This window comes from Fuscibacter oryzae, assembly GCF_016765795.1.
In the GTDB taxonomy this organism is placed as follows: domain Bacteria; phylum Pseudomonadota; class Alphaproteobacteria; order Rhodobacterales; family Rhodobacteraceae; genus Fuscibacter; species Fuscibacter oryzae.
Window position 1 is genome coordinate 1 of record NZ_JAESVP010000003.1, and the last position, 113,134, is coordinate 113,134.

The 113,134-nt window shown below is 63.1% G+C and carries 109 protein-coding genes and 1 tRNA gene (1 of these 110 cut by a window edge); 48 read left to right on the forward strand and 62 right to left on the reverse strand.

Going from position 1 to position 113,134, the window contains the following annotated elements:
- Positions 1-216 precede the first annotated feature (216 nt).
- Positions 217-291: transfer RNA gene (locus tag JI744_RS05930), tRNA-Thr, on the reverse strand.
- Positions 292-417: 126 nt separating this feature from the next.
- On the opposite strand from JI744_RS05930, the gene JI744_RS05935 reads away from it, so the two are divergent.
- From JI744_RS05935 to JI744_RS05945, 3 genes are read left to right on the forward strand one after another with little or no spacing between them, the layout of a single operon-like run.
- On the forward strand, positions 418-585 hold the full coding sequence (locus JI744_RS05935) for a hypothetical protein (protein ID WP_202658797.1): 168 nt from the start codon (positions 418-420) through the stop codon (positions 583-585).
- A gap of 10 nt (positions 586-595) precedes the next feature.
- Complete coding sequence (murA, locus tag JI744_RS05940; RefSeq protein WP_202658798.1) at positions 596-1,864, forward strand: UDP-N-acetylglucosamine 1-carboxyvinyltransferase; 1,269 nt, start codon at positions 596-598, stop codon at positions 1,862-1,864.
- Entirely contained in the window at positions 1,861-2,334 is a 474-nt protein-coding gene (locus JI744_RS05945) for a DUF2948 family protein (RefSeq protein ID WP_202658799.1), read from the forward strand. The genes murA and JI744_RS05945 overlap by 4 nt, the downstream gene beginning before the upstream one ends.
- Before the next feature lie 4 nt (positions 2,335-2,338).
- Here the strand turns inward: JI744_RS05945 and JI744_RS05950 are convergent, their stop codons facing one another.
- The 5 genes from JI744_RS05950 to JI744_RS05970 all read right to left on the reverse strand — a co-directional run bounded on the left by JI744_RS05950 (position 2,339) and on the right by JI744_RS05970 (position 8,249).
- On the reverse strand, positions 2,339-3,505 hold the full coding sequence (locus JI744_RS05950) for an OpgC family protein (protein WP_202658800.1): 1,167 nt from the start codon (positions 3,503-3,505) through the stop codon (positions 2,339-2,341).
- Positions 3,498-5,288 carry a glucans biosynthesis glucosyltransferase MdoH gene (mdoH, locus tag JI744_RS05955; RefSeq protein WP_202658801.1) on the reverse strand — a complete coding sequence of 597 codons (1,791 nt, stop codon included), beginning with the start codon at positions 5,286-5,288 and terminating at the stop codon, positions 3,498-3,500. Before mdoH ends, JI744_RS05950 begins: the two co-directional genes overlap by 8 nt.
- Before the next feature lie 3 nt (positions 5,289-5,291).
- On the reverse strand, positions 5,292-5,468 hold the full coding sequence (locus tag JI744_RS05960) for a hypothetical protein (RefSeq protein WP_202658802.1): 177 nt from the start codon (positions 5,466-5,468) through the stop codon (positions 5,292-5,294).
- The gene (locus tag JI744_RS05965; protein ID WP_202658803.1) at positions 5,465-7,087 is read right to left on the reverse strand and encodes a glucan biosynthesis protein; all 1,623 of its coding nucleotides are present in this window, start codon (positions 7,085-7,087) and stop codon (positions 5,465-5,467) included. Before JI744_RS05965 ends, JI744_RS05960 begins: the two co-directional genes overlap by 4 nt.
- Before the next feature lie 292 nt (positions 7,088-7,379).
- On the reverse strand, positions 7,380-8,249 hold the full coding sequence (locus tag JI744_RS05970; protein WP_202658804.1) for a hypothetical protein: 870 nt from the start codon (positions 8,247-8,249) through the stop codon (positions 7,380-7,382).
- A gap of 131 nt (positions 8,250-8,380) precedes the next feature.
- Between JI744_RS05970 and miaB the strand changes: the two genes are divergently transcribed.
- The 9 genes from miaB to JI744_RS06015 all read left to right on the forward strand — a co-directional run bounded on the left by miaB (position 8,381) and on the right by JI744_RS06015 (position 15,518).
- Positions 8,381-9,691, forward strand: coding sequence for a tRNA (N6-isopentenyl adenosine(37)-C2)-methylthiotransferase MiaB (gene miaB, locus JI744_RS05975; protein WP_202658805.1), 1,311 nt, complete (start codon positions 8,381-8,383; stop codon positions 9,689-9,691).
- Positions 9,692-9,888: 197 nt separating this feature from the next.
- Complete coding sequence (locus JI744_RS05980) at positions 9,889-10,458, forward strand: OmpA family protein (RefSeq protein ID WP_202658806.1); 570 nt, start codon at positions 9,889-9,891, stop codon at positions 10,456-10,458.
- A 5-nt stretch (positions 10,459-10,463) separates the two neighbouring features.
- Positions 10,464-10,808 carry a hypothetical protein gene (locus tag JI744_RS05985; protein ID WP_202658807.1) on the forward strand — a complete coding sequence of 115 codons (345 nt, stop codon included), beginning with the start codon at positions 10,464-10,466 and terminating at the stop codon, positions 10,806-10,808.
- Positions 10,809-10,984: 176 nt separating this feature from the next.
- Positions 10,985-12,028 (forward strand): PhoH family protein, encoded by a 1,044-nt coding sequence (locus tag JI744_RS05990; RefSeq protein WP_328756954.1) that lies wholly within the window; start codon positions 10,985-10,987, stop codon positions 12,026-12,028.
- 107 nt (positions 12,029-12,135) lie between these two features.
- On the forward strand, positions 12,136-13,368 hold the full coding sequence (gene trpB, locus JI744_RS05995) for a tryptophan synthase subunit beta (RefSeq protein WP_202658808.1): 1,233 nt from the start codon (positions 12,136-12,138) through the stop codon (positions 13,366-13,368).
- Positions 13,369-13,608: 240 nt separating this feature from the next.
- Positions 13,609-13,824, forward strand: a complete 216-nt coding sequence (locus JI744_RS06000) for a hypothetical protein (RefSeq protein WP_202658809.1) — start codon at positions 13,609-13,611, stop codon at positions 13,822-13,824.
- Complete coding sequence (locus tag JI744_RS06005) at positions 13,802-14,377, forward strand: hypothetical protein (RefSeq protein WP_202658810.1); 576 nt, start codon at positions 13,802-13,804, stop codon at positions 14,375-14,377. The genes JI744_RS06000 and JI744_RS06005 overlap by 23 nt, the downstream gene beginning before the upstream one ends.
- 91 nt (positions 14,378-14,468) lie before the next feature.
- Positions 14,469-14,966 carry a hypothetical protein gene (locus JI744_RS06010; RefSeq protein ID WP_202658811.1) on the forward strand — a complete coding sequence of 166 codons (498 nt, stop codon included), beginning with the start codon at positions 14,469-14,471 and terminating at the stop codon, positions 14,964-14,966.
- Positions 14,967-14,999: 33 nt separating this feature from the next.
- Complete coding sequence (locus tag JI744_RS06015; RefSeq protein ID WP_202658812.1) at positions 15,000-15,518, forward strand: helix-turn-helix transcriptional regulator; 519 nt, start codon at positions 15,000-15,002, stop codon at positions 15,516-15,518.
- Here the strand turns inward: JI744_RS06015 and JI744_RS06020 are convergent.
- Both JI744_RS06020 and JI744_RS06025 read right to left on the reverse strand, forming a co-directional pair.
- Complete coding sequence (locus JI744_RS06020) at positions 15,503-15,871, reverse strand: DUF2237 family protein (protein WP_202658813.1); 369 nt, start codon at positions 15,869-15,871, stop codon at positions 15,503-15,505. The two genes, JI744_RS06015 and JI744_RS06020, sit on opposite strands and share 16 nt — an antisense overlap.
- Before the next feature lie 68 nt (positions 15,872-15,939).
- Positions 15,940-17,118 carry an FAD-dependent oxidoreductase gene (locus JI744_RS06025; protein ID WP_202658814.1) on the reverse strand — a complete coding sequence of 393 codons (1,179 nt, stop codon included), beginning with the start codon at positions 17,116-17,118 and terminating at the stop codon, positions 15,940-15,942.
- A 128-nt stretch (positions 17,119-17,246) separates the two neighbouring features.
- Between JI744_RS06025 and JI744_RS06030 the strand changes: the two genes are divergently transcribed.
- A complete protein-coding gene (locus JI744_RS06030; protein ID WP_202658815.1) occupies positions 17,247-20,012 on the forward strand; it encodes a DUF2339 domain-containing protein in 2,766 nt (921 codons plus the stop codon).
- On the opposite strand, the gene JI744_RS06035 is transcribed toward JI744_RS06030, so the two are convergent.
- Positions 20,009-20,602 (reverse strand): NAD(P)H-dependent oxidoreductase, encoded by a 594-nt coding sequence (locus tag JI744_RS06035; RefSeq protein WP_202658816.1) that lies wholly within the window; start codon positions 20,600-20,602, stop codon positions 20,009-20,011. The genes JI744_RS06030 and JI744_RS06035 overlap by 4 nt on opposite strands.
- 803 nt (positions 20,603-21,405) lie before the next feature.
- On the opposite strand from JI744_RS06035, the gene JI744_RS06040 reads away from it, so the two are divergent.
- The 3 genes from JI744_RS06040 to JI744_RS06070 all read left to right on the forward strand — a co-directional run bounded on the left by JI744_RS06040 (position 21,406) and on the right by JI744_RS06070 (position 30,659).
- The gene (locus JI744_RS06040; RefSeq protein ID WP_202658817.1) at positions 21,406-23,760 is read left to right on the forward strand and encodes a Hint domain-containing protein; all 2,355 of its coding nucleotides are present in this window, start codon (positions 21,406-21,408) and stop codon (positions 23,758-23,760) included.
- 320 nt (positions 23,761-24,080) lie between these two features.
- Positions 24,081-26,396 carry a Hint domain-containing protein gene (locus JI744_RS19080; protein WP_268885776.1) on the forward strand — a complete coding sequence of 772 codons (2,316 nt, stop codon included), beginning with the start codon at positions 24,081-24,083 and terminating at the stop codon, positions 26,394-26,396.
- Positions 26,397-26,600: 204 nt separating this feature from the next.
- Positions 26,601-30,659 (forward strand): Hint domain-containing protein, encoded by a 4,059-nt coding sequence (locus JI744_RS06070; protein ID WP_202658818.1) that lies wholly within the window; start codon positions 26,601-26,603, stop codon positions 30,657-30,659.
- Here the strand turns inward: JI744_RS06070 and JI744_RS06075 are convergent.
- The 8 genes from JI744_RS06075 to JI744_RS06110 form a co-directional block, all read right to left on the reverse strand.
- The gene (locus JI744_RS06075; protein WP_202658819.1) at positions 30,645-31,241 is read right to left on the reverse strand and encodes a nucleotidyltransferase family protein; all 597 of its coding nucleotides are present in this window, start codon (positions 31,239-31,241) and stop codon (positions 30,645-30,647) included. The genes JI744_RS06070 and JI744_RS06075 overlap by 15 nt on opposite strands.
- Positions 31,242-31,291: 50 nt before the next feature.
- Positions 31,292-33,718: a GcvT family protein gene (locus JI744_RS06080; RefSeq protein ID WP_202658820.1), complete on the reverse strand. Its 2,427-nt coding sequence runs from the start codon at positions 33,716-33,718 to the stop codon at positions 31,292-31,294.
- A gap of 161 nt (positions 33,719-33,879) precedes the next feature.
- Positions 33,880-35,184: a branched-chain amino acid ABC transporter permease gene (locus JI744_RS06085; protein WP_202658821.1), complete on the reverse strand. Its 1,305-nt coding sequence runs from the start codon at positions 35,182-35,184 to the stop codon at positions 33,880-33,882.
- A gap of 1 nt (position 35,185) precedes the next feature.
- A complete protein-coding gene (locus JI744_RS06090) occupies positions 35,186-36,190 on the reverse strand; it encodes a branched-chain amino acid ABC transporter permease (RefSeq protein ID WP_202658822.1) in 1,005 nt (334 codons plus the stop codon).
- Positions 36,191-36,194: 4 nt separating this feature from the next.
- On the reverse strand, positions 36,195-36,908 hold the full coding sequence (locus tag JI744_RS06095) for an ABC transporter ATP-binding protein (protein WP_202658823.1): 714 nt from the start codon (positions 36,906-36,908) through the stop codon (positions 36,195-36,197).
- A complete protein-coding gene (locus JI744_RS06100; protein WP_202658824.1) occupies positions 36,901-37,692 on the reverse strand; it encodes an ABC transporter ATP-binding protein in 792 nt (263 codons plus the stop codon). Before JI744_RS06100 ends, JI744_RS06095 begins: the two co-directional genes overlap by 8 nt.
- A 121-nt stretch (positions 37,693-37,813) precedes the next feature.
- Positions 37,814-39,016, reverse strand: a complete 1,203-nt coding sequence (locus JI744_RS06105) for an ABC transporter substrate-binding protein (RefSeq protein ID WP_202658825.1) — start codon at positions 39,014-39,016, stop codon at positions 37,814-37,816.
- A gap of 157 nt (positions 39,017-39,173) precedes the next feature.
- A complete protein-coding gene (locus JI744_RS06110; protein ID WP_202658826.1) occupies positions 39,174-40,220 on the reverse strand; it encodes a GlxA family transcriptional regulator in 1,047 nt (348 codons plus the stop codon).
- Between the two features lie 153 nt (positions 40,221-40,373).
- On the opposite strand from JI744_RS06110, the gene JI744_RS06115 reads away from it, so the two are divergent.
- Positions 40,374-41,744 carry a class II 3-deoxy-7-phosphoheptulonate synthase gene (locus tag JI744_RS06115; protein ID WP_202658827.1) on the forward strand — a complete coding sequence of 457 codons (1,371 nt, stop codon included), beginning with the start codon at positions 40,374-40,376 and terminating at the stop codon, positions 41,742-41,744.
- 51 nt (positions 41,745-41,795) lie between these two features.
- Here JI744_RS06115 and JI744_RS06120 read toward each other — a convergent pair whose 3' ends face one another.
- On the reverse strand, positions 41,796-42,434 hold the full coding sequence (locus JI744_RS06120; protein WP_202658828.1) for a PAS domain-containing protein: 639 nt from the start codon (positions 42,432-42,434) through the stop codon (positions 41,796-41,798).
- A 135-nt stretch (positions 42,435-42,569) separates the two neighbouring features.
- Here JI744_RS06120 and JI744_RS06125 point away from each other — a divergent pair, with 135 nt between their 5' ends.
- From JI744_RS06125 to JI744_RS06135, 3 genes are read left to right on the forward strand one after another with little or no spacing between them, the layout of a single operon-like run.
- Entirely contained in the window at positions 42,570-43,469 is a 900-nt protein-coding gene (locus JI744_RS06125; protein WP_202658829.1) for a YicC/YloC family endoribonuclease, read from the forward strand.
- A 2-nt stretch (positions 43,470-43,471) separates the two neighbouring features.
- Positions 43,472-44,119 (forward strand): guanylate kinase, encoded by a 648-nt coding sequence (gmk, locus tag JI744_RS06130; protein WP_407927512.1) that lies wholly within the window; start codon positions 43,472-43,474, stop codon positions 44,117-44,119.
- Entirely contained in the window at positions 44,116-44,637 is a 522-nt protein-coding gene (locus JI744_RS06135) for a gamma carbonic anhydrase family protein (protein WP_202658831.1), read from the forward strand. Before gmk ends, JI744_RS06135 begins: the two co-directional genes overlap by 4 nt.
- Before the next feature lie 54 nt (positions 44,638-44,691).
- Here the strand turns inward: JI744_RS06135 and JI744_RS06140 are convergent, their stop codons facing one another.
- The 5 genes from JI744_RS06140 to gap (JI744_RS06160) form a co-directional block, all read right to left on the reverse strand.
- A complete protein-coding gene (locus tag JI744_RS06140; protein ID WP_202658832.1) occupies positions 44,692-44,853 on the reverse strand; it encodes a DUF1127 domain-containing protein in 162 nt (53 codons plus the stop codon).
- A gap of 193 nt (positions 44,854-45,046) precedes the next feature.
- Complete coding sequence (gene gap / locus JI744_RS06145) at positions 45,047-46,051, reverse strand: type I glyceraldehyde-3-phosphate dehydrogenase (RefSeq protein ID WP_202658833.1); 1,005 nt, start codon at positions 46,049-46,051, stop codon at positions 45,047-45,049.
- A gap of 95 nt (positions 46,052-46,146) precedes the next feature.
- On the reverse strand, positions 46,147-46,290 hold the full coding sequence (locus JI744_RS06150; RefSeq protein WP_202658834.1) for a hypothetical protein: 144 nt from the start codon (positions 46,288-46,290) through the stop codon (positions 46,147-46,149).
- A gap of 57 nt (positions 46,291-46,347) precedes the next feature.
- Positions 46,348-46,923, reverse strand: a complete 576-nt coding sequence (locus tag JI744_RS06155) for a carbohydrate binding domain-containing protein (RefSeq protein ID WP_202658835.1) — start codon at positions 46,921-46,923, stop codon at positions 46,348-46,350.
- Between the two features lie 85 nt (positions 46,924-47,008).
- Positions 47,009-48,013 carry a type I glyceraldehyde-3-phosphate dehydrogenase gene (gap, locus tag JI744_RS06160; protein WP_202658836.1) on the reverse strand — a complete coding sequence of 335 codons (1,005 nt, stop codon included), beginning with the start codon at positions 48,011-48,013 and terminating at the stop codon, positions 47,009-47,011.
- Between the two features lie 180 nt (positions 48,014-48,193).
- Here gap (JI744_RS06160) and JI744_RS06165 point away from each other — a divergent pair, with 180 nt between their 5' ends.
- From JI744_RS06165 to clpX, 3 genes are all read left to right on the forward strand, one after another.
- On the forward strand, positions 48,194-49,165 hold the full coding sequence (locus JI744_RS06165; protein ID WP_202658837.1) for a DUF808 domain-containing protein: 972 nt from the start codon (positions 48,194-48,196) through the stop codon (positions 49,163-49,165).
- Positions 49,166-49,257: 92 nt separating this feature from the next.
- Entirely contained in the window at positions 49,258-49,887 is a 630-nt protein-coding gene (locus JI744_RS06170) for an ATP-dependent Clp protease proteolytic subunit (protein ID WP_202658838.1), read from the forward strand.
- Positions 49,888-50,006: 119 nt separating this feature from the next.
- A complete protein-coding gene (clpX, locus tag JI744_RS06175) occupies positions 50,007-51,275 on the forward strand; it encodes an ATP-dependent Clp protease ATP-binding subunit ClpX (RefSeq protein ID WP_202658839.1) in 1,269 nt (422 codons plus the stop codon).
- Positions 51,276-51,321: 46 nt separating this feature from the next.
- On the opposite strand, the gene JI744_RS06180 is transcribed toward clpX, so the two are convergent.
- The gene (locus JI744_RS06180; RefSeq protein WP_202658840.1) at positions 51,322-51,618 is read right to left on the reverse strand and encodes a DUF2218 domain-containing protein; all 297 of its coding nucleotides are present in this window, start codon (positions 51,616-51,618) and stop codon (positions 51,322-51,324) included.
- Positions 51,619-51,756: 138 nt separating this feature from the next.
- Between JI744_RS06180 and JI744_RS06185 the strand changes: the two genes are divergently transcribed.
- The 3 genes from JI744_RS06185 to JI744_RS06195 are packed head-to-tail and all read left to right on the forward strand — an operon-like array spanning position 51,757 to position 53,041.
- The gene (locus JI744_RS06185; protein ID WP_202658841.1) at positions 51,757-52,131 is read left to right on the forward strand and encodes an NADH:ubiquinone oxidoreductase subunit NDUFA12; all 375 of its coding nucleotides are present in this window, start codon (positions 51,757-51,759) and stop codon (positions 52,129-52,131) included.
- Positions 52,131-52,607 carry an outer membrane lipid asymmetry maintenance protein MlaD gene (gene mlaD, locus JI744_RS06190; RefSeq protein WP_202658842.1) on the forward strand — a complete coding sequence of 159 codons (477 nt, stop codon included), beginning with the start codon at positions 52,131-52,133 and terminating at the stop codon, positions 52,605-52,607. Before JI744_RS06185 ends, mlaD begins: the two co-directional genes overlap by 1 nt.
- Positions 52,604-53,041, forward strand: coding sequence for a DUF2155 domain-containing protein (locus JI744_RS06195; protein ID WP_202658843.1), 438 nt, complete (start codon positions 52,604-52,606; stop codon positions 53,039-53,041). Before mlaD ends, JI744_RS06195 begins: the two co-directional genes overlap by 4 nt.
- On the opposite strand, the gene aat is transcribed toward JI744_RS06195, so the two are convergent.
- The 3 genes from aat to accB are packed head-to-tail and all read right to left on the reverse strand — an operon-like array spanning position 52,996 to position 55,520.
- Complete coding sequence (aat, locus tag JI744_RS06200) at positions 52,996-53,634, reverse strand: leucyl/phenylalanyl-tRNA--protein transferase (protein ID WP_236019298.1); 639 nt, start codon at positions 53,632-53,634, stop codon at positions 52,996-52,998. The genes JI744_RS06195 and aat overlap by 46 nt on opposite strands.
- Before the next feature lie 55 nt (positions 53,635-53,689).
- Entirely contained in the window at positions 53,690-55,036 is a 1,347-nt protein-coding gene (gene accC, locus JI744_RS06205) for an acetyl-CoA carboxylase biotin carboxylase subunit (protein WP_202658845.1), read from the reverse strand.
- A gap of 4 nt (positions 55,037-55,040) precedes the next feature.
- A complete protein-coding gene (gene accB, locus JI744_RS06210; protein ID WP_202658846.1) occupies positions 55,041-55,520 on the reverse strand; it encodes an acetyl-CoA carboxylase biotin carboxyl carrier protein in 480 nt (159 codons plus the stop codon).
- 213 nt (positions 55,521-55,733) lie between these two features.
- On the opposite strand from accB, the gene JI744_RS06215 reads away from it, so the two are divergent.
- The 5 genes from JI744_RS06215 to JI744_RS06235 all read left to right on the forward strand — a co-directional run bounded on the left by JI744_RS06215 (position 55,734) and on the right by JI744_RS06235 (position 61,910).
- The gene (locus JI744_RS06215) at positions 55,734-57,068 is read left to right on the forward strand and encodes an NAD(P)-dependent oxidoreductase (RefSeq protein WP_202658847.1); all 1,335 of its coding nucleotides are present in this window, start codon (positions 55,734-55,736) and stop codon (positions 57,066-57,068) included.
- 27 nt (positions 57,069-57,095) lie between these two features.
- Entirely contained in the window at positions 57,096-57,926 is an 831-nt protein-coding gene (locus JI744_RS06220; RefSeq protein ID WP_202658848.1) for a class I SAM-dependent methyltransferase, read from the forward strand.
- A 20-nt stretch (positions 57,927-57,946) separates the two neighbouring features.
- Positions 57,947-59,245: an NAD-dependent dihydropyrimidine dehydrogenase subunit PreA gene (gene preA, locus JI744_RS06225; protein WP_202658849.1), complete on the forward strand. Its 1,299-nt coding sequence runs from the start codon at positions 57,947-57,949 to the stop codon at positions 59,243-59,245.
- Positions 59,246-59,331: 86 nt separating this feature from the next.
- Entirely contained in the window at positions 59,332-60,891 is a 1,560-nt protein-coding gene (locus JI744_RS06230) for an AMP-binding protein (RefSeq protein ID WP_202658850.1), read from the forward strand.
- Positions 60,892-60,929: 38 nt separating this feature from the next.
- Positions 60,930-61,910: an LLM class flavin-dependent oxidoreductase gene (locus tag JI744_RS06235; RefSeq protein WP_202658851.1), complete on the forward strand. Its 981-nt coding sequence runs from the start codon at positions 60,930-60,932 to the stop codon at positions 61,908-61,910.
- Here the strand turns inward: JI744_RS06235 and JI744_RS06240 are convergent.
- The 13 genes from JI744_RS06240 to pyrC all read right to left on the reverse strand — a co-directional run bounded on the left by JI744_RS06240 (position 61,907) and on the right by pyrC (position 75,504).
- Complete coding sequence (locus JI744_RS06240) at positions 61,907-63,814, reverse strand: potassium transporter Kup (RefSeq protein WP_328756961.1); 1,908 nt, start codon at positions 63,812-63,814, stop codon at positions 61,907-61,909. The two genes, JI744_RS06235 and JI744_RS06240, sit on opposite strands and share 4 nt — an antisense overlap.
- A gap of 114 nt (positions 63,815-63,928) precedes the next feature.
- A complete protein-coding gene (locus JI744_RS06245) occupies positions 63,929-64,585 on the reverse strand; it encodes an SDR family NAD(P)-dependent oxidoreductase (RefSeq protein ID WP_202658852.1) in 657 nt (218 codons plus the stop codon).
- 88 nt (positions 64,586-64,673) lie between these two features.
- Positions 64,674-65,042: an iron chaperone gene (locus JI744_RS06250; protein ID WP_202658853.1), complete on the reverse strand. Its 369-nt coding sequence runs from the start codon at positions 65,040-65,042 to the stop codon at positions 64,674-64,676.
- Between the two features lie 87 nt (positions 65,043-65,129).
- Entirely contained in the window at positions 65,130-66,605 is a 1,476-nt protein-coding gene (purF, locus tag JI744_RS06255; protein ID WP_202658854.1) for an amidophosphoribosyltransferase, read from the reverse strand.
- Positions 66,606-66,694: 89 nt separating this feature from the next.
- A complete protein-coding gene (locus tag JI744_RS06260; RefSeq protein WP_202658855.1) occupies positions 66,695-67,300 on the reverse strand; it encodes a CvpA family protein in 606 nt (201 codons plus the stop codon).
- Positions 67,301-67,318: 18 nt separating this feature from the next.
- Entirely contained in the window at positions 67,319-68,677 is a 1,359-nt protein-coding gene (gene radA / locus JI744_RS06265; protein ID WP_202658856.1) for a DNA repair protein RadA, read from the reverse strand.
- A 31-nt stretch (positions 68,678-68,708) separates the two neighbouring features.
- Positions 68,709-69,128, reverse strand: a complete 420-nt coding sequence (locus JI744_RS06270) for a paraquat-inducible protein A (protein ID WP_202658857.1) — start codon at positions 69,126-69,128, stop codon at positions 68,709-68,711.
- The gene (locus JI744_RS06275; protein ID WP_202658858.1) at positions 69,129-69,875 is read right to left on the reverse strand and encodes an ABC transporter ATP-binding protein; all 747 of its coding nucleotides are present in this window, start codon (positions 69,873-69,875) and stop codon (positions 69,129-69,131) included.
- Entirely contained in the window at positions 69,872-70,654 is a 783-nt protein-coding gene (locus JI744_RS06280; RefSeq protein ID WP_202658859.1) for an MlaE family ABC transporter permease, read from the reverse strand. Before JI744_RS06280 ends, JI744_RS06275 begins: the two co-directional genes overlap by 4 nt.
- Positions 70,651-71,700, reverse strand: a complete 1,050-nt coding sequence (gene alr, locus JI744_RS06285) for an alanine racemase (protein WP_202658860.1) — start codon at positions 71,698-71,700, stop codon at positions 70,651-70,653. The genes JI744_RS06280 and alr overlap by 4 nt, the downstream gene beginning before the upstream one ends.
- A gap of 253 nt (positions 71,701-71,953) precedes the next feature.
- A complete protein-coding gene (locus tag JI744_RS06290) occupies positions 71,954-73,459 on the reverse strand; it encodes a replicative DNA helicase (protein WP_202658861.1) in 1,506 nt (501 codons plus the stop codon).
- A 218-nt stretch (positions 73,460-73,677) separates the two neighbouring features.
- Positions 73,678-74,355, reverse strand: coding sequence for an orotate phosphoribosyltransferase (locus JI744_RS06295; protein WP_202658862.1), 678 nt, complete (start codon positions 74,353-74,355; stop codon positions 73,678-73,680).
- A gap of 108 nt (positions 74,356-74,463) precedes the next feature.
- Positions 74,464-75,504 (reverse strand): dihydroorotase, encoded by a 1,041-nt coding sequence (gene pyrC, locus JI744_RS06300; protein ID WP_202658863.1) that lies wholly within the window; start codon positions 75,502-75,504, stop codon positions 74,464-74,466.
- A 141-nt stretch (positions 75,505-75,645) separates the two neighbouring features.
- On the opposite strand from pyrC, the gene JI744_RS06305 reads away from it, so the two are divergent.
- Positions 75,646-75,942: a hypothetical protein gene (locus tag JI744_RS06305; RefSeq protein WP_202658864.1), complete on the forward strand. Its 297-nt coding sequence runs from the start codon at positions 75,646-75,648 to the stop codon at positions 75,940-75,942.
- A 17-nt stretch (positions 75,943-75,959) separates the two neighbouring features.
- Entirely contained in the window at positions 75,960-76,334 is a 375-nt protein-coding gene (locus tag JI744_RS06310) for a lysozyme inhibitor LprI family protein (protein ID WP_236019299.1), read from the forward strand.
- Here JI744_RS06310 and JI744_RS06315 read toward each other — a convergent pair.
- Together JI744_RS06315 and JI744_RS06320 are read right to left on the reverse strand one after the other, a co-directional pair.
- Positions 76,331-77,296, reverse strand: coding sequence for a phosphoadenosine phosphosulfate reductase (locus tag JI744_RS06315; RefSeq protein ID WP_202658865.1), 966 nt, complete (start codon positions 77,294-77,296; stop codon positions 76,331-76,333). The genes JI744_RS06310 and JI744_RS06315 overlap by 4 nt on opposite strands.
- 159 nt (positions 77,297-77,455) lie before the next feature.
- On the reverse strand, positions 77,456-78,493 hold the full coding sequence (locus JI744_RS06320) for a glycosyltransferase family 2 protein (protein WP_202658866.1): 1,038 nt from the start codon (positions 78,491-78,493) through the stop codon (positions 77,456-77,458).
- A gap of 126 nt (positions 78,494-78,619) precedes the next feature.
- On the opposite strand from JI744_RS06320, the gene JI744_RS06325 reads away from it, so the two are divergent.
- From JI744_RS06325 to JI744_RS06350, 6 genes are all read left to right on the forward strand, one after another.
- Entirely contained in the window at positions 78,620-79,507 is an 888-nt protein-coding gene (locus tag JI744_RS06325; RefSeq protein WP_202658867.1) for an AAA family ATPase, read from the forward strand.
- Complete coding sequence (locus JI744_RS06330) at positions 79,504-80,355, forward strand: MBL fold metallo-hydrolase (RefSeq protein ID WP_202658868.1); 852 nt, start codon at positions 79,504-79,506, stop codon at positions 80,353-80,355. The genes JI744_RS06325 and JI744_RS06330 overlap by 4 nt, the downstream gene beginning before the upstream one ends.
- Before the next feature lie 64 nt (positions 80,356-80,419).
- Positions 80,420-81,679, forward strand: coding sequence for a vWA domain-containing protein (locus tag JI744_RS06335; protein WP_202658869.1), 1,260 nt, complete (start codon positions 80,420-80,422; stop codon positions 81,677-81,679).
- Between the two features lie 123 nt (positions 81,680-81,802).
- On the forward strand, positions 81,803-84,055 hold the full coding sequence (locus JI744_RS06340) for an OmpA family protein (protein ID WP_202658870.1): 2,253 nt from the start codon (positions 81,803-81,805) through the stop codon (positions 84,053-84,055).
- 117 nt (positions 84,056-84,172) lie between these two features.
- Complete coding sequence (locus tag JI744_RS06345; RefSeq protein ID WP_202659341.1) at positions 84,173-85,144, forward strand: XdhC family protein; 972 nt, start codon at positions 84,173-84,175, stop codon at positions 85,142-85,144.
- On the forward strand, positions 85,141-86,139 hold the full coding sequence (locus JI744_RS06350) for a molybdopterin-binding protein (RefSeq protein WP_202658871.1): 999 nt from the start codon (positions 85,141-85,143) through the stop codon (positions 86,137-86,139). The genes JI744_RS06345 and JI744_RS06350 overlap by 4 nt, the downstream gene beginning before the upstream one ends.
- A 155-nt stretch (positions 86,140-86,294) precedes the next feature.
- Here JI744_RS06350 and JI744_RS06355 read toward each other — a convergent pair whose 3' ends face one another.
- The 3 genes from JI744_RS06355 to infC all read right to left on the reverse strand — a co-directional run bounded on the left by JI744_RS06355 (position 86,295) and on the right by infC (position 87,753).
- Positions 86,295-86,729: an SRPBCC family protein gene (locus JI744_RS06355; protein WP_236019300.1), complete on the reverse strand. Its 435-nt coding sequence runs from the start codon at positions 86,727-86,729 to the stop codon at positions 86,295-86,297.
- Entirely contained in the window at positions 86,653-87,060 is a 408-nt protein-coding gene (locus JI744_RS06360; RefSeq protein WP_202658872.1) for an ArsR/SmtB family transcription factor, read from the reverse strand. Before JI744_RS06360 ends, JI744_RS06355 begins: the two co-directional genes overlap by 77 nt.
- Positions 87,061-87,174: 114 nt before the next feature.
- Complete coding sequence (infC, locus tag JI744_RS06365) at positions 87,175-87,753, reverse strand: translation initiation factor IF-3 (RefSeq protein WP_456237458.1); 579 nt, start codon at positions 87,751-87,753, stop codon at positions 87,175-87,177.
- Positions 87,754-87,919: 166 nt separating this feature from the next.
- Between infC and JI744_RS06370 the strand changes: the two genes are divergently transcribed.
- A complete protein-coding gene (locus tag JI744_RS06370) occupies positions 87,920-88,450 on the forward strand; it encodes a hypothetical protein (protein ID WP_202658873.1) in 531 nt (176 codons plus the stop codon).
- 68 nt (positions 88,451-88,518) lie between these two features.
- On the opposite strand, the gene JI744_RS06375 is transcribed toward JI744_RS06370, so the two are convergent.
- The 6 genes from JI744_RS06375 to cobA are packed head-to-tail and all read right to left on the reverse strand — an operon-like array spanning position 88,519 to position 93,296.
- Entirely contained in the window at positions 88,519-89,349 is an 831-nt protein-coding gene (locus tag JI744_RS06375) for a ferredoxin--NADP reductase (RefSeq protein ID WP_202658874.1), read from the reverse strand.
- Between the two features lie 51 nt (positions 89,350-89,400).
- Positions 89,401-89,811, reverse strand: coding sequence for a DUF934 domain-containing protein (locus tag JI744_RS06380; RefSeq protein WP_202658875.1), 411 nt, complete (start codon positions 89,809-89,811; stop codon positions 89,401-89,403).
- A complete protein-coding gene (locus JI744_RS06385; protein WP_202658876.1) occupies positions 89,808-90,557 on the reverse strand; it encodes a phosphoadenylyl-sulfate reductase in 750 nt (249 codons plus the stop codon). The genes JI744_RS06380 and JI744_RS06385 overlap by 4 nt, the downstream gene beginning before the upstream one ends.
- The gene (locus JI744_RS06390) at positions 90,547-92,217 is read right to left on the reverse strand and encodes a nitrite/sulfite reductase (RefSeq protein WP_202658877.1); all 1,671 of its coding nucleotides are present in this window, start codon (positions 92,215-92,217) and stop codon (positions 90,547-90,549) included. Before JI744_RS06390 ends, JI744_RS06385 begins: the two co-directional genes overlap by 11 nt.
- 3 nt (positions 92,218-92,220) lie before the next feature.
- The gene (locus JI744_RS06395) at positions 92,221-92,526 is read right to left on the reverse strand and encodes a DUF2849 domain-containing protein (RefSeq protein WP_202658878.1); all 306 of its coding nucleotides are present in this window, start codon (positions 92,524-92,526) and stop codon (positions 92,221-92,223) included.
- On the reverse strand, positions 92,523-93,296 hold the full coding sequence (cobA, locus tag JI744_RS06400; protein ID WP_202658879.1) for a uroporphyrinogen-III C-methyltransferase: 774 nt from the start codon (positions 93,294-93,296) through the stop codon (positions 92,523-92,525). The genes JI744_RS06395 and cobA overlap by 4 nt, the downstream gene beginning before the upstream one ends.
- Positions 93,297-93,431: 135 nt before the next feature.
- Here cobA and JI744_RS06405 point away from each other — a divergent pair, with 135 nt between their 5' ends.
- Positions 93,432-93,893, forward strand: coding sequence for an Lrp/AsnC family transcriptional regulator (locus JI744_RS06405; RefSeq protein ID WP_202658880.1), 462 nt, complete (start codon positions 93,432-93,434; stop codon positions 93,891-93,893).
- A 44-nt stretch (positions 93,894-93,937) separates the two neighbouring features.
- Here the strand turns inward: JI744_RS06405 and JI744_RS06410 are convergent, their stop codons facing one another.
- The 4 genes from JI744_RS06410 to JI744_RS06425 are packed head-to-tail and all read right to left on the reverse strand — an operon-like array spanning position 93,938 to position 99,619.
- Positions 93,938-94,486: a TetR/AcrR family transcriptional regulator gene (locus JI744_RS06410; RefSeq protein ID WP_202658881.1), complete on the reverse strand. Its 549-nt coding sequence runs from the start codon at positions 94,484-94,486 to the stop codon at positions 93,938-93,940.
- Positions 94,483-97,536: an efflux RND transporter permease subunit gene (locus tag JI744_RS06415; RefSeq protein ID WP_202658882.1), complete on the reverse strand. Its 3,054-nt coding sequence runs from the start codon at positions 97,534-97,536 to the stop codon at positions 94,483-94,485. The genes JI744_RS06410 and JI744_RS06415 overlap by 4 nt, the downstream gene beginning before the upstream one ends.
- Positions 97,533-98,576: an efflux RND transporter periplasmic adaptor subunit gene (locus JI744_RS06420; RefSeq protein ID WP_202658883.1), complete on the reverse strand. Its 1,044-nt coding sequence runs from the start codon at positions 98,574-98,576 to the stop codon at positions 97,533-97,535. Before JI744_RS06420 ends, JI744_RS06415 begins: the two co-directional genes overlap by 4 nt.
- Positions 98,573-99,619 carry an efflux RND transporter periplasmic adaptor subunit gene (locus JI744_RS06425; RefSeq protein WP_202658884.1) on the reverse strand — a complete coding sequence of 349 codons (1,047 nt, stop codon included), beginning with the start codon at positions 99,617-99,619 and terminating at the stop codon, positions 98,573-98,575. Before JI744_RS06425 ends, JI744_RS06420 begins: the two co-directional genes overlap by 4 nt.
- A 474-nt stretch (positions 99,620-100,093) precedes the next feature.
- Here JI744_RS06425 and JI744_RS06430 point away from each other — a divergent pair, with 474 nt between their 5' ends.
- The 3 genes from JI744_RS06430 (at position 100,094) to JI744_RS06440 (ending at position 102,837) form a co-directional block, all read left to right on the forward strand.
- A complete protein-coding gene (locus tag JI744_RS06430) occupies positions 100,094-100,891 on the forward strand; it encodes a dimethylarginine dimethylaminohydrolase family protein (RefSeq protein ID WP_202658885.1) in 798 nt (265 codons plus the stop codon).
- Between the two features lie 3 nt (positions 100,892-100,894).
- Entirely contained in the window at positions 100,895-101,866 is a 972-nt protein-coding gene (locus JI744_RS06435) for a hypothetical protein (protein WP_202658886.1), read from the forward strand.
- Positions 101,867-102,324: 458 nt separating this feature from the next.
- Positions 102,325-102,837, forward strand: coding sequence for a hypothetical protein (locus JI744_RS06440; RefSeq protein WP_202658887.1), 513 nt, complete (start codon positions 102,325-102,327; stop codon positions 102,835-102,837).
- A gap of 31 nt (positions 102,838-102,868) precedes the next feature.
- Here the strand turns inward: JI744_RS06440 and hisH are convergent, their stop codons facing one another.
- The 5 genes from hisH to hisD form a co-directional block, all read right to left on the reverse strand.
- A complete protein-coding gene (gene hisH / locus JI744_RS06445) occupies positions 102,869-103,534 on the reverse strand; it encodes an imidazole glycerol phosphate synthase subunit HisH (protein ID WP_202658888.1) in 666 nt (221 codons plus the stop codon).
- An 88-nt stretch (positions 103,535-103,622) separates the two neighbouring features.
- The gene (gene hisB / locus JI744_RS06450) at positions 103,623-104,210 is read right to left on the reverse strand and encodes an imidazoleglycerol-phosphate dehydratase HisB (RefSeq protein WP_202658889.1); all 588 of its coding nucleotides are present in this window, start codon (positions 104,208-104,210) and stop codon (positions 103,623-103,625) included.
- A 54-nt stretch (positions 104,211-104,264) separates the two neighbouring features.
- A complete protein-coding gene (locus JI744_RS06455; protein WP_202658890.1) occupies positions 104,265-105,185 on the reverse strand; it encodes a ribokinase in 921 nt (306 codons plus the stop codon).
- A gap of 2 nt (positions 105,186-105,187) precedes the next feature.
- Entirely contained in the window at positions 105,188-105,640 is a 453-nt protein-coding gene (locus tag JI744_RS06460) for an RbsD/FucU family protein (RefSeq protein WP_202658891.1), read from the reverse strand.
- Between the two features lie 51 nt (positions 105,641-105,691).
- Complete coding sequence (hisD, locus tag JI744_RS06465; protein WP_202658892.1) at positions 105,692-106,993, reverse strand: histidinol dehydrogenase; 1,302 nt, start codon at positions 106,991-106,993, stop codon at positions 105,692-105,694.
- A 141-nt stretch (positions 106,994-107,134) separates the two neighbouring features.
- Here hisD and JI744_RS06470 point away from each other — a divergent pair, with 141 nt between their 5' ends.
- Genes JI744_RS06470 through JI744_RS06485 form a run of 4 tightly spaced genes read left to right on the forward strand, consistent with a single transcriptional unit; the run spans position 107,135 to position 111,805 of the window.
- Complete coding sequence (locus tag JI744_RS06470; RefSeq protein WP_202658893.1) at positions 107,135-108,100, forward strand: efflux RND transporter periplasmic adaptor subunit; 966 nt, start codon at positions 107,135-107,137, stop codon at positions 108,098-108,100.
- Positions 108,093-111,251 carry an efflux RND transporter permease subunit gene (locus tag JI744_RS06475; protein WP_202658894.1) on the forward strand — a complete coding sequence of 1,053 codons (3,159 nt, stop codon included), beginning with the start codon at positions 108,093-108,095 and terminating at the stop codon, positions 111,249-111,251. Before JI744_RS06470 ends, JI744_RS06475 begins: the two co-directional genes overlap by 8 nt.
- Positions 111,252-111,275: 24 nt before the next feature.
- The gene (locus JI744_RS06480; RefSeq protein WP_202658895.1) at positions 111,276-111,479 is read left to right on the forward strand and encodes a YgaP family membrane protein; all 204 of its coding nucleotides are present in this window, start codon (positions 111,276-111,278) and stop codon (positions 111,477-111,479) included.
- Complete coding sequence (locus tag JI744_RS06485; protein ID WP_236019301.1) at positions 111,476-111,805, forward strand: ArsR/SmtB family transcription factor; 330 nt, start codon at positions 111,476-111,478, stop codon at positions 111,803-111,805. Before JI744_RS06480 ends, JI744_RS06485 begins: the two co-directional genes overlap by 4 nt.
- A 73-nt stretch (positions 111,806-111,878) precedes the next feature.
- On the opposite strand, the gene JI744_RS06490 is transcribed toward JI744_RS06485, so the two are convergent.
- Together JI744_RS06490 and metG are read right to left on the reverse strand one after the other, a co-directional pair.
- Positions 111,879-112,907: a GlxA family transcriptional regulator gene (locus JI744_RS06490; protein WP_202658896.1), complete on the reverse strand. Its 1,029-nt coding sequence runs from the start codon at positions 112,905-112,907 to the stop codon at positions 111,879-111,881.
- A 72-nt stretch (positions 112,908-112,979) separates the two neighbouring features.
- On the reverse strand, positions 112,980-113,134 hold the final stretch of the coding sequence (gene metG / locus JI744_RS06495) for a methionine--tRNA ligase (protein WP_202658897.1). 1,564 nt of this gene lie beyond the right edge of the window; the window shows 155 of its 1,719 coding nt (coding positions 1,565-1,719); its start codon lies off the right edge, out of view — the gene reads right to left on this strand; its stop codon occupies positions 112,980-112,982.

The window sequence follows — 113,134 nt, forward strand, 5'->3', positions numbered from 1 at the left end:
CGCGCGCCGGGCGCTTGAGCAATCTGAGGGCTCCGCGCCCGGCGCGCTTGCCCAACCCGAAACCGACCACTATCAACCCCAAGGACTCTCGTTATGAACGAGGGACGACCGGGGGGCAGGTCAACAGCTATGCGCAATGGTGCATGTCTGTGCATGGTTCCAACGTCATAAAAGCTAGGACGGGCCGCGCATGCTGCTGATTTTGTTGTGGAAAAGTGGTGCTGCAAGAGAGGATTGAACTCTCGACCTCTCCCTTACCAAGGGAGTGCTCTACCACTGAGCTACTGCAGCACCGTTCACCGTCGTCGCGCTTGCGCCGTCTGTGTGGGCGGCTGATTAGACGGGATTCCCGCAGGGTGCAAGAGCAAATCTGCCGCCTCTCTGGACGGCTTTTCGCGGCTGGGGTAAGAGGGCGCAATGCAGGACAGTCCCGGCAAGGCCCAACAGAAAAAGTCGCAGCAGTCCGCCTCTCGCGAGGATCGGCTGAAGGCGGCGCTCAAGGCCAATATGGCGCGGCGCAAGGCTCAGGCCAGGGCGCGTCAGGATGCTGCCGGCGATGATGACAGCGAAACAGGCGAAGAATAGGCGGGCAAAGATGGATTCGATTCTGGTCAAGGGCAACGGGGCGCTGAACGGTGTGATTCCGATCGCGGGGGCCAAGAATGCCTGCCTGACGCTGATGCCGGCCACGCTGCTTTCCGAAGAGCCGCTGACGCTGACCAACGCGCCGCGCCTGTCGGATATTCGCACCATGACGCAGCTTTTGCAGTCTTTGGGGGCAGAGGTTGCCAGCCTCAAGGATGGTCTGGTGCTGGCCATGTCATCGCATGCGCTGTCCAGCCACGTTGCCGACTATGACATCGTGCGCAAGATGCGCGCCTCTATCCTTGTCCTTGGCCCGATGCTGGCGCGCGACGGGCAGGCGGTTGTGTCCTTGCCCGGCGGCTGTGCCATCGGTGCACGTCCGGTTGACCTGCACCTGAAGGCACTGGAGGCGATGGGCGCCGAGCTGGACCTGCGCGAAGGCTATGTTCATGCCAAGGCCACCGGCGGGCGGCTGAAAGGGGCGGTGTTCGAATTCCCTCTCGTGTCGGTCGGGGCGACGGAGAATGCGCTGATGGCGGCAACGCTGGCCAAAGGCACCACGGTTCTGAAAAACGCGGCGCGCGAGCCGGAGATTGTCGATCTGGCCGAATGTCTGCGCAAGATGGGCGCGCAGATTGAGGGCGAAGGCACCAGCACCATCACCATTCAGGGCGTTGACCGTCTGCATGGCGCGACCCATCCGGTGGTGACCGACCGGATCGAACTGGGCACCTATATGCTGGTTCCGGCGATCTGTGGGGGTGAGGTCGAGCTTTTGGGCGGTCGGCTCTCTTTGGTCGGTGCCTTTGCCGAAAAGCTGGACGCGGCAGGGGTTGCGGTCAGCGAAACGGAGCGGGGGCTGAAGGTCAGCCGCAGGAATGGCCGGGTGCGTGCGGTGGATGTGGTGACCGAGCCCTTCCCCGGTTTTCCGACCGATCTTCAGGCGCAGATGATGGCGCTGCTTTGCACGGCAGATGGCACATCGGTGCTGGAGGAAAAGATCTTTGAAAACCGCTTTATGCATGCCCCCGAACTGACCCGGATGGGCGCCCGGATCGAGGTACATGGCGGCACGGCCACCGTTCAGGGCGTGGAAAAGCTGAAAGGCGCCCGCGTGATGGCAACCGATCTGCGTGCCAGCGTCAGCCTGATCCTGGCCGCGCTGGCCGCCGAAGGGGAAACCGTAGTCAGCCGCGTCTATCACCTGGATCGCGGGTATGAGCGGGTTGAGGAGAAACTGTCGGCCTGCGGTGCCCTGATAGAACGGATCACCGCATGACCGATGCGCGGTACGAGGATGGCGATGAACAGCCGCTGCGCCTGATTGCCCGCGCGGCAGACGATCTGCCGGTGCTGGCTGCGCTGGTGCAGGATGCGGTGCTGGCAGCGGCTGACATGACCTATGCCCGTCCGCGCCGCCGCTTTGCCCTGTTCCTCAACCGTTTTCGCTGGGAGGACCGCGAGGCTGCGACCTCTGCCCGCCGCCCGTATGAGCGGGTGCGGGCACTTCTGGTGATTGAAGAGGTGCTGGCGGTCAAGACCCAAGGCATTCAGCGCGACGGCGATACGGTACTGTCGCTGCTGGACATCAGTTTTGCCGACAAAGGCGAGGGTGCCGGCACCCTGACGCTGACTTTTGCCGGGGATGGCGCGATTGCGCTGGAGGTTGAAGCGCTGGGTCTGTCGCTGCGCGACGTGACCCGGCCCTATGTTGCGCCGTCAGGCAAGGTGCCGGATCACGGGATGTGAGTGGTCAGGCGGCTGCCAATGTGGTGGTCCGTGCCTTGACGGACCCTGGCCACCAGGTCCGCGCGGCTGCCAGTGCAAATTGCAGCGCCAGCCCGCCAAAAACCATCAGGCAATCGGCCAGCAGGCTTTCGTCTGTTGTCCAGCGCAGGGCTTGCAGACCCAGACACAGCACCGACCCCAGCGCAAAGACCGGCAGCGCCTGACGGCCCAAAAGCGCGAAGGGCTGCATTGCAGCCGTGGCGCAGGCCCACCGCACCACTTTCAGCGACGACAGCAGATAGGCCAGCGCCATGATGTGCAGCAGGCGCGGCACCGTCGCATAGGTCTTGTCAAAATCGGTAAAGAACCATGGCACCCCGGCATTCTTGGCCAGCCACAGGGTATGGCCCATCGCATGATCGACCGGGGGCACCCAGATGGTGAGACAGGAAAACGCCAGATACAGCCAGCTGATCGCCTGCAACCAGCGCCGCACCGGCACCAGCCGCTTGCCCTGCCGCATGAACACGCCCGTCAGCAGCCCGATGACAAAGATGATCTGCCAGGCAAAGGGATTGAAGAACCAGCCGCCGGGCAGGGGGAAGTTGGGCAGGTCGATGTGATAGGTTCCGGCAATGAACCATGTTGCGAGCGATCCGGCCACCAGCCAGACCGGCCAGCGCCATGCCAGCCACAGCAGCACCGGCGAGACCAGCAGCAGAACAGTATAAAGCGGCAGGATGTTCATATAGCCGAACTGATGCGTCATCAGCGGGATGCCGATGAAGGTCTGAAGCGGTTTGGTGAAGACATATTTCATCAGATTGGCCATCAGGCCGCGCGAATCTCCGGTCAGCAGCGCAACGGCCGCCACCACGGCCAAGGCCAGCGCACTGCACATGACATGCACCTGATACAGCGTCCACGCCCGTTTCCAGATGCGGCCAAGGCCCGTCACAAAGCGGCCAGCGCCCCGGAAATCCAGCCCATAGGCCAGACCGGCGGCAATGCCTGACATCAGCACAAACCCCTCTGCCGCATCGGAAAACCCGAAATTGCGGCTGGTCAGGTTCTCGAACGGATTGCCGGGAATGTGATTGATGAAGATCATCACAAGGCAAATGCCGCGCAGGACATCCAGTCTCGCATCGCGCCCCGAGGGGGTTTTGGCCGCAGTCAGGCTGTCAGGCATGGGTCACCGCTTGGCCGGGCTGGTCCCGGTTTTCTACCGGGGTCTCCATGCCCTGCCAGCGGCAAAGGATCAAGTGTTGCAGTTTCATGACGGCGGTCGGCTGCCATTCCACCGGGGTCAGAAACACCGGTGTCCGGCTGGCCTTGGAGGACCAGCAGATGATGGCGGGCGCGAAAACCATCGGCAAACCAACCGGCAAAAGCCATGGCACCAGAACCGGCGACAGCCAGAATGTGGCGCCCAGAAGCACAAGGCCGGTCGTGGTGATCCAGTGGCTGGCGGCCCAGGCATTGCCAAAGGTCAGCGATCCGTCGCCCCTCACCTGCGCGGGCCAGCCGCCATCGGCCCCGCGCAGCACCTGAAACACCGAGCGCGTCTGAAAGGCCAGCAGCACCGGGGCAATCAGCGAGGAAAAGACCAGTTCGACCAGCACCGACACCAGCGCCCGGCCAGACCCGCCAAAACCCTTGGCGCGGCCCCGGATCAGCGCCTCGAAAAAGATCAGGATCTTGGGTAGGAACAAAAGCCCCACCACGCCGATCGCCAACCCCAGCGCCTTGGAGGCCTGACTGACGGGCAGCACCGGGAAGGGCCAGTCTTCCACAGGAAAGTAATCGGGGGGCGGGGCGAACAGGGGGGCGGCAATCGACGCCAGAATGAAGCCCAGCCAGAACACTGGCGCGATATAGGACAGGATGCCCTGGAAAAAGACGAAGCGGCTCCAGGGTTTCAGACCGGGCGCGCCGATGATCTTGGAATGTTGCAGGTTGCCCTGACACCAGCGCCGATCACGCTTGGCGAAATCGACGATGTTTTCCGGCGTCTCTTCATAGCTGCCGCGAATGTCGTCATCGACCCGCACAGTCCAGCCGTTGCGGGCCAGCAGGGCGGCCTCCACATAGTCATGGCTAAGAACATGGCCGCCAAAGGGCGGCTTGCCCGACAGTTCCGGCAAGCCGCAGCTTTCGGCAAAGGCGCGGGTGCGCACGATGGCATTGTGGCCCCAGAAGGGGCCGGTCTTGCCCTGCATCATCGCAAGGCCCCGGCAGAACACCGGTGAATAGAAGGTGGCGGCAAACTGGATCGCCCGGCCAAAGCGGGAATGGGCGTGGATGATCACCGGCAGGGTTTGCAGCAGGCCCAACTTGGGGTCGCCTTGCATCCGGCGCACCATCTCGATCAGGGTTTCGCCTTCGATCAGGCTGTCGGCATCTAGGATGATCGAGAATTCATAGGCAGCACCCGACTGGCGGATGAATTCTTCAATATTGCCGGCCTTGCGGCCCTTGTTCTGGGTGCGGCGGCGATAGAAAATCCGCCCTTCGCCTTGGGTTTCTTCCAGCAGGCGCAGAAAGGTCAGCCGTTCGGCTTGGGCGATCTGATCGTTGCGGGTGTCGGACAGGATGGCAAAGTGGAAATGGTCGCCAAGGCCCGTCGCCTTGAGAGAGGCCTCCATCGCCGCGATGCGGACAAAGGTCGCCAAGGGGTCTTCGTTGTAAACCGGCACCAGAATGGCGGTCGTACCGCGCAGGGGGCCAGTGTCGCGCGGCACGGCGGGCGGGCGCGTTGTCAGCCCGATCAACGCCGTCGATGCCCCCCAAGCCAACCAGAAGGTCGAGGCGAAGATCAGGACCGAGCGCACGATGTCCATCGAATCGAGGCCATCAGCAGCGCCGAATTGCAGGAAAAGCATAAAGCCGCCGATTCCGGCGGCCAGTGCGGCGATCAGGGTAATGGCTCGGGTGGCAGTGACCCCAAGCCCGTTCCCGCCAGTTTCCGGCATGGATCAGTGTCCGGTCTTGGGCGTCTGGATCGGGCGCATGCGCAGCAGGTTGGCCAGCCAGCCACCCTCGACCCGCTCCAGCACCTGCGGCGGCATCGACAGCGGGGCCATCGGAAGGGCACCACGTTCCAGCACAAGCTGGTCAATATCGGTTTCAGTGAGCTGCATGATGTCGCTCATTTGGTGTTGATCCACTGGTAAAGCCAGGTTTCTGTCAGTTTGCGGTCAAAGCCCGCGATATGCGCGCCCATCTCGATGATCGCACCGCTTGCGGCGCTTGCATCAATCACCAGCCGCCATATGTCGGTGCCGGCAATCTTTTCGACCGTCGTTCCAAGCACTTCGCCGCTGGACATGGTGACGATCGGTTCCACCATCGCCTCGTCATCCAGTTGCGCAAGGATGCCACCCTTGAAGTCGATCACGAACTTGCGGGTGCCTTGCACTGCCTCGACGCCCGAGATGCCGCCATGGCCTGCTCGAGTCTCGAATACATAAGCCAGAACTTCGGTATCGTCATGCGGCAAGTCGCCCCAGTGCAGCCGATAGGCGAATTCACGGGCATCACCCGCCTTTACGGCCCCATCGGGCACCCAATAGGCGACGATGTTGTCATTGGCTTCCAGTTGCGACGGAATCTCGACCAGACGCACGTTGCCCTTGCCCCAGTCGCCCATCGGTTCGACGTTCAGCGAGGGGCGGCTTTCATAGCGCGCGCCAACATCCTGATAGTTCTGGAAATCGCGGTCGCGCTGGAACAGGCCAAAGGCGCGGGGCGCAGTTTCGCTGAAATAACCGCCGGTCAGTTGCGAGGGGTTGTTCAGCGGCCGCCACAGCACATCGCCATCGGTCCGCACGATGCGCAGGCCCTCGCTGTCATGCACATTGGGGCGATAGTCGTCGAACTGAGCCCGGTTCTTTTCCGAGAAGAGGAACATCGAGGTCAAGGGCGCGATGCCCAGCTCTGTCACGTCCTGACGGAAGAACAGGCGGGCCGTCACCTCCATCTGCGTATCTGCGCCGGGGGTGATGACAAAGCGGTATGCGCCGGTGACCGAGGGGCCTTCGAGCGTGGCATAGACCGTGATCGAATTGGCATCCGCTGCCCCGCGCTCCATATAGAAGCGGGAAAAGCGGGGGAATTCCTCGGCCTGTGAGGTCGCTGTGTTCAGCGCCAGACCGCGTGCCGACAGGCCATAAGACGACCCACGACCCAGCGCCCGGAAATAGCTGGCCCCGACAAAGGCAACCAGTTCATCCAGCTTGTCAGGCCGGTTCAGCGCAAAGTTAAGCCGGAAGCCCGCGACACCGGGCAGCTTGGCATGTTCGGGAACCCGTTTGACCAGATCGTTCAGATATTCGAAATCGTCGGTGGTGAACCGCATTTCAGTGGACTGGCCTTGGGCCACCTCGAAAATGCGCACCGGCTCGGGGAACAGCCAGCCCATGTGGAACGCGGCCAGCCGGAAGTTCGAACCCTTTTCCGTCCAGCGGGCACGGTCATCGCGAAACCGGATCAGACGGTAATCATCATAGGTCAGGTCACCCAGAAAGCCCGCAGGGGCAGGGGCGGTGGCGAAGGGCTGGGTGGCCAGCGCCTTCATCTCGTCCGACAAGATGTCAAAGCTGAATTGCTGCGGTGCCGCAGGGGCATCGGCGGCGGCATCGACGGGCGCTGTGCCTGCGGTCTGGGCAAAGACAGCCCCTTGACCCATCAGGGAAAAGGGCGCGATTGCCGCCGTGAAGCGCAAAAATGCGCGGCGCGAGACAAGGTCGATCAGAGGTGCGGTATTCGACATAGGTATCTGTAACCGAAGGGCTTTCACGACATGAGACTGCGGATGGCCGCGCGCCGCATATAGGGGACAGGCAAGTTCATAAGCAAGCGGGGATCAAGACTTCCTGATCGAAACGGCGCAAAATTGCTTCACTTCTTCGACATGGGCGCACAGAAAAACATCGCGGCTATGCTGCATGTGCATAGGTGCCATGTTCCAGCCACGAACAGGCCCCGATCCGGGCCAGAACGGCCGTGCCATGAACGACAGGGCGCGGCGGGTGTCGGGCCAGATTCTCTGGCTAAAATCCCGGCTAAAACCATTGCCCCGGCTCCATCAGGCCCAGTTGCATCAACTGGTCGGAATGCCAGGCAAAGGGCACAGAGTTGTGCCATTGGAAGGTATGGATATCAAAGCGCGACCCGGCGTTGCTGCGCAGGGCCTTGGCGGTGCGAAAGCTGGCAATGGCGGTGGTGATGTTGTGGTGCCAGGGGCAGGCGTAGGTGTTGTATTCTTCGTCGTTGAACGTGTAGTCGGACCGCAGAACCAGCCCCGGCCTGGTCTTGAACAGGGCGATGCGGTCGATCTTGCGGCGGGGCAGGGGGATGTGTTCCTCAAACCGCCAGCGCAGGCCGCCAAAGAAATCAAGCTGACGTTCTTTTGGGTAGTTGTGGTTCGCAGCATCCGGCCTGCCCAGCGCGTAATAGCCAGACTTGTCCAGATGCGCCTGTTCCAGCGAAACGGCATTGGGAAACTGCGTCAGGTCATCGGCGTAAAGGTCTATCACATAAGATAAAATTGCGTCGCGCCGCTCCTCGGCGTGAAAGGCGATCAACTCGCGCACGTTGCGGGTTTCGCAAAAGGGGTGGAACAGGTATTCCGAGTTGTAACAGTAATAAAGCCAAATGCCCGGAGCGGCATCTGACACCGCATTGATCGCGGCAAAGACCGCATCCTCGATATGGATGTCGAACAGGATGCGGTGGATTTTCGGCTCCAGCTCTGGCGAAACGGTGATGCCTGCGGGGCCCAGCAGCGCGATTTCGGGAAAGCCCGCCGCCAGATGATGGCGCAGCGTGGTATCCACCTCGGTCTGATCTTCGGCAAAGACCAGCGCCAGCGGGCCCTTGGCAAAGGCCGCATTGCCCTTGGTCAGAAAGGTTTCTAGATCAGGATACAGCATCAGTCTTTGCAGTTTGGGCGCTTTGTTGCAGAATTCGGGAAAGCGGCGGCGAATGCAAGCCCTGCGGGCCGCCCATGCGTTGCGATTTGCCTTGCATTGGCGTAATTCGCGCAGGTCCCCGGAGAAATGCCATGTCCTCGCCCAAGAAGTTGTTCATCAAGACCTATGGCTGCCAGATGAATGTCTATGACAGCGAGCGCATGGCCGAAGCCATGGGCAACGAGGGCTATCTGCTGACCGAGGTGCAGGAAGAGGCGGACATGGTGCTGCTGAACACCTGCCACATCCGCGAAAAGGCCAGCGAAAAACTGTATTCCGACCTTGGCCGGCTGAAACCGCTGAAAGCCGCCAAGCCCGACCTGAAGATTGGCGTCGCGGGCTGCGTGGCGCAGGCCGAAGGGGCAGAAATCCTGAAACGGATGCCCTTGGTCGATCTGGTGGTTGGCCCGCAAAGCTATCACCGTCTGCCAGAAATGGCGCGGGCCCCCGAAAAGACGGTGGACACCGAATTTCCGGTTGAGGACAAGTTTGACCTGCTGCCCGAACGCAAAGCGCCGCGCGGCCCCTCGGCTTTTCTGACGGTGCAAGAGGGCTGCGACAAGTTCTGCGCCTTTTGCGTGGTGCCCTATACGCGTGGGGCAGAGGTCAGCCGCCCGGTTGGCCGCATTCTGGACGAGGCGCGCAAGCTGGTCGAACGCGGGGTGCGCGACATCACCCTCTTGGGCCAGAACGTGAATGCCTATCACGGCGAAGGGCCGGGCGGGGCCTGGACGCTGGCCCGTCTGATCCGCGCCCTGGCCGAAATCAACGGGCTGGCCCGCATCCGCTATACCACCAGCCATCCCAATGACATGGATGACGATCTTGTGGCGGCGCATGGCGATTTGCCGGCGTTGATGCCCTATCTGCACCTGCCGGTGCAATCGGGCAGTGACCGTATCCTCAAGGCGATGAACCGCAAGCATACGGCCGAAAGCTATCTGCGCCTGGTCGAGCGGATCCGCGCGGCCCGGCCCGACATTCTGCTGTCATCCGATTTCATCGTCGGGTTCCCCGGCGAAACCGACCGCGATTTTGCCGACACGATGGACCTGATCCGCGCGGTCGGCTTCGGGCAGGCGTTCAGCTTCAAATACTCTGCCCGCCCCGGCACCCCTGCAGCGGAAAAGGACCCGGTCGAGGCGGCGATTGCCGATGCGCGCCTGCAAGAGTTGCAGGCCCTGATCACCACCCAGCAGCGCGCCGCGCAACTGGCAATGGTGGGCCGCGAGGTCGGGGTTCTTTACGACAAACCCGGTCGTTTGCCGGGCCAGTTGGTGGGGAAATCGGACCATCTGCATGCCGTTTTCGTCGAGGATGCGCAAGGCAAGGTCGGCGATCTGGTCCGCGTGCGGATCGTCGCCTCCAGCTCCAACTCGCTGGCGGCAGAGCGAATCGGCTGATCGGCACATCTGTCGGGCCGGTTTCGCGCTGTTTCCGGCTCGCCGACAATTCGGGCCATCTGCCGGAATCGGATGCGGTACGGCACTAGTCCGTTGTTCTTTCAGGTATATTTTTCGCATTTGCTTGCGCCTCTGGGCCTGCGCGGCTCATTCTGTCCGGGCTGCTGCTATTTGTGTGGGTGTGGGGGTTTCAAGTGATGACGTTTCTCGTCGGGGCGTTGCGGGGCGGGCTTGCCGTTGCCGTGATGGCTGTTGGGTTGTTTGGTGCCGGGACCGCAATGGCTCAGCAGGCACCAGAACCCTATGGCAAGATCGAATGGGGCATCTGGGTCGATGATGACGGCTGCATGCACTGGTGGGCGGATGGCGGGCTGGAAGGCTATATGCTGGATCGGGTCAACCCCAAGACGGGCAAGCCGGTCTGCCTCAAGCGGAACACCTGCCTTGTTGAAAACACCGATGTGCTGTTTGCCACCGACAGCGCCACGCTGACCGCCAGCGGGCGGCGGCGGCTGCAAGAGTTCTTCGGTTCGACCAATGCCTTTGGTTACGCGGTTTATGGCCATACCGACAGCCGCGCCTCTGACAGTTACAACAAACGCCTCAGCCAGCGCCGTGCCGCTGCGGTGGCCGCTGTTGCCCGCTCGGTCGGGGGGGTGGTTGAACGTGAGATTGGCTATGGCGAAAGCCGCCCGGTCGTGCCCAACACCTCTGCTGGCAACATGCAGAAGAACCGGCGTGTCGAAATCGTCTGTTATCGGTGGTGATCGTGATGTCCAGGTCTGTTTCCCTGTTTCTTTCCCTTGTCGCGCTGGCCCTTTCGGGCTGTGTCGATGGATTGCAGCCCTATCAGAAGGGGGCGGGCACAGTTATCGCCACGGCGCATGACACGGGGCGTGACGGCAACGCGCTGCGCGAGGGCGAGGCGGCAATCGTCTATGACCCCGATGGTTGTCAGGGCTGGATCATCGACGACGGAGCCGAGGGCTATTCGGGCCGCCGCTTCGATCCGGTTTCCGGCCTGCCGGTCTGCAACAACCGCTATCCCCCCGGCACGGTGGTGGGTAACTATCAGACCGAGTCGGCCCCGATCCGCGATTGGGTGCCCGCCCAGTAAATCGGCAGCATGAGACGCAAGATATTGGGCTGCGGCACAAGCTGCGGCCCTTTTTATTGGGGTTAGGGCCGGAATTGCCTGAAAAAGCGTCACGCCAATGTCACGCCGGGGGCAGATGCTGCAAGAATATCAACAAGGCTCTTGCCGGATAAATCAGGCGGACCCACATTGATCTTGTGGCCCTTTGCATCAAGGAGATTCCTTTGGGCATCAGCGCACTGACCCCCCCGACCCGTGCCGAAGACATGGTGGAAACCGTTCTTGAATTCCCCGACAACCGGCTTTTGATCGACCTTTGTGGCGAGTACGACCGAAACCTTGCCCAGATCGAGCATCAGATGGGGGTGCATGTGCTGAGGCGGGGCAATCGGCTTTCCGTCATCGGTGACAAGGCCGCCCGCGAACAGGCGGCAGCCATCCTGCGTTCGCTTTATACCAAGCTGGAAGGTGGCCGAAGCGTTGCGGCGGGCGATATCGACGGCGCGATCCGCATGGGGCGTGCCGCAGATGTGCTGCGCCCTGACGGCGAGCAGATCGAGATGTTCGGTGCGACCGGAGTCGAGCTGCGCACCCGCAAAAAGCCGATTGAACCGCGGACCGAGGCACAAAAGACCTATGTCGCGAACCTTTTCGCCAATGAACTGGGCTTTGGCATCGGCCCTGCGGGTACCGGCAAGACCTATCTGGCCGTTGCGGTCGGCGTGACCATGTTCATCTCTGGTGCGGTGGAAAAGATCATCCTGTCGCGCCCTGCGGTCGAAGCGGGAGAGCGGCTTGGTTTCCTTCCGGGTGACATGAAGGAGAAGGTCGATCCCTACATGCAGCCGCTCTATGATGCGCTGAATGATTTCCTGCCCGCCAAGCAGGTGCAAAAGCTGCTGGAAGAAAAGCGGATCGAGATTGCGCCCCTGGCCTTTATGCGCGGCCGCACCCTGTCCAACGCCTTTGTCGTGCTGGACGAGGCGCAGAACGCCACAACCATGCAAATGAAGATGTTCCTGACCCGCCTTGGGCAGGGCAGCCGCATGGTGATCACCGGCGACCGCACGCAGATTGACCTGCCGCGCGGTGTGCCCAGCGGGTTGCAAGAGGCCGAGCGGATATTGAACGGCGTCAAGGGCGTCAGCTTCAACTACTTCACCTCAAAAGATGTGGTGCGCCACCCCTTGGTCGCCCGCATCATCGAAGCCTACGAATCCGACGAGGCACACGGCGCCTGAGAACGCTGGGCGTAACCACAAAGAGCGGGGGTTTCACACCCCCGCGCCCCCTTTTCCCCGGCGGCCAAGGACGCTACACCCGATAAGACAATGCAGGGGGTGGCACGATGGCCGAAGACGGTTTGAACAGCTTTATGACGGGACCGGACGAGGACGGGCGCTTTGGCATCTTTGGCGGGCGCTTTGTCAGTGAAACGCTGATGCCGCTGATCCTGGAGCTGGAAGAGCGTTACAACCACGCCAAGACCGATCCGGCCTTTTGGGCCGAGATGGACGATCTGTGGAAGCATTATGTGGGCCGCCCCAGTCCGCTGTATTTCGCCCCCCGGCTGACCAGCCATCTGGGCGGGGCCAAGATCTACATGAAGCGTGATGAGCTGAACCACACCGGCGCGCACAAGATCAACAATGTGCTGGGGCAGATCATTCTGGCGCGCCGGATGGGCAAGACCCGCATCATCGCCGAAACCGGCGCGGGCCAGCATGGAGTGGCAACCGCCACCGTTTGCGCCAAGTTCGGGCTGAAATGCGTGGTCTATATGGGCGCGCATGATGTGGAACGGCAGGCGCCGAACGTGTTCCGCATGAAGTTGCTGGGGGCCGAGGTCGTGCCCGTCACCTCGGGTCGCGGCACGCTGAAGGATGCGATGAACGATGCCTTGCGCGATTGGGTGACCAATGTGCGCGACACTTTCTATTGCATCGGCACCGTGGCGGGGCCGCATCCCTATCCGGCGATGGTGCGCGATTTCCAGAGCATCATCGGCAAGGAAGTGCGCTGGCAACTGGCAGAGCAGGAAGGCGAAGGCCGTCTGCCCGATACTCTGGTTGCTGCCATCGGCGGCGGATCGAACGCCATGGGCCTGTTCTTCCCGTTCCTTGATGACCCGTCGGTCAACATCATCGGGGTCGAGGCGGGCGGCAAGGGGGTTGATGACCGGATGCAGCATTGCGCCAGCCTGACCGGCGGTCGCCCCGGCGTGCTGCATGGCAACCGGACCTATCTGCTGCAAGACAACGACGGCCAGATTCTGGAAGGCTTTTCTATCTCGGCGGGCCTTGATTATCCCGGCATCGGGCCGGAGCATTCCTGGCTGCATGACATTGGCCGTGCCAAATACGTCAGCATCACCGATGCCGAGGCGCTGGAGGCGTTCAAGCTGTCTTGCGCGCTGGAGGGAATCATTCCCGCTTTGGAGCCGAGCCATGCCCTTGCCCATGTGGCAAAGATCGCGCCGACCCTGCCAAAAGACCATATCATCGTGATGAACATATGTGGCCGGGGCGACAAAGACATCTTTACCGTAGCCAAGCATCTGGGCGTCGAGATGAAAGTCTGACGTCAGCTTTGCCGCTGAGTGACCGGGCCGCCCTTTGGGGCGGCCTTTTTCGTTCTTCGGGACGAAAACGGCATAAACTTGGGTTTATTTCCCTCAACCCCATGCCGAAGACGCATGGCCTAAACCCTTGGGCAATGGCTGGGGTGCGATTCATCCCTCAAGCGTGGTCATGCCGATTGTCGGCAACCCATGCGGGAACTGAAGAACGGTCCCCGTCAGGAAACGCGAAAGGAATGACAGATGAAGACCATGATCGGAACGGCAGTTGCCGCCGCCATGATGCTTGCAGCCCTTCCCTCCGCCATTCCCGCCGCCCAGGCGCTGATTTCGGCCACGGGGCTTCACGGCGAAAGCGCCCCTCAGATCCGCGAGGCCCGTCGCAGCCGTGGTGCCGATGATCCGGCAGGCCATGTGCGCGGTGGCAAGGGGGCCGATGATCCGGTTGGCCACGGCTGACCACATCAACATGATCTCGGCCATAATTTTGGCCGGGATCGCATCAAATATAGGCACTGGTTTTATGAGGAAAGGCCAAACCATGCGCATGAAACTTCTTTCCGCCACGGCGCTTTTGTTGCTGTCGGCGACGTACAGTTCCGCAGCGATCACCGGGCAGGACATCGTTACGCAGTATCAATCGTCGGGCTACCAGTCGATCGAGGTCAAGGTCGGCCCGACCCAGGCCAAGGTTGAGGCCATCAAGGATGGCGTCAAGATCGAAGCCGTCTATGATCTGGCAACCGGCAATGTATTGAAGTCGGAAAACGAGACGGTTGATGCCAATCAACCCGTTTCGTCCAAGGTCGAAGTGGAGACCACTGACAAGGACTTCACGGACGGCAGCGATGACAGCGATAAGGCCGACGACCAGAGCGATGACGACAATTCTGGGTCTGGCAGTGGCGATGACGACGGTTCTGACGACAGCAACGATGACAATGGCGGCAGCGGCGGCAGCGGAGGAGATGGTGGTGGCGACGGCGGTGGCGACGGCGGCAGCGACGATTGAGCCAAGGAAAGCGAAAGCCTGCGGTCCGGTCTTGCCGGGCCGCAAGCTTTCAACGATCATTTATTCCTTCTAGGTGGGGAAGACTCTGGCAATGAACCGCCGGACAGTTCTGTTTTTGGGTGCGCTTGCATTGGGGATGACACCCCATTGCGGCCTTGCCGATATAGAGGATGCGCTTCTCCGTCGGCTGCGGGCCGAGGGATTCCAGGCCATAATCACCGAACGGACCTGGCTGGGCAGGGTTCGTATTACGGCAAACGGTGATCTGGGGCAGCGCGAGATTGTCCTTAACCCGCAGACTGGCGAGGTTTTGCGCGATATTATGATCATGCCTGACGGCAGTTCAGTGCCGACCAGCGTGGTTCAGATCAAGGATGAAAATTCGGGCAGCAACAGCGGATCGGGCAGCAACAGCGGCTCTGGTAGCAGCGGTGGCTCTGGTAGCAGCGGTGGCACTGGCGGCAGTAGCGGGTCTGGCAGCGGCAGCTCTGGCGGCGGCAGCGATGACGGTTCCGACGACAGCGGTGACGATGGGGGAGACGACAAGGGCGGGTCGAGCGGCAGCGACGGGGGGGGCGATGACAGCTGACGCCCGTGGCCCAATTTTTCAACAGGGTGCGGCATGACGCGGCTCTGGACTGTTCTTGCCATCCTGATCGTTCAGGTGGTCAGCGCCTTCTTTTTCGTTTCGGACATCCTGTCGTCTTATCTGCCGATCTGGTCCGGCCCCATTGCCTGGGAATACCGCGAGTTGATGGAGGTGGGTGCAGCCTTGGGGCTGGTGCTGGGAGTGGTTCTTGGTGCCTGGGCGTTGTGGCGCTCTCATATTGAGCGGCATCAGGCCGAAGAGCGGCTGCGCCGGGCTTCGGGGGCGTTCATGGACTTGTTGGACGAACGGTTCAGCGAATGGGGGCTGACCAAGGCCGAGGCCGATGTGGCGCTGTTTGCGATCAAGGGCCTGTCCACCGCAGAAATCGCCGGGCTGCGCCAGACATCCGAAGGCACCGTAAAGGCGCAGACGAACGCGATTTACCGAAAGGCCGGGGTCACGGGCCGGTCGCAATTGTTGTCGCTGTTCATCGAGGATCTGATGCGCGATGACGGGGCGCTGCGGGTCAAGCTGGCTCAGTCGGCGGCATAAAGCTCCAGCACGTCCAAGGGCAGGATTTGCAGGGTATTGGCGTGGGTTGCGTTCAGGCGGACCTGCGGGGCGGCCCCTTCCTCATGCGCCTGAAGGAAACGGGTGGCGCACAGGCACCATTGATCACCGGGTTTCAGCCCGGCAAAGCCGTATTCGGGGCGCGGTGTGCTAAGGTCATTGCCAAGGTATTTCGACAGCGCCAGAAATTCCGCCGTCATCAGCGCGCAGACGGTATGCAGCCCACGGTCCATCGGGCCGGTGTTGCAGCAGCCATCGCGGAAAAACCCGGTGGTGGGGTTGGCCGAGCAAAGCTGCAACGTGCCACCGCGAACATTGACCGAAGGTTCCTTCATGTGCGCCGCTCCTTTTGGCGGAATGTAGCGGGCGGGGCCGCCAAGTCCAGCCTTGCAGGATCAAACCGCTAAGGCCAGCGGGTTGAGGCAATCGGCGGCAGCAGATCGCCGGAAACCAGCGCCGTCAGGATATTGCGGAACCCGGGCAGGCCCGACAGCGGGGCCAGCATATGGTCGCGGATCATCGGCAAAAGGCGGCTTTGCGATTGATACATCGGGGTGAACAGCGCGCTCATCATCTGATAGGTGGTCAGGTGCCAGCGCCGCATCCGGGCATAGGTTGGCAGGGCTTGATCAACCGGCAGCCTTTGCAGCGCCAGTGTCAGCGCCATGGCATCCAGCAGCGCCATATTCGCCCCCTGTCCCAGTTGCGGGCTGGCCCGGTGGGCGGCATCGCCGATATGGACCAGCCTGTCGGCATAGGGTCGCGCCAGCGTGCCGTGGCCATAGCGGGCGGGTGTCAGATCTTCCGCACAGGTCACCCCTTGCAGAAAGGGGGCGATTTCGGGCCAGAAGGCTGCAACCTCGGCCTTCCATGGCTCTATCCGCGTCTGCGGCCAGCTATCCAGCTCGGCGCGCGGCTGTGACCAGAACACGGCGGCGCGGGGCGTCGGGTCGCCCGGCAGGCAGCCGATGGGCATGACCCCAGCCATGCGGTGCGCGCCCTGATATCGCTGGGTCAGCCGGTCCATTGGCAAGGCGGCGGCGGCGGGCCACGGCACCTGCCCCCAGACCGCGCCAAATGGTAGGGCACGCGACTGCAATGGCGACAGCGATGACCCCGCGCCAGAGGCGTCAATCACCAGATCGAAGGGCCCCAGATCGGCAGCGCCTTTGCGCCAGATCATCCGGCCCGAAGGCTGCGGCGCGGTGCCTGTAACCGCCGCTCCTGTGGCCATCGTGATACCTGCGGCCTGAACGCGATCCCACAGCACCTGAAACAAGGCCGCGCGGTGCATCGCCAGCCCCGGTGCCGTTGGCCGGTAGCGCACGTCCAGCACCACCCGCTGACCGGAATGGCCCAGCATCCGGCCAATCGGCTGGCCCAACTGGCGGGCCGCCGTTGCGGCGCCGATCCTTTCCAGCACCGCCATGCCGACGGGCTGCACCACCAGACCAGACCCCAGCGGGCGCGGCTGGTCAAACCGCTCGGTCAGCGTGACATGGTGGCCGTCCTGCGCCAACAGGCTGGCCGCGGCCAATCCGCCAATGCCCGCCCCGACAATTCCGATCTTTAAAGATGTCATGCGCCCATCTGGACCAAAGCTGCGCAGGTCCGCAAGCCGGGCAGGGTAACGCAGCGGGCAGGATTTCCCGACTGGCGGCAAAGGCCAAGCCGCTTTACGGTCCTGCAATATTTCCAAGCGGGGCTCCGATGGATGGTATTCTTGTTCTGATCGCATTGGTGGCGCTGGCCATTCCGGTTTCGATTATCGCGCTGTTCGTGGGGCAGGCCGGTCTGCGCCGCCGGATCGCCGCGTTGGAGGCCGGTCTGGCAATGCGGCCGGACCTGTCTGCCACCGACACCTTTGCCGAGGTTGCGCCCCATGTGACGCCGGTTGAGCCCGAACCCCGGGCCCCCGCTGCGCCCAACTTGCCCCCCGAAGTTGCGGCGGCGGAGGTTGCGGCCCCGCAGCCCGTGGCCTCTTCGGTCTGGAACCGGGCGCGCAAGGGCGGTGCCGAGAGTGCTGAGCCGCAAACCCCGCACGAGGCTGCTGCCCCAGCCCCGACGCCTGCGGTTCCAGCCGGCCCCTCGCTGGCGGCGCGGTTGTTTGGCTGGCTAAGTGAAAACTGGGTTTACGCGGTCGCGGCCGCCTCGCTGGCGTTGGCGGGCGTGTTCTTTGTGCAATACGGCATCGAGAATGGCCTGCTGCCGCCTGCCGCGCGGGTTGCTGCGGCCCTGCTGTTCGGGGGGGCGCTGGTTGCCGCCGGGGAATGGCTGCGCCGTCGCCATGGTGATGGCGAAGAGGTCAGCACTGCCTATCTGCCCTCGGTGTTCAGCGGGGCGGGGATCGTGTCGATCTTTGCCGCCATTGTCGCCGCGCGTCAGATGTATGGGTTGATCGACGAGACAGCAGCCTTTGCCGGTCTGATGGCTACGGCGGCAGGGGCGGTGGCGCTGGGCTGGTTCTCGGGCCCGCTGCTGGTTGTGGTGGGGTTGCTGGGGGCGGCGCTGGCGCCTTTTGTCGTGGGGGGCAACAGCGGTGCCGCGCCCTGGCTTTATGGCCATTACCTGCTGGTTCTGATGACCGGGCTGGCGGTGGATACGGTGCGCAAATGGCGCTGGCTGTCGGTGCTGGCGCTGGTTCTGGCCCATCTGGGGGCGGGGCTGTCGATGCTGGCCGGGGCCGGTGTGGCGGGGCATCTGATCTTCCTTGCGCTGTCGGCGCTGGTGACGGTGATCCTGTCGGATTTCGCGCTGATCCCGAAACTGGCGGGGCCGAACCTTGCGCAATTCGCCTTGACGCGCGGGGCCGGGGACAGGCCTTCGTTCCCGGTGCGGCTGTCGCATGGGGCGATGCTGGCCGCGAGCCTTGGGCTGCTGTTTCAGACCGGCACCGAGGGCGAGAATATGCTGGCCTTTGCCCTGCTGGCCGGGCTGGCGGTGCTGGTCTTGCTGTGGGCCGACCGGGCTGTGGGGCTGGATGATCTGGCGCTGTGGCCCGCGCTGGGCCTGTTGGCGCGGATGGTGGTAGAGGCGGCGGGCTCTGCCGAGGCCTATTGGACCTTTACCAGCGCCGATCTGGCGCTGCGCGCCCCCGAAACCGCGCCACCCATGACCGTCAGTTTGATTTTGGGCATGGCAGTGGCGGTGGGCCTTGCGGCTGCGTGGCGGTCGTTCCGGCCCGGTGCGCTGCGGCTGGGCTATGGGCTGGCGGCGGTGTTGGTCGCCCCGCTGACCGCGGCGGGGTTGGAGTTTTTCTGGCAGCCGTCGCGCGTGCTGGGGGCTTTTCCCTGGGCGGTTCAGGTTGTCGCGCTGGCCGCGCTGATGACCGCGCTGGCGCTGCGCTATGCCAAGGTGGATGGCGGCGACTTCCGCCGCGCTGCCTATGCCACGTTGTCGGCGCTGTCGCTGATTGCACTGGCGCTGTTCCTGCTGACCACCAAGGCGGCGTTGACGCTGGCGCTGGCGGTGCTGGCGCTGGTGGCCGCCCTGTTGGACCGGCGGTTCCGCCTGCCGGAGATGGGGCTGTTCGTGCAGGTGGCGGCGGCGGTGCTGTCGTGGCGGCTGGTGGCCGACCCGGGGCTGGACTGGGCCTTGGCGGCGCCCTTGGGGCAGGTGGTGCTGGCCTTTGGCGGTACGCTGGCGGCGCTGGTCGGGGCTTGGGTGGTGCTGCGGCCCCTGCAACGGGTGATCACGCTTGGCATCGTTGAATCGGCTGTGGCGGGGCTGGCGGTGGTGTTCGTGAACGTCCTGATCTCGCGCTGGCTGATGGCGCGGGGGCAGGGCGATGTGGCGGGCCACTGGCAGGTGGGGGTGCGGCTGCTGCCCTTCCTTGCGCTGATGGCGGTGCAGCTTTACCGGGCCGAGATGGGAGGGGCGCTGCGCATCGTACGGCAGGGGCTGGCGCTGATTGCGGCGGTCTGCGCGGCGGGTCTGATCCTGCTGTCGCTGACCGTCGCCAACCCGCTGCTGCAAGGCCCGTGGGAGGGAGGGGCAAAGGTGCTTGGCCCCCTGGTGCTGGATACGCTGTTGCTGGCCTATGGCTTGCCGGGCCTTGCGCTTTTGGCGCTGGGCTTGCGGTTTCCGCCAGTTGCGGGGCGGCGACTGTTGCGGCTGGGGGCGCTGGGCGTCGGGGCGCTGCTGGTGCTGGTGTGGACCGCGTTCGAGATCCGCCGTTTTTGGCAGGGCGATGTGCTGGGGGTGCCGGGGGTGCGGCAGGAAGAGCTGTATTCCTACACCGTTGCCATGCTGCTGATCGGGGCGGGGCTGCTGTATCAGGCGATTGCGCGGCGGTCTTCGACCTTGCGGGCGGTGGCGATGGCGGTGATCGGGCTGACAGCGGCCAAGGTGTTCCTGATCGATGCCTCTGGCCTGTCGGGCCTGACGCGGGTGCTGAGTTTCCTTGGCCTTGGCCTGTCGCTGGCGGGTCTTGCCTGGCTGAACCGTTGGGCCGGGCAGGCGACGCGGCGCGACTAACGCAGCAGCCGGTCCAGCTTGCGCAGAACGCGGGCCAGGTGGGCCGCGCGGCGGGCGGGCGTGGTGGCGTCAATGCTGTACAGCGCCAGATACCCCCGCCGGTGCAACGGGTGGCACAGCATGCCGACCGCACGTTGCAACTGACGTCTGCCGGGTTGGCCCGCGATCAGGCTGGGCAGGCGGCCGCCACCAAAGGTCGTGAACACCCCCATGGCCCGGATATGGCGCAGACCGGGCCGCAGCGCCCCGCCGTCGGTTGGCAGGTCAAAGGCGATGCCGGGCAGCAGAACGCGGTCCAGCCAGCCTTTCAGCATCGCGGGCAGACCCTGCCACCAGGTCGGATAGACAAAAATCAGCGCATCGCACCAGGCCAATGCCTCGGCATGGTGGAACAGCGCGCTGCGATTTCTGGTTGTATCGGCGTAATGCGCTAGATCGGTGGCACGCATCACAGGATCAAACCCTTCGGCGTAAAGGTCGATCAGCCGATACTCCGTGCCGCGCTGCGCGAGGTGGCCGATTATGCTGTCGCGCACAGCCGCAGAAAAGCTGCCGGGGTCTGGATGGCAATACAGGATCAGCGGGCGCATCGGACCTGATGGGGTTGTTTGGCGTGCAACCGGCCCTGCCGGTCGGGTCAGGCTATGCGGCAGGGGTGGGGGCGGCAAGCCCGGTTTTCCGGCACGGATTTCTGCAATGACCGCGCGCTTTTGACGGCGGTTGTCCAGACCGATTCGCGCCTTGGTCCAGCGCAACCGTTGCCAACCGGTTGCCGGTTGGGGTGCAGGCGCGGCATTGCGTATTCCCTGTGGATGCTGCGCCTGCAAATATGGCAGCGCTCGGGCAGAATATCGTCAAGGCGCTTTGCGGAACTGGCGGTTGTAATTGTCGGGTGCTTTGGAAACAATCATGACGTGTGATTTGGTCAAGCAAAAATCAACGGCTTGAAAAACAATAATTCTCCCATTGGTTGTATCTGAAAAGTCAACATTTCGATGACAATCCTGCGGCGCCTGACACCAGCCGAAAGGCGCGTTTTGCCATTTCAGCGCCGCAATTTGGGCTTTTTCTCTTCACGGGACGGGCTTGGCGGGTTAAAATTTCCTTACTGGAAAAACGGTGATCGCGGGGGCGGTCGGTGTTGTTCGCGCCAATGGGCGCAAGAAGGTAAATGCTGCTTTACGTCAGGGTTTTTTGACCGGGACGGACCATTGCAAACCATCCGGTGACAGGTCGGCCCTTTGGGGTCTTTTAGCGGCATTTTCCTTGCAACCCCCGACTGATCGACTGGGCAGCGCGCAGGGGTGTGGTGCTGCCAGCATTCCGGGCAATCGCCCGGAATGAATGGGCGACGGAGGGCCATGTTTTCGGCCTTCCGGGTTTGGAGTGTGCGATGCCGGTGTTTGCCGATTTCAACTTTGACGACACGGATGGTTATGCCCGTGACAGCGCCCCTTTGGGCGGTGAACAACTGGGCATTTACCTGCACGGCGCAACGCCCGTGGGGGGCAGCGCCGTGCTGGACGGGCGGGACGATCTGGTCAAGATTTTCCCCGACCCGATCTATCAGATGGATCAGGGCACGCTGAACCTGTCGTTCTCGCTGGGGTCCGCCGCACTGACTGGGCCGCAGACCGTGCTGTCCCGCGATGCCGAAGGCACCAATGCCGGTGATTTTCGGGTAGAGGTGCTGGCCGACGGCTCTGTTCTGGTTCGCCACGAGGGCGCGGACAGCACGGTGGCCTGGCAGACGGCAGCAGGCTTTGCCGCGCCGGGGGATACGGTGTCGCTGTCCTATTCCTGGGATCTTGGCGGGGCGGGCGGCAATCTGGTGCTGGCCAATGCGACCACTGGCGGCGGGTTTTCCGCCGCCGTCCCTAATACCCTGTCGCTGGAGCAGGACGGTGGCGGCAGCCCCTGGACGATCGGAGCCGGGCAAAGCCATACGCCTGCGGGCAGCCTGCAGGGCTTTGACCAGTTCTTTCAGGGCAGCGTGGCGCAGTTTCAGCTTTCAGATACTGTCGACAATGCTACCGCGCGTGACGGGATTGTTTCCGGGACTGGCGGAGGTGATCTGATCGACACCGCCTACACCGGCGACCCCGACGGTGACAGGGTAGATGCCAATGATGCCCTTTTGCCCGGCGATGGCCCGAACGATGACCGGATCGAGGCCGGGGCGGGCAACGATCTGGTGCATGGCGATTCTGGCGATGACAGCCTGTCGGGAGCGGCTGGAGATGACACGCTTTATGGTGGCGCGGGGGCTGATCTGGCGCGGGGCGGTGACGGCAATGATCTGATCGCCACGGCATCCGGCGCGGGCCTGCCTGACCGGGGGTATCCGGGCCTTTATGCCGCTGATGCCGATCCGTTTGACGACCGCGACACGGTTTACGGCGGCGCGGGCGAGGACACGATCCGCACCGGCGACGATGCCGACAGTGTGTTTGGCGGCGGGGGGCATGACCTGATCGACGGGGGTATCGACGATGACACCCTGTATGGGGGCACCGGCAACGATACGATCATCGGGGCCGAAGGGTCCGATCTGATTGATGGCGGCGCGGGCGATGACCTGATCTATGGCGGCTATGGCCCCGGCGTGCCCGATGCGGTGAACACCCCCGATGATGCGGGCGACCTACGCCCTGACAATGGGGCCGATTTCATTCTGGGCGGCGCAGGCGATGACACGATCTTTGGCATGGACGATGCCGACACGATCTATGGCGGCAGCGGCAATGACCTGCTGGATGGCGGGATCGACAATGACCTGATCCAAGGCGACGACGGAGCCGATACGCTGATCGGCGGCCATGGTAACGATACGTTGATGGGTGGCGCCGATAATGACCGGATCGACGGAGGAATCGGCAACGATCTGATCCAGGGTGGCGCGGGGGCGGACGCGCTGTTTGGCGGGGATGATGCCGATACGTTTGTCATCGGCGGGGCGGCTGAGGGCGCGGGAGACAGCGTTTCTGGCGGTTCCGGCGGAATTGACCATGACAGGCTGGTCCTGTCGGGGACCGGGCCGTTTCGGTTGGTCGATGTGGTGACGGACAGTGATGGTAACGGCCTTGATGGCCGGGTGGAGTTTCTGGACACAGATGGCCATGTGACGGGTGGCCTCAACTTTAGCAATATCGAGGAAATCGTGCCCTGTTTTACGCCTGGAACGCTGATCGCCACCCCGCGGGGTGAAGTGCCGGTCGAGAATTTGCGGGTCGGTGACAAGGTAATCACACGCGACGACGGCTTGCAGGAAATCCGATGGCTGGGCCACAAGGATCTGAGCTGGTCCGACCTGAGCACCCATGCGCATCTGAAGCCTGTGCTGGTGACGGCGGGCAGTTTGGGCGACGGCCTGCCCGAACGCGACATGATGGTGTCGCCTAATCACCGGATGCTGGTGGCGAATGATCGCACCTCGCTTTACTTTGACGAGCATGAGGTTCTGGTGGCCGCGAAGCATCTGTTATCGGGCAGCCGGATTTCGACGGTTGATGCGGCGGGGCTGACCTATATCCACTTCATGTTCGACCGCCATCAGGTGGTGCTGTCGAATGGGACCTGGGCCGAAAGTTTCCAGCCCGGCGACTATTCGATGAAGGGCATCGGCAATGCGCAGCGGCAAGAGTTGTTCGATCTGTTCCCCGAACTGAAGACGGATCAGGGCATCAACGATTATCATACCGCGCGGCGTGTTTTGCGCCGCCACGAGGCGGTGCTGCTGTCGCGCTGACATCATGGGTTGCAAGGCGGTTGTGTCCTGAGGCGCGGATTTGGCAAGGGGGGGCTTTGGCTCTCTTCCCCTGTGCCATGACCAGTGTTTCCAATCGGTAAACACTTCTTGGGTAATGTTTGGAAATATATGGATATTTTCTGAAAATACGCCCTATTCGCAAAGCCGCAAGATGGCTATTGTTTTAGCGATAATTGCCCGGTTTTGCCCCTTTGCCGGGGCTGACTTTTTTGAAGGATGACCCCGCGAGGCGGTTAAGTGTCGAAGGCCGCCGGACCGCATTTTTGGCGACGGCGCCATTCGTGTTTGGAGAGTGCGTCATGTCAACGATCACCGGCTCTGGCGGCAATGATACCTTGCAGGGCACGGGCGACAACGACCTGATTGACGCCTATGGCGGCAATGACACTCTTGCAGGCGGTGGCGGTGACAACCAGCTTTTCGGTGGCGCGGGCGATGACACGTTCCTGACTGGTGGCAGCTATGGCTCTGGGCTGGACAGCCAGTATGGCGGCACAGGCAATGACAGCTTTCTGATCGCGGCCTCGGCCAGCTATGTCATGGTCGAAGGCGGCGAAGAGCCGGGCGACCACGATGTGCTTACCCTGATCGGGGATACTGGCGCGGGTGTGAATATCGGCTTTACCGGCGCGGAAAGCGGCAGTTTCGGTTTTGCCGGTGGCGCGGGCGGTGTTTTCAGCCAGATCGAGGCAGTTGTGTCCACCGATGGCGATGACACGATCAACGCTTCTGGTTTGGCCGATGGCGTCACGGTTTATGCAGGCGGTGGCCACGATTTCATCAACGGTAGCGAAGGCAGTGATCTGTTTTCTGGCAGTGCCGGCACGGATGAGATTTTCGCCGCCGGGGGCAATGACACGGTTGATGGCGGCGCGGATGATGATTTCATCTATGGCGGTGCCGGTGACGATTCCCTGATTGGCGGGTCGGGCAACGACTATATGCAGGGCGACATCGGCAACGATACGGTGATCGCGGGCGACGGCGATGACTTTATCCGCGGCGATATTGGCAATGACTTTGTTTATGGCGGTGCGGGTGACGATTCCACCTATGGCGGCATGGGCAATGACCGTGTGTATGGCGGCGACGGGGCCGACCATATGTTTGGTGGTTATGGCAACGATTCGGTTTATGGCGGCGCAGGCAATGACATCATCACCGGGTCGGGCGAGTCTGACCTGATCTATGGCGGCGATGGCGATGATCATATGCAGGGTGCCGATGGTAACGACACCTTCTATGGCGATGCCGGTGCCGATACCATGCTGGGCGAGGATGACGCCGACGCTTTCTATGCCGGGTCGGGCGATATTGTTGATGGTGGCGAAACAACGCTGACCGGTACCGACGATGACACTCTGTATGTGACGGGCGTGCAGCACGTTCAGTTCGATGCCTTCGCGCCCGAAAACGGGCTGGTGACCTTCCTTGATGGCACCTCGATGAGTTTTACAAACATCGAGCATATTTACGCCGACGGCGCACTGATCCAGCCGCCCGATTACATCGTCGAGGGCACGGCGGGTGATGACACGATCGACGCCAGCTATACCGGCGATCCACAGGGCGACGTGGTGGATGGCAATGACAACATCTTTGGCAACAATGATGATGTGATCCGCGCCGGTGCGGGGAATGACTCGGTTGTGGCGGGCGACGGCAACGACAAGGCCTTTGGGGATGACGGCGACGATACGCTGCGCGGTGGCGCGGGCGATGATCAGTTGTCGGGCGATCTGGGCAACGATCTGCTGAAGGGCGAGGACGGGCATGACACGCTGACCGGCGGCGCCGGTGCCGATGCGATGTATGGTGGCGAGGGGCGCGACCTGTTTTATGGCGGCGTTGGCGATGGTGTCGATGGCGGCTCGACCGGCGACGATTATGACGTGCTGGACCTGCGGCAGTCGGGCCAGCCGGGCACCCGCGTCATTTATGACCCGAATAACCATGAAAACGGCGTTGTCGAGTTTCTGGATCACGATGGCAATGTGACCGGCACGCTGCGGTTTTCTGATATCGAGCAGGTGATTGCCTGCTTTACGCCGGGCACCCTGATCTTGACCGAACGCGGAGAGGTTCCGGTTGAAAAGCTGGGGCCGGGCGACCGTGTGATGACGCGCGATCATGGTTTGCAGCCGATCCGTTGGGCGGGGCGCCGCGATCTGTCGCAGATTGACCTGCTGGTGCGCCCCGAATTTCTGCCGGTGCGGATTGCGCAAGGCGCATTGGGGGCGGGCCTGCCAGAGCGGGATATGGCGGTCAGCCCGCAGCACCGAATGCTGGTGGCAGGGCACCGCACAGAACTGCTGTTTGGCGTGGGAGAGGTTCTGGTGGCGGCGCTGCACATGGTTGGCCTGCCAGGGATCGACCGCAGCGTGGTGGCGGGCGTCAGCTACATTCACCTGATGTTCGACCAGCACGAGATCATTCTGGCCGATGGCACCTGGTCGGAAAGTTTCCAGCCCGGCACCGCGACGCTGGACAGCATGGATGAGGCGCAGCGCGACGAAATTCTGGAACTGTTTCCAGATATTGATCAATCTTGTGCCTATCCGGCAGCCCGCATGTCCTTGCGCGGACGCGAGGCGCGGGTGCTTCTGTCTGTCTGACAGATTGTCTGACCTGTTAGGACGGGTGCCTAAATTTAAACATAAACTCCCGTAGCGATGACCTCGCGCGCCCGAATTGCGCCCCGCTTTGTTCACCAATGCACGGTAAATTCCGTTCTGTAGAGGTGATTGCGGCGTATCGGAGCAGCGGAAAAGGGCGAGGCCCGACCCGTGCCGCATCGCCAAGTGGTGGGGGTGTGGTGCATGGCGACGATGAATTCAGGTCTGGGGGGAACCGCCGGATATGGCGAGCAGTCCTTCAAGACCTCGACCGTCACCGGCAGCCTGGACGATGGCTATGTGAATGTGAACATCTCGTCGGTCTTTGGATCGACGGGGGCGAACATCAATGGCACCGGCTACAGCTCTATCTATATCAGCACCAATGGTCTGATCACGTTCCAGTCGGGTGTTACCGCTTACACGCCCGCTGCGCTGACCACGCTGAACCAGCCTGCCTTGGCGCCGTTCTGGACCGATGCCGATATCAGCAAAGGCGGTGACATCTATTGGGATCTTGATCCGGCAAGCGGCAAGGTCACCATTACCTGGCTGAACGTCGCGCCCTATCAGGGCACCGGGACGAACAGTTTTCAGGTCGTCCTTACCGCCACGGGCGGCGGGGATTTCAGTGTCGATTACATCTACGATCACATCAATTACACCAACGGCTATGCTGGAAACGCGACCGCCGGGTTTTCCAACGGGGTAACACAGACGCTGTTGGAGGGGTCGGGCAACGCCACCTTCTTGGCCACCTATGCCGCAAACGATTTCGACACCAACGATCCGTTGGGCGTCTATGGCATGAATTACGAGGCGGGCGCCGCCTTTACCGGTGACGGTATTGTTGATGGCACCGCTGGCAACGATCTGATCGACACAAGCTATGTCGGTGACGTGGGCGGCGACCGGGTCGATGCCAATGACGCCACCGGATATAGCGGCACGACCGGAAATGGAGACTATATCCGCGCCGGTGCAGGGGACGATACGGTCAGCTCTGGCCTTGGCAATGACATTGTTTTCGGCGGGGCGGGCAACGATTCCATTTCGGCCGGATATGGCAGCGACACGGTTGATGGTGGCACCGAGAATGACACGATTGACGGCGGTTCAGGCAATGACAGCCTGGAGGGCGGCGCCGGCGACGATGTGATCTATGGCGGTGCCGCTGGAGCAGGCACCACCTATACCGCCTCTTACACCAAGGTTACGACCGCAACCCAGACGGTCACCGGCACGTCGGGGCGCCCCAACTTTGCGGTGCGAAGCGTTTCCAACGACAATGACCTGACGACCGGCACCAACACCGGCGTGACCGGGTTCCGCATCGGCAACGGCGATTCCACCGAGACGCATACCCACACGGCCTCGTCACAGGTAAGCGGCGGGCAGATCCTGTTCAACGGGGTCGACACGACCGAATTCATGACGATCCAGATTGATGGTGTGACCATCAACCTGAATACCGCGATTGCCAATGGCACAGTCACCTTCAGCGGCGCATCTACCTATGGGGTGAACGCCTCGGGGCAGATCTATCGCTCAACGGGCACAACAGCCAATCCGACGGCGGTCGGTTCGCTGGTAATCAACGTGCCCTATACCTCGGTGGCCGTGCTGGCGACGGGCACGAACACCAATGGCGCGACATCAGGGTTCTATTACGAGTATTACGTCAACACCCAGCCACTCAATATCGCGGCGGAAGCAGGCGGAAATGACACCCTGTCGGGCGGGTTGGGCAATGACCTCCTCTATGGCGGCGACGGCAATGATTCGCTGTCGGGGGGCGACGGCAATGACCAATTGTTCGGTGGGCTGGGCAACGACAGCCTGCTGGGTGACGCTGGCAACGACACGCTCTCTGGCGATGATGGCGATGACACGCTGTCGGGCGGCGACGGCAACGATTCCCTTTTGGGCGGTCTGGGCAATGATACCCTGTCGGGGGACGCCGGAAATGACACGCTGTCGGGTGGCGACGGCAACGATTCCCTTTCGGGTGGCACCGGCAATGACAGCCTGAGCGGCGATGTCGGGAATGACACCCTGTCGGGTGACGATGGCGATGACACGCTGTCGGGTGGTGATGGCAATGACCAGCTGTTCGGAGGGCTGGGCAACGACAGCCTGCTGGGCGACGCTGGCAATGACACGCTGTCGGGCGGGGATGGTAATGACCGTCTGTTCGGAGGCACCGGCAATGACAGTCTGCTGGGTGACGCCGGGAACGACACGCTTTCTGGCGGTGACGGCGATGACACATTGTCGGGCGGCACCGGCAATGACAGCCTGAGCGGCGATCTGGGCAACGATTCCCTGTCTGGCGACGATGGCGATGACACGCTGTCTGGTGGCGACGGCAATGACCAGTTGTTCGGCGGGATCGGCAACGACAGCCTGCTGGGCGATGCGGGGAACGACACGCTGTCGGGCGGCACCGGCAATGACAGCCTGAACGGCGATCTGGGCAACGACAGTCTGCTGGGCGACGATGGCGATGACACGCTGTCGGGTGGCGACGGCAATGACCAGTTGTTCGGCGGGATCGGCAACGACAGCCTGCTGGGCGATGCGGGGAACGACACGCTGTCGGGCGGGGATGGTAATGACCGCCTGTTCGGAGGCGCGGGCAGCGACAGCTTGCTGGGTGAAGCTGGCAATGATGTCCTGTTTGGCGGGGACGGCGATGACACGCTGTCGGGCGGCACCGGCAATGACAGCCTGAACGGCGATCTGGGCAACGATTCCCTGTCTGGCGACGATGGCGATGACACGCTGTCGGGTGGTGACGGCAATGACCAGCTGTTCGGCGGGTTGGGCAACGACAGCCTTCTGGGCGATGCCGGAAATGACACGCTGTCTGGTGGCGACGGCAATGACCAGTTGTTCGGAGGCACCGGCAACGACAGTCTGCTGGGCGACGCGGGGAACGACACGCTGTCGGGTGGTGACGGTGATGACTCGCTGCTGGGTGGTGATGGCGCGGATCTGCTGTATGGCGGTCTTGGCAGCGACAGCCTGAGCGGGGGCAATGGCGACGATACACTGGTTGGTGGCGCGGGCGCTGATACCCTTTCGGGGGGGCAGGGCCAGGACTATGCCGACTACTCGGCCTCTTCCGCTGGGGTCACGGTCAATCTGGACACAGGAACAGGATCGGGGGGCGATGCGGCTGGCGATGTCCTGATGGGCGTTGATGGGCTGGTCGGCTCTGCCTTTGATGATGTGCTGACCGGATATGACGGCCAGGGGACGGTCGGTGACCTGTTCACCAACATCTTTTATGGTGGCGCTGGCAATGATCTGCTGGACGGTAAGGGCGGCGACGATCAGCTTTTTGGTGGTGCTGACAATGACACGCTGATCGGCGGCACCGGCAATGACCTGTTGGACGGCGGCACAGGCAATGACGTGTTCTATGGCGGCAATGGGGCCGACACGATCTATGGCGGGCAGGGCAACGACCAGATTTATGGCGGCAGCATCGGGGATGTGGTCGATGGCGGTGAGAACACCGGCGACCATGACGTGCTGGACCTGTCAAACTGGGGCTGGCGGCTTACCAATGTCATCTATGACCAGAACAACCCCGAAAACGGCATCGTCCAGTTCCTTGACCAGAACGGAGCGGTGCTGGGGTCGATGCAGTTCTCGAATATCGAGAAGGTCATCCCCTGCTTTACCCCCGGTACCCGGATTGTAACCGACCATGGCGAGGTTGCGGTGCAAGATCTGCGCGCTGGCGACCTGATCCTGACGCGAGACAACGGGTTCCAGCCGTTGGTCTGGGCCGGAAGCCGGGTGCTGACGGTGGCCAATCTGGTTGCGCGGCCACAGCTTTGCCCGATCCGCATTGCGACGGGTGCGCTGGGCCACGGCCTGCCGGTGCGTGACATGATGGTTTCCCCTCAGCACCGGATGCTGATCGAGGGGCCGCGCGCCGAAATGCTGTTCGGCGAGGCAGAGGTTCTGGTGGCTGCAACCCATCTGACGCGGTTGGCGGGGGTGGAGCCGGTGTTTCCGCAGGGTGTGACCTATGTTCACATCCTGTTTGACGGGCATGAGATTGTTTGTGCCGACGGCGCATGGAGTGAAAGTTTCCAGCCTGCGCAGCGGATGCTGGATGGCATGGAGGCCGAGCAAGCCAGTGAAATTCTGGCGCTGTTCCCCGACCTGCCTGTGGCCGAGGTGGCTTTTCCTGCGGCACGGCTGTCGCTCAGGGCACATGAGGCGCGGGTGCTACTGGTGGCGTAAGGCGCGCCAGCGAGCCCAGTCTTCGGGTGTATCAAGGTCGGTCAGGGCGCGGTTGTCGGGCAGGGGAACCAGCCGGAGCTGGCCCTTGTGGCGCTGAAACAGCGCGCGCGCGCCCTCGTCCCCGGTCAGCAGGTTAAGTTCGGGCCGCAGCCATGCGGGCAGAAGAACCGGGTGGCCGGGTTGGCCGCTTTGGGTTGCGCCGCGCTGGATGAAATCGGGGTCGGCCCCGGCAACGGCCAGAAGGTCGGCGGTTTCCAGTTCCGGCAGATCGGCCAGCAGCAGCAGAACCGGCGCGTCGGGGGGTATGGCCGCCAGCCCCTTCTTCAGGCTTTCGGCCATACCGTCGCGGGCGCGTTCCACGGTTACACGGTCACCGCCCATCCCCTCGATCGCCCGCCAGCGGTCGGGGCGGTCGGGCGGCAGGGCCATTGTGACCGGCAGTCCGGTGGCCAGCGCGATGCGCAGACTGCGCGCGATCAGGGGCTGGCCATCAATCTGCTCCAGCAGTTTGTCGCGCGGCGCCATGCGGGAAGAAGCGCCGGCAGCCAGGATCAGGATATGGGGGATTGGGCGAAGGGTCATGCGGCCCAGTCAGCCGTAAAAGAAAAGGGGGCGCAAGCGCCCCCTTTTGGTCAGCCGCGCATCCGCGCGCCGTCGCCGTCCCACAGCGGGGCAAGGTGGACGGTGGCCTTGCGGCGCTCGCCCAGAATTTCGATCTCGCATTCCAGACCGTCCTGCACCGCATCAGCGGGCAGGAAGCCCATGGCGACCGATTTGTTGGTCCAGTGGCTGAACCCGCCCGAGGTGCAGAAGCCCACGACCGCGCCGTTCAGCCAGATCGGCTCCCATGCCACCACATCGGCATCCTTTGCATCGACGATGAAGGAAACCAGCTTGCGCTTTGGCCCCGATGCCTTTTCGGCAGTCGCGGCGGCCTTGCCGATCCAGTCGCTTTCCTTGTTCCAGCGGATGAAGCGGTCAAGCCCGGTTTCGGCGGGGGTATAATCGGGGCTGAACTCACGGCCCCAGCTTCCGAACCATTTGTCCAGACGCAGCGACATCATCGCGCGCATCCCGAAGGGGCGCAGGCCCAGATCCTTGCCGTTTTCCGACAGGATGTCCCACAGGTGGCGCACCGACATGTTGTCGCAATAGATCTCATACCCCAGATCGGCGGTATAGCTGACGCGCTGCACGATGCAGTTGGCCATGCCCACGGTCATCCGCTTCACATCCATGAACTTGAACGCCGCACCCGACACATCGCTGCGGGTGCATTTCGCCAACAGATCGCGCGCCGCAGGGCCGGCGATCTGGAACCCGCTGCGCGTGTCCGACACGTTTTCAATCGTCACGCCTGCATCAAGGTTTTGTTCAAACCAACGCTGATGCCAGCCCTGGCCGCCATAGCTGGCGGTCAGTTGGAGTTCGGTTTCCGACAGACAGGAAACGGTAAAGTCACCGATGATCTTGCCGGAATGGGCCAACATCGGGGTCAGCGACAGGCGGCCCGGTTTCGGAATGGCCCCCGCCATGATCCGGTCCAGCCAGGCCCGCGCGCCAGCCCCTTTGACCAGATATTTGCCGAAGTTCTGCAATTCGTTGATGCCCACACCCTCGCGCACGGCGCGGACCTCTTGGCTGGTCGCCTCCCATGCGTTCGAGCGTTTGAAGGTCGGCTCTTCATAGCGCGGCTGGCCGGGCAAGGCGTGGTAGTTCACCACTTCCAGCCCGTATTGCTGGCCCCAGACGGCGTTCATCTTGTCGAACACCTCATACATCGGCGTGGTGCGGAACGGGCGGGCGGCCGGGCGTTCCTCGTTCGGGTAAGACACGTTGAAGCGCATCTGATAGTTTTCGATGACCTTGGGCACGGTGTAACCGGGGCTGGTCCAGTTGCCGAACCGGCTGACATCAAAGCCGCGCGGGTCGCGTTCAACCTCGCCCTCGATCATCCATTGCGCCAGTGCCAGACCCATGCCACCGCCCTGAGAGAAGCCCGCCATCACGGCGCAGGCCGACCAATAGTTGCGCAGGCCCGGAACCGGCCCGATCAGCGGGTTGCCATCAGGGGCAAAGGTGAACGGCCCGTGGATCACGCGCTTGACCCCGGTGCGTTCCAGCACGGGGAAGCGGCGATAGGCGAAGTTCACCGAGTCTTCGATCTTGTCGAACTGCTCGTTCAGCAGCTCATGGCCGAAATCCCACGGCGTGCCGTCTACCGACCACGGCTCGCAGGGTTTTTCGTAGAACCCGATGCACAGGCCCCGGCCTTCCTGCCGCAGGTAGGATTCCCCGCCGGGGTCCATCACATGCGGGAATTCGCGGCCAGATTTCAGGATATCCATGATTTCGGGGATGTCGTCAGTCACCAGATACTGGTGCGCCATTGGCAGCAGCGGCAGGTAAACCCCGGCCATCGCGCCGATCTCCCGCGCCCACAACCCGCCCGCGTTCACCAGATGCTCGGCAATGATGGTACCCTTTTCGGTCACCACCTCCCACGACCCATCGGGGCGCGGATTGGTTTCCAGAACGCGGTTGTGCAGCACGATCTCGGCCCCGCCCATCCGCGCGGCCTTGGCATAGGCGTGGGTGGTGCCCGAAGGGTCGAGGTGACCGTCCAAGGGATCATAAAGCGCGCCGATGATGCCTTCCAGGTTGACCATGCCGTCGGTGAACTTGTTGATCTCTTCCGGCCCGAGGATCTCGGTATCCAGCCCCATATAGCGGTGCTTGGCACGTTCGGCCTTCAACTGGTCAAACCGCGCCTGATTGTCGGCCAGCGTGATGCCGCCCACATGGTGCAGCCCGCAGGACATGCCGGTGATCGCCTCCAGCTCTTTGTAAAGCCGGATGGTATAGCCCTGCAGGGCGGCCATGTTGGTGTCGCCGTTCAGCGTGTGAAAGCCGCCCGCCGCGTGCCAGGTGGACCCAGAGGTCAGCTCTGACCGTTCGACCAGCATCACGTCGGACCAGCCGAGCTTGGTCAGGTGATACAAAACCGAACAGCCGACGACGCCGCCGCCGATGACCAGAACGCGGGTATGGGTTTTCATGGGGGAAACTCCTGCAAATCTTGGCCGCGACATTGCGGGGCGGGGGCAGGGTGGTCATACGATTTTGCGACAAGATATGTCGCAAGTGGCGAATTGCCCCCCCGTAAAGCCAAAGGCCCGCGCGGGTGCGCGGGCCTTTGCCATCGTCATTGGGCAGGTGCCTATCTCTCTGGCAGCAGCCCTTTGGGCGAAAAGCGCAAGACCATCAGCAACACCACCCCCAGCGTTATCAGCCGTGTATGGGCCGAGATATCCTTTAGGCTATCTTCGGTCACCGGGAACGGCAGCACCGAGACGACATGGCGCAGAATGCCCGGCCCCAGAAACTCCACCGCCAGATACAGCCAGCCGATCAGCAACCCGCCCAGCACCGAACCCCAGTTGTTCCCCGACCCGCCCACGATGACCATGATCCAGATCAGGAAGGTATAGCGCAGCGGCTGATACGAGCCGGGGCTGATCTGCCCATCCATCGAGGTCATCATCGCGCCCGCCAGACCGACCACCGCGCTGCCGATGATGAAGATCTGCAAATGGCGACGGGTGACGTTCTTGCCCATGGCGGCGGCAGACACCTCATTGTCGCGGATCGCACGCATCATCCGGCCCCAGGGGCTGTGCAGCGCGCGCTCGCTCATCCAGACCAGTGCCAGCAGAACCAGCGTGAACAGCCCGCAATACAAAAGCTTGACCAGAATGGTTGAGGCGGTGGTGGGGTTCAGCCCCCAATCCTGCACGATGGTCAGGAACCAGGGCGCGACCTGCAAATCAACCTCGTAAGGCACGGGCCAGGGGCGCGATTCGATGCCAAGGTTCTTGACGCCGCGCGCCAGCCAGTCTTCGTTTTTCAGGACCATCAGCACGATTTCGGCAATGCCCAAGGTGGCGATGGCTAGGTAATCCGTGCGCAGGCCCAAGGCGATCTTGCCGATGATCCAGGCGGCCAGCCCGGCAAACAGTGCGCCGACCGGCCAGCCGAGGATGGCATTCCATCCCAGACCCCCGATGTTGCCGGCGCGGGTCGGATCATTCGCCTCAACCGCGGTAACGGCGGGGTCAAGAATCGTGCGGTAAACCCAGAACAGCACGATCAGATAGACCACCAGCAAAGCCGCCCGCATCCGGCCCGGTTTCATCCGGGGCCAGGCCAGAACCGCCGCCACGATGCCAACGGCGGCAAAGATCAGGGCTGCGACAATGCCCCAGCCACCGGCGGCCAGCCCCTCTGGCGCGGGCTTGGCCGCGACCAGCACAACGCCCAAGCCGCCGAGTGCGACAGAGCCGACGATGCCGGTCGAAAACAGTCCGGCATAACCCCATTGCATGTTCACACCCATGGCCATGATGGCCGATAAAAGGCCCATGGTCAGGATCGACAGCGACAGGTTCCAGCTTTGCAGAACGCCGGTCAGGATGAACAGCAGCGCCACGCCGCCAAACAGGATCGGGGTGCGATATTGGCTCATGTCACTTCCCCTTGAAGATGCCGGTCGGCATGAAGATCAGCACGATGATCAGGATGGAAAAGCTGACCGCCGATTTGTAATCGGTGGACAGGGCCTGCAACAAACCGTCGCCCAGCCAGTCGGCGGGCAGCAGATAGCCCGCAACCTTTTTCCAGGCATTGGTAAAGATCACCTCGGAAAAGGCGATGATATAGCCGCCCGCAATCGCCCCCAGGGGCGAGCCAAGGCCCCCCACCACCGCCGCCGCAAAGATCGGCAGCAGCAGGGTAAAGTAGATGAAGGGGCGATAGCTTTTATCAAGGCCGTAAAGCGTGCCCGCAATCACCGCCAGCGCCGCTGCGATGATCCATGTCACCTGCACCACCCGGTCGGGGTTGATGCCCGACAGCAGCGCCAGATCCTCGTTATCCGAAAAGGCCCGCATCGATTTTCCGGTGCGGGTGCGTTGCAGGAACCAGAACAGCGCCGCCACGCAGATCGCGGCGACAACCACTGTGACGGCTGCGGTCGATTTGATTGCCAGTGGCTCGGCCAGACCAGACCATTCCTTGAACGCCTTGGGTTCCAGCAGGAACCGCGCGCCATCGGCAAAGTTCTGTTCCTCGGTGCCGATGATCATACGCACCAGCCCGTTCATCACGAACATCACCCCGGCCGAGGCGATGACAAGGATGATCGGGGCTGCTTTTTTCTGTCGGTAAAAGCGATAGACCACCCGGTCCGTTCCGAGAACAAAGGCGGCGGTAACCGCAATCCCGAAGGGCAGGGCCAGAAGGGCCGTTGGCAGGGGCCCGGCGGAAATGCCCATCGATTTGAACCACCAGGTGAACAGGATCACAAAGGCGGTGCCAAAGGCCATGGTGTCGCCATGGGCAAAGTTGGAAAACCGCAAGACACCGAAAATCAGTGTCACGCCCAAAGCGCCAAGCGCCAACTGGCTGCCATAGGCAAGGCCCGGCACGAAGACGAAGTTGAGGAAAGCCACAAAGGCGTTGAGAATATCCATGGCCTCAGCCCCCCAGGAACGAACGGCGGACTTCGGGGTCGGCCATCAGGGCCTTGCCGGTGTCGGTGAAACGGTTTGCGCCTTGGACCAGCACATAGCCCTTGTCGGCAATCTCCAGCGCTTGACGCGCGTTCTGTTCGACCATCAGGATGGAAATGCCAGTGCGGGCGATCTCGATGATGCGGTCGAACAATTCGTCCATCACGATGGGCGAAACGCCTGCGGTGGGTTCGTCCAGCATCAGAACCGAGGGTTGCGTCATCAGTGCGCGCCCCACGGCCACCTGCTGGCGCTGCCCGCCAGACAGTTCGCCCGCCGCCTGATTGCGTTTTTGCTTCAGGATCGGGAACAGCGTGTAAATCTGTTCGATCGTGTCGCGGATCGTGTCGTCGGTGCGGATGAAGGCGCCCATTTCCAGGTTTTCCTCGACCGTCATCGAGGTGAATATGTTGTGGGTCTGCGGCACGAACCCCATGCCCTTGCGCACGCGGGCCTGCGGGGTCAGGCGGGTGATGTCTTCGCCGTTCAGCCGCACGGCGCCGCCGCGCAGGTTCAGCATGCCGAAGACAGCCTTCATCGCGGTGGATTTGCCTGCGCCATTGGGGCCGACGATCACCGCGATCTGGCCCTTTTCGACCGAGATCGTACAATTGTGCAGGATATCGACCGGGCCATAACCGCCGGTCATGCCATCACCGATCAGGAAGGGGTCAGCCATGCGCTGCCTCCTCTTTTACCTTGTTTTTCAAGCCCGTGCCCAGATAGGCCTCGATCACGCGCTCATCATTCTTGACCTGATCGACGGTGCCTTCGGCCAGAACCTTGCCCTCGGCCATGCAGATCACCGGGTCGCAGATGCGGGCTATGAAATCCATGTCATGTTCAATGACGCAGAAGGTATAGCCGCGTTCCTTGTTCAGGCGCACGATGGCGTCGCCGATGGTATTCAGCAGGGTGCGGTTCACGCCTGCGCCCACCTCGTCCAGAAAGACGATCCTGGCATCGACCATCATGGTACGGCCCAGCTCCAGCAGCTTTTTCTGCCCGCCAGAGATCATTGAGGCTTTCTGGTCGGCCAGATGGCTGATCGTCAGAAACTCCAGCACCTCATCGGCCTTGTCGCGGATACGAGCCTCTTCGTCGCGCACGCGGCTGCGGTTGAAAATGGCATTCAACAGGCTTTCGCCCGATTGGGCCGCCGGAACCATCATCAGGTTTTCGCGAACCGTCATCGAGCCGAATTCATGCGCAATCTGGAAGGTGCGCAGTAGGCCCTTGCCGAACAATTCATGTGGCGGCAGGCCGGTTATGTCTTCGCCTGCCATGAAAACCTTGCCCGATGTTGGCGGCAGGCGGCCGGCGATCACGTTAAACAGCGTGGTTTTCCCCGCGCCGTTCGGGCCTATCAGCCCGGTGATCGACCCCGCGCGAATTTTCAACGAGGCGCCATCAACGGCATGAAAGCCGCCGAAATGCCTGTGAAGGTTTTCGACCCTGATCATTCTATCCCCTGTCTGCCGCCTCTGTCCCTTTGGAATCGGGTTCCAAAGGCGGGCGGCTTTATGAATGGGCGCGGCCCGAGGTCAACCCCGGGCCGCGCCTTACTCTGCGTTCCGAGACCGCTTAGTGGTACTTCACCGTCTCGTTCTTGCTGTCCTTGACGACGATTTCCTTATAGCGGCCAGCGGCTTCGCCGTTGCCGACAAAGTTCACACCGGTTGCACCTTCATAGTTGATCGCCTTGCCAGCGGCGATCAGCTCGAGCGCCTTGCCCAACTCGCCGGGGTTGATCTTTTCGCCCGAACCATCAGCCGGACCATTGGCGATTTCCATCACCTTGTCCTTGTAAACCTTGGGGTCGGTCGATCCGGCGGCCTGCATGGCCAGCATGATCAGCGCCGCAGCATCATAGGATTCCGAAGCGTAGGACGAGGTGCTGTCGAACGGTGTCGCCAGTTTGGACGAGATGTCTTTCAGCACGGCGTTGCCATCCGCGTCGGACGAAGCGATGTCGCCATAAGACCCGTCCAGGGCAGGGCCAATGGCCAGGGGCAGCGAATCGCCGATCATGCCGCCGGGCAGGTAGAAGGTGCTGAACGCGCCCGAGTCGAGCGAGGCTTGAATGATGCCCTTGCCGCCCTGATCCAGATAGCCGGCCACGACCAGAATGTCGCCGCCTGCGGCTGCCAATGCCGCGACCTCGGCCGAATAGTCGGCCTTGCCGTCGTCATGGCTGGCGTTGATTGTGACCTTGCCACCCTTTTCGGTGAAGAACTTCGAGATGAACTCGGACTGGCCCTTGCCGAAGTCGGTGTTAGTATAGGTCAGCGCGATCGACTTGACGCCATGTTCCAGCAGGATGTCGGCAACTACTTCGCCTTCGCGGGCATCCGACGGGGCGGTGCGGAAGAACAGCCCGTCATCTTCGTCAGTGGACAGCGCGGGCGAGGTTGCCGAGGGCGAAATCATCACGATGCCATTGGGGCGCGCGACGTTTTGCAGCACGGCACGGGTCACACCCGAGCAGTCGCCGCCGATGATGCCTTTGACGCCATCAGCCGTAACCATGCGCTCTGCCGAGGCCTGCGCAACCGCAGCGTCGGTGCAGGTGGTGTCGCCGCGCACCGAAACAAAGTTCCAGCCATTGGCCGCTTTGCCCGAAGCATTCACTTCGGCCATCGCCAGTTCAGCCGCCGCAGCCATCTGCGGGGTCAGCGATTCGATGGCGCCGGTAAAGCCGATCAGAACGCCCAGTTTCACATCTTCAGCCATAGCTGCGCCCGACATCGCCGACATGGCGACCGAGGCAAGAAGCAGTTTTTTCATTGTTGTCTCCCGTGTTGGATCGTAACCCTGAGCGGAGCCTAGTCTGACCGTTTGGAAAAAGAAAGGCCTTGGCGACAGTTGGGCCAAGGCATCATTTCTTGTTTGTTTTCTTGGGATTCCGGGGCGTCATTCGCCCTTTGGTTGATCCGCGCCGCCACTAGATCGATAGGCGCACCCCAATTCCCGCCGTGCCCGGCAGGCCCTGCGTGCCGCGTTCGCGGTAAGGGGTGGTATTGTAATGGCTGCGGTAGCATTTCGAAAAGTGCGACGGGCTGGCAAAGCCGCAGGCCAAGGCGACGTTGATCACGCTCATATCCGTCTGCATCAACAGGTTGCGCGCCTTTTGCAGCCGCAGTTCCATATAATACCGCTTGGGGCTGCGGTTGAGGTAGCGGCGGAACAGGCGTTCCAGCTGCCGGGTGGACATGCCGACCTCTTCTGCAAGGTCCGAGGGCGACATCGGGTCTTCGATGTTGCCTTCCATCATCTGGATGACCTGTGAAAGTTTGGGGTGACGCACGCCGATCCGGGTGGGAATCGACAGGCGCTGGGTGTCCTGATCGGTGCGGATGGTGGAATAGATCAACTGGTCGGCCACCGTATTGGCAAGGTCTTCGCCATGATCCGCCGCGATCACCTTCAGCATCAGATCCAGCGACGAGGTGCCGCCGGCGGTGGACCAACGGTTTCCGTCCATCACGAACACCGATTTCGTCAGGCGGACATGCTCGAACTCTTCGATGAAGCCATCCTGGTTTTCCCAGTGGATCGTCGCCTTCTTGCCGTCCAGCAGCCCGGCCTTGGCCACGGTATAGGCCCCCGTACACAGGCCGCCCACCGTCACGCCGCGCCGCGACTCGCGTCGCAGCCAGTTCAGCACGCCGCGCGTGGTGGCGCGCTGAACGTCGATGCCGCCGCAGACCAGCAAGGTATCGTCGCGCTCGATCTCATCCAGCCCGATGTCCAGCCGGAAGGCCGCGCCGTTGGAGCAGGTGACATATGCACCTGGCCCGCCTTCTCCAGCCAGAACCCAGGAATAAAGCGGCTTGCCGGCAACGCGGTTGGCAATCCGCAACGGTTCGACCGCGCCTGCAAAGGACAGCAGGGTGAACCGCTCCAACAACAGGAACACAAAGCGGCGCACCGTGGCGACTTTGGCCGACTGGGTGGCCTTGATGGCGTTGGCAGGCAATGGCGTGGGCATCTTGCGACCTGAAATGTCGGATTCATGGCAGGGAAACAGGAATATCGATGTTCCGCAAGGCCCCCGGATGATCAAATTCTTCGATCACCCTTTGCATTCCGACCTTATTTCCGTATATCCCCCGACGATACCGCTAACGTAGGGGAGGCCCCCATGACCAAGGGTTGGGCAAAGTCGGACTGGCGCGCAAAGCCGCGGGTGCAGATGCCGGAGTATCCGGATGCTGCATCGCTGAATGCTGTTGAGGCGCAACTGGCCAAATATCCCCCGCTGGTCTTTGCCGGTGAGGCGCGCAAGCTGAAAAAGCAACTGGCCCTGGCGGCAGAAGGCAAGGCGTTCCTGCTGCAAGGCGGAGACTGCGCCGAAAGCTTTGCCGAATTCAGCGCCGACAACATCCGCGACACTTTCCGCGTGATGCTGCAAATGGCGGTCGTGCTGACCTATGGCGCCAAGGTTCCGGTGATCAAGGTGGGCCGCATGGCCGGCCAGTTCGCCAAGCCGCGTTCGGCGGGCACCGAGGTTGTGGGGGGCGTTGAGCTGCCCAGCTATCGCGGCGATATCATCAACGGCTTTGATTTCACTGCCGATGCCCGCATTCCCGATCCGGCGCGGATGTTGCAGGCCTATACTCAGGCCGCAGCCAGCCTGAACCTGCTGCGTGCTTTCAGCACCGGCGGTTTTGCCGATATTCACCGCGTGCATAGCTGGACGCTGGGTTTTGCCGAACATGACAAGGCAGAACGCTACCGCGAAATTTCCAACCGCATTTCCGATGCGCTGGATTTCATGAATGCGGCCGGCATCAATTCCGACACCTCGCAAAATCTGAGCCAGGTCGACTTCTACACCAGCCACGAAGCGCTGCTGCTGGAATACGAAGAGGCGCTGTGCCGCGTCGATTCGATCACCGGCCAGAACGTGGCAGGCTCTGGCCACATGATCTGGATCGGCGACCGCACCCGTCAGCCCGATGGCGCGCATGTCGAATTCTGCCGTGGGGTTCTGAACCCCATCGGCCTGAAATGCGGCCCGACCACCACGGCGGACGACCTCAAGGTGCTGATGGCCAAGCTGAACCCCGCGAATGAGGCGGGGCGTCTGACGCTGATCGCGCGCTTTGGTGCGGGCAAGGTGGGTGACAACCTGCCGCGCCTGATCAAGGCGGTGCAGGAAGAGGGGGCGAATGTCGTCTGGTCCTGCGACCCGATGCACGGCAATACCATCAAGGCGGCGTCGGGTTACAAGACACGACCGTTTGACTCGGTGCTGCGTGAGGTTCGTGAATTTTTCGGTATCCACAAGGCTGAGGGCACGATCCCCGGCGGTGTGCATTTCGAGATGACGGGTCAGGATGTGACCGAATGCACCGGCGGCCTGCGCGCCGTTTCGGATGAGGATCTGTCGGACCGTTACCACACCGCCTGCGATCCGCGCCTGAATGCCAGCCAGTCGCTGGAACTGGCGTTCCTTGTCGCCGAAGAACTGCAAGCACAGCGCGAAGGCGCGCGCCGCGTCGCGCTCTAAAGGGCCGGAAGTGTTGAGAAAGGCGGTCCTGGCGGGCCGCCTTTTTTCATGTCAGTCGCGTGAATGCACAAGGCGCAGATGGGGGCGGCCAGCGGTGGGTGTAAAGGGGGCCTGACTTTCGGCCAGCCCAAGGATCGGCTGCGCGCTGACCTCTGGCTTTGTTTGCAGGATAGGTTCCTGCACAATTTGGGCGATGCCGAAGCGGCGCGGTTTGCGACCAGTCTCGCCCTGTGTCTCAAGGCATCCCAGCGCCATGTCGGGCTGCCCGTTGGTGCCGGTGATCGGCAGCAGGATCATCCGTCCCTTCAACGCAGGCAGGCCAAGCCCGCGCTCTGCCTCCAGCCACAGATCAAGGATGGCGCGACCGGCAAAAAGCTGACCCATATCTTGCGCCAGACGGTCCCGAGAGGCCGGGGTGATCAGTGCCGACAGCGGCATTCCCTTGACCTCCATCCCCATCAGGTCGAAAAAATGCATTCCGGCCAACCGAAATCTGGCCATACCGGGTGCGATCTGTTCCAGCAGGAAGGTATGTTCCAACGCGCCTGACAGGCCGCGCGGATCAACCAATGTGCGGGCGGGCAGGTGCGTCCCGTCGCGCAGCGCCTCCCAATAGGCGCGGACCTGTTGGATCAGGGGGGAGGTGTTGGTCATTGCCTTGCGTTCCGATCCGGGGAATGTCAGGTCCATCGCGCGCTCCGCTTCACTGTTCCGGCGCGGATGGTTAATCCTGCCGCAGTACTTGTTACCAACATATTAATACACCCGAGCCTTGGCAGTTTCGCCTGTAATCTTATCAAATGGTAAACACCCAAAGGAGCTGCCATGACCCTGTCGATGACCGGATTTTCCGCCCGCAAGGGGCAAGGCGTGGGCCATTCCTGGGCCTGGGACATCCGGTCGGTCAACGGCAAGGGGCTGGATCTGCGGTTGCGGCTGCCCGACTGGGTTGACGGGCTGGAGCTGGCACTGCGGGGGGAACTGGCGCGCGCCTTGCAGCGCGGCAATGTCAGCCTGTCGCTGAAGGTGGTGCGTGACGGTGCGACCGACGGGGCGGAGGGGCTGCGGGTCAACGCGCCGGTACTGGCGCAGGTTCTGGTGGCGCTGGGGCAGGTGGAGCAGGCTGCGATGGCTGCGGGTGTCACGCTGGCGCAAGGAACGGCGGCTGATGTGCTGGCGGTGCGCGGTGTGCTGGATCAGGCGGTGGCCGATCAGGATACCGCCCCTTTGCGCGCGGCCCTGCTGGCCGATCTGCCGGAGTTGCTTGCCGGGTTTCAGGCCATGCGCGCCGCCGAAGGGGCGGTGCTGCACACGGTGATCGCCGGGCAACTGGAGCAGATCGCCGCACTGGTGGCCGATGCGGGCCGCGAGGCTGCCCTGCGCCGCGAGGCTGGTGGCGTGGCTTTGCGCGACGCGGTGACCCGAGTGTTGGCCACTACCGATGCGGTGGATGAGGCGCGGCTGGCGCAGGAACTGGCGCTGATCGCGGTCAAGACCGACGTGCAGGAGGAACTGGACCGGCTGGCTGCCCATGTCGCCGCCGCCCGCGCCCTGCTGGCCGAGCCGGGGCAGGTTGGCCGCAAGTTCGATTTTCTGATGCAGGAATTCATGCGCGAGGCGAATACGCTCTGCTCCAAGGCGCAGTCCTTGGCGCTGACGCGGATCGGGCTTGACCTGAAAACGGTGGTGGATCAGATGCGCGAACAGGTTCAGAACGTGGAATGACCATGACCCAATCCCATCCCCGTCGTGGTCTTCTGCTTATCCTTTCTTCGCCCTCTGGCGCGGGAAAATCGACGCTGGCGCGGCGGTTGATGGCCTGGGATACCACCTTGCGCTTTTCGGTTTCCGCCACCACCCGTGCACCCAGGCCGGGTGAGGAAGACGGGCGGGAGTATTACTTCAAGACGCGCGAAGCCTTTGGGGCCATGGTGCAATCCGGCGACATGCTGGAACATGCCGAGGTGTTCGGCAATTTCTACGGCAGCCCGCGCGGCCCGGTAGAACAGGCGATGAAAGTGGGGCGCGACACCCTTTTTGACATCGACTGGCAGGGTGGGCAGCAGATCAGGAATTCCGCGCTGGGGCGTGATGTGGTGTCGATCTTTGTCCTGCCGCCCTCGATCGCCGAGCTGGAATCCCGGCTGCGGGGCCGGGCGCAGGACAGTGAAGAGGTGATTGCGGGGCGGATGGCGAAATCGCAAAGCGAGATCAGCCATTGGGCGGAATATGACTATGTGATCGTCAACCGCGATATTGATAATGCCTTCAATGAGTTGACGACCATTCTTGAAGCAGAACGCCTGCGCCGCGACCGTCAGCCCGCGCTGGCCGATTTCGTGCGCGGCCTGAACCGGGAGTTTGAGGCGAGATGATCATCGAACTGGACGGCATTGCCCCCGAGATTGACCCCAGCGCCTGGGTCGCGCCCACCGCCGTGCTGATTGGTCGCGTCTATGTTGGGCCGCGCGCGAACATCTGGTATGGCGCGGTTTTACGCGGGGACAATGAACCGATTATCGTTGGTGAAGGCACAAATATTCAGGAAAACAGTGTCTTGCACACCGACATTGGCTTTCCGCTGACCATCGGGACCAATTGCACCATCGGGCACAAGGCGATGTTGCACGGCTGTACCATTCGTGACGGCAGCCTGATCGGCATGGGGGCGACGGTGCTGAACGGGGCTGTGATTGGTGCGGGCAGCCTTGTGGGCGCCTGCGCGCTGATCACCGAGAAAAAGGAAATTCCTGCCGGCTCGCTGGTGATGGGCAGCCCCGGCAAGGTGGTGCGCGAACTGGATGCGGCAGCGAAAGAGCGGCTGCTGCATTCGGCCGAACATTATCAGGAAAATGCCGCCCGGTTCCGGCGTGGGGCGAAGATCGTCGGCTAGAAAACAAAAAGGGGGCCGCGTGGCCCCCTGACGTCATGCCATATCTGCAAGCGATCAGCCGTACACGGCCTGATGCGCAATCTTGGCGGCATCTTCGGGGAAAATGCCAAGGTCCAGCGCTTCGGCGCGGCTCATCGAAGCAATCTCATCGCGGGTACGGCGATAGAGGGCGCGCTTGGTGGCTTCTTCACGGATCTGGGCAACAAACGATTTCATCGGTTCTTCCTTTTCTTCTGCGACCGGAGGTCCCGTATTGGCCCTCACCTTTTTCGCGCATGCAGAATATGGGGTAAGTGGTGGCGCTAACAACTGCGAATGCAGTCTTTCCGCTATGCGTATGGAGCATGGGTATATCATAAAATGAAACGGGCGCCCGAGGGCGCCCGTTATTGTTCCGATGTAACGTGGGTCAGATCAGCTTGCCCATCGCCACAGCCGTATCGGCCATGCGGTTCGAGAAGCCCCATTCGTTGTCATACCACGACAGGATCGAGCAGAAGGTGCCGTCCATCACCTTGGTCTGGTCCATGTGGAAGACCGAGGAATGCGGGTCATGGTTGAAGTCGGACGAGACGTTCTTGAACTCGGTATAGCCCAGAATGCCCTTCAACGGGCCAGAGGTCGCCGCCGCCTTGATCGCCGCGTTGATCTCTTCCACGCTGGTGGCGCGCTTGGCGAAGAACTTCAGATCCACCACCGAGACGTTCGGGGTTGGGACGCGGATGGCGAAGCCATCCAGCTTGCCCTTCAGTTCCGGCAGCACCAGACCCACGGCCTTGGCCGCCCCGGTCGAGGTGGGGATCATCGACAGCGCGGCGGCGCGGCCACGGTAAAGATCCTTGTGCATCGTATCCAGCGTCGGCTGGTCGCCGGTATAGCTGTGGATCGTGGTCATCATGCCCTTTTCGATGCCGATGACATCATGCAGCACCTTGGCCACCGGCGACAGGCAGTTGGTGGTGCAAGAGGCGTTCGAAACGACCAGATCATCCTTGGTCAGCGTGCCGTGGTTCACGCCATACACGATGGTCTTGTCGGCATTGTCACCGGGGGCCGAGATCAGCACCCGCTTTGACCCGTTTTCCAGATGCGGCAGGCACTTTTCCTTGGAGGTGAAGATGCCGGTGCATTCCATCACCACGTCAACATCGCTCCACGGCAGTTCTGCCGGATTGCGCAGCGAGGTCACGCGGATCGGGCCACGGCCCGCATCGATCCAGTCGGGACCAGTGGTCACCTGACCCGGAAAGCGGCCATGAACCGAGTCAAACCGCAGCAGATGCGCGTTGGTTTCGACTGGCCCCAGATCGTTGATCGCGACCACCTCAATATCGGTGCGGCCCGACTCGATAATGCCGCGCAGGACATTGCGGCCGATCCGGCCAAATCCGTTGATTGCCACCTTGACTGCCATTGGACCCTCCTGATGCCCCGGCGCGACTCGCGCGGGCTTATTGCTAGCGCTAACATCACGAAAATAGCGTGACGATCAACGTCAGTTTGCACAGTTCAGCGCCAGAAGGACAGATATTCCACGAAATCGGCCAGTTTCCGCAGCAGGAACAGCAGGGCGGCCCCGTGGTTCAGAAAGGTATCCGCCGCGATCAGGGCGGCGACCCCGGCGAAAAGGATCAGAAAAGCGCGAAGCGACATGCAGTAAACCCGAAAACCCCCGATGGCCCGATTGCCGCCGGGGGTCAGGATACTAGATCACGACCGGGCGCGGCGGCGCAAGGCGGCAAGGCCCGTCAGACCCATGCCCAGCAGCATGGCCGAGGCGGGTAGGGGCACGGGCGAAGGCGGAAGCGCGCCTTCCGTCACCGAGATATCATCCAGCGCAAGGGAGCCGTTGGCGGTATGGGCGAAAAACGCCAGAGTCGTCGTGTCCGACGTGGCGGTGAATTGTGCGATGATCTGGGCAAAGTTGCCGGAGATGCCGGCAATCTCGCTCGCGATCACATCGCCCGCAGACCACCAGACGGCGTTTTCCGAGGATGGCTGTTCGGTCAATTTCACCCAGAAGGAAAGGTTATAGACCGCACCGACCACGGTTTCGAAGCTTTGGCTCAGAACGGATGCGCCGTCGTTGTTCTGTAGCAGCATTCCAAGAACGCCACTATGGGCCGAGACCGTGTTGTCGATCTGGCAACCGCCGCTGGGGTTGCAGGACCAGCCGCCCATTTCATATTCAAACCCGCCGTTCAAAACCAGTTCGGTCGCGGCATGCGATGCGGTGGGCAGGGTGGCGGCAGCGGTGGCTAAGGCAAGGGGGAACAGGAATTTCATCGTACATCTCCAAAGCAGGTGTACGATTTGCCTAGGCCCCCGGCGCGGGCATCTCAATCCGCGCCGGTGTCATGGGTCATCGGGGTCAGGCCAGCAGGCGGCCCATGACACCGGCCACATCGGCCATACGGCAGGAAAAGCCCCATTCGTTGTCATACCAGGCCAGCACGCGCACGGTACGCTTGCCCACCACCTTGGTCTGGTCTGGGGCAAAGATCGACGAATGGGTGGTGTGGTTGAAGTCGATCGAAACCTTCGGCTCGGGGTCATAGGACAGAACCATGCCCATATAGCCCGCTGCCGCCTCGCGGACGATCTCGTTCACGTCTTCCACGGTCACATCCTTGCCCGCCACGAAGGTCAGGTCCACCGCCGAGACATTCGGGGTCGGCACGCGGATCGCGGACCCGTCCAGTTTGCCTGCCAGTTCCGGCAGCACCTCACCAATCGCCTTGCCGGCGCCGGTCGAGGTGGGGATCATCGCCATGGCAGCGGCACGGGCGCGGTAAAGGTCTTTGTGGCGGCGGTCCAGCGTGGGCTGATCACCGGTATAGCTGTGGATCGTGGTCATGATGCCCGATTCGATGCCGATGGCGTCGTTCAGCACCTTGGCCAGAGGCGCAAGACAGTTGGTGGTGCAGGAGGCGTTCGACACCACCAGATGTTCCAGCCCCAACTGGCGATGGTTCACGCCGTAAACCACGGTCTTGTCGGCGCGTTTGGCGGGGGCCGAAACCAGAACCCGCTTTGCCCCGCGTGTCAGGTGAACGGCGGCCTTGTCGCGGTCGTTGAACTTGCCGGTGCATTCCAGCACCACGTCAACACCTTCCCAATCCAGCTCTTCGGGGTTGTAGGTGGACATCACGCGGATCGGGCCGCGGCCCAGATCAAGGGTGTTGTCCTTGACCTTGACCATGCCCGGAAACCGGCCATGGACCGAGTCGTATTTCAGCAGATGGGCGTTGGTCTCAATCGGGCCTGTCGCGTTGACGGCCACGACCTGAACGTCGTTGCGGTTCGATTCCGCGATATGCGCCAGCGTGCAGCGCCCGATCCGGCCGAAACCGTTGATGCCGATGGTAATGGTCATGACGCGCGCTCCAATCGAATCCACGCCTTGCAGATAACGAAGGATGCTGCGTCCGCAAAGAATAAAAATGAATGTTTTTCAATGTGTTAGCGCGAACATTGGGGTTTTGCGCTAACATGCGCCTTTTCCTTGGGCCCCAGCCATCACTATTCTGCCGTTGCGGTTGCAAAGGGGCATGGCATGAGCGGGCTGTTGGCGCTGTTGGATGATGTGGCGGCGATTGCCAAGGTGGCGGCGGCTTCGGTCGAAGACATCGCGGCTGCGGCGGCAAAGGCCGGGGCCAAGGCTGCGGGCGTGGTCATCGACGACGCGGCGGTGACGCCGAAATATGTTCATGGGTTCGAGGCCAAGCGAGAGCTGCCGATCATCTGGCGGATTGCCCTTGGCAGCCTGAAGAACAAGCTTATCGTGCTGTTGCCCGCGCTGTTGCTGCTGGATTGGGCAGCCCCTTGGGTGATCACGCCGATGCTGATGCTGGGCGGGGCCTATCTGTGTTTTGAAGGCGCGGAAAAGGTGTTTCACGCCCTTGCCCCCCATGCCGATGAAGAGGTCGAGGAAGATTTCGACACAAAAGACCCCGCCCATCTGGAAGAGGAAAAGGTGGCAGGCGCCATCAAGACCGATTTCATCCTGTCGGCGGAAATCATGACCATCGCATTGGCGGCGATTCCCGAAAGCGGATTCTGGATGGATGCGGTGACGCTGGCCATCGTCGGCACGCTGATCACCGTGGCGGTTTACGGCGCGGTGGCGCTGATCGTGAAGATGGATGATGTGGGTCTGCATCTGGCTGCGACCGCACGCACCAGGGCCGCGCGCGCCTTGGGGCGGGGGTTGGTGCTGGCGATGCCCAGGCTGATGGCGGTCCTGTCAGTTGTGGGCACGGCGGCGATGCTGTGGGTGGGCGGCAGCATCATCCTGCACGGGCTTGAGGTGACGCATCTTTGGCCCGCGCCATATGAGGCGATTCATCATCTGGCGGAAACGGTTGCAACTGCCGTGCCGGTCGCGCCCGGCTTTGTGGCTTGGGCGGTGACGGCGGCCTGTGATGGCGTGCTGGGGCTGGGGTTGGGGCTGCTGCTGATCCCGCTGGCAACGCGGGTGATTGGCCCGCTGTGGTCCATGGTCACCGGCAAGCAGGCCGCGCATTAGGACAGGTGCCCTTGAAGCCCCCGGCGCGCGCAACTAAGACTCTGGCAATGATCTGCGGCTAACCCTTCATCAAGACCAACAGGCAGGACAAGATGCGCGACCCGATCGACACCTATATGAACACGCTCGTCCCGATGGTGGTCGAACAGACCAGCCGGGGCGAACGCGCCTATGACATCTATTCGCGGCTGCTCAAGGAACGGATCATCTTCCTTGCCGGCCCGGTGCATGACGGCATGTCCAGCCTGATCTGCGCCCAACTTCTGTTTCTTGAGGCGGAAAACCCGTCCAAGGAAATCTCGATGTATATCAACAGCCCCGGCGGTGTGGTGACCAGCGGGCTGTCGATTTACGACACGATGCAGTACATCAAGCCCAAGGTCTCCACGCTGGTGATCGGGCAGGCGGCCTCTATGGGGTCGCTGCTGCTGCAAGCCGGCGAAAAAGGCATGCGGTTCAGTCTGCCGAACAGCCGTGTCATGGTTCACCAGCCGTCGGGCGGGTATCAGGGCCAGGCGACCGACATCATGATTCACGCGCAAGAGACGCAAAAGCTCAAGCGGCGCCTGAACGAGATTTACGTCAAGCATACCGGCAACTCCTATGAAACCGTCGAGGCGGCGTTGGAGCGCGACAATTTCATGTCCGCCGAAGATGCCAAGGCCTGGGGGCTGATCGACGAGATTCTGGAAAATCGCGGCAAGGCTGACGAGGCGAAATAAGGCATTCCCGGCCCGGTCTTGCCGGGTCGGGGCTGTCACATGGTTTTTGCATTGTGGAGGATCGGGGCTTGTCCTAGAATCCTCCGCAACACTCCCCTGCCGGGGACAAAGAGGTAGGCATGGCGACGAATACTGGCGGTGACAGCAAGAACACCCTCTACTGCTCGTTCTGCGGCAAAAGCCAGCATGAGGTGCGCAAGCTGATTGCAGGCCCGACCGTGTTCATTTGCGATGAATGCGTCGAGTTGTGCATGGACATCATCCGCGAGGAAACCAAGACCACCGGCCTGAAATCGACCGATGGTGTGCCGACCCCGCGCGATATCTGCAAGGTTCTGGATGATTATGTCATCGGTCAGATCCACGCCAAGCGCGTGCTGTCGGTGGCGGTTCACAACCACTACAAACGCCTCAACCATTCGAGCAAATCGGGTGAGGTGGAACTGTCCAAGTCGAACATCCTGCTGATCGGCCCGACGGGCTGCGGCAAGACCCTGCTGGCGCAAACGCTGGCCCGCATTCTCGATGTGCCCTTCACCATGGCCGATGCGACCACGCTGACCGAAGCGGGCTATGTCGGTGAAGACGTTGAAAACATCATCCTCAAGCTGTTGCAGGCGTCGGAGTACAACGTCGAACGGGCGCAGCGCGGCATCGTCTATATCGACGAAGTTGATAAAATTACGCGTAAATCGGACAACCCCTCCATCACCCGCGACGTGTCGGGCGAGGGCGTGCAGCAGGCGCTGTTGAAGATCATGGAAGGCACCGTGGCCAGCGTTCCGCCGCAAGGGGGCCGCAAGCATCCGCAGCAGGAATTCCTGCAAGTGGATACCACGAACATCCTTTTCATCTGCGGCGGTGCCTTTGCCGGGCTGGAGCGGATCATCGCGCAGCGTGGCAAAGGGTCGGGCATCGGCTTTGGTGCCGATGTGAAAGACCCGGATTCGCGCGGCGTGGGCGAGCTGTTCCAAGAGCTGGAGCCGGAAGATCTGCTGAAGTTCGGCCTGATCCCGGAATTTGTCGGCCGTCTGCCGGTGCTGGCAACGCTGAACGATCTGGACGAAGGCGCTTTGGTCACCATTCTGACCGAGCCGAAGAACGCACTGGTCAAGCAGTATCAAAAGCTGTTCGACATTGAAGGCGTCAAGCTGACCTTTACCACCGACGCGCTGACCGCGATTGCCAAACGCGCGATCAAGCGGAAAACCGGGGCGCGCGGCCTGCGGTCGATCATGGAAGACATCCTGCTGGATACCATGTTCGAACTGCCGGGGCTGGAGGGCGTGGCCGAGGTTGTGGTGAACGAAGAGGCGGTGAACAACGGCGCCAAGCCTTTGATCGTTCACACCGAAACCAAAAAGAAGGAACCCGCCGCAGCGGGCTGATCCTTTGGACTGGATTGGGAAAAGGCGGGCCTTTGGCCCGCCTTTTTCATGCCTGAACCGGGTTTTGCCAAGCCAGTGTCTCGAACCCTTCGCGGTGGGCAAAGATCGCCAGATGCTTGTCGATCTCATGCTGCGCCTGCGGCAGCGCCTCTGCATCCGGGGCAGTCACGGTGGCAATCAGCTGATCTGTCGTCGTGGCCAGTGACACCGGGCCAGTGCGCAGGGCGATCTGGCCTTGGTGGGTGTCAAAACTGACCTCGGTCTTGTGGGCAAAGTGCTTGCACAACTGTTGCAGATATTGCGATGCCTTGGGGCTGGTATAGGTTCCGGTAGATCGGATCATGTCTCTCTCCATTGTCCCGCTGATACGGTGAAGGCAGCCGGTTCCGTCGCGGGCGAAAACCGGCCCTGCCCATGGCGCACCCTCTGGACCTTGCCCCACCTTTCAGCCATATCAGAGCAAACGACTGCGGAGGCCCCGATGAAATTTCTTCTTCGCCTGCTGACCTGGTGGAACGGCCAGACGCTGGGCACGCAGATCTGGACCGCGCGCAAAGGCGTGAAGGTCGGCGAGGATGATCAGGGCAACACGTTCTATCAGACCCGCGATGCCAAGCGCCGCTGGGTGATCTATAATGGTGAGAGCGAAGCCTCTCGCGTGTCGCCCGATTGGCACGGCTGGCTGCATTTCACCTGGGACCAGCCGCCGACCAAGGCTCCGCTGGCGCACAAGACTTGGGAAAAGCCGCATCAGGAAAACCTGACCGGCACGGTTGCGGCCTATGCCCCTCCCGGTTCGATCCGCCGTGATGTGCCCGTCGACCGTGCGGATTATGAGGCTTGGGCGCCGGAATAATGGCTGAAAACCGTGCCGAAATTCTGGCCGGGGCGGCGGTTCTGGCCGCAGCGCTGGCTTTTGCCATTTACGCCGCCGGGGGCAGCCGGTTGTCGGCTTCTGCCGGAACCTATCCGCTCAAAGCGTCCTTCCGCTCGGTTGAAGGCATCTCGATCGGATCGGATGTGCGGCTGGCGGGGGTGAAGGTTGGCACGATCAGCGCGCTGACGCTGAACCCCAAGACCTTTTTCGCCGATGCCACGGTCGCGGTGCAGACCGGCATCGACCTGCCAACGGATTCCGCGATCCTGATTTCCTCCGAGGGGCTGCTGGGTGGCAATTTTGTAGAAATCGTGCCCGGTGGGTCGCCTGACAACCTGTCGCCCGGGGATGAGATCGAAGATACGCAAGGGGCGGTCAGCCTGATCACGCTGTTGATGAAGTTCGTCGGCGGCAACAAGGATGACAAGGCCGCCGATACCGGGGCAGCACCGTGAAGGTCGCCCTTGGCCTGGCCCTTGCCCTGCTGGCCAATGCTGCGCTGGCGCAGAATGCCGCCGATGCCCCTGGTGCCCGTTTGCGTTTGTTAGACAAGCTGACGGGGCAGGTGACCGATCTGACGCTGGAAAATGGGCAGGCCCAGACCGTGGGCCGCCTGACGGTTCAGGTTGATGCCTGCCGCTATCCGGCCGACAACCCCACCGCCGACGCCTCGGCCCATTTGACGATCCGCGACACCTCGCAGCCAGAGCCGATGTTCAAGGGCTGGATGGTTGCGTCCTCGCCTGCGCTGTCGGCACTGGATCATCCACGTTATGACGTCTGGGTGATGCGCTGCGATGTGCCGGACCGGGTACTGCCCGACGTGCCCGCCGCGCCAGAGGATCAGCCTGCCGAAGACGGGGCCGCAACCGACGGCGGCAACGGCTGATAGCCCGGCGGCTCGAACTGTGCCTGCCGCTCCACGGCCTGTTCCAGCCTTGCATGATAGGCGGCTCGCGGAATTTCCACCGCGCCAAGGCTGGCCAGATGCGGCGTCAGGAATTGGGTGTCAAACAGGGTAAAGCCACCCGCCCGCAGCCGGTGCATCAACCAGGCCAGCGCCAGCTTTGACCCGTTCGTGGCCCGGCTGAACATGGATTCCCCCATGAACGCCCCGCCGATTGCCACGCCGTAAACCCCGCCGACCAGCGCGCCCTCTCGCCACACTTCCAGCGAATGGCAAAAGCCCATCCCGTGCAGCGCATGATAAAGCCGGGTGATTTCCGGGTTGATCCATGTCTCAGGCCGGTCGGCGCAGGCCGCCAGCACGCCGGCAAAATCGCGGTTCACCGTAACCTGATAGTCCGCCCGCAAAATCGCATGGCGCAAGCTACGAGAGATGTGAAACCCGTCGAGCGGAAACACCCCGCGGCGTGCAGGATCAATCCAGCGCAGGTCGGCGGATTCCCGGCTTTCTGCCATGGGAAACAGGCCCATGGCATAGGCCTTAAGCAAAAGCTCTGGGGTGATGGTCTGGGCCATAGCCAAAATCCTTAAAGGATTTTGCGGCGGCGCGGTTGGGCCGCGCCGCGAAGGGTCAGGCGAACTTTTCGGCCAGCCACTTTTCCAGCCAGTGGATGTTGTAATCCCCCGACTGGATATCCGGCTCTGCCAAGAGCATGTCGAACAGCGGGATCGAGGTGTCGATACCATCGATGATCAGTTCCGACAGGGCGCGCTGCAACCGGGCCAGCGCCTCTGGCCGGTCGCGGCCATGCACGATAAGCTTGCCGATCAGGCTGTCGTAATAGGGCGGGATCGAATAGCCGGAATAAAGTGCAGAATCCATCCGCACGCCATACCCGCCCGGTGCATGGAACATCCGCACCTTGCCGGGGCAGGGGGCAAAGTTCGGCAGCTTTTCGGCGTTGATCCGCACCTCGATGCAGTGGCCGTTGATCTCAAGGTCATCTTGCGTGAACGACATATCCATGCCAGCCGCCACGCGGATCTGTTCGCGCACAAGATCGACGCCAAAGATACCTTCGGTGACGGGATGTTCCACCTGAAGGCGGGTGTTCATTTCGATGAAATAAAACTCGCCGTCTTCATACAGGAATTCGATGGTGCCCGCGCCGATGTATTTCAGCTTTTTCATCGCGTCAGAGCAGACCTTGCCGATCTGGGCGCGCATTTCGGGGGTGATGCAGGGGCCGGGGGCTTCCTCGAACACCTTCTGGTGGCGGCGCTGAAGCGAGCAGTCGCGTTCGCCCAGATGCACCGCATTGCCCTTGCCGTCGCCGAAGACCTGAATTTCGATATGGCGCGGCTTTTGCAGGTATTTCTCGATATAGACTTCGTCATTGCCAAAGGCGGATTTCGCCTCGCTCCGCGCGGTGCGGAAGGCAATCTCCAGCTCTTCGGGCGACTTGGCCACCTTCATCCCGCGCCCGCCGCCGCCGGCGGTGGCCTTGATGATGACCGGGTATTTGATGTCCGCCGCAACGGTCAGCGCGGTTTCAAAATCGGGCACCCCGCCATCCGACCCCGGTACGACAGGAATTCCCAACGCCTTGGCGGTTTCCTTGGCGGTGATCTTGTCGCCCATGATGCGGATATGGTCCGCCGTCGGGCCGATGAAGGTGATGTCGTGATCTTCCAGCGCCTGCGCGAAACTGGCGTTTTCCGACAAAAAGCCATAGCCGGGGTGAACCGCCTGCGCGCCGGTAATCTCGCAAGCCGAGATGATGGCCGCCTTTTTCAGATAGCTTTCCGAAGACGGGGCCGGGCCGATGCAGACGGATTCGTCGGCCATGCGCACATGCATCGCATCGGCATCGGCGGTGGAATGCACCGCGACCGACTTGATCCCCATCTCGCGGCAGGCGCGGATCACGCGAAGGGCGATCTCGCCCCGGTTGGCGATCAGGATTTTTTCGAACATGCGCTTACTCGATGATAAACAGCGGGGCGCCGTATTCGACCGGCGTGCCATCAGACACCAGAATGCGCTTTACCGTCCCGGCGCGCGGGGCGGGGATGTGGTTCATCGTTTTCATCGCTTCGATGATCAGCACGGTCTGGCCTTCGGCCACCGTGGCACCGATGGTCACGAAGGGTGCAGCACCCGGCTCGGCTGCCAGATAGCAGGTGCCGACCATGGGCGAGGTGACGGCGCCGGGATGCTGGGCGGGGTCTTCCGGCGCGGCGGGGGCTGCGGCAGGGGCCGCAACAGGGGCAGAGGCATAGGCCACCGGCGCTGCGGCAGCCACGGTCACCACGTTCGACTGCTTGACCACCCGCACCTCCAGACTGTCGTCTTCGGCGTATTCACGCTTCACGCTCAGCTCGGTCAGGTCGTTCTTGTTCAGCAGCTCTGCCAGTGCAGAGATGAAGGCCACATCCGCGTCCGAAGTGTTTTTGCTCATGCCGTCCTCTAATGGCGTCATTTGTCGGGGCTTCGCTGTCCCGCGCCCCGTTGGATTGCCCACATATACGGCACCGCCACCCAGGAAAAAAGCCCATAAGCGGTTTTCGCTGACCCGGCGGCAGATTTCCAAAATTTACCGTTTGATAAAAAATTTGACCCATGCCACGCTGAGGGCAATCAGAAGCAAGCAAACGCTCGCCACGGAGGTATGATGACCAACAGCCCGCTGACCCCCGGCGTGGTGGCGGGGCGCCTGTCGCCCCAGGCCATTGCCGCGAATTTCCATGATCACGAGGCGCCGCTGGACCGCCACGAGGCGCATGTGGCAGCCGACCGCTGCTATTTCTGCCATGATGCGCCCTGCATGACGGCCTGCCCGACCAGCATCGACATTCCGCTGTTCATCCGCCAGATCGCCACCGGTACACCCGAGGCGGCGGCCAAGACGATTTTCGCCCAGAACATCCTTGGCGGCATGTGCGCCCGCGTCTGCCCCACCGAAACCCTGTGCGAAGAGGCTTGTGTGCGCGAAACCGCCGAAGGCAAGCCGGTTGAGATTGGCCGCTTGCAGCGCTTTGCCACCGATACGCTGATGGCCAAGGGCGTGCATCCTTTTGCCCGCGCCAAGGCGACGGGGAAAAAGGTGGCGGTGGTCGGCGCGGGGCCTGCGGGCCTATCCGCCGCGCATCGGCTGGCGATGAAGGGGCATGAGGTCGTGGTGTTCGACGCCCGGCCCAAGGCCGGTGGCCTGAACGAATTCGGCCTTGCCGCCTACAAGACGACCAATGGCTTTGCCCAGGCCGAGGTGGATTGGCTGCTGAAAATCGGCGGCATCCGCATTGAAACCGGCAAGGCGCTTGGCCGTGACCTGTCGCTGGCCGATCTGCAAAAGCACTATGATGCGGTATTCCTGTCGATCGGTCTGGCCGGGGTCAACGCCCTGCGCGCGCCGGGCGAGGACAAGGCGAATGTGCGCCCCGCGGTCGAGTTCATTTCCGAATTGCGTCAGTCCGGCAACCTCTCCTCCCTGCCGGTCGGGCGTGATGTGGTGGTCATCGGCGGCGGCATGACCGCCGTCGATGCTGCCGTGCAGTCAAAACTGCTGGGGGCGGAAAACGTCACCATCGTCTATCGCCGGGGGCAGGAAAAGATGGCCGCCTCTGGGTACGAACAGGAACATGCGACCAGTGCAGGGGTGCGGATTGTGACCCACGCCGCGCCGGTCGCGGTGCATGGCAACGGTGCGGTTACCGAGATTGAATTCGCCTATACCGAAGACACTGCCCAAGGGCTGAAGCAGACCGGCGAGACCTTCCGCCTGAAGGCCGACACCGTGCTGAAGGCCATCGGCCAGACCCTGACCGGCGCGCCCGAGGGGCTGGCGCTTGATGGCGGCAAGATCGCTGTCGATGCCACAGGCCGCACCAGCATTGCGGGCGTCTGGGCCGGGGGCGATTGTGCCACGGGCGGCGAAGACCTGACCGTCACCGCCGTCGCCGAAGGCCGCAATGCGGCGGAAGACATTCATGCTAGTCTGATGACCTGACGGAAATCCTTCAAGGGAGTCGCGACAATGAGCAATTCCGAAGCACAGGTCATATCGCACTACGCCGACTATGGCGGGATGCCTTTGTATGATCGTATCCTTGCGGCGCTTGCAGCCCAAGGGGTGGCGGGGGCGGATGTCACCGCCGAACATCTAAAGGCCGTGGATGAGTTTCATATCGGCGGTGCTGAGGCGACACTCGCTTTGCTGGACCAGCTCGGGATAGGTCCGCAGACCCGTGTTCTCGACATCGGCTCGGGCATCGGGGGGCCGGCGCGGCTGATCGCGTCACGCTATGGCGCGCAGGTCACCGGCGTCGATCTGACCCCCGATTTCGTCGAGACGGCGCAGCGTCTTTCGGCGGCAGTCGGATCGTCTACCAAGTTCATGGTTGGCAGTGCGCTTGATCTGCCGTTCGATCCTGCCAGTTTCGATCTGGCGACCCTGCTGCATGTTGGCATGAACCTGCCCGATAAATCCCGGCTTTTTGCCGAGGCGGCGCGGGTGCTGCGTCCCGGCGGAACTTTTGCTGTCTATGACGTGATGCTGTTCGGAACGCATCCCGATTTTCCGGTGCCATGGTCATCTGGCCCGGAAACCTCGTTCCTGGCGACACCCGACACCTATCTGGGCGCTGCCTCTGCGGCCGGTTTCACCCTGCGCGCCCGTCGTGACCGGGGCGAAGTGGCGCGCGCCTTCTTTGCCGCCATGCAGGAGCGATTGGCAAAGGCAGGTCCGCCCGGCGTCGGACTGCCCCTGATCATGGGGCCTGCGGCGCCCGTCAAGGTGGCCAACATGATCAAGGCCGTGGCTGCGGGCGACATCGCCCCGGTCGAGATGATTTTTGACCGGCGCTGAGCCGCCGCAAGGAGACGCATATGGCAAACCTGACATCCAACTTCGTCGGCATCAAATCCCCCAACCCGTTCTGGCTGGCCAGCGCCCCGCCGACCGACAAGAAGTACAACGTGGAGCGCGCGTATGAGGCGGGCTGGGGCGGGGTAGTGTGGAAGACCCTTGGCAGCGAGGGGCCGCCGGTCGTCAACGTCTCTGGCCCGCGCTATGGCGCGATCTGGGGGGCCGACCGCCGCCTTTTGGGGCTGAACAACATCGAGCTGATCACCGACCGCCCGCTGGAGGTGAACATTCAGGAAATCAAGGAGGTCAAGCGCAAGTGGCGCGACCGGGCCTTGATCATTTCGCTGATGGTGCCTTGCGATGAGGATAGCTGGAAAGACATCCTGAAACGCATTGAAGATACCGAGGCTGACGGGGTCGAGCTGAACTTCGGCTGCCCGCATGGCATGGCCGAACGCGGCATGGGGTCTGCCGTGGGGCAGGTTCCCGAATATATTGAAATGGTCACGCGCTGGGTGAAAAAGCACAGCCGGATGCCCTGCATCGTCAAGCTGACGCCCAACATCACCGATGTCAGGAAACCGGCCGAGGCGGCCAAGCGTGGCGGGGCCGATGCGGTTTCGCTGATCAACACGATCAATTCGATCACCTCGGTCAATCTGGATGCGTTCTCGCCCGAACCGATGATCGACGGCAAGGGCACCCATGGCGGCTATTGCGGCCCTGCGGTCAAACCCATCGCGATGAACATGGTGGCCGAGATCGCGCGCAACCCCGAAACCCACGGCCTGCCGATCAGCGGCATCGGCGGCATCACCACCTGGCGCGACGCGGCAGAGTTCATGGCGCTGGGGGCGGGAAATGTGCAGGTCTGCACGGCGGCGATGACCTATGGCTTCAAGGTCGTGCAAGAGATGATCAGCGGCCTGTCGCAATATCTGGATGACAAGGGCATGGCGCTGACGGATCTGGTGGGCAAGGCCACGCCCAACGTGACCGACTGGCAGTTCCTGAACCTGAACTACACCACCAAGGCGCAGATTTCGCAGGATGATTGCATCAAATGCGGCCGCTGCTATGCCGCTTGCGAAGACACCAGCCATCAGGCGATTGCCATGAGCGCGGACCGCACCTTTACCGTCAAGGATGACGAATGCGTGGCCTGCAACCTGTGCGTCAACGTCTGCCCGGTGGAAAACTGCATCACCATGGTCGAAAAGCCCAAGGGCTGGCTGGACCCGCGCACCGACCGCCCGGTCGGCGATTATGCCAACTGGACCACCCATCCCAACAACCCCAGCGCACGCGCTGCGGAATAGTGCCGCAAGGTCGGGGCTGACAGGGGCAGGTTGGTGTGACACCCTTTGCCATGGCCGCCGGAGGGGGCGGCCGATGGGAGGCCCGCATGACCATTTATCGCAGCCCGCTGCCGGACATCCGGCTGCGCGACCAAAGCATTACCGACCGCCTGTTCGAAGGCATGGGCGACACGCCCGACCGGGTGGTGCTGATCGACGGGCCGACGGGGGCAGAGCTGACGGTTGCGGCCCTGAAGGACCGCATCCGCCGCCTTGCCGGCGGCTTGCAGGCGCGCGGTATCGGGCCGGGGGATGTGGTGGCGATCCTTGCGCCCAACTGCCCCGATTTTGCGGTGGTCTTTCACGCCATCGCCTATGCCGGCGCGACCGTGACAACGCTGAACCCCAGCTATACCGCGCCTGAGGTGCAGCACCAACTGGCCGACAGCGGCGCGCGGTTGGTCTTTGCGCATGCGGGTTTGCTGGCGGTGGTGGCACCGGCTTTGCATAATACGGCTGTGTCAGAGGTGGTCACCTTTGCGCCGACGCCGGGTCATGCCTGCCTTGACGATCTGCTGGCCAGCCCCCTGACGGCGCAGGTTCCGGTTGATTTTGGCACCCATGCGGTGGCCTTGCCCTATTCCTCGGGCACCACCGGCCTACCAAAAGGGGTGCGGCTGTCGCATCGCAATCTGGTGTCGAATGTCGATCAGGTCCATGTTGCGCTGAACATCCGGCCCGGTGACATGTCGGTCGCCTTCCTGCCGTTCTTCCACATTTACGGTATGAACACGCTGATGAACGCCTTTCTGGCGCGGGGGGCTGGCCTTGTCTGCATGCCGCGCTTTGATCTGGAGGCGTTTCTTGGACATATCGCGCGCCACCGCTCTCGCATGATCCTGATCGCGCCGCCAGTGGCGGTGGCGCTGGCTAAGCATCCGTTGGTTGAACAGCATGACCTGTCCTCTGTCGAGGTGCTGATGTCGGGTGCTGCCCCCTTGGGGGGCGAGGTTGCGGCGGCGGTGGGCGCGCGTCTGGGCTGCAAGATGATCCAAGGCTACGGCATGACCGAGATGAGCCCGGTCAGCCATATCGTGCCGGAAGCTGATCCGCGCGCCGGTCGGGTGGGCCTGACCATGCCCAATACCGAATGCCGTCTGGTCGATCCGGTCACCGGGCAGGATGCCGAACCGGGGGCCGAGGGCGAATTGTGGGTGCGCGGCCCGCAGGTCATGCTGGGCTATCACAACGCGCCACAGGCAACGGCCAGCACCCTGACGCCCGATGGCTGGCTGAAGACCGGCGATCTGGCGGCGTTTGATGCCGATGGCCAGATGTCGATCCGCGACCGGCTGAAAGAACTGATCAAGGTTTCCGGCTTTCAGGTCGCCCCGGCAGAGGTGGAGGCCGATCTTCTGGCCCATCCCGACATTTCCGACGCCGCCGTGATCGGCGTGCCCGACGATCAGGCGGGCGAACGGCCGATTGCATTTCTGGTGCCCCGCGCGGGCCACAACCTTGATGTCGAAGCTTTGGGGCCGTTTCTGGCCGAGCAACTGGCCAGCTATAAACGCCCACGCGAAATTCGGGTGGTCGAGGCGATTCCGAAATCGGCTTCGGGCAAGATCCTGCGGCGGGTGTTGAAGGCGCAGTATCTGGCGGGCTGACCCTTGCAGGCGGGGGGCGGGCTGCCTAGTTTCCCCACATGCAATACTCACTGCTTGATCTTTGCCCCGTCCCCGAAGGTGGCGATGCCGCCATGGCCCTTGCCAATTCGGTTGACCTTGCCCGCCATGCCGAGGCCCAAGGTTATCACCGCTTCTGGCTGGCCGAGCATCACAACATGCCCGGCATCGCCAGTTCGGCCACCGCGTTGGTCATCGGCCACGTGGCGGCGGGCACCCGCAGCATCCGCGTGGGGGCAGGGGGCATCATGTTGCCCAACCACGCGCCCCTTCAGGTGGCCGAGGCTTTCGGCACCCTTGCCACGCTATACCCCGACCGGATCGATCTGGGCCTTGGCCGCGCGCCGGGCACCGATGGCGTGACGGCGCGGGCGCTGCGTCGCCATATGGATCAATCTGATCGCTTCCCCGAAGATGTGATGGAACTGCTGCACTATCTGGATGCCCCCCGCGTCGACGCTCCGGTGCGCGCCATTCCGGGCGAGGGCACGGCGGTGCCGGTGTGGATACTCGGCTCCAGCCTTTATGGCGCGCAACTGGCGGCCTATCTGGGCCTGCCCTACGCCTTTGCCAGCCATTTCGCCCCCGACCATCTGGAAGAGGCCGCCGCGCAATACCGGCAGTTGTTCCACCCCTCGCAATGGCTGGAGGCGCCGCATTTCATGATGGCGGTCGGGGTCTGTGCCGCCGATACGGATGAAGAGGCTACCTATCTGCGCTCATCGCAGGTGCTGGCCTTTGCCCGCCTGCGCATGGGCAACCCCGGCAAGCTGCCGCGCCCGACCGGTGATCTGTCAGAGGTGCCCGCCGCCATGCTGCGCGAGGTGGACCGGGTGTTGGGGTGTTCCGCCGTCGGCAGCTCCGAAACCGTGGCGCGCCGTCTGGCCGAACTGATCGCCCATCACAAACCCGATGAGGTGATGGTGACCGGCATGATTCATGACCACGCCAAGCGCCTTGAAAGCCACCGCATCGCCGCCAAGGTGTTGGCGACGCTTTAGATCGTCAGTTGCTGGCCTAGTTCGATCACGCGGTTTGTCGGCAGGCGGTAAAAGTGCGTCGCATCGGCGGCAGAGCGTGACAACATGCGGAACACATCTTCCTGCCAGCGCGGCAACCCACCTTTCGAGGCGGATTTGAACGTGCGGCGGTTCAGGAAGAAAGAGGTCGTCATGATGTCGAACTTGATGCCCTTCTTCTTGGCCAGCGCCAGCGCCTTGGGGACGTTGGTTTCCTCCATATAGCCAAAGTTCAGGTCGATCCGGGTAAAGCGGTCGTTGATCGGCCTGATCTCGACCCGGTCGGCATTGGACACATAGGGCCGGGTGGACATATTCACGCCGACAATCAGGTTCTGGGCATGCAGCACCTGATTGTGTTTCAGGTTATGGGTCAGAGCCGCCGGTGCCATATCGGGGTCAGAGGTCAGAAATACCGCCGTGCCCGGCACATCGACCAGCCGCGACGATTTCTGCAACATCCCTGCCAGTTGCTCGATCGTCACCGCCCCACGCCGCGCCTGCGCCAGCACATGGGCAGTGCCGCGCAGCCAGGTCCACATCAGCACGACCATGCTCAGCGCGATCATGATCGGGATATAGCCGCCATCCAGAAACTTCATCGCATTGGCAGTAAGGAACAGCACTTCAATCACCAAAAGCGGGCCGACCACGGCAACAACAGCCGGCAACGGCCATTTCCACGCCCGGTAAAACAGCACCAGCGCCAGACATGAGGTGATCACCATATCGCCCGTCACCGCGATGCCATAGGCCGAAGCCAGCCGCGAGGACGAACCGAACGCCAGCACCAGCAGCACCACGCCAATGCACAGGATCATGTTGACCTTGGGCAGATAGATCTGGCCGTACTGGCTTTCCGAGGTGTGTAGGATTTCCAGTCGCGGCAAAAGGCCCATGCGCACGGCTTGCTTCATCATGGAAAACGCGCCCGAAATCACCGCCTGGCTGGCGATCACCGTGGCCGTCATCGACAGCACGACCAAAGGCAGCAGGAACCAGTCTGGCGCCATCAGGAAGAACGGGTCTTTCGCCGCCTCTGGGTGCGACAGGACCAGCGCGCCCTGACCCAGATAGGACAGGGTCAGCGCAGGAAACACCAAGGCACCCCAGGCAATTCGAATTGGGCTGCGGCCAAAATGGCCCATGTCAGCATAAAGCGCCTCGCCCCCGGTCACAGCCAGAAAGACCGAGCCAAGCACAAAGAATGACGCAAGGCCGTTCTGCGTCAGAAAGCTGACGGCGTGCCACGGGTTCAGCGCGGTCAGAATCGACAGATCGTCGCCGACGTGCATTGCGCCCAGAACGCCCATCACCACGAACCACACAACCATGATCGGCCCGAACAGAATCGAAACCGCCTGCGTGCCGTGCTTTTGCACCGCAAAGAGCCCAAGGATGATTGCCAGCGTAACGGGAACCACCCATGGGCCAAAGCCCGGTGCCACGATCACCATGCCCTCAACCGCCGACAGCACCGACATGGCAGGTGTGATGATCGCATCGCCGAAAAACAGCGAGATTCCCACCATTCCCAGCGCCAGCAGCCAGGCGGGGCGCTTTTTCAGCGCCTGCTGCACCAAGGCCACCAGTGAAAGGGTGCCGCCCTCGCCATTGTTGTCGGCGCGCATGATCAGCATGACGTATTTCAGCGTCACGATCAGGGTCAGCGTCCAGATCAAAAGCGAGATCACGCCCACCACATCATCGCGTGTCAGCCCGTCTCGGCTGGCGGCGTGCAAGCTTTCGCGCATGGCATAAAGCGGGCTAGTGCCGATGTCGCCATAGACGACGCCGATACAGCCAAGGACCAAAAGGCCAAGATTGCCAGATGTATGAGAGCCATTGCCCTCAGAATGGTCATCAGTCTTGTCGTCGCCAGACACGCGCCGGAACTCCACGAAGGATGCCGATAGCTAGCCTTGGGGCCGCAGGAAAGCAATGGGGATGCCGCAGCGCCGCAAAACCGGATGAAATTATTGTGATATCAGAGAGATGTGTCAGATATCCGCCAGAATGCGCGTCGCCTCGGTCCGAGGCGCGGACAGGGGGGCACGGTCTTCGCCGGGGAAGAATCGGGCGCGGACGGCGGTTGGCATCGGCGCGGGCGTGGCGATAATGACCTTCGGCCCGATGGTGGCGGTTTCGGTCTGCCAACTGCGCGCAAGGGCGATCTGCGCCGCCTTGGTGGCGCCGTAAGCCCCGAAAAACTTTTCCCCGCCGCGCGGATCGTCAAAGAACAGCGCCGTGCCGCTGCGGGCGCGCAGCAGCGGTTCAACCATCGGAATTAGCGCGCCGGTGGCCCGCAGGTTGATGTTGACAGATTTGTCGAAATCCTTGCCGTCCAGCGACCCGGCAGGCGCAAGGGGGGCGGCATGAATGGCGGTATGCGCCCACAGGTCCACGCCGCCCCAGCGTTCGTGGACCTGTAGGCACAGATGGCGCATGGCGTCTTCGTTGGTCACATCCATCGGCGCCAGCGTCAGGCCGCCCACGCCGGGCAGGGCCAGCGCCTTGATCCGATCATCCACCTCTTCCAACCCGCCGACGGTACGGGCCACCGCAATGACATGCCAGCCCCGAGCGGCCAGCTGCTCGGCCAAAGCCGCGCCAAGCCCGCGCGAGGCGCCGGTGACGAGGGCGATTTTCTGGGTCATGCGGCGCTCCTTGGTGCAAAGAGCGGGGGTTTCACACCCCCGCACCCCCGTGGGATATTTGGGCCAATGTGAAAGGGCAAGGGTGCAGTCAGCGGCCCAATGTCGCGATTTCATCCTGGCGCAGCCGGATGATGCGTTCCACCAGGGCTTGGGGCAGAGGATTGGCAGGGGTGAACAGGACACCGGATTTCGAGGTTTTGAACCCTGCGCAATCGGCTGTCAGTTGCGGGATGATGTTGCCGGAATGGGGGTAAAGACCAAGATGGCGGGCGAAGGCGGCGTAGCCTGCCACCATTCTGCCCTTTGGCCCCGGCTGGCGAAAGCCCGGCATGGCGTAGGACATCACTTCCAGATGGTCGGGCAAGAGGGTGCCGAGCAGGGCGCGCAGGGTTTGCAGGGCCTGCCGCTGGTCAGCGGGCAGGGCGGCAAGATAGGCATCGACTGCGGCTTTGGTCATGGGGCCAGTTTGCTGCGTGTTCACCGCAGGATATGGCCGCGGGCCGGTTTTGGGTAGGGCGCGCGGTTTCACGCACCCATGCCTTGGCTATTCCGCCGCCTTCATCTGGAAGCCTTCCTCGATCTTGTCCGAGGGGACCACCGGATAATCGCCCGAGAAGCAGGCGTCGCAGAACTTTGGCGCGGCGGGGTCACGGCCCGCCGCCTCGCCCGCGGCGCGGTAAAGACCATCCAGCGAGATGAACTTGAGGCTATCGACCCCGATCCAGTCGCGCATCTCATCCTCGGTCATCGTCGCGGCGAGGAGTTTTGAGCGTTCCGGCGTATCGACGCCATAAAAGCAGGGCCAAGCTGTCGGGGGCGAGGCGATACGGAAATGCACCTCGGCGGCACCAGCTTCCAAAACCATATCCTTGATCTTGCGGCTGGTGGTGCCGCGCACCACCGAATCGTCCACCAGGATGACCCGCTTGCCCTTGATAAGCGCGCGGTTGACGTTCAGCTTCAGCCGCACGCCCATGTTGCGGATCTGCTCGGTCGGCTCGATGAAGGTGCGGCCCACATATTGGTTGCGGGTGATGCCAAGGGCGAAGGGGATGCCGGATTCCTGACTGAACCCGATGGCCGCAGGCGTGCCGGAATCGGGAACCGGGCAAACGATGTCTGCCTCTACCGGAGCTTCACGCGCCAGTTCCACACCGATCTGGCGGCGGGTTTCATAGACCGAGCGGCCGCCATACTGGCTGTCGGGGCGGCTGAAATACACCTGCTCGAAAATGCAGAACCGCGATTTGGCGGCCCCGAAGGGGCGTGAGGATTCAACCTTGTTGCCCTCGATGATCACCATTTCGCCGGGGTCGATCTCTCGCACGAAATCGGCGCCAATGATGTCGAGCGCGCAGGTTTCGGACGCCAGCGCCCAGCCAGAATCGCCCACACGGCCCAGAACCAGCGGGCGCACGCCAAGCGCATCGCGCACGCCGATCAGCTTGGTGCGCGTCATGGCGATGACGCTGAACGCGCCTTCAACCCGGCGCAGCGCGTCTTTGATCCGTTCGGAGATCGTCTTTTGAATCGAGCGCGCCATCAGGTGGATGATGCACTCGCTGTCGGATGAGGATTGAAAGATCGACCCGCGCTCGATCAGCTCGCGGCGCAGGGCGGCGGCATTGGTCAGGTTGCCGTTATGGGCGATGGCGGCGCCACCCATCGAAAACTCACCAAAGAACGGCTGCACGTCGCGGATTGCGGTGGCACCTTTGGACCCGGCGGTGGAATAACGCACATGTCCGATGCCGATCGAACCGGGCAGGGTCGCGATCACATCGGGGCGGGTGAAGTTGTCGCGGACATAGCCGAAGCGGCGGGCCGAGTTGAAGCCGTGTTCTGGGTGGTGGGTGACAATGCCACCCGCCTCTTGCCCGCGATGTTGCAGGGCGTGCAGGCCAAGTGCGACAAAGCTGGCGGCGTCGGTCACGCCGACAACGCCGAAGATGCCGCACTCTTCCTTCAGCTTGTCACCGTCTTGCAGCGGCTGAAACGGGTGGGCGGGGAAGCGGCGCATGGGCTCTCCGAATCCTGTGGGCTTATGGCGCACCATGTAGGCCCTCGCCGCCGGGAAGTCACCCCCGGAAAGTCACCGTTTCGTGACGATCAGTTGCTTGCCGGGGCGGTTGCCTCTGGCGCGGGCGTTGCGGCGGGTGTGGTGCCTGCGCAAACGGCGGTCAGGCTGTTATAGCGCGACACGATCCAGCCGGGGGCATCATCGGGCACGGCGGCGTCAATATTGGCCTGAAACGAGGCGAAAATCTTGGCCGAGCGCGAGTCATCGACCATTTGCACGGTGTTTGCCGCCACCGCGCGATCATAGACCAGAAAAGCCACGCCGACCAACAGTATGCCGCGCACGACGCCGAACAGGAAGCCCAGCCCCTGATCAATTCCGCCAAGGGCAGAGCGTTGCACGACAGAGGAAAACAGCGGCGTGAACAGTGAGGCCAGAATCAGGCCCACAGCAAAGACAGCGGCGAAAGAGGCGATGATCGACAATTCGCAACTGTCGCCCAGAAATTTGCCGACCACCGGCAGTTCCTTGACCAAGGGTTGCGCGGCGGGTGCAAAGGCGTATCCCAACAGGGCCGCGCCGATCCAGCCGACAATCGCCATCGCCTCTCGCACAAAGCCGCGCGAGTAGGCCAGGATTGCGGACATCACGATGATCACGGCGACGCCTGCGTCAACCAGGGTAAAGCCTTCCATACGCCCCTCCGGCGGGTCTTAGCCCGCTCCGAAAATCTCTCCGGTAAAGGCGGTAAGGTCGGGCATTTCCCGCACGCTCATCCCCTCTACCGCGCCTGCCTTGGACCGGCTGGGCGCAATGGCTTGTGAGAAACCAAGTTTCGCCGCTTCTTTCAACCTGTTTTCGGTCTGCCCCACCGGACGCAGCGCGCCCGACAGGCTGATTTCGCCGAAAAGCACCGTTTCGGGGGGAATTGCGACATCCTCGCGGGCCGACAACAGGGCCGCAGCCACCGCAAGATCGGCGGCAGGCTCGGTCACGCGCATACCTCCCGCCACGTTCAGGAACACATCGAGGCCCGCGAAGGGGATGCCGCAGCGCGCCTCCAACACGGCAAGAATCGTGGAAAGCCGCCCCGAATCCAGCCCCACCACCGTGCGGCGTGGCGTGCCCAAGGGGCTGGGCGCGACCAGCGCCTGAATTTCGGTCAGCACTGGCCTTGTGCCTTCGATGCCCGCAAAAACCGCGCTGCCGGGGTTGGGCTGCCCGCGTTCCGACAGGAACAGGGCCGACGGGTTGGTGACTTGCGACAAGCCGACGCCCGTCATTTCGAACACGCCAATCTCATCCGCCGGACCAAAGCGGTTCTTCACCGCGCGCAGGATGCGGAACTGATGGCCGCGCTCGCCCTCGAAATAAAGAACCGTATCGACCATGTGTTCCACCACACGCGGCCCGGCAATCTGGCCGTCCTTGGTGACATGACCGACAAGGATCACCGCCACCCCGCGCCGCTTGGCGAAGGTCACCAGCTCATGCGCCGCTGCGCGCACTTGCGAAACGCTGCCGGGCGCGGAATCAACCGTATCCAGCCACATCGTCTGGATCGAATCGATGATCGCCAGACCGGGGCGCTCGGCATCCAGCGTGGTCAGAATATCGCGCAGGTTGGTCTCGGCCCCCAACCGCACCGGCGCATCGGCAAGGCCCAGCCGCTGGGCCCGCATCCGCACCTGCGCGCTGGCCTCCTCGCCAGAAATATAAAGGCAATTCAGCCCTTTGCGCGCAAAGCTGGCGGCAGCCTGCAACAGCAGGGTGGATTTCCCGATGCCGGGATCCCCGCCCACCAGCACGGCAGAGGCGGGCACAAGTCCGCCCCCCAGCACCCGGTCCAGCTCTTCCATGCCGGACCCGACGCGGGGTGGCGGCGCCTCAATGCCGGACAGATCGGACAGGGCCACCGTCTTGCCCTTGCCACCCAGCGCCTTTGGGCCAGCCGACAGCGGCGCTTCTTCGACGATGGAATTCCACGCCCCGCAGGCCTCGCACCGGCCCTGCCATTTGCGATGCGACGCACCGCAAGCGGTGCAGGTGAAGGAGGGTCCGGCTTTGCTCATCTGCGCATCTGACCCGGATCGGCGGCGGGCTTCAAGCCTTGGTTCTGGCCGAGACCAGCAAGGACGCCAGAATGCAGCCCGTGAACAGCCACAGCCCCCAGGCGGTTTCCACCGTCACCACGCCCGCGCCCTTGGCCAACACGATATAAAGCGCGATCAGGAACACATCCGCCATCGCCAGCTTGCCCAGAACCGAAAGAACCGGCAGGGCGGCGGGTTTCAGCAGATCGAAATGGATCAGCGACAGACCGATGGTCTTGGCATAGGGCGCAAAGACCGCAAGAAACGTGACCAGCAGCGCCAGCGCCGCATCGGTTCCCCACAAGGATTGCAGGCCGGTCACCACCGAAATCTCATCCATCCCGAACAGCGGCAGCACTGCCGCCCGCATCAGGGGCGCGAACCATGACAGCGGGAACAGGATAAGAAGGGCAAGGTTCAGCCAGCGCATTCAGCGCACCGATTCAATCGGACCATCCGCCCGGCCATGGATGAACTGCTGCACATAAGGGTCTGGCGTGGCGTCCATTTCTGAAACCGGGCCGGTCCACTGGATCACGCCTTGGTGCAGCATCGCCACCCGGTCGGCGATGGCGCGGACGGAACTCATGTCATGGGTGATGGTCATGGCGGTCGCGCCCATTTCCACCACGATCTCGCGGATCAATTCGTTGATGACGCCCGACATGATCGGGTCAAGGCCCGTCGTCGGCTCATCAAAAAAGATGATCTCGGGTTCCGCCGCAATGGCGCGGGCAAGGCCCACGCGCTTTTGCATCCCGCCCGACAACTCGGCCGGGTAAAGATCGGCCACCTCGGGCTTCAGGCCCACGCGGCGCAGCTTTTCCACCGCAATCGCGCGCGCTTCGGTCTTGGGGCGCTTCTGGTGGCCGCGCAGCAGACGAAAGGCCACGTTTTCCCAGACGCGCAGGCTGTCAAACAACGCCCCGCCCTGAAACAACATGCCGAACCGCGCCAGAAAGGCATCACGGTCACCCTTGGTCACATCCACGCCGTCCAGAGTGATTGTGCCCAGATCGGGCCGCACCAGCCCCAGCACCGATTTCAACAGCACCGATTTCCCGGTGCCCGACCCGCCGATCACCACCATCGACTGCCCCTTGGGGATCACCAGATCCACCCCGCGCAGCACCCGGTTGTCGCCAAAGGCCTTATGAACGCCGGACAGTTCGATCATGCTGAAAAGAACACCTCTGTCAGCAGATAATTCGAGGCAAGGATGAGGACCGAGGCCGCCACCACCGCTGCCTTGGTGGCCGCGCCCACCCCCTGCGCCCCGCGCCCCGAGGTCATGCCCATATAGCAACCCATCAGCGCCACCAGAAACCCGAACACCGCGCCTTTGACCAGACCAGAGCCGATGTCCCAGAATTGCAGGAAATCCAGGGTGTTCTTCAGGTATCCGGCCGAATTGAAATCCAGCCGCGAAATCGCCACCAGCCAGCCCCCGGCGATGCCGATGGAATCGCCTACCGCCACCAGAACCGGCACGGCCAAAGTGGCGGCCAGAATGCGCGGCACGGCCAGATATTTCATCGGGTTGGTCGAAAGCGTGGTCAGCGCGTCAATCTGCTCGGTCACTTTCATCGTGCCCAGTTCGGCGGCGATAGAGCTGGCAACCCGCGCCGCCACCATCAAGCCGCCCAGCACCGGGCCAAGTTCGCGCGTCATGCCGATGGCCACGATCTGCGGCACCACCGCCTCGGCGTTGAAGCGGGCGCCCCCTGCATAGATTTGCAGCGCCAGCGCGCCGCCGGTGAAAATCGCGGTCAGGCCGACAACGGGCAGCGACAGCCAGCCGATCTGGATCAGCGCGGTCAGGAACTCTCGCCCATAGAACGGCGGGCGGAACAAATGGCTGACGGCCTCGCCCGCGAACAGGGCCACGCGGCCAACGGCGGCCAGCGCCCGCAGGACTGGGCGACCAAGGGCTGCCAGCGGAGAGGCTATGCTCACGTCCGGCCTTCCAGATAGCGGCGGGTATAGCGCGGGCCAAGGCTGGTCAGAATCTCATAGCCAATGGTGCCCGCCGCATCGGCCAGATCGTCGGGGCCTTGATGCGGGCCAAGAATGTCCAGCGATTTCGGGACTTCCGTCAGATGGCTGATATCCACCGTGATCAGGTCCATCGAGACGCGGCCCACCAGTGGGCAGGGCGTGTCGCCATCCCACAAAACCGCCCGGTTCGACAGGCCCCGGCGCAAGCCATCGGCATAGCCGGCGGGCAGGGTGGCAATCAGCGAGGGCTGCTCTGCCACCCAGCTTGCTGCGTAACCCACGGCCTCGCCCGGCGCGACCTCTCGCACCTGCAGGATGGGCAGCGACAGGGTGACGGCGCGCAACGCCCCTTCATAAGGTAGCCCGCCATAAAGGCCGATGCCGGGGCGCGTCAGGTCAAAATGATAGCGCGGGCCAAGCAGGATACCCCCCGTTGCAGCCAGCGACCGTGGCACGCCGGTGCCTTCGGTCATGGCTTGGAAATTGGCCAGTTGCAGCTCGTTCAGCGCATGGTCCGGCTCATCGGCGCAAGCAAGGTGCGACATGAGAAGCTCTGGCGAAGCCTCCAGTACGAAGGGGGCCGCCGCCTCCCATTCCGCTTCTTCCATGCCTAGGCGGTTCATGCCGGTATCAAGCTGCACGCCAAAGGCATGGCCGGGCAGCGATTCCAGATGGCGCGTCACCTGATCAAGGCTGTTCAGCATCGGCGTCAGGTCAAGGTCCGAGATCATCTCGGTATCACCCGGCATATGGCCCGACAGCACGCAGATCTGCGGCCCCGGTCCCAAGGCCTGCCGCACCTGCGCGCCTTCTTCTGCGACGGCGACGAAAAACCGCCGTGCGCCGGCATGGGCCAGGGCGCGTGCCACACGGTCTGCGCCAAGGTTGTAAGCATTGGCCTTGACCACGGCGGCGGTTTGCACGCCCGAGGCCGAGGCGCGGTCTAGCGCCCGCCAGTTGGCGGCGATTGCATCAAGGTCGATGGTGAGGAGTCCGGTTGCCATGGCAGGGGTTTTGACATCTGGGCTGTGCGGGTCAAGGGGAATTTGCCCGAATGGGGGGCCGCCCGGGCGGGGCATCGAACCCCGCGCGGGCGGGCTGTCGCGGAACGGGCGGTTGAGGGGGTGCTGGTGGCAGGCGGCGCTGCCTCCGGCGGGAGTAGTTGAAGAAGGGCAAAACGATGTGGCGGTCTTTGCCATTGCCCTTCAGGAAATACTCCACGGGAGTGCGGGGGTGTGAAACCCCCGCTGCCTGCGGTCAGAAACCGGGGTCCGGCCCGTCTTGCCAAGGCTTTGCCAGATTGCCAAAGCGGGTGAAGCGGCCTTCGAACGACAGTTCCACCGTGCCGATCGGCCCGTGGCGCTGTTTGCCGATGATCACCTCGGCCTTGCCATGGCATTTCGACATCATGTCCTGCCAGGCGGCCATCTTGTCCAGCTCGTGGTCGGCGGGTTTTTCCCGCTCGCGGTAATATTCCTCACGGAAGACGAACATCACCACATCGGCATCCTGTTCGATCGAGCCGGATTCGCGCAGGTCGGAAAGTTGCGGGCGCTTGTCCTCACGGCTTTCGACCTGGCGCGACAGCTGCGACAGGGCGATCACCGGGACGTTCAGTTCCTTGGCGATGGCCTTAAGCCCTTGGGTGATTTCGGAAACTTCCTGCACCCGGTTCGCCTCGGAGGATTTGGACGAGCCTTTCAGCAGTTGCAGGTAGTCGATCATCAGCACATCCAGCCCATGGGTGCGTTTCAGGCGGCGGGCGCGGGCAGCGACCTGCGAAATCGGCAGGGCGGGGGTGTCGTCGATGTAAAGGGGGCAGGCTTCCAGATCCTTCGCCGCATCGACGAATTTGCGGAACTCGAATTCCTCCATATCGCCGCGGCGGATCTTTTCGGACGGCACTTCGGAGGCTTCGGACAGGATCCGCGCGGCAAGTTGTTCGGCGCTCATTTCAAGGCTGAAAAAGCCCACGACCCCGCCATCGACCGCGCCTTCGTTGCCATCGTGCTTGCGGCCGCGCTTGTAAGCCTTGGCGACGTTGAAGGCGATGTTGGTGGCAAGCGAGGTTTTGCCCATCGATGGGCGACCGGCCAGAATGATCAGGTCGCTTTCGTGCAAGCCGCCCAGTTTCTTATCAAGGTCGATCAGGCCGGTGGAAATCCCCGCCAGGCCGCCGCCACGCTGATAGGCGGCGTTGGCCACGTTCACGGCATCGGTTACGGCCTTGAGAAAGCTTTGAAACCCGCGTTCGGCAACGCCCTGTTCGCCCAGCTTGTACAGGCGCTGTTCGGCTTCGGTGATCTGTTCCTTGGGTTCCGAGGTGATCTCGATCTTGGCGGCCTTGGCGGCGATGTCGCGGCCAAGGCCGATCAGTTCGCGGCGCACGGCCAGATCATAGATCATCTGGGCATAGTCGCGCGCGGCAAAGGCCGAAATCGCCGCGCCGGCCAGACGGACCAGATAGGCCGGGCCGCCCAGCTCCTTCAGGCCCTCGTCATCTTCAAAGAACGGTTTCAGCGTGACGGGGCTGACAAGCGCGTTTTTCTGGATTCGGGCCGAGGCCTTTTCAAAGATGCGGCGGTGAACAGGATCAAAGAAATGCTCGGCCTTGACCAGCATCGACACGCGGTCGAACACGTCGTTGTTGGTCAGGATCGCGCCCAGAAGCTGCTGTTCCGCCTCGATATTCTGGGGCAGAACCTCGGCGTCGTCGGCCTGCTTGGCGGGCAGTGCGGGCGCCAGCTTGGCGATCTCGTTCATCTCATCCTCCGTCCGAAGCCCCCGGAGTAGCCGGGGCGGCCCCGTGGGGCAACGGGGAAATCCCTAAAGGAAAACCCCCGACGACTCGGCGCCCATGGTAGGCCAGACAATCCAGCCTACCACATCTGGGAGTTATTGGCGTGCAAACAAGGTCAGGCGCGATTCGCAGGCCAAACTGCCCACAAGACGCCCACAGACTTGTCCCCTGATTTCGCGTGCTACTTCGCCCGTGCCGCCTGCCAGGCGCGCGGATCGGTCAGGAATGCCTCGACCTCGGTCAGCGTTGTGGAATCAAAGGCGCCCGAGGCGCGGGCCTCGGCCAGAACGTCCCACCATGTGCAAAGGTGATGCAGTGCCACGCCGTGATCGGCCAGCCGCTGGGTCGTTTCGGGGAAGATGCCGTAGTAAAAGATCACCGCCGTATGGCCGCAGGTGGCCCCCGTTTCGCGGATCGCATCGACGAAAGACAGCTTGCTGCCGCCGTCGGTTGTCAGATCCTCGACCAGTAGAACCCGCTGGCCTTCGGTCATCGCGCCCTCGATCCGGGCATTGCGGCCATAGCCTTTGGGCTTTTTGCGCACATAGGTCATCGGCAGGGCCAGCCGTTCGGCCACCAGCGCGGCAAAGGGAATGCCCGCCGTCTCACCGCCCGCGATATTGTCAAACGCCTCAAACCCCGCGTCGCGCATCACCGTGACTGCAAGAAAATCCATCAGGGTAGAGCGGATGCGCGGATAAGAGATCAGCTTGCGGCAGTCGATATAGGTCGGGCTGGGCAGGCCGGATGCCAGCGTGAACGGCGTTTCGGCGTTGAAATGCACGGCCTTGATCTCCAACAGCGCGCGGGCGGTCAGGCGGGCGATTTCTTCGCGGGGCGGGAAGTTGGACGGGATCATGGCATCTCTCTTTCGCGTTGCGGCTTCCTCTTGGCAAAAATACTCCCCGCGGAGCGTCCGGCATGGGCCACAGGAGCCTCCGGCGGGGATATTTGGGCCAAGATGAAATCAGCTTTCCACATGCCAATGCACGGGGAAGCCAGGGTTGAAGACGGTGACAGGCCCAGCCTCGGTGAAGATCTTTTCAGGGAAGGTGGCGGGGGTATCGTGCTTGACCAGACGGATCGTGCCTTCGTTCACTGGCAGGCGGTAGAAGGCGGGGCCGTTCAGGCTGCTGAAGGCCTCCAGCTTGTCCAGCGCGGCTTCCTCTTCGAAGACATGGGCCAGAAGGGGCATGGTGTTGGTGGCGGTAAAGCACCCGGCGCAGCCGCAGGCGTGTTCTTTCAGCGCATCGACATGGGGGGCGCTGTCTGTGCCAAGGAAATAGGCGGGGTTGCCAGAGGTGGCGGCGCGGCGCAGCGCAAGGCGGTGTTTTTCGCGCTTGGCGACTGGCAGGCAATAGTAATGCGGTTTGATCCCGCCGACGAGGATATGGTTGCGGTTGATGATCAGGTGATGGGTGGTAATGGTCGCGGCCAGATTGCCACCCTGACCGGCATAGGCCACGCCTTCCTCGGTGGTGATATGTTCCATCACCACGCGCAATTCGGGCAGGCGGCGGCGAAGGGGGTCAAGCACGGTGTCGATGAACACGGCCTCGCGGTCGAAGATGTCAACCTCGGGTGTCACCACCTCGCCATGGGTGCAAAGGGGCAGGCCGATTTCGGCCATTTTCTCCAAGACCGGCATCACGGCATCAAGGTTGCGCACCCCGCCGTGGGAATTGGTGGTGGCCCCGGCGGGATAGAGCTTCACCGCCTTGACCAGCCCGCTGTTTGCGGCAGCCGCCACATCGGCGGGGTCGGTGCCCTCGGTCAGATAGAGCGTCATCAGGGGCTCGAAAGTGGCCCCTTCGGGGAGGGCGGCCAGAATGCGGTCGCGGTAGGCGGCGGCTTGCGCGCCGGTTACCACGGGCGGCACCAGATTGGGCATGATGATCGCCCGGGCAAAATGGCGCGCGGTTTCGGGCAGCACCCCGTTCAGCATCGCGCCATCGCGCAGGTGCAGGTGCCAGTCATCGGGGCGGCGGAGCGTCAGGCTTTGCATCATGGCCACAGGGCCTAGCGCAAGCGCGGGCACCTTTCCAGTACCAAGCTATGTGCAGGGGGCAATTCTGCCATGTTGGACCAATGTATACTGGTATCGGAAACTTAACATTCTTACTGTAGGCCGATCCAATTGGAGGCCATGATGCGATTTCCCACGTTTTTCGATTTGCTGAAGCCTTCGGTCGAGGCCAGCATGATGCTGGCAGAGGCGCAGATGGTGATTGGTATCCGCCTTGCGGGCATGGCGGGGCTGTGGCCGATGCCGGCCAAGGAATCGCTGCGGATGGTCACGGAAAAGATGGCGGCCAGCCAGGATTCGATGCAGGCCGCCATGATGGCGGGCTTGCGGGGGGCCACTCCGGCGCAGGTCGCCTCGGCGGCGATTGCGCCCTATCGTCAGCGCACAAAGGCTAATGCAAAGCGGTTGACCAAGGGATGAGGGGCGCCGGTTTCGCCATGCTTCTGGCGCTGTCTGCGACGGGGGCGATGGCAGAAGAGATCGATTGCACCAATGCAATGGCGCAGTCCGATCTGAACATTTGCGCGGTGCAGGATTGGCAGGTGGCGGATGACCAGTTGAACGCCGTCTGGCCAAAGGTGCTGGCCGCGCTTAAGGCCGCAGATGCCGAATTGCCGGCCGAGTTGAAGGGCGGCGAAAAGGCTCTGCGCGAGGCACAGCGCGCCTGGATCACCTTTCGCGATGCAGAGTGCAAGGCCGAGGGATATCCGATGCGCGGCGGCAGCGCTGAACCCTTGCTGGTCTATGGCTGCATGGCGGCTTTGACCCGCGAGCGGACCGAGACTCTGGCCCGGATCGCCGACAGCTTTTAGCCCGGCTGATCGGCCTCTGCGGGAGCGGGCGTGGTCTTGTCGGCGCGCGCCTTCATCATGCGTTCCATCCGCCGGATGAAGCGCGGGGCCTTCAGGCGCGTCACCACCGATTTGCAGACCATCAGCGCCAGCGTTTCATGGCCACGGCTTTCGGTCCTGTCCAGCAGGGCGTGCAGGTAGGGGCCAAAGTTGCGCCGCTTGCGCCACAGCTTGCCAAAGCTGCTTTCGGACAGCCTGCCTGCCATGGCCATTTCAACAAAATCGGGCAGCAGGCCCAGCCGTGTCAGCGCCGGTTCGATCCGGTCACCCAGATAACGGGTAGAGAGCCGCGTGACCCAAGGCGCGCGGAACAGGGCCGCATGCATCGCATCGTCATCAACCGTCGGGTCCAGCATCAGCGTGACATGGCCGCAGCCCTCGGTCATGTCGGGGGCATAGCCATAGCGGCTGGTGAAATCCAGCAGGCGCGCAGCGGGATACCGGTGGTCCCAACTGGCCTGCACCGGGTTTTGCGTGGCATGGGGTGCCAGCGCCAGCACCCGAGACCCCGGCGCAGTCAGGGCAAAGGCGCAGGCGGCATAGCCCCCGGGTCCGACGCCATAAAACAGCACGCGGTTGAAATCTTCGAAAAAGGCGTCATCCACCTGACGGTCGAAAAAGCGGTACACAGCCGGGTCGCGGAACCAGGTGTCGCCATCGCTGATCAGGCAAAGCTGCGACCAGCCGTTGCGCACGGCCACATCATGGCCGAAGGGCATCTGCCCTGCACGGGCGCGGACCGAGTCAATCGTTTCGAACGTAACCAGCAGGTCGCGCCCTTCATCGGTGAAAAAGGCCCAGTGCTTTGCCCCCAGCGGATGGATGTAGCCTTCATCCTCGGTCAGCTCCTCAATAGCCTCCAGCCAGCCGTCGCGATCTGGTGCGTCGGCAACCTTTGCAAGGCTGGAGGCAGGATAGGGCATTCGATTCCGTTCCGTTAAATGTTCGGCAGATAAAGCGGGGTCAATGTTGGTCGAATTTGGGCCGGGGCAGGACGAGGGGCAAGTCACATTGCGGCAAGCAACGGCGGGCTGTGGCGAACAGTCGGGAAACATTGTTTCGGGCCAGCAGTCTGACGCGACCTAGGGTTGTTTTTTTGAATTTTCCGCGCGTGCAGCGTGAGAAATGATTAAATTTGCCATGGCCTTGTCGAGAATCCGGGTCGGCCCCGACATCAGCAGCCGCCCAAACAGAGCGCGCCATGGTTCGGCCTGCATCAGCGCCTGAAACCGGGTTTTTCGCCACTCCAAGGCTTGCTTGTGCAGGGGGCCAAGAACCCGGTCGCGGTGCAATTCCTCGCGCAGCGCGTGGCTGTCGGTGGCAAGGATCGTGCGGTCCTCGACCTCGCAGAAATTGCGGTCGATCCAATAGCCCATGTCAAAGCCCGAAGCCTCGCGATTGGCGCGGCCGCGGTCACATTTCAGCAGATAATCTTCCATGGAACCAAGGGCATAGTGGTTCAGTTGCACCAAAGCGTAATTGTCGCGGCTATAGTCGGAAAAGCTGCGGCTGCCCTTGGCCAGATCGGGCACTTCGCGGCCCGATCCGTCATACCAGCGCGGGCTTTGGCCGGGCATCAGGCCGCGTGGCCGATGGACGCCCGGTTTGCGCCAGATGCCCTGGTTGCGAAACAGCGTCTTGAACTGCTGCGCCCGCCAGGGCCAGGCCAGCGTCGCGGGGGCGGCGCGCTGGAATGTTTCCAGAACGCCGCGGCCCGCCGCATCAACCACGCCACAATTGCCGAACATTCGCCACGTCATCGCAATCGCATCGGCCTGTGGCAGCGTGCCGATCAGCGCGGCCAGTGTCCTGTCCCCGACATGGATATTGACGAATTCATCCACATCCAGCACGGCCAGCCAATCGGCATCCCGCAATGCCGGATGCCCCTCGGCCCGTTTCAGGGCGCTCCACTGCGGGCCCTGATCGTGCGGGCCTTCGTTGCGGATATGGGTCAGCCAACCCATTTCGGCCAGCCGGTCCAGCATGGCATCGGTGCCGTCGCTGCAATCGTTGGAAAAAGCCAGCACATGGCTGAACCCGCAGGTCCGGTGATGGGCCAGCCATTCCAGCAGGAAGGCGGCCTCGTTCTTGACGGTCAGGATGGCGGTCGCTTGCATGGCGGCAGATTGAACGGGCGGACAGGGGGGCGCAAGCACCATGCTTTGGTCGCGTGCGTCACCGCCCGCCATTGACCGCCGCGCGTCACCCGTCCAGCATGGCGCTGCCCGCGATGGAGGCCAGATGTGACCCAGCTACCCGCTTCGATAGATGCCGTTGAGATCCTTCTGGTGGAAAACGGCTATGTCGCCTCTCGCGCGCTGTCCACTGTGGTTTTCCTCGCCCTGCGCCTTGGCCGCCCGCTGTTTCTGGAGGGCGAGGCCGGGGTGGGCAAGACCGAGATTGCCAAGGTCATCGCGCAGGCACTGGGCCGCCGTCTGATCCGCCTGCAATGCTATGAAGGGCTGGATCAGGCCAGCGCGGTCGCCGAATGGAATTTCGCCGCCCAGATGATCGCGGTCAGGACGGGCGAGGCCGAGGGCCGCGCCAGCCTGTTCACCGAAGAGTTCCTGATCGAACGCCCGCTACTGGCCGCGATGCGCCCGCAACCCGGCGGCGCGCCCGTGCTGCTGATTGACGAGCTGGACCGCACCGATGAACCGTTCGAGGCCTTCCTGCTGGAGGCGCTGTCGGATTTTCAGGTCACCATCCCCGAACTGGGCACCATCAGGGCACCCGAACCGCCCATCGTCATCCTCACCTCGAACCGCACCCGCGAAGTGCATGACGCGCTGAAACGCCGCTGCCTTTACCACTGGGTCGATTACCCGGCCTTTGACCGAGAGCTGGAAATTCTGCACGCCCGCGTGCCAGAGGCGACCGAGGCCCTGTCCCGAGAGGTGGTGGCCTTCGTTCAACGTCTGCGCGGCGAAGACCTGTTCAAACGCCCCGGCGTGGCCGAAACCATCGACTGGGCGAAATGCCTGCTGGCGCTGGATGTGGTGTCGCTGTCGCCAGAGGTCATCGCCGACACGCTGGGAGCGATCCTGAAATATCAGGACGATATTCAAAAGATTGCGGGGCTGGAGGCGACAAAGCTCCTAGATCAGGTGCGCAAGGGGCTGGCGGCATGAGGATTCTGGAACCCGCCCCCGGTATCCTTGGCTTTTACGAAGGGCGCGATGGTGTCCGCTATCTGCCGCAGGAAAACTGGGTCGATGATGGCGCGTTGTCCTTGGGCATCGCCAGCTATGCCCTGCTCGCGGGCGACCATGCGCTGGTCTATGACACCCATGTCGCCCCCGACCGCGCCCGTTTCATCCGCAAGTACCTGAAGGACAGGGGCATTCGCCACTTCACCGTCGTGCTGTCGCACTGGCACCTTGATCATGTGGCCGGAACCGAGGCTTTCGCCGATTGCGAGGTCATCGCCAACACCCGCACCGCTGCGCATCTCTTGACCCACAAATCAGCCATCGAGGATGGCAGTTTCCACGGTGCCCCGGCAATCAACCCCCTGATCCTGCCGACGCGAATCTTTGATCACCTCCTTGCGCTTGAAGGCTTTGGCGAAAGGGTCGAACTGCTTACCTTCAACATCCATTCCGATGATGCCACCATAATCTGGTTGCCGGATCGCGGCATTCTGTTGGCGGGCGATACGGTGGAAGATTGCGTCACCTATGTCGGCGAAGTTGAATATCTTGAAAGCCATGTTGCCGATCTGGCCCGCCTTGCCACACTTAACCCGGCAAAGGTGTTGCCCAACCACGGCTCCCCCGACATCATCGCCACGGGCGGCTATCCCCCCGGCCTGATCACGGCCACTGCCGATTACACCCGCGCGCTGATCGACCGTCGCGCCGCCCGCCCGCTGCCTGACTTGCTGAAACCCCATCTTGACGCAGGCCACCTGCACTACTTCCAACCCTACGAGGCGATCCACGCCCAGAACCTTGCCCGCGTCGCGGCAATCGGATGACCCTTTCATCTGTTCATAAATATCCCACGGGGGTGCGGGGGTGTGAAACCCCCGCCGCCGACAGATGACAGCCGCGCCACCTCTGCCACCCGCAGGCAAACTGCCGCAGAACATCACGCATTTTGCTCGCGCCTTGCGCAAGGCGGGCCTGCCGGTCGGTCCCGCCCGCGTGATCGACGCCATCCGTGCGGTCGAGGCGGCGGGCTTTACCCGGCGCGAGGATTTTTATTGGACGCTGCATGCCTGCCTCGTTTCCCGCCCCGAGGAACGGGCGGTCTTTGATCAGGTCTTCCGCCTGTTCTGGCGTGACCCACAGTATCTGGAACACATGATGTCGTTCCTGTTGCCGCAGGTGCGCGGCGCACAGCCCGACCGCGCCGCCGTTGCCGCCGAAAAGCGCGCGGCGCAGGCGCTGCTCGATGGGGCGACCCCTCCGGCCCCCGACCTGCCCACCAAGGAACCCGACCCCCAGATCGAGATTGACGCGACCGCCACCGCCAGCGCCGAAGAACGGCTGAAGACGCTCGACTTCGAACTGATGTCGGTCGAAGAGATGGCCGAGGCAAAGCGGATGCTGGCCAGCCTGTCGCTGCCCGTGAAACCCCTGCCCACCCGGCGGATGCAGGCCGCCGCGGCCGGGCCACGGATCGACCCGCGCGCCACCTTTCGCGCCGCCCTGCGCACCGAGGGCGAGGTTCTGGCCCTCCGCCACCGCCAGCCCCGGATCCGCTGGCCCAATCTGGTGGTGCTGTGCGATATTTCGGGCTCGATGAGCCAATATAGCCGCATGGCGTTGCAGTTCGTGCATAGCGTGGCCAACCGCAAGGGGCAGGGCTGGGCACGGGTTCACGCCTTTACCTTTGGCACCCGCCTGACCAACATCACCCGCCATCTGGCGCGGCGCGATGTTGATCAGGCGCTGGCCGCAGCCGGGGCAGAGGCGCAGGACTGGTCTGGCGGCACCCGCATCGGTGCCAGCTTGCGCGCCTTCAACCGCGACTGGTCGCGGCGCGTGCTGGGGCAGGGGGCGGTGGTGCTGCTGATCACCGATGGCCTTGACCGGGATGACGCGGGCCAACTGGCCGCCGAGGCGCAGCGCCTGCACCTGTCTTGCCGCCGGCTGATCTGGGTCAACCCGCTGCTGCGCTGGGACGGGTTTGCGCCCAAGGCTGCGGGCATCCGCGCCCTTCTGCCCCATGTTGACAGCTTTCGCGCGGGCCATTCCATCGCTTCGCTGGGCGCACTTGGCCGAGCGATCTCGGATGCCGATGATGGCGGCGAAAAGGCCCGGCTGATGCGTCTTTTGGCCCCCGCTATCGCCTGACAGGCGGCAAGTCGCTGCCTGTTATGGCATATCAGCCGTGCAATGCCATTTTCTTATGCGTGAAGCCCGTGCAAGCTGCTCGCCATGGAATCGGCGGCTCCGGCAACCGGAAAGGACTTTGAGATGAAAAGACTTCTTGGATCGACCACCGCGCTGTCTTTGGCGCTGACGCCTGTGCAACCCTGGCCGCTTTGGGCGCAAACCGAAGGCACCGTGCAATGCGACCCGTCGCAGGATGCCAATTGCCAGCCAAGTGACAACGGGGCCGCGCAGGCCGCCGCCGAAGAAGCCGCCCGGGCCCAGGCCGAAGCCGAGGCCCGCGCTGCCGAAGAGGCCGCCGCCGCCCAAGCGGCTGCGGAACAGGCCGCCGCCGAAGAGGCGGCCCGCGCCCAAGCCGAAGCGGAAGCTGCAGCCCAGGCCGAGGCGCAGGCCCAAGCTGAAGCACAGGCGCAGGCCGAGGCTGAAGCCGCCGCCCAAGCAGAAGCCGCCGCCCAAGCAGAAGCACAAGCTCAGGCCGAGGCGCAAGCCGCCGCGGACGAGGCCGCGCGCCTGCAAGCCGAGGCGGACGCCAAGGCCGCCGAAGAGGCCGCCGCCGCTCAGGCCGCTGCCGATGCGGCTGCCCAAGCGGATGCGGATGCAAAAGCCGCAGAAGAGGCTGCCAAATCCCAAGCCGCCACCGATGCGCCCGCAACGACAGAACCGGCAGCCGAAGAGCCTGCGGTTGTGATCCCGGCCCCTGCGGACACCACGGCCGAAACCCCCGCGACAGATACCCCCGCGACCGAAGACCCCGCCACCGCCGAGACCGCCGCCCCCGATACCCCGGCTGTGACCGATCAGCCTGCGGAGACCGGGGATGCAGCCACCGGCGAGGCAGCCACGGGTGAAGCCTCCACCACCGAGGAACCCGCCGCTGACGGGCAACTGACCCTGCCCGCCACGGGTGAGGCGGCAACTGGAACCGAAGCTGCGGGAACCGAAGCCCCCGCAACCGATGCCGCACCAGCCGATCAATCGGCAACCGGCGAGCAATCGACGGACCCGGCAACCGATCCTGCCGCCACCGCCACCCCCGAACAGGCTGCGGAAGAGACCGCTCCGGCTACGCTGACCCTGCCGGAACCCAGTGCCGATGTCACCGATCCGGCAGCCGGCCTTGCCACCGCCGAACCCGATCCTGCGGCGACCGAAACCACCCCGGTCGATGCGCCAGAGGTGACGCCGACCCAAGTGGAAAACCTGTCAGAAATTCTGGCAGACCCCAATTCGGTCAAGCCCGAGGGGTTGGAAGCCGCCGCTTTGGCAGAAACCCATGTGCCCCCCGCGTCTGAGGGGGATCTGGGCAAGTTGGGCGATCTGCCTGCGCCCAAGGATGCCGCCGTGCAGGTGGAAACCCTGACCGACCGCGACAGCCGTCGCTCGGATCAGGAATTCGCCGCCCCGCCGCTGATGCTGAAGGATGGCAAGAAATCCGGCCTGTCCGACCTTGAAAAGGTGGGTCTGGTGGTTCTGGGCGCGCTGGTGGTTGGCACCATCATCAATCAGGGTCGTCAGGATGAACGCCGCGTGGTGTCGAACACTGGCGACCGCATCGTGGTGCTGCGCCCCGATGGCACCTATGAGGTCTATAAGGACGACGACACCATTCTGCGCCGCCCCGGTTCGACCGTGCGGACCGAAACCTACCGCGACGGTTCAACCCGCAGCATCGTCGAACGCCGCGACGGTACCCAGATTGTCACCATCCGCGATGCCTCTGGCCGGGTGCTGCGCCGCACGCAATACGACCGGCATGGCCGCGAAATCGTGCTGATCGACGATTTCTGGGAAGAAGAACCCGTCATCGTGACCAAGCTGCCCAAGCCGCGCAAGGACCGGGTGACGATCTCGACCTCGGACGAGAATGCGGCACTGAAGGCGGCGCTGGCGGCGAAAGAGGCCGGCAAGGCAGGCCGCAAGTTCAGCCTGCGCCAGATCCGCGAAATTCCCGAAGTGCGGGCGCTGGCGGCCACGATCGACGTCGATAACGTCACCTTCGATTCTGGCAAATCGGCGATCAAGGCCGGAGAGGCGGATAACATGGCCGAACTGGGCGGTCTTATGCAGGATCTGCTTGCGGCGAACCCCGGCGAGGTGTTCTTGATCGAAGGCCACACCGATGCTGTTGGCGATGCGGCCATGAACCTTGCCCTGTCTGACCGGCGTGCGGAATCGGTGGCGCTGGCACTGACGGAATATTTCGACATTCCGCCCGAAAATATGGTGGTGCAGGGCTATGGCGAAAGCGAATTGCTGATCGACACTCAAAGGGATGAGCGCGCGAACCGCCGGGTGGTGGTGCGGGTGATCACGCCCCTGATGAAAACCGGCAAGTAAACCGCAATTCATCGAGAAAGGGCCCCGGGGTGCTTGCCTCGGGGCCTTGTCATGCGCGACCTTTGGACAATGGCCGCTGCCACTCCGACGGGGCAGATTGCACGGCGGGGAGAACGCATGGAACAGAACGACATTCCCGAAATTGCCCTTGATTGGCACCGCGCCGGGCGGGGGGCAGTGTTGGCGACGGTGGTGGAAACCTGGGGCTCGGCACCGCGTCAGGCGGGCAGCCAACTGGTTGTGGCGGGCGACGGGGCGATGATGGGCTCTGTCTCGGGCGGCTGTGTCGAGGGCGCGGTGGTGACCGAGGCGGAAGAGGCGCTGCGCGATGGTAAAAGCCGCCTGCTGACCTTTGGCGTCTCGGATGAAACCGCCTTTGCGGTTGGGCTGGCCTGTGGTGGCACGATCCGGGTTCTGGTTGAACCCGTGGGGCAGGGCCTGCCGGTCGAGATGCTGGCGGCGCTGGTGGCGGCCCGCGCCGCGCGCCAGCGGGTGGCCTATGCGGTGAACCTTGAAAGCTGGGATCGGTGGCTGTTGTCGCCCGGCGATGATGTTTTGGCCGATGCGCGGCTGCGCAGCGACAAGGCGGGCCGCGAAGAGGATGGCCGTTTCATCGCCCCGCATAATCCGCCCTTGCGGCTGGTGGTGGTGGGGGCGGTGCATATCGCGCAGCCGCTGATACCGATGGCGCGGGCCTGTGGCTATGATCCGGTGCTGATCGACCCGCGCGGCGCTTTTGGCAGCGCCGAGCGCTTTCCGGGCGAGACAATTCTGGAAGATTGGCCGGATGAGGCGCTGGCGGCGTTGCGGCCCGATGCCCGCATGGCGGTGGTGACGCTGACCCACGACCCCAAGCTGGATGACCCTGCGATCCGCATCGCCCTGCGGTCGCCGGTGTTCTATCTGGGGTGCCTCGGGTCCACACGCACCCATGCCAAGCGGTTGGAACGCTTGCGGGCCGAGGGCTTTGCCGAGGCGGACATTGCCCGCATCCATGCGCCCGTGGGTCTGGATATCGGCGCGAAATCGCCCGCCGAAATTGCGGTGTCGATCATGGCGCAGATCACCGAAAAGCTGAGGAAGGGATGAGGTTCGGCCCCGTTCCGCTGGATCAGGCAGAGGGGGCGATTCTGGCCCATTCGGTGCCCTTGACCGATGGGCGGTTGCGCAAGGGCATGGTTCTGGCTGCTGCCGATTTGGCTCTGCTGCGGCAGGGGGGGGTGGCCGAGGTGATCGTTGCCCGGCTTGATTTGGGCGATGTGGCCGAAGATGCCGCCGCCGCCCGGCTGGCCGCCGCCTTGGTGCCCGATGCCGCGGAGCAGGGGCTGGTGGTGGGACGCGCCTTTACCGGGCGCGTGAACCTGAACGCCGCCCATGCCGGGCTGGCTGTGATTGATGCCGCCGCCGTCTTGCGGCTGAACCGCATTCATCCGGCGATCACGCTGGCCACGCTGCCGCCCTTGCAGCGCGTGACGCCCGGAATGCTGGCCGGAACGGTCAAGATCATCGCCTATGCTGTGCCGGAACAGGCGCTTGCATTGGCCTGCGATGCGGCACGAGCGGCGCTGCGCATTCTGCCCGTGGTGTGCAAGACCGCTGGCCTGATCCTGACCGAAGTTCCGGGGCAGGATGAAAAACTGACCGCCAAGGGTCGCCGTGTGGTGGAAGGGCGGCTGAAGGCGCTGGGCATAGAGCTGGCCGAAACCCGCGTGGTGCCGCATGACAGCCCGGCGATTGCCGCTGCCCTGCGCGACCTGTCGGGCGAGATCGGGCTGATCCTGACCGGATCGGCCACATCCGACCTTTACGATACGGCCCCCGAGGGCGTGCGGCTGGCGGGTGGGCAGGTGGCGCGGTTCGGGATGCCGGTCGATCCCGGCAACTTGCTGTTTCTGGGCGAACAGGGTGACCGGCCGGTCATCGGCCTGCCGGGTTGCGCCCGCAGCCCCGCGCTGAACGGCGCTGATTGGGTGCTGGAACGGCTGGCTTGCGGGCTGGCTGTGACGGATGACGATATTGCCGCGATGGGGGTTGGCGGGCTTTTGAAGGAAATTCCGCAAAGGCCACAGCCAAGAGAGCCGTGATGCCCCCTCACCCCGCTCCTCTCCCCCCAAGGGGAGAGGGAGTGGCTACATTGGTCAAGGGCGCAAAAGTGACCGACGATGCGCGCGCCCTCTCCCCTTGGGGGGAGAGGGTCGGGGTGAGGGGTAAGTGTAACGCATCACCCATTCATTTTGCGTCAGGCCGCGGCTGCCAACTGCTGTAGAATCGCCGTCCAGCCCTTGATATGGCCGTCGCGCGCGCCTTCGTGGGCGAAACGGTCTTGCCGCAGCTCGATGCGGGTCGCATCGCCTTCGGGGGTCAGGGTGATCGTGACCATGCTGCCCTCAACCGAATGGGGGCTTTGCCAGGTGAACCGCAGGCGCTGATGGGGAACCAGCTCCAGATAGGTGCCGTGATGGGGGATTTCGCGGTCGCCGTCGCGCATCACAATCTCATAACTGCCGCCAACGCGGGGATCGTTGGTCACCCGCGCGCCCGGCCCACCTTCACAGGTGGTCATGAACCGGGCCAGAACCGCCGGGTTCAGCCAGGCGTCATAGACGCGGGCCGCCGGGGCGGGGATGGTCCGCGAAACGGTCAGGGTCAGCTCTGCTGTCATCTCTTGGGCCATCTGGCGCCTCCTGTGTCAAAACCGCATCCAGCGCCTCCAGCCGAAGCGCCCAGATCGAACGAAGCCCGGCAAACCATTGCTCCACCCCGGCCAGCGGGCCAAGGGTCGCCTCGATGTAATGCGCCCGCCAGACGGTGCGCCGCGACACCAGTCCCGCCCGCTCCAGCACCATGATGTGTTTGGAAATGGCGTTCAGGCTGGTGGCGAACCGTTCGGCAATTTCGGTCACGCGCGTCGGGCCGTTCTGCGCCAGCAGCGTCAGAATCGCGCGGCGGGTCGGGTCACCCGCTGCCTTCAGCACATCACCAAGGGGGTCTTCTTGTTCAACCATATGGATGAATTATACGGGTCGGGAGATTCGTTCAACTGAAAAGGTGAATGAATGGGGGCAAACATGAAAAAGGGGGCCAGCGGCCCCCTGAAGGTTCTTCGCATGACGGTGCGCTTACTTGGGCGCGACCATCATCACCATCTGGCGGCCTTCCAGCCGGGGCATGGATTCAATCTTGCCCTTGTCGCCGACATCGGCGGCCACGCGGTTCAGCAGTTCAAGCCCCAGTTCCTGGTGAGCCATTTCGCGGCCCCGAAAGCGCAGGGTCACCTTGACCTTGTCGCCTTCGTCCAGAAACTTCATGACCGAGCGCATTTTCACATCATAGTCATGGTCATCAGTGCCCGGACGGAACTTGATTTCCTTGATCTCGATGATCTTCTGCTTTTTGCGCGCCTCGGCTTCGCGCTTTTGCGTCTCATATTTGAACTTGCCAAAGTCCATGATCTTGCACACGGGCGGCTCGGCATTCGGAGAGATCTCGACCAGATCAAGCCCCGCTTCCTCGGCCATCGCCATCGCGCGTGCCGGGGTGACAACCCCGACGTTTTCGCCGTCCGCGCCGATCAGGCGGATTTCGGGTGCGCGGATGCGATCATTGATACGGGGGCCGGTTTCGCGTTGCGGCGGGGCGTTATGGGGGCGGCGGGCCAGGGTGTTCGTCCTTGTGTGGCGGCAATTGCGTGCGGCAATCTAATGGTTGCGCCCGCCAGCTTCAACCGGATTTGCGGCCTTGCGTCATCTGGGACCGCCGCCGTTGCGATGGAATCGCAGCCAGTCTTTGCCCAGCCTTTCCATTGTGGCATAATTCTGTCATAACAAACTCGACCAATACCTTACGGTCATGGGAGAAAATGACATGAACAAGAATGTTCTCATCGGTCTGGTGGTGATCCTGCTTGCTGCGGGCGGCTACTATCAGTTCAGCTACAAGCCCGCTCAGGAAGCCGCGATGAAGGCTGCTGACGACGCTGCTGCTGTCGCCAAAAAGGCCGAGGAAGACGCTGCTGCTGCTGCCAAGGCCGCGACGGACGAAGCTGCCGCTGCCGCCAAGAAAGTGGAAGAAGAGGCTGCCGCCGCCGCCAAGAAGGCCGCTGACGAGGCTGCTGCCGCTGCCGCCGCTGCGGGTCAGGCCGCGACGGATGCCGCCAATACCGCTGGTCAGGCTGCTTCGGATGCTGCTGCTACCGCTACCACCGCTGTTTCCGATGCCGCAGCGGCACTGGACCCGGCGAATTTCGACGCCACCAAGATCAAATCGCTGGTCGATGCCTCGGCGCTGGATGATGCGACCAAGACCACGCTGAAATCGGGCGTTGATGCGGCTGCTGCCGACAAGACCCTGGTTCCAGGCGCGATCGAAGCTGTGAAAAAGGCGCTGGGTCTCTGATCCTGACGCGATAAAAAAGGGCCGCCAGAGCGATCTGGCGTCCCTTTTTACATGCCTGTGGGTGCCGGTCAGATGCCGTCGCCGACAAAGGCCTTTTCGACCACGAATTCCTTCGGATCGGAATTGGCGCCTTCGCGCAGGCCAAACCCTTCCAGAATCGCCTTCACATCGACGTTGAATGCCAAAGATCCGCAAACCATGGCGCGGTCTTCTTCCGGGTTCATCTTGGGCAGGCCCAGATCGGTAAACACCTTGCCCGAGGCGAGGTTGTCGGTCACCCGGCCCATGTGCGAAAACTCTTCCCGCGTGGTGGTGGGGTAATAGCGCAGCTTTTCGCCCACGATCTCGCCGATCAGCGGGTCATCCCGCAGCCCCTCGACCAGTTGGCGGCCATATTCCAGCTCGGCCACCTGACGGCAGGTGTGCATCATGATGACCTGATCGAATTTCTCATACACCTCGGGGTCGCGCATCAGGCTGGCAAAGGGCGCAAGGCCGGTGCCTGTGGCCAAGAACCACAGCCGCTTGCCCGGCAGCAGCGCATCCACCACCAGCGTGCCCACGGGTTTGGGCCGCAGGATGATCTCATCCCCCGGCTGGATATGCTGCAAACGGCTGGTCAGGGGGCCATCCGGCACCTTGATCGAATAGAACTCCAGCTCTTCATCCCAACTGGGCGAGGCGATGGAATAGGCCCGCAGAAGCGGCTTGCCCGTCTCTCCCAAAAGGCCGATCATCACGAATTCGCCAGAGCGGAAGCGCAACGTCTTGGGCCGCGCCACCCGGAAGGAAAACAGCCGGTCGGTCCAGTGTTTCACCGACTGGACAATCTGGGCATCGGGCAGATGCGGCTTGGCAGGCTTTTCGGCGGCGTCGGACATGGCGGTCGCTTCGGTCATTGCATTCGTCTTTCGAGATACGTCGTTCGTCGGCCGGGGGAAACCCCGAACTCAGGCCTTCAGCCGCGACTGATAGTCATGGGCTTTCCAGTCGGCGCGAAATTTCCACTGGTCTTCCGGCTGGCGGGTGGCCAGTTCGGCCGGAATTTCCACGCTGTCAAATCCCACGCGGCGTGTCATGGCGTATTGGTCGGCAATCACCGGGCCAATGGCGCGCAACTCTCCGGTATAGCCCGCCATGCGCAGGCGGCGCGCGATGGTAAAGGCGCGCCCGTCGCTGAACGCCGGAAAGCTGATGCGGATCAGCGTGAGGGCGGCCAGATAGGGTTCCACCGCGTCGGGGTTGTCGGTGTGGGCCAGATCCAGCGTACCGGTGTGGCTGGCGATCTCGGCCAGAGTCACAGGGGTGACGGGGGCGGGGGTGGAAAAGCCCGCATCGGTGACAAGAACGGTCTCGCTCATAGCGCGTTATCCTTCGTCTGGCGCACGGCCTGACCATTGATGAAATGGATGCCGCATTCGGTTTTGGACTGGCCCCGCCAACGGCCCGCGCGCGGGTCTTCGCCGGGTTTTACCGGGCTGGTGCAGGGGGCGCAGCCGATGGACGGATAGCCCTTGGCGACCAGGGGGTGCCGGGGCAGGCGGTTTTCGACCATGTATTCCTCAAGATCCTCGCGGCCCCAATGGGCCAGCGGGTTCACCTTGATGCGGAAATCGCCTTCATTTTCAAAAAAGTCGATGGTGCCACGGTCAGAGTTCTGGAACCGTTTGCGGCCGGTGATCCAGCCGTCGAAATCCTTCAACGCGCGTTCCAGCGGCTCGACCTTGCGGATGTTGCAGCAGGAATCGGTGCTGAACTGGTGCAGGGTGCCGTCGGGGTCGTCAAACTCGACCTTTTTCGGATGGGCGCGGATGGTGCGGATGTCGCAAAGCGCCAGCTTTTCGGCCAGCTCTCGCTGATATTCCAGCGTTTCCTTGAACAGCATCCGCGTATCGACGAACAGCACCGGGGTTTCCGGCGCCAGCACCGAGACCAGATGCAGCAGCACCACCGATTCCGCGCCGAACGATGACACCAGCGCCACACGGCCCAGATCGGCATCGTTCAGGGCATGTTCCAGAACGGCGGTCGCCGAATGGTGTTTGTAGCGCGCGTTCAATGCCGCGACACGTTCGGCAACGTCACCGGTGTGCAGGTCACGCGGCATCCTGTGCGCCTTCCGTTTCGTAAAGCGCGGTCTTGAACGGGCCAAGACCGGCACGGCGCACCGTTTGCAGGAAGGTCTCGGCGGGTTCCGAGCGGATTTCCAGATAGGCGCGCACAAGACGTTCGATGGCGGGCACCACCTGATCATAGGCAAAGCCGGGGCCCATCTTTTCGCCAATCGCGGCCTGTTCGGTGCCGTCGCCGCCAAGGGTGATCTGGTAATTCTCCACGCCGGCGCGATCCAGACCCAGAATCCCGATATGACCGACATGGTGATGCCCGCAGGCATTGATGCAGCCGGAAATCTTGATCTTCAGCGGGCCAACCTCATGCTCCAGATCCAGTTCCTTGAACCGGACGGCAATTTCCTCGGCAATCGGGATGGAACGCGCCGTGGCCAGCGCGCAATAATCCATGCCGGGGCAGGCGATGATGTCGCTGATCAGGCCGACGTTGGCTGTGCCAAGGCCCACCTGCGCCAGTGCGGCATGAATGGCGGGCAGGTCCGATTTGTGGACATGCGGCAGGATCACGTTCTGCTCATGGCTGATGCGGATATCGCCATGGCCGTATTTCTCGGCGAGATCGGCGATCACGCGCATCTGGGCGCTGGTGGCGTCGCCCGGTGTCTTGCCATGTTCCTTCACGCTGATCGTCACAATCGCATACTGATCGTTCTTGTGCGCGGTCAGGTTGGTATCGGCCCAGGCGCGGAACACCGGGTCGGCCTTGTGGAAGGCGGTATAGGCATCGATGGGCGCGTTGCGATAGGCGGGGGGGGCGAAGGCCTCGCGAATATCTTCCAGCAGCTTTTGATCGTTGCCGCCGAACAGGGGGCGCAGCTCGGCAAAGCGTTCTTCAACTTGCCGGGTGATCTCGGCCTTGCCAGTCTCGTGCAGGGTGATCTTGATGCGCGCCTTGTACTTGTTATCGCGCCGGCCAAGGGTGTTGTAGACCGAGAGAACCGCCTCGACGTAGGGCAGCAGGTCTTCCACCGGCAGGAATTCCCGCACAACCATGCCGATCATCGGGGTGCGGCCAAGGCCGCCGCCGACCAGCACCTGAAACCCGATCTCGCCCTTGTCGTTCCTGACGATGCGCAGCCCGATGTCATGGGCCGCAATCACCGCGCGGTCATGCTCGGCACCGGTGATGGCGATCTTGAACTTGCGGGGCAGGAACTGGAACTCGGGGTGGTCGGTGGACCATTGGCGCAGCAGCTCGGCATAGGGGCGGGGGTCTTCCACCTCATCCGCGGCGGCACCGGCGAAATGATCGGCCGTCACGTTGCGCACGGTGTTGCCGCTGGTCTGGATGGCGTGCATTTCCACATCGGCCAGCGCCGTCAGAATGGCGGGCACGTCGGGCAGCTTGGGCCAGTTGAACTGAATGTTCTGGCGGGTGGTGAAATGGCCATAGCCCTTGTCATAGGCGTCGGCGATATGGGCCAACTGGCGCATCTGGCCGGGGTTCAGCGTGCCGTAAGGAATGGCCACCCGCAGCATGTAGGCATGCAGTTGCAGGTAGAGGCCATTCATCAGGCGCAGGGGGCGAAACTCGTCCTCGGTCAGCGACCCGTCAAGGCGGCGTTCCACCTGCTGGGTGAACTGGGCCACGCGGCTGCGGATGAAGGCTTCGTCGAAGTCGGAATAGGAATACATCGATTAGCTCGCGTGATCGGCTTGCTTGCCATGGAAGTAATTCGAGGGGCCGCGGGTGCGGAACTCCTCGCGGAAATGGGTTGGTTCGGGGCCGTTCGGGCCTGCCTTGGCATCGGCCAGATAGGCGCCGACGACATACAGCTTTTGCGCCGCCGCGAACAGCAGGCGCAACTGGGCATGGGCCTCGTCGTCAATCAGCTCTGCCTCGTGGTGAAACTGGGTCCAGCGGTCATCGGCGGCCAGATAGACCACATCGCCTTCGCGCAGGCGGTTGGCGGTAACAACTTTGGGCGTGAAGCTGCGGCTCATGCTTGGGCCTCCTTCAGGGTCTGGGCGGATTTCGCGGCCGCGCGGGGGGCTAGGCCATAAAGAATGACGGCGGGGCCTTCAAGGGCCTGTGCGGCCTCGGGCAAAGTGGCAAGGGTGGCGGGCAGGATGCGCTGATTGGCGCGGCTGACGTTTTCAACCAGCGTGGCGGGCGTTTCCGGGTCGGCCCCGTGCATCATCAGCCTGCCTTGGATGAAGCGGGCCGATTTCTTGCCCATGTAGATCGCGGCCACTTCGCCCGTCGCCGCCATGCTGCGCCATTCATGTTCGGCAAAACCGTCGATGTCATGGCCGGTCACGATGCGAAAGCCGGTGTTGCGGCCCCGGCGTGTCAGGCTTTGGCCGATGCTGGCGGCGGCCACGGTGGCGGCGGTCAGGCCGGGCAAAATGACAAAGGTCAGGCCCGCCGCCTGCAACGCATCGATCTCTTCGTCCAGCCGGCCAAAGATGCCGCAATCGCCGCCCTTCAGACGGACCACACGGCGCCCCGCCTGTGCCTGCGCAACCAACAGGGCGTTGATGTCGGATTGCGCGGTCGAGGGGCCAAAGGCCGCCTTGCCCACATCAATCCGCACCACATGGGCCGGGATCAGCGCCAGCACCTCATCGCCCACCAGCCGGTCATGGATGACCACATCCGCCCCGGTCAGCGCCTGAAAGGCAGCCAGCGTCAGATGCCCGGCCGCACCCGGCCCGGCACCCGCAAAGGTGACGGCAGAGGTCGGCGCAGCAAGGGCAGGCAGGTCTGGCATTGGGGACTCGCATTTTTCACTGTCCAATATAGGATATTTTCCCACTTTACGGCCAGCCACCCTTGCAGATAAGGACATTCGTTCTGATGCCACGGTGTGGAAGAATTTGGTTCCATCAAACAGGAGAACTGGCGAATGGCGGCCCAACTGGACGATCTTGACCGGAAAATCCTTGTCGAGCTTCAGGCCGATGCCGAGCAATCGCTGGACGAAATCGCCCGCAAGGTGGGCAGTTCCAAGACCCCGGTGTGGAACCGCATCCGCCGCATGAAAGAGCAGGGCGTCATCACCCGCCAGACCGCGATTCTGGATGCCGAAAGCCTGGGGCTGGAGGCGTGTTTCTTCGTGCTGATCCGCACCAGTGAGCATGAGGCCGACTGGCAGCGCAAGTTCCTGAAAACCCTGCGTGAACGGCCAGAGGTGCTGGAGGCCCACCGCCTTGCCGGCGACATCGATTATATCCTGAAGGTGCGGGTCAAGAATGCGCGGGCCTATGACACCTTTTATCAGGCCCTGATTTCCGAGGTGAAGATCTACAATGTCACCGCCCTTCTCAGCATGGAAGAGATCAAGGCAACCACCGTTCTGCCGGTGTGATCAAGCGCCCTCGCGGGCCTGACGCACCAGTTCGGTGCGCGCCATCAGGCTGTCAGCGGCCACCGTGGGCAGGGTGACATGCAGGTTGGCCAGCGCCTCGGCCTCTGGGCCGGGCAGGCCCAAAACGCGCAGGATGCCTTGCACGACGACGCGGGCACAAAGCGGCCCATGTCCATTCCGGCCTGCAACAGCGGGGGCAGCACCGAATGGGCCACACTGCCGGGGGCAAGGGCAACCGCCGCCATCCGCGCGGCAAACCGCGCCACCAGCGGGTATTTTCGCCCCGCGTCAACCAGCAACAGCACCCCACGCGCCAGTCGCTCGGCGGGGTCGGTGACGGGGGCGATTTCCGCCAGAACCAGCGCGATCAACTCTACGCCCAATTCATGGCTGGAGGCCTGAAGAAGTTCCGGCAAGGTAAAGAAATAGTTATAGAAACTGCCGCGCGATACGCCCGCCGTAGCCGTCACCTCATCAATGCTGGCCCCGTCCGGCCCCCGCGCGGCGGAGACAAACAGCGCCGCCTCGATAAGACGCGCGCGCATCCGCTCTCGTCGCATCCGGGCGTTGCGGCTGCGGTGATCCACGGTCATGGCGCGGGTTCTTCGCGGGGCTGGCGCAGGCCGAAAACGGCGCAGTAAAGCGCTGGCGCGAACAGCAGGGTGATCAGCGTGCCCGCAATGATACCGCCCATCATCGCATAGGCCATCGGCCCCCAGAACACCTGCCGCGAAATCGGGATCAGCGCGAGGCTCGCTGCCGCCGCCGTCAGCAGGATCGGCCTTGCCCGGCTATCCGACGCCTCGAACAGCGCATCCCAGCGGGTCTTGCCGTGGCGGATCAGGTCTTCAACCTCTTGCACAAGAATGATCGAGTTGCGGATCAGGATGCCGACCAGCGCCAGCACCCCCAGAATGGCCACAAAGCCCATCGGCGCCCCCGATGGCAGCAAGGCCGCCACCACCCCGATCAGGCCCAAAGGCGCCACCGTCAGCACGATGAACGTTAGCCGGAAACTTTGCATCTGAATCATCACCAGTGTGACAAGGATCAGCAGCATCACCGGCACCACGGCGGCAATCGGCCCCTGGCTTTCGCCGCTGGACAGAACCGTTCCTGCCGTCTGCAAGCCGTAACCGGGGGGCAGGGCAGCGGCCATGGCGTCAATCTGCGGCGCAAGGGCTGCGACGATGGTGGCGGGCTGGTCTTTGGTCGCCACCGCCGCCTTGACTGTCACCGTCGGTACCCGGTCACGCATGTAAATCACCGGCTGTTCGGTCACCCATTCCAGCCGCGCGAACGAGGACAGCGGCACCGGCTGCCCCTCGGCATTGCCCAGTTGCAGGTTGGACAGGGCGGCAAGGGTGGTGCGGTCGGCCTGATTTCCGCGCGCGATCACGTCGATCAGGGTCTTGCCGTCGCGCAGTTCCGTCACGGCCACCCCTTCGTGCAGAGAGTAAAGCGCCTTGGCCACGTCGCTTTGCGTCAGGCCCAATTGCCGCAACCGGCTGCCATCGACCGCAACGCGCACCACGCGCGCAGGCTCGTTCCAATCCAGCGCGATGTTGGTCAGCCGCGCATCGGTGGCCAGCAGCGCGGCCAGATCGCGCGCCTTGTCGCGCAGCGCCTCTGGGTCGGGGCCGGACAGGCGGTATTGCACCGGCTTGCCCACCGGCGGCCCCAGTTCGATGTATTTCGGGTAAACCTCGATCCCGGTCAGCGTCTTGCCGTATTCGCGGATTTCCGCCTTTAGCTTGTCGCGCGCGGCCAGATCGGGCGTCATGATGACGATCTGCCCCATGTTCGGCCCCGGTGTCGGCACATCCAGCGCAAGGATGAAACGCGGCGCACCCCGGCCGACATAGGTCGTCCAGAAGGTTGCTTCCTCTTTTGTGGCCAACCATGCCTCCAGCTTGGCCATGGCTGCGTCGGTCGCGGCAAAGCTGGCGTTCTGGCGGGCGGTTACATCGACGATGATCTCGGGCCGGTCCGAGGTGGGGAAGAACTGCTGTTCTACGAATTTCATCCCAAAGACCGATAGTGCAAAGACCGCGACTGTAACCGCAATGGTCAGCCATTTCGCCCGCATTGCCCACAAAAGCACCCGGCGAAAGCCGCGCCGCAACCGGCCCGGCCCGCTGGCATGATGCGCCAGATCGCGTGGCAGGAACGTCGTGCCCAGAATGGGGGCGAACAGCACCGCCACCACCCAGCTAAGAACCAGCGAAATCGCGATGACGTAGAACAGCGACCGGGTGTATTCCCCCGCCGCCGAACTGTTCAGCCCGATGGGGATGAACCCCGCCACCGTGACCAGCGTGCCCGACAGCATGGGAAAGGCGATCGAGGTCCAGGCGTAACTGGCGGCCTTTTCGCGGCTTTCGCCCAGCTCCATCCGGCTGATCATGGTTTCAATTGCGATCATCGCATCATCGACCAAGAGCCCCAGCGCAATGATCAGCGCGCCCAGCGAGATGCGTTGCAAGGTGATCCCCATCTGGTCCAGCACGACGAAGGTCATCGCCAGAACCAGCGGAATGGCCATCGTTACCACCAGTCCGGCCCGCCAGCCCAGCGAGATAAAGCTGACCGCAAGCACGATCACCACAGCCTCAACCAGCGCGCGGATGAAGTGGTTAACGGATTCCTCCACCACATGCGGTTGATCGGCCACCTTGTGCAGCTCAATCCCCACCGGCAGGTTTGTTTCAACCTTTGCCATCAGAGTGTCCAGCTCTTCGCCAAAGCTGACGATATTGCCGCCCTTTCGCATCCCCACGATCAGCCCGACCGCAGGCTTGCCGTCGAACCGGATCAGCGAGGTCGGCGGATCGACATAGCCGGGGATCACATCGGCCACATCCGACAGGGCAAAGAACACATCGCCCACCCGCAGCGTGGTATTGGCCAGCGCCTCGGGAGAGGTGAACTGGCCTGTCACCCGCACCAGAACCTGCTCGGCCCCGGTCTGGATGGTGCCCGACGGGGTGATGGCATTTTCGCCCGCAAGGGTGGCCAGCACGGTTTCCCGGTCAAGGCCAAGCGCGGCCAGCTTGCGGCTGGAAAACTCCAGATGCACCACCTGATCGCGGGTGCCGATCAGATCGACCTTGCCGGAATCCGGCAGTTGCAGCACGGCGGCGCGCACGTCCTCCACACGGTCCTTCACCTCTCGCGGGGAAAAGCCGTCATAGGTAAAGGCATAGATGTTGCCGTAGACGTCGCCGAAATCGTCGGCAAAGGCGAAACCCGCGAATTCCTTGGGGAAATCGCCGCGAATATCCGACATGAGCTGGCGCACGCGCGTCCATGTCACCGGCACATCGGCGGCAGGCGTATCGTCGCGCAGCTCGATATACACCACCGCCTGACCCGGTCCGGTAACGGACCGCGTGTCTTTCAGGTTATCCAGATCCTGCAACTTCTTCTCGATCCGGTCGGTCACTTGCGTCACCGTTTCCTCGGCCGTGGCGCCGGGCAGGGCGGCGGTCACGATCATGGTCTTGATGGTAAAGCTGGGGTCTTCCTCGCGTCCCATCGACAGGTAAGACAGCGTTCCCGCCACCAGCGAGACCACCATCAGATACCACAGGAACGACCGATGCCGCAGCGCCCAGTCCGAAAGGTTGAACCCTGCCTTCATTCGACCCGCGCCCCCACGATCTGGCCTTCGGTCAACGAGGCCGCGCCCCGGACCACGATTTCATCGCCCGCTGCAATGCCTTGCGATACGACCACCCGGTCGCGCAGGGTCTTGCCCGGCGTCACCGGCACGGCATGAACCGCGCGGTCGGCAGGGTCGACCCGCCAGACCACCCGTTTGTCGGGCGGGCCGGACAGTGCCGACAGGGGCAGCGTTACCACCGGGGCGGACCCGGCGACGATAGTGGCGGTGATCAGGCTGCCCAGCCGGTATTCGGCGGGCGTCGGCCCCATGGTCAGGCGCAGGCGGCGGCTGCGCAGGCTGGCGCCAGCCTCTGGCTCAATCAACCGCAGGGTGGCGGGAATGGACTGGCGGGCACCCTGGCTGGCGCGCACCTCGAACCGGGCATCGGCAGGCAGCAGAACGACGAATTCCGCCGGAACGTCGATCACCGCCTCGCGTCCACCTTGCGCGGCCAGCGTTAGCACCGGGCTGCCCGCGCTGAGGACGCTGCCCACCTCGGCGGCGGTCGAAAGGACAATGCCATCGGCGGGGGCGGTCAGCGTGCCAAAGCGCGCGGCATCCTGGGCGCGGGCCAGATCGGCCTCGGCGGCGGCCACCTGTGCCGCAGCCGTATCGGCCCCGGCCTGCGCCTGTTCCATCTGCGCGGTCGAGGCCACGTTGCGCCGCACCAGTTCACGCACCCGCGCAAGGCTTTGCTGGGCAAAATCGGCCTGCGCACCCGCTGCATTGGCGGCGGCTTTGGCAGCCGCGACATCCTCTTGCAAGGTCACCTGATCCAGCGTTGCCACCACATCGCCCTTGTGCACCGTGTCACCGGGCGAGACCGGCAGCGTCGCCAGCCGCCCCAGTGTCTGGAACGCCAGAACGGTCTGGGTTTCCGCCGCGATGACGCCGGGAAAGCTGCGCTGGCGGGTCGGGTCGGCGATGACGATCTCGGTCACCACCGGGCGCGCGGGCGGGGCGCTTTCGGCCCAAAGGGGCAGCGGCATCAGCAGGAAAAGCGCCAGCCGTTTCATGGGGTCACCTCTGCGGCCACAACCGCCCGTCCGGGATACAGCATCTGCGATCCGGCGGCGACGACGCGCGCGCCCTCGGCCAGTCCGCTTGCGATTTCAATGGTCTGGTCGCCATAGCCACTGACATCGACGGCGGTCAGCTGTGCGGTGTTGTCTTCGCCCAATGTCCAGACGGCGGGGCCATCGGCGGTGGCTGTCAGCGCGGTCCATGGCAGAACAATGCGTGCGCCGTCGCTGAATTTGGCATGGCCCACAATGGCGGTGCCAATCGGCAGGTCGTCGGGCAGGCCGGTGCCAACCCGCGCCTTGACCCGCACCGTGCCGTTCTGGGCGACGATGGGCGACACTTCGGTCAGGACGGCGGCAAAGGTGATATGGGGCTGGTCAATCGGCGACAGGGTCAGCGTCTCGCCCAGATAGGATTCAAGGTCGATACCGTCGGGTGCCAGAAACACCGCCTCGCGGCCTGATGCGACGGCCAGTTGCAGCACGGCTTGCCCCGCGCCCACCACTTGGCCCGGTTCGGCGTTGCGGGCTGTGACGATAGCATCCTCGACCGCGCGCAAGGTGGTGTCATCCACCGCGCGCCGCGCCTTGGTCAGGGCGGCCTTTGCCTGATCGCGCTGCGCCCTTGCGCCCAGCCAGCCCTCTATTGCGGCATCCAGTTCGGCCTGCGTGCCGCTGCCACGCTGCAACAGCCCGCGCGCCCGGTCACGCGCCAGCCCGGCCTGCAAAAGAGCCGCTTCGGCCCCGCGCAGACCCGCCTCTGCCCCGCGCAGCGCGCCGTCGGCCTGCGTCGGGTCCAGTTGCGCCACCACCGCCCCCTTGGCCACCCGGTCGCCGACATCGGCCGCCATCGCGATGACCCGCCCGCCATCACGGAACGAGGCAGGATAGCTGTCGGTCGCCTCCAGCGTGCCGGCCAGCGCGAAATCCTTCACCACGGCCCCGGTATGTGCCACTACAATCTCTACCGGAAACGGCGGCTCGGCATGGGCGGGGGCTGTGGCGAGGCAACAGGCCAACAGGACGGCAGAACGCATTGCGGCACCCTTTGGAAAGACACCTGATCATCCGTCAAGGTGACGGGCTGGTCAATATGAACTTTTCAGTTCACTTTTTAGGGTGCTGTGCACTGCCCGGCGAATACATTCGCGCCGGGATCGAGTGCGTCAGGCGAGAAACGATGCGGCATAAGTATTCGCAAGGCGCAGGTGCTAGAAAAACACCCAAAATCAGCACTTGCGCAGTGCCCAAGTACTCCGGGGTGCTGCTGCATCTGGTTGATACACCGCATTTATCGCGCAACTGGTTGCACAACGGGGCTTTGGGTCCCATCTCAACTGAACATGATTTCAGGTTCAGAGGCCCCATATGACCCGTAACACCGTAAAGCTGATCATTGCCGCTCTGATCGTGGGGGCCATTCTGGCCGGGGATCTGCTGGCCAGCTTGTCGATCTAGGGCGCACGCACGACGGGCTTGCGCCGATGCGGGCGGCGGCTTACCCCTAGGCGATGTCCGATCATTCCTTTCGTTTCAGCCATGCTATCTGCCGCTTGCCTGCGGCATCGATCACCCATGGCCTGCGCGCCGTGGATACCGGCAGCCCCGATCTGGCGGTGATGCTGGCCCATCATGCCGATTATGTCGCCACCCTGCGCGCGACAGGGGCCAAGGTGACGGTGCTGCCCGCGCTGACCGACTATCCCGATAGCGTCTTTGTCGAAGATACCGCGCTGTGTCTGCCGCAGGGGGCGGTGATCATGCGCCCCGGTGCCCCGACCCGTCTGGGCGAGGCGGCAGAGATGGCACCGCATCTGGTCGCCCTTTACGGCAGCGTCCGAAGCATTGCGGGGCAGGCCAGCCATATCGAGGGCGGCGACATTCTGGTGACGGAAACCGAGGTTCTGGTGGGTCGTTCTGCCCGGACCAATGCCCAAGGGATCGCCGAACTGGCCGGGCTGGTCGCCGATTGGGGTTGGCCGGTACGAGAGGTTCATACCCCGCCCGGCGTGCTGCATTTCAAGACCGATTGCTCATTGCTGGATGGGGAAACAATCCTGTCCACGCCGCGCCTGTCCGCCTCTGGCTGCTTTGCCGGCTACCGGGTGTTGGACGTGCCCGAAGGCGAAGAGGCGGCGGCCAATACGATCCGCTTCAACGATCTTGTTCTGACGCCTGCCGGGTTTCCGCGCACGCGCGACATGCTGCTGCGCGCGGGCTATCAGGTGCGCGAGATTGGCAACAGCGAATGCGCCAAGCTGGATGGCGGCATGTCCTGCCTGTCGCTGCGCTTTGGCCCAAAGGCCTGAGAGATGGCGTTCAACATCGTCGCCGTGGTGCAGGCCGGGCGCCTTTCATACGAGGCGTTGCTGCTGGCGGCATCGCTGCGGGCCAGCGCGCCGGGGTTTCAGGGCAAGCTGTTTCTGGCCGAACCCGGCGGGCCCTTGTGGCCGCAAGACCCGCGCCTGACCAACCCCGCCCTGCGTGCCGCGCTGGAGGGGTTGGGCGCAACCTTTCTGCCGTTTCAGAACTGCGTGTTCGGGGCCAGTTATCCCCATGGCAACAAGATCGAGGCGCTGCTGGCCCTGCCGGATGAACCGTTCTTGTTTCTGGATACCGATACGCTGGTGACAGGCGATCTGGCCGCCGTGCCGTTCGATTTCGCCCGCCCCTCGGCCTCGATGCGGCGCGAGGGCACCTGGCCAACGGTGCCGCTTTATTCGACGCATGAGGCGATCTGGGGCGCGCTTTATGCCCGCTTTGGCCTGGACATCGCCCCCACGCTGGACCTGTCGGAACCTGCCGACCACTGGCGGCGGTTTCTTTATTTCAACGCGGGCTGGTTCTTTCATGCCAGTCCCAAGGCGTTTGGCGAACGGTTTTTGACCATCGCCCGCACGATCCGCGACGACACGCCCCCGGAGCTTGCCGCGCAAGAGCTGTTTCCATGGCTGGACCAGATTGCGCTGCCCTTGGTGGTGCAGTCTTTTGGCGGGGGGCGTCCGGGGCCGGAACTGGCCGGGCTTGATGGCGATGTGACCTGCCATTACCGCAGCCTGCCGCTGCTTTACGCCCGCGAAAGCGACCGCGCGGTCGAGGTGCTGGAAGAGGTGGCAAGCCAAAAAGAACTGCGCCGCCTGTTGCGCGACCATGAGCCTGCGCGCGAGCTGATCTACAAGAACCGTGGCCGCAAGATCCGCGAGATGTTTGACCGCGCCGACCTGCCGCGCCGGGAACAGGCGATCCGGGCCCGCATCCGCGAGGCGGGCCTGTGGCTGCGCTAGGGCGTAGCACAATCGGAAAACTGAGTTGACAGGTGGGCTACCGGCAGACATCGTTTGCCCGAAAATGTGCTTGATCTACGTTTATTCGCGGCTGGTGCATGCTCGCGGCACCCAAGTTCATTTTGGTGAAACCTGCTGATCCAGTGCCGGATAATATCATGCCACTGAAAATCGCGCCGCGCATTCCCTATAGCCAACCCGAAGCCTTGTGCCGATCTCTGGTTTATACATGGGCGGGAGAGTTGCTGACCACATCTCGCACTGAGACGGCGATCATCAGTGATCTGGTCACGACTGCCCAAAAGCGGGCGAACTCACCAGAATATCTTGGCATAAGGGCTAATCATAGCGGAGGCCGGACTGCGGCTGGGACCAGAGCGCCCCCGGTTACAGTCGCCTATGCGCATAGGCATGATCCTCAGCGTGACCACTCGCCCGTCCTCCGCGCAAGGGGGCACATGGTGGAGGTGGACAGCGATGCAAACGGGGCAGGGACGCGAAGCGTTGCCAAGACATTGCTGCGCGCCGTTGGCTCGCACATGTCATTTCAGGGCAAGACTGTGGTCGATCTTGCCGCCACGACAAATAGCACGGCTGCAAATGCAATAAGGATGCAAATCGCGCCGCTGTGGTCGGGGGCTGGACAAACGGTATTCTGTTTGTCGCTACACTATGACTATGGCGCAATAAATGGCCACTCAGCCTCAAGCAGTGCGCATTCGGTCGATTTCATGCACAGTTCAGGCGGGCCGGGCAATCGGCAGGCAGGGTTTCGCTTTTTTGATCCCAACATTGGCAGCTGGCGCTTCCAGAAGGCGGATCAGTTGCTGAATTTCTTCTGCGATGACTGGTTGCACAATTTCTTCGACAACACGATGAAGGCCGATCCGATCACAGCCGGGCAATCTGCGAGTTGGAAAGGCCCGCGCACGATGACCGGCTTTCGCCTTATTCGGTTCGTCGTGGTATAAGTTCTTGCCATATGAGGCAAAGGTTACCCGATCAGGGTGCCCAGCGCAGGAAGTTTGCGATGATCCGCAACCCGGTCGCCTGCGATTTCTCCGGGTGAAACTGGGTGCCGACCATGTTCGCAGCCCCGATGATCGCGGTGATGTCGCCGTCATAATCGACATGGGCCAGCCGCTCTGCTGGATTGGCCACGCGGAAGGCGTAGGAGTGGACGAAATAGGCGTGGTCGCCGGTTGCAACGCCGTTCAGAACCGGATGCGCCCCGGCGTCAGTGCTGTCGATCACCAGATCGTTCCAGCCCATATGCGGAACCTTCAGCGCGGGGTTGGCGGGGGTGATGCGCGTCACCTCGCCACCTATCCAGTCAAAGCCGCGCGTGTCGGTATATTCGCGGCCCCAGGTCGCCATCATCTGCATCCCGACGCAGATGCCCATGAACGGGCGGCCCTTGGTGCGCACGGCGTCTTCAATCGCTTCGAACAGCCCGCCATATTCGCCAAGCGCGCGGCGGCAGGCCGGGAAGGCCCCGTCGCCGGGCAGAACGATGCGGTCGGCGCGAGCCACATCTTCGGGGCGCGAGGTGACGAGGATATCACCTGCGCCCGTTTCCAGCGCCATGCGCTGAAACGCCTTTTCGGCGGAATGCAGGTTGCCGCTATCGTAATCGACAAGGACTGTCAGGGGGACGGTCAGGGGCATTCGGCTGGACTCCGGGAGCAAGAATTTTCGAAAATTCTTGCCCGGATTTTGCAAAATCCGGACAAATTTCTTCGAAGAAATTTGGCGCTTACAGCGCGCCCTTGGTCGAGGGAAGGGCGTTGCCAAGGCGGGGATCAGGCTCCACCGCCTCGCGCAAGGCGCGAGCAAAGGCCTTGAACGTCGCCTCGGCAATGTGGTGGCTGTTGAGGCCGTGGATCAGGTCAAGATGCAGGGTGATGCCACCATGCACAGCCACCGCCTGAAAGAATTCGCGCACGAGTTCCGTGTCAAACGTGCCGATCTTGGGCGCGGTAAAGGGCACGTTCCACACCAGAAAGGGCCGCGCCGACAGGTCCAGCGCACAGGCGACCTGAGTGTCGTCCATCGCCAGCCGGAAGTGGCCATAGCGGCGGATGCCGCGCTTGTCGCCCAAGGCGCGCACCAGCGCCTGCCCCAGTGCGATGCCGGTATCCTCGACAGTGTGGTGATCGTCGATATGCAGGTCGCCCTTGGCGGTTGCCGTGATGTCGATCAGCGAATGGCGCGCAAGCTGGTCCAGCATGTGGTCAAAAAAGCCAACCCCGGTCTGCACGTTGCACTTGCCGGTGCCGTCCAGATTGACCGCGACCGAGATCGCGGTTTCGTTGGTGTTGCGGGTAACCTCGGCCTGACGCATGGCGCTCTCCTTGCTTGCCCGCCTTATAGGGTGGCGCGGGCGTCAGGGGAAGCCTTAGGCGCGGGCCAGCAGCGCGTCGATTTCGGCCCGCGCGGGCATCGAGGCCGCAGCCCCCCGCCGTGTGACCGAAATGCCCGCCGTCGCGGCGGCAAAGCGCAGCGCCTGTTCAATCGGCTGCCCCTCGGCCAAGGCCACGCAGAACCCGCCGTTGAAGGCATCGCCCGCGCCGGTGGTATCGGCGACTTTGCCCGCCGAGATGATCGGCTGATGCAGGCTGCGGGTCTTGTCGCGGTAAAGCGCCCCATTGCCGCCCAAGGTCATCACCACAGCGCCCACGCCCTTGGCCAGCAGGGCATCGGCGGCGGCCTCGGCCTCGGCCAAATTGGTCACGGGCAGGCCGGTCAGCAGTTCGGCCTCGGATTCATTGGGGGTGAGGTAGTCGCAGAGAGGAAAGGTTTCGGCTGGCAATTCGGCCGCAGGGGCGGGATTCAGGATCGTGGTCACACCCGCCGCCTTGGCGATTTGCAGGCCGCGCAGGGCTGGGGGGATGAGCTGCTCCAACTGGGTGATGAAGACGGCGGCCCTTTCGATCAGGGCACGGCGGGCTTCGATGTCACCTTCGGTGATCCGACCGGCAGCCCCCGGCGTCACGATGATCGCATTGGCACCCGTGCTGTCATCAACCAGAATGGCCGCGGCCCCGGTAAAGCTGTCATGGTCCACTGTGATTTCAGGCGTCACGCCCGCCTTGCGCCAGATGCCATCGGCCATGGCAGCGAAGTCGTCATTCCCCAACCGGGTGATGAAATGCGTGACGCCGCCCGCCATCGCGCTGGCGACGGCCTGGTTCGACCCCTTGCCACCCGGCCCAAGGGCAAAGCTGTTGCCCAAGATCGTCTCACCCGTCTTGGGCAGGCGGGCCGAGCGGAAGGCGCAGTCGGCAACGAAAATTCCAAGATTTACAATAGGTTTCATGCTCATTCCTCTGGCGGGATCACGCCCTTGCGGAACATGAAGCAGCCATAGAGCCGCCGCTCGCTGGTCTGCACGATGGCATAGGCCTGTTTTGACAGATCGTAAAAGGCGAACCGCTCAATTCCGGGCAGGGGGCGGGGGCGGCCTTCGGCGGCATCGACGACGGCCTGCACCTCTGCCTGAACATCGGTAACTTTTGCCGGGTCGCCCACCACCTCCATCCGGCCCGCGAAATCGGGGACGAAAGTGTCCAGGGGCAGCAGCGACAGGATCGCGCGGGCGGCCTCGGTCGCGGTCAGGTTTTCCATGGTCAGCAGCTTGCCCGCAATCGTCTGGCTGGCCAGTGCTGCGGCGGGAAAGTTGGCATCCACCAGCATCAGCATGTCGCCATGCCCCATGGCGCGCAGGCAGCCCAGCAGGTCGGCGTTCAGCCGGTTGTCGATTCCTTTGAGCATCTCGTCCCTCCGTTAGCGCCAACCTGCCGGGGCGGGCTGCGGCGGTCAAGGTCAGCCGTTCAGCCGGTCCAGCCGGGCGCGGACCGAAAGGCCATGTGCCTCAAGGCTTTCGCTGATCGCCAGCCGTTCGGCGGCGGGGCCGATGGCGCGCAGAGCCTCGGGTGTCATCTTGGCCAGCGTGGTGCGTTTCAGGAATTCCATGACGGAAAGGCCAGAGGAGAACCGGGCCGAGCGCGCGGTGGGCAGCACATGGTTCGGCCCGCCGACGTAATCGCCGATGGCTTCGGGCGTCCAGGCACCTAGGAAGATCGCCCCGGCATGGGTGATTTCAAGGCTCAGCGCTTCGGGATCTTCGACGCACAGCTCCAGATGTTCAGGGGCGACGCGGTTCGACAGGGCAGCAGCTTCGTGCAGGTCGCGCGTGACGATCACCGCGCCGAAATCGCGCCAGCTTGCCCCCGCAATCTCACGCCGCTCCAGCGTTTCCAGCCGCTTTTCCACCGCCGCCGTCACCGCGCGGGCATGGGCGGCATCGGGGGTGATCAGGATCGACTGCGCGCTTTGGTCATGCTCGGCCTGGGACAGCAGGTCCAAGGCCAGCCAGTCGGGGTCGGCGCTTCCATCCGAGATCACCAGAATTTCCGACGGCCCGGCGATCATGTCGATGCCCACGCGGCCAAAAACCCGGCGCTTGGCTGCCGCCACATAGGCGTTGCCCGGCCCGGTGATCTTGTCCACCGCCGGAATGGTCGCCGTGCCATAGGCCAGCGCCGCAATCGCCTGTGCGCCACCGATGCGGTAGATCACATCCACCCCGGCCAGTTCGGCGGCCAGCAGAACCAAGGGGTTGACCACGCCGCCGGGGGTGGGGCAGGCCACAGCCAGCCGCTTGACCCCCGCCACCTTGGCGGGAATGGCGTTCATCAGCACCGAAGAGGGGTAAGAGGCCAGCCCCCCCGGCACATAAAGCCCCGCAGCGGAAACCGGCGTCCAGCGCCAGCCAAGGGTGGCGCCGGTCGGCTCCTGCCAACTGGCATCCTCGGGCATCTGGCGCAGGTGATAGGCGCGGATGCGGTCTGCCGCCAGTTCCAGCGCCGCGCGGTCTTCGGGCGTCACCTTGGCGATTTCGGCGGCGATTTCGGCGGGCGAAAAGGCCAGCGTTTCCGCCGTAAGGGTCAACCGGTCGAACCGTGCGGTCAGCTCGATCACCGCCGCATCGCCCCGGCTGCGGACATCGGCGATGATGGCAGCCACGGCGTGATCGACATCCTCGGCCTCTTCGCGCTTTTGCCCCAGAAGGGCGGAGAAGCGGGCGTCGAAATCGGGCGCGGCGGTGTCAAGGAAGGTCGGCATGGCATGGTCCTTCGGGCGGTTTGGCCTTCCATATGGCTTTGCGCGCCCCGGCTCAAGCGGAAGGCGGGCCCGGTTTGTTGCAAACACATATTGACATTAGAATGTGAAAATATATCTGTCAGACAACAGAGGAGCGACACCATGTGCAAACCCGTCCTGACCGCCATTTGCCTTGCTCTGGTCACCCCAGCCTTTGCCGACGCTCCGGCGCCAGTCAAACAGGTGCAGCTGACGGAGTGGAAAGCGGTTTACGGCACGGTTGAGGCGCGGCTGCGGGTGCCTGCGCGCGCACGGATTGGCGGCACGATCACCGAACTGGCGGTGACCGAGGGTGATGTGGTGGCCGAAGGGCAGGTTCTGGCCCGGATCGTCGATGAAAAACTGGGGTTCCAGCTTTCCGCGCTGGAGGCGCAAAAGACGGCGGCTGAGGCGCAGCTTGCCAATGCCCAAGCCGAATTGACGCGCGGGCAAGAGCTGCTGAAGCAGGGCGTCACCACGGTGCAGCGGCTGGATGCGCTGCGCACACAGGTCGATGTGGTGACAGGCCAGATCGCCGCGCTGGAGGCGCAGGCCCGCGTGATAGCTCAAAGCGAGGCCGAGGGTGCGGTGCTGGCCCCGGCGGCGGGTCGGGTGCTGGAGGTGCCGGTGGCAAAAGGCGCGGTGGTGATGCCGGGCGAACCCGTGGCAACGCTGGCGGCGGGCGGCACCTTTTTGCGCATCGCGGTGCCCGAGCGCCATGCCGCCAACCTGCACCAAGGCGATACCATCGAAATTGAGGGCGCCGAGGGCCGTCTGGCCAAGGTTTACCCGCTGATCTCGGGCGGGCGGGTGACGGCGGATGTCGAGGTGGCGGACCTATCTGATCGCTTCATTGACGCCCGCGTGCTGGTGCGCCTGCCGGTGGGGCAGCGCCCCGCGCTGGTGGTGCCGGAAGGAGAGATTGCCTCGCAATCGGGGCTGGATTTCGTTCAGGTCGAGGGAGCGGAAGGCCCGGTGGCCCGCGTGGTGGTGCCCGGCCAGCATCAGGTGATCGACGGGCAAAAGATGGTCGAAATCCTGTCCGGCCTTACAGCGACCGACCGGGTGCTTGGGGGCGGCAATGAGTGAGCGCCTTGGCCTTGCCGGGCGGTTGACGCGGGCCTTCATCGCCTCGTCGCTGACGCCCCTGTTCATCCTTGCCGCCATTGCCGCCGGTCTGGTTGCCCTTGGCGCCCTGCCGCGCGAGGAGGAGCCGCAGATTTCCGTGCCCATGGTGGACATCCATGTGCAAGCCTCCGGCCTGAAGGCCGAGGATGCGGTGAAGCTGGTGACCGAGCCGCTGGAGGTGCTGGTCAAGGGCATCAACGGGGTCGAACACGTCTATTCCCAGACCCGCGATGACAGCGTTCTGGTCATGGCGCGGTTTCAGGTCGGCACCCGGTCCGAGGATGCCATCCTGCGCGTGCATGACAAGATCCGCGCCAATATGGACCGGATTCCGGTGGGCATTCCCGAACCGCTGATCGTCGGGCGCGGCATTGACGATGTGGCGATCCTGTCGGTCACCCTGTCGGCAAAGCCGGGGCAGGCGGTGCAGGCCAATGACCTGACCCGCATTGCCCGCGCCGTTCAGGCCGAGGTGACAAAGGCCGACAACATCGGCCTGACCTATCTGGTGGGCGAGGCGACCGAGGCCATCCGCATCGCGCCAGACCCCGACCGGCTGGCCCTTTATGGCGTGACGCTGCAACAGCTTGCGGGCAAGGTGGCACAGGCCAACCGCACGCTGAACGCGGGCAAGCTGCGCGATGGCGGGGAGGAGGTGGACCTTGTGGCAGGCACCACCCTGACCGCCCCGGCTGAGGTGGCGAACCTGCTGATCACCACGCGCGAAGGGCACCCGGTCTATGTCGCCGATGTAGCCGATGTCAGCTTTGTGCCCGATACCTCGGACCATATCGTGGCGAACCTGACGCGGGAGGCGGATGGCACGATTATGCGCAGCCCCGCCGTCACGCTGGCCGTCGCCAAGCGGGCAGGGGCCAATGCCGTGGTGGTGGCCGAAGACGCGCTGCACAGGATCAAGGCGCTGGAGGGCCGGGTGATCCCGGATTCGGTGCAAGTGACCGTGACCCGCGACTATGGCGAGACGGCCAATGAAAAGGCCAACGAGCTGCTGTTCCACCTTGGCCTTGCCACCGTGTCGATCATCGCGCTGGTCTTTGTCGCCATCGGCTGGCGCGAGGCGGTGGTGGTGGCCATCGTCATTCCGGTGACGATCCTGCTGACGCTTTTTGCCGCCTGGATCATGGGTTACACGCTGAACCGGGTCAGCCTGTTCGCGCTGATCTTTTCCATCGGTATCCTTGTCGATGACGCCATCGTGGTGATTGAAAACATCGCTCGACACTGGGGCATGGGCGATGCCCGCCCCCGCGCGCAGGCGGCGGTGGATGCGGTGGCCGAGGTGGGCAACCCCACCATCGTCGCCACGCTGACCGTGGTGGCGGCGCTGCTGCCGATGCTGTTCGTTTCCGGCCTGATGGGCCCCTATATGTCGCCCATTCCGGCCAATGCCAGTGCGGCGATGGTATTCTCGTTCTTTGTCGCCGTCATAATCACCCCTTGGCTGATGGTGAAAATCGCGGGCCGTGCGCGGCTGGCGCACCATTCCGGTCACGGCTGGATGGAGCGGGTCTATATGGCCGCCGCCCGGCCCATTCTGGCCACGAAACGCCGCAGCCTGATGTTTCTGCTGGTCACGGCGGCGCTGTCTTTCGGCTCTCTCGGCCTGCTTTACACCAAGCATGTCACGGTCAAACTGCTGCCCTTTGACAACAAATCCGAACTTGCCGTGATGATCGACCTGCCCGAAGGGGCGGCAACCGAGACGACCGACGCCCTTGTGCAGGATGTGGCGCGGGTGGCGCTGGGCCTGCCCGAGGTGACCTCGGCCCAAACCCATGCGGGCACGGCGGCCCCCTTCAACTTCAACGGCCTCGTGCGCCATTATTACCTGCGGCAGGAACCGCATCTGGGTGAGGTGGCGATCAACCTTGCCCCCAAAGCCGACCGCAGCCGCACCAGCCATGCCATCGCGCTGGACCTGCGCCAGCGGCTGGCCGCGCTGGCCCTGCCCGCAGGCACCGCGCTGAAGGTGGTCGAACCGCCGCCCGGCCCCCCGGTGATCTCGACCCTGCTGGCTGAAGTTTATGGCCCCGACGCCGAAACCCGCCGCAAGGCTGCCGCGCAGGTCGAAACCGCGTTCCGCGCGGTGCCCTTCCTTGTCGATGTCGATAACAGCTATGGCACCCAACCCCGCCGGCTGCGCGCGACGATCTCGCCCGATGACCTCGATTTTTACTGTGTGCAGGAACAGGACGTGTTTGACACCATCGCTGCGCTGAACGGCGGGCAGACGGTCGGCTATTCGCACCGGGGGCAGGGGCGTTATCCGATCCCGCTGGTCTTGCAGCGTGCCACGGGCGACAGGGTGATGGATGAACGCTTTCTGTCTACCCCCATCCCGGCCAACAGCCTGCCCGGCGGGCGCGATGTGGTCGAGCTGGGCGATGTGGTAAGGATCACTACTGAAAATGCCTCTTACCCGATCTTCCGCCACAATGGCCGCGCCGCCGAGATGGTAACTGCGGAACTCGCGGGCGATTACGAGGCACCGCTTTACGGGATGCTGGCGGTCGGTAACGTGCTGAAGGATCAGCCTGACGCGCCGCAAATCGCGCTGCATGGCCAGCCCGACGACGAAACCCGCACCACGCTGCTGTGGGATGGCGAGTGGGAGGTGACATGGGTCACCTTCCGCGACATGGGGGCCGCCTTTGGCGTGGCTCTCTTGGGCATCTATATCCTCGTGGTTGCGCAATTTGGCTCGTTCCGCCTGCCCTTGGTCATCCTGACGCCGGTGCCGCTGACCTTCCTTGGCATCATGCTGGGCCACTGGCTGTTCGGCGCGCCCTTTTCGGCCACCTCGATGATCGGCTTCATCGCGCTGGCGGGGATCATTGTGCGAAATTCGATCCTGCTGGTGGATTTCATCCGCAGCGAAGGGGCGGTGACGGTCGAAAGCCTGATCCACGCAGGCACCATCCGCTTCAAGCCGATCTTCCTGACCGCCGTGGCCGCCATGATCGGCGCGGTGGTGATCCTGGCTGACCCGATCTTTCAGGGTCTCGCCATCTCTCTGCTGTTCGGCCTTCTCACCTCGACCGCGCTGACGGTGGTGGTGATCCCTGCCATCTACCGGGTGTTTCGCACCTGACCATTGTCAAAAAGGAGACATGACATGACTATCGACCGTTCCGTTCTGCTGTTTGCCGGGTGCATGGTGCTTTTGTCCGTCGTGCTGACGACTTATGTATCCGGGTACTTTGTCTGGCTCACGGTGTTTATCGGTGCAAACCTGATCCAGTCGTCGTTCACAGGGTTCTGCCCGGCAGCCAAGGTATTCAAGGCGCTGGGCGCGAAAGAGGGATGCGCGTTCCGATGACGGAAATCATCATGTCAGACGGGTTCGATCCCCTTGGTTCGGACAGTGCGGCGGCAGAACGGGCGGTGGCCTTCCTGAAAACGCTGTCCCATGCTGGCCGCCTTCAGATTCTGTGCCACCTGATCGAGCGTGACATGAACGTGACCGAACTTTGCGCCGCCCTGAACGAAAGTCAGGCAACCATCTCGCAGCAACTGATGCGCCTGCGGGCCGAGGGGTTTGTGCAGACCGAACGGCAGGGCAAGAATGTCATCTACCGCCTTGTGCAGTCCGAAGTCACCCCGGTGATCTCGGCGCTGCGCGAGGCGTTCTGCAAGAAGGGCTGATAGCCGCCCGCGGCTTTCATCTGTTCATAAATATCCCACGGGGGGTGGGGGGAGGTGCCCCCAGATACAGACATCAGCCGCCCGGCGCCCCGGTCAGCCCGAAATGCGAGAATCGATAGGGCGACACCCCGTATTTCTTGCGGAACGATTTCGAGAAATGCGAGGTCGAGGCATAGCCACAGGCCACCGCCACCTCGGTCACTTTCAGATCGGTCTCGGCCAGCAGTGCCCGCCCCCGCGCCAGCCGCAGGTCGTTCATATAGCGCACCGGCGTTGTGTCGAGATAGCGGTGGAACAGCCGTTCGATCTGGCGGCGCGACAGGTCCAGGTGATCGGCGCAGGCATCCAGATCGAACTCTTCCTCGATCCGCGCCTCCAGAAATTCGGCCGCTTGCAACAGCTTGTCGTGGCGCGTGCCAAGGCGGGCGGCCAGCGACGTGGTCTGCTGGTCCTTGTCATCGCGGCGCTGGGTCAGAAGGCACATGTTCATGACCTCCTGGCTGACTTTCGCGCCAAAACGGTCGTGGATGATCTTGAGCATCAGGTCAGCCGCCGCCACGCCGCCCGCACAGGTCATCACCCGGTCTTCGATGGTAAAGACCTGACGTGCCGGGGGCAGGTCTGGGTAACTTTCTGTAAAACCTTCGATATTTTCCCAATGCAGGGTAAAGCGGCGCCCTTTCAGGATGCCCGCCTTGGCCAGCGTATAGGCCCCGGTACACAGCCCGCCCACAATGCGACCGCGCCGCCACAGCCCGCGCAGCCAATCGGCCAGCGCCGGGCTGCCCTTGGTTTCCGGCTCTACCCCGGAACAGACGAAAATCAGGCCATCGGGCTGTGTGCCTAGCCAACTGCCATCGGCGATCACCTGCAACCCGTTTGAACAGGCCATCGGCTTGCCATCTTCGGTCAGCACCTGCCAGCGGAACAACTCTTGCCCGGTCAACTGGTTGGCCATGCGCAACGGCTCTATCGCCGACGAAAACGCCAGCATGGTAAAGCCAGGCAGCAGCACAAAGGTGACAGGCACCTGCTCTGCACCTGGCGCCAGCACGACATGCGCCACGCCCTTTGATACATATCTGCGGCTTGCCTCAGCCATAAGCGTCCCCCGCAGAAATCTCTGGCGCAGAAACGCCCGCAGCAAGCATAGCCGAAACTTCAGTTCTGCGCATCAGGTCCGAACACCGGCGAAACGGGCCTGCCAGTCGGCACGTTCCTCATCCGTGATCTTGCGGAACAGGTTTTCCGGCACGGTAAAGGCATGACCCGCAGGCAGGGCGGTCATGGCGGCGGCAACGTCGGTGGGCCAGGTCCAGTCGTCCGAGT

Bases quoted from the DNA above. Each gene is read 5' to 3' on its own strand.
- JI744_RS05935 (WP_202658797.1), top strand. From the start codon at position 418: ATGCAGGACAGTCCCGGCAAGGCCCAACAGAAAAAGTCGCAGCAGTCC.
- murA (WP_202658798.1), top strand. From the start codon at position 596: ATGGATTCGATTCTGGTCAAGGGCAACGGGGCGCTGAACGGTGTGATT.
- JI744_RS05945 (WP_202658799.1), top strand. From the start codon at position 1,861: ATGACCGATGCGCGGTACGAGGATGGCGATGAACAGCCGCTGCGCCTG.
- JI744_RS05950 (WP_202658800.1), bottom strand. From the start codon at position 3,505: ATGCCTGACAGCCTGACTGCGGCCAAAACCCCCTCGGGGCGCGATGCG.
- mdoH (WP_202658801.1), bottom strand. From the start codon at position 5,288: ATGCCGGAAACTGGCGGGAACGGGCTTGGGGTCACTGCCACCCGAGCC.
- JI744_RS05960 (WP_202658802.1), bottom strand. From the start codon at position 5,468: ATGAGCGACATCATGCAGCTCACTGAAACCGATATTGACCAGCTTGTG.
- JI744_RS05965 (WP_202658803.1), bottom strand. From the start codon at position 7,087: ATGTCGAATACCGCACCTCTGATCGACCTTGTCTCGCGCCGCGCATTT.
- JI744_RS05970 (WP_202658804.1), bottom strand. From the start codon at position 8,249: ATGCTGTATCCTGATCTAGAAACCTTTCTGACCAAGGGCAATGCGGCC.
- miaB (WP_202658805.1), top strand. From the start codon at position 8,381: ATGTCCTCGCCCAAGAAGTTGTTCATCAAGACCTATGGCTGCCAGATG.
- JI744_RS05980 (WP_202658806.1), top strand. From the start codon at position 9,889: ATGACGTTTCTCGTCGGGGCGTTGCGGGGCGGGCTTGCCGTTGCCGTG.
- JI744_RS05985 (WP_202658807.1), top strand. From the start codon at position 10,464: ATGTCCAGGTCTGTTTCCCTGTTTCTTTCCCTTGTCGCGCTGGCCCTT.
- trpB (WP_202658808.1), top strand. From the start codon at position 12,136: ATGGCCGAAGACGGTTTGAACAGCTTTATGACGGGACCGGACGAGGAC.
- JI744_RS06000 (WP_202658809.1), top strand. From the start codon at position 13,609: ATGAAGACCATGATCGGAACGGCAGTTGCCGCCGCCATGATGCTTGCA.
- JI744_RS06005 (WP_202658810.1), top strand. From the start codon at position 13,802: ATGATCCGGTTGGCCACGGCTGACCACATCAACATGATCTCGGCCATA.
- JI744_RS06010 (WP_202658811.1), top strand. From the start codon at position 14,469: ATGAACCGCCGGACAGTTCTGTTTTTGGGTGCGCTTGCATTGGGGATG.
- JI744_RS06015 (WP_202658812.1), top strand. From the start codon at position 15,000: ATGACGCGGCTCTGGACTGTTCTTGCCATCCTGATCGTTCAGGTGGTC.
- JI744_RS06020 (WP_202658813.1), bottom strand. From the start codon at position 15,871: ATGAAGGAACCTTCGGTCAATGTTCGCGGTGGCACGTTGCAGCTTTGC.
- JI744_RS06025 (WP_202658814.1), bottom strand. From the start codon at position 17,118: ATGACATCTTTAAAGATCGGAATTGTCGGGGCGGGCATTGGCGGATTG.
- JI744_RS06030 (WP_202658815.1), top strand. From the start codon at position 17,247: ATGGATGGTATTCTTGTTCTGATCGCATTGGTGGCGCTGGCCATTCCG.
- JI744_RS06035 (WP_202658816.1), bottom strand. From the start codon at position 20,602: ATGCGCCCGCTGATCCTGTATTGCCATCCAGACCCCGGCAGCTTTTCT.
- JI744_RS06040 (WP_202658817.1), top strand. From the start codon at position 21,406: ATGCCGGTGTTTGCCGATTTCAACTTTGACGACACGGATGGTTATGCC.
- JI744_RS19080 (WP_268885776.1), top strand. From the start codon at position 24,081: ATGTCAACGATCACCGGCTCTGGCGGCAATGATACCTTGCAGGGCACG.
- JI744_RS06070 (WP_202658818.1), top strand. From the start codon at position 26,601: ATGGCGACGATGAATTCAGGTCTGGGGGGAACCGCCGGATATGGCGAG.
- JI744_RS06075 (WP_202658819.1), bottom strand. From the start codon at position 31,241: ATGACCCTTCGCCCAATCCCCCATATCCTGATCCTGGCTGCCGGCGCT.
- JI744_RS06080 (WP_202658820.1), bottom strand. From the start codon at position 33,718: ATGAAAACCCATACCCGCGTTCTGGTCATCGGCGGCGGCGTCGTCGGC.
- JI744_RS06085 (WP_202658821.1), bottom strand. From the start codon at position 35,184: ATGAGCCAATATCGCACCCCGATCCTGTTTGGCGGCGTGGCGCTGCTG.
- JI744_RS06090 (WP_202658822.1), bottom strand. From the start codon at position 36,190: ATGGATATTCTCAACGCCTTTGTGGCTTTCCTCAACTTCGTCTTCGTG.
- JI744_RS06095 (WP_202658823.1), bottom strand. From the start codon at position 36,908: ATGGCTGACCCCTTCCTGATCGGTGATGGCATGACCGGCGGTTATGGC.
- JI744_RS06100 (WP_202658824.1), bottom strand. From the start codon at position 37,692: ATGATCAGGGTCGAAAACCTTCACAGGCATTTCGGCGGCTTTCATGCC.
- JI744_RS06105 (WP_202658825.1), bottom strand. From the start codon at position 39,016: ATGAAAAAACTGCTTCTTGCCTCGGTCGCCATGTCGGCGATGTCGGGC.
- JI744_RS06110 (WP_202658826.1), bottom strand. From the start codon at position 40,220: ATGCCCACGCCATTGCCTGCCAACGCCATCAAGGCCACCCAGTCGGCC.
- JI744_RS06115 (WP_202658827.1), top strand. From the start codon at position 40,374: ATGACCAAGGGTTGGGCAAAGTCGGACTGGCGCGCAAAGCCGCGGGTG.
- JI744_RS06120 (WP_202658828.1), bottom strand. From the start codon at position 42,434: ATGGACCTGACATTCCCCGGATCGGAACGCAAGGCAATGACCAACACC.
- JI744_RS06125 (WP_202658829.1), top strand. From the start codon at position 42,570: ATGACCCTGTCGATGACCGGATTTTCCGCCCGCAAGGGGCAAGGCGTG.
- gmk (WP_407927512.1), top strand. From the start codon at position 43,472: ATGACCCAATCCCATCCCCGTCGTGGTCTTCTGCTTATCCTTTCTTCG.
- JI744_RS06135 (WP_202658831.1), top strand. From the start codon at position 44,116: ATGATCATCGAACTGGACGGCATTGCCCCCGAGATTGACCCCAGCGCC.
- JI744_RS06140 (WP_202658832.1), bottom strand. From the start codon at position 44,853: ATGAAATCGTTTGTTGCCCAGATCCGTGAAGAAGCCACCAAGCGCGCC.
- gap (WP_202658833.1), bottom strand. From the start codon at position 46,051: ATGGCAGTCAAGGTGGCAATCAACGGATTTGGCCGGATCGGCCGCAAT.
- JI744_RS06150 (WP_202658834.1), bottom strand. From the start codon at position 46,290: ATGTCGCTTCGCGCTTTTCTGATCCTTTTCGCCGGGGTCGCCGCCCTG.
- JI744_RS06155 (WP_202658835.1), bottom strand. From the start codon at position 46,923: ATGAAATTCCTGTTCCCCCTTGCCTTAGCCACCGCTGCCGCCACCCTG.
- gap (WP_202658836.1), bottom strand. From the start codon at position 48,013: ATGACCATTACCATCGGCATCAACGGTTTCGGCCGGATCGGGCGCTGC.
- JI744_RS06165 (WP_202658837.1), top strand. From the start codon at position 48,194: ATGAGCGGGCTGTTGGCGCTGTTGGATGATGTGGCGGCGATTGCCAAG.
- JI744_RS06170 (WP_202658838.1), top strand. From the start codon at position 49,258: ATGCGCGACCCGATCGACACCTATATGAACACGCTCGTCCCGATGGTG.
- clpX (WP_202658839.1), top strand. From the start codon at position 50,007: ATGGCGACGAATACTGGCGGTGACAGCAAGAACACCCTCTACTGCTCG.
- JI744_RS06180 (WP_202658840.1), bottom strand. From the start codon at position 51,618: ATGATCCGATCTACCGGAACCTATACCAGCCCCAAGGCATCGCAATAT.
- JI744_RS06185 (WP_202658841.1), top strand. From the start codon at position 51,757: ATGAAATTTCTTCTTCGCCTGCTGACCTGGTGGAACGGCCAGACGCTG.
- mlaD (WP_202658842.1), top strand. From the start codon at position 52,131: ATGGCTGAAAACCGTGCCGAAATTCTGGCCGGGGCGGCGGTTCTGGCC.
- aat (WP_236019298.1), bottom strand. From the start codon at position 53,634: ATGGCCCAGACCATCACCCCAGAGCTTTTGCTTAAGGCCTATGCCATG.
- accC (WP_202658845.1), bottom strand. From the start codon at position 55,036: ATGTTCGAAAAAATCCTGATCGCCAACCGGGGCGAGATCGCCCTTCGC.
- accB (WP_202658846.1), bottom strand. From the start codon at position 55,520: ATGAGCAAAAACACTTCGGACGCGGATGTGGCCTTCATCTCTGCACTG.
- JI744_RS06215 (WP_202658847.1), top strand. From the start codon at position 55,734: ATGACCAACAGCCCGCTGACCCCCGGCGTGGTGGCGGGGCGCCTGTCG.
- JI744_RS06220 (WP_202658848.1), top strand. From the start codon at position 57,096: ATGAGCAATTCCGAAGCACAGGTCATATCGCACTACGCCGACTATGGC.
- preA (WP_202658849.1), top strand. From the start codon at position 57,947: ATGGCAAACCTGACATCCAACTTCGTCGGCATCAAATCCCCCAACCCG.
- JI744_RS06230 (WP_202658850.1), top strand. From the start codon at position 59,332: ATGACCATTTATCGCAGCCCGCTGCCGGACATCCGGCTGCGCGACCAA.
- JI744_RS06235 (WP_202658851.1), top strand. From the start codon at position 60,930: ATGCAATACTCACTGCTTGATCTTTGCCCCGTCCCCGAAGGTGGCGAT.
- JI744_RS06245 (WP_202658852.1), bottom strand. From the start codon at position 64,585: ATGACCCAGAAAATCGCCCTCGTCACCGGCGCCTCGCGCGGGCTTGGC.
- JI744_RS06250 (WP_202658853.1), bottom strand. From the start codon at position 65,042: ATGACCAAAGCCGCAGTCGATGCCTATCTTGCCGCCCTGCCCGCTGAC.
- purF (WP_202658854.1), bottom strand. From the start codon at position 66,605: ATGCGCCGCTTCCCCGCCCACCCGTTTCAGCCGCTGCAAGACGGTGAC.
- JI744_RS06260 (WP_202658855.1), bottom strand. From the start codon at position 67,300: ATGGAAGGCTTTACCCTGGTTGACGCAGGCGTCGCCGTGATCATCGTG.
- radA (WP_202658856.1), bottom strand. From the start codon at position 68,677: ATGAGCAAAGCCGGACCCTCCTTCACCTGCACCGCTTGCGGTGCGTCG.
- JI744_RS06270 (WP_202658857.1), bottom strand. From the start codon at position 69,128: ATGCGCTGGCTGAACCTTGCCCTTCTTATCCTGTTCCCGCTGTCATGG.
- JI744_RS06275 (WP_202658858.1), bottom strand. From the start codon at position 69,875: ATGATCGAACTGTCCGGCGTTCATAAGGCCTTTGGCGACAACCGGGTG.
- alr (WP_202658860.1), bottom strand. From the start codon at position 71,700: ATGGCAACCGGACTCCTCACCATCGACCTTGATGCAATCGCCGCCAAC.
- JI744_RS06290 (WP_202658861.1), bottom strand. From the start codon at position 73,459: ATGAACGAGATCGCCAAGCTGGCGCCCGCACTGCCCGCCAAGCAGGCC.
- JI744_RS06295 (WP_202658862.1), bottom strand. From the start codon at position 74,355: ATGATCCCGTCCAACTTCCCGCCCCGCGAAGAAATCGCCCGCCTGACC.
- pyrC (WP_202658863.1), bottom strand. From the start codon at position 75,504: ATGATGCAAAGCCTGACGCTCCGCCGCCCCGATGACTGGCACCTGCAC.
- JI744_RS06305 (WP_202658864.1), top strand. From the start codon at position 75,646: ATGCGATTTCCCACGTTTTTCGATTTGCTGAAGCCTTCGGTCGAGGCC.
- JI744_RS06310 (WP_236019299.1), top strand. From the start codon at position 75,960: ATGCTTCTGGCGCTGTCTGCGACGGGGGCGATGGCAGAAGAGATCGAT.
- JI744_RS06315 (WP_202658865.1), bottom strand. From the start codon at position 77,296: ATGCCCTATCCTGCCTCCAGCCTTGCAAAGGTTGCCGACGCACCAGAT.
- JI744_RS06320 (WP_202658866.1), bottom strand. From the start codon at position 78,493: ATGCAAGCGACCGCCATCCTGACCGTCAAGAACGAGGCCGCCTTCCTG.
- JI744_RS06330 (WP_202658868.1), top strand. From the start codon at position 79,504: ATGAGGATTCTGGAACCCGCCCCCGGTATCCTTGGCTTTTACGAAGGG.
- JI744_RS06335 (WP_202658869.1), top strand. From the start codon at position 80,420: ATGACAGCCGCGCCACCTCTGCCACCCGCAGGCAAACTGCCGCAGAAC.
- JI744_RS06340 (WP_202658870.1), top strand. From the start codon at position 81,803: ATGAAAAGACTTCTTGGATCGACCACCGCGCTGTCTTTGGCGCTGACG.
- JI744_RS06345 (WP_202659341.1), top strand. From the start codon at position 84,173: ATGGAACAGAACGACATTCCCGAAATTGCCCTTGATTGGCACCGCGCC.
- JI744_RS06350 (WP_202658871.1), top strand. From the start codon at position 85,141: ATGAGGTTCGGCCCCGTTCCGCTGGATCAGGCAGAGGGGGCGATTCTG.
- JI744_RS06355 (WP_236019300.1), bottom strand. From the start codon at position 86,729: ATGGCCCAAGAGATGACAGCAGAGCTGACCCTGACCGTTTCGCGGACC.
- JI744_RS06360 (WP_202658872.1), bottom strand. From the start codon at position 87,060: ATGGTTGAACAAGAAGACCCCCTTGGTGATGTGCTGAAGGCAGCGGGT.
- JI744_RS06370 (WP_202658873.1), top strand. From the start codon at position 87,920: ATGAACAAGAATGTTCTCATCGGTCTGGTGGTGATCCTGCTTGCTGCG.
- JI744_RS06375 (WP_202658874.1), bottom strand. From the start codon at position 89,349: ATGACCGAAGCGACCGCCATGTCCGACGCCGCCGAAAAGCCTGCCAAG.
- JI744_RS06380 (WP_202658875.1), bottom strand. From the start codon at position 89,811: ATGAGCGAGACCGTTCTTGTCACCGATGCGGGCTTTTCCACCCCCGCC.
- JI744_RS06385 (WP_202658876.1), bottom strand. From the start codon at position 90,557: ATGCCGCGTGACCTGCACACCGGTGACGTTGCCGAACGTGTCGCGGCA.
- JI744_RS06390 (WP_202658877.1), bottom strand. From the start codon at position 92,217: ATGTATTCCTATTCCGACTTCGACGAAGCCTTCATCCGCAGCCGCGTG.
- JI744_RS06395 (WP_202658878.1), bottom strand. From the start codon at position 92,526: ATGAGCCGCAGCTTCACGCCCAAAGTTGTTACCGCCAACCGCCTGCGC.
- cobA (WP_202658879.1), bottom strand. From the start codon at position 93,296: ATGCCAGACCTGCCTGCCCTTGCTGCGCCGACCTCTGCCGTCACCTTT.
- JI744_RS06405 (WP_202658880.1), top strand. From the start codon at position 93,432: ATGGCGGCCCAACTGGACGATCTTGACCGGAAAATCCTTGTCGAGCTT.
- JI744_RS06410 (WP_202658881.1), bottom strand. From the start codon at position 94,486: ATGACCGTGGATCACCGCAGCCGCAACGCCCGGATGCGACGAGAGCGG.
- JI744_RS06415 (WP_202658882.1), bottom strand. From the start codon at position 97,536: ATGAAGGCAGGGTTCAACCTTTCGGACTGGGCGCTGCGGCATCGGTCG.
- JI744_RS06420 (WP_202658883.1), bottom strand. From the start codon at position 98,576: ATGAAACGGCTGGCGCTTTTCCTGCTGATGCCGCTGCCCCTTTGGGCC.
- JI744_RS06425 (WP_202658884.1), bottom strand. From the start codon at position 99,619: ATGCGTTCTGCCGTCCTGTTGGCCTGTTGCCTCGCCACAGCCCCCGCC.
- JI744_RS06430 (WP_202658885.1), top strand. From the start codon at position 100,094: ATGTCCGATCATTCCTTTCGTTTCAGCCATGCTATCTGCCGCTTGCCT.
- JI744_RS06435 (WP_202658886.1), top strand. From the start codon at position 100,895: ATGGCGTTCAACATCGTCGCCGTGGTGCAGGCCGGGCGCCTTTCATAC.
- JI744_RS06440 (WP_202658887.1), top strand. From the start codon at position 102,325: ATGGTGGAGGTGGACAGCGATGCAAACGGGGCAGGGACGCGAAGCGTT.
- hisH (WP_202658888.1), bottom strand. From the start codon at position 103,534: ATGCCCCTGACCGTCCCCCTGACAGTCCTTGTCGATTACGATAGCGGC.
- hisB (WP_202658889.1), bottom strand. From the start codon at position 104,210: ATGCGTCAGGCCGAGGTTACCCGCAACACCAACGAAACCGCGATCTCG.
- JI744_RS06455 (WP_202658890.1), bottom strand. From the start codon at position 105,185: ATGAAACCTATTGTAAATCTTGGAATTTTCGTTGCCGACTGCGCCTTC.
- JI744_RS06460 (WP_202658891.1), bottom strand. From the start codon at position 105,640: ATGCTCAAAGGAATCGACAACCGGCTGAACGCCGACCTGCTGGGCTGC.
- hisD (WP_202658892.1), bottom strand. From the start codon at position 106,993: ATGCCGACCTTCCTTGACACCGCCGCGCCCGATTTCGACGCCCGCTTC.
- JI744_RS06470 (WP_202658893.1), top strand. From the start codon at position 107,135: ATGTGCAAACCCGTCCTGACCGCCATTTGCCTTGCTCTGGTCACCCCA.
- JI744_RS06475 (WP_202658894.1), top strand. From the start codon at position 108,093: ATGAGTGAGCGCCTTGGCCTTGCCGGGCGGTTGACGCGGGCCTTCATC.
- JI744_RS06480 (WP_202658895.1), top strand. From the start codon at position 111,276: ATGACTATCGACCGTTCCGTTCTGCTGTTTGCCGGGTGCATGGTGCTT.
- JI744_RS06485 (WP_236019301.1), top strand. From the start codon at position 111,476: ATGACGGAAATCATCATGTCAGACGGGTTCGATCCCCTTGGTTCGGAC.
- JI744_RS06490 (WP_202658896.1), bottom strand. From the start codon at position 112,907: ATGGCTGAGGCAAGCCGCAGATATGTATCAAAGGGCGTGGCGCATGTC.